This window comes from Nitrospira sp., from assembly GCA_015709715.1.
Lineage (GTDB): Bacteria > Nitrospirota > Nitrospiria > Nitrospirales > Nitrospiraceae > Nitrospira_A.
Map to the genome: position 1 here is coordinate 627305 of CP054184.1, position 115343 is coordinate 742647.

Below are 115343 nucleotides of genomic sequence, written 5' to 3' on the forward strand. Positions count from 1 at the left end.
ATTCAACCCGCGGACCCTCGCTTCCCGAAAAACCGCGTCCACTACCGTCATCTTATTGCTCCTGTGCATCGTGCCTCTGATAGACGCAACACCGGCCCTGACGCAAAACCTTCAATTCACCCCAAGTTCCGTCTCGATCACCGTCCCGCAAGGGGGGACGGCCAGCAGCACGATGAGCCTGAAGAAGTCGGATACCGCGCAGCACTCCTATTTCATCAGCGCAAATCAATCATGGATCTGGCTGAACCCGCCCTACGGCAGCACCCAGACCATTTCGACTGAAACCGACCAACTCACGGTCACCGTCAATGCGGGGCAAATGGGTCTGGGTGTCGGAACCTATTCCGGTACCATTTACATCGGGCAATCCGGACCAGGCATTTCGACCACATGGCGCATTCCGGTCACCGCCACCGTCACAGCCGGCGGGAGCACGCCGCCGCCCCCATCCACAACGCCTCCCCCGCCTCCGCCATCTACCACTCCGCCACCACCGCCTCCTTCGACAACGCCACCGCCCCCCCCGCCTAGCGGTTCCTTGAGTTCCTTGCTACAGGCATTCCCCGCGGCCCTATCCCTGTCTGCCCCTAAAGGGAGCATGGCCTCCGGCGTCTTCAACCTGCAAAAGTCCAGCACGACACAGAGCTCCTACGGCATCAGCACGAATCAGTCCTGGATTCTCTTGAATCCCCCCTATGGCAGCACCCAGACCATTACCACCGAGGTGGACTCCATCACCGTCTCGGTCAACACCGGCGCCCTCAACACCGGCAGCTATTCGGCCGTGGTCTATATCTCGGAGAGTGGCCCGAACGGCTCCAATCTACTACGGGTGCCTGTCTCGCTGACGGTGCTGGCCAGCGGCACCACACCACCACCTCCCCCACCGTCGACGACCCCACCTCCACCGCCGCCCTCAACGACACCGCCGCCTCCGCCGCCGTCCACCACTCCGCCACCACCGCCCCCAAGCAGCTCATTAACGCCGCTGCTACAGGCATTCCCCGCGGCCCTATCCCTGTCTGCCCCTAAAGGGAGCATGGCCTCCGGCGTCTTCAACCTGCAAAAGTCCAGCACGACACAGAGCTCCTACGGCATCAGCACGAATCAGTCCTGGATTCTCTTGAATCCCCCCTATGGCAGCACCCAGACCATTACCACCGAGGTGGACTCCATCACCGTCTCGGTCAACACCGGCGCCCTCAACACCGGCAGCTATTCGGCCGTGGTCTATATCTCGGAGAGTGGCCCGAACGGCTCCAATCTACTACGGGTGCCTGTCTCGCTGACGGTGCTGGCCAGCGGCACCACACCACCACCTCCCCCACCGATCGGCAGCACGACGCCACCGCCCCCACCGCCGTCTTCAACCGGCACAGGCACGGTGACGGTCACGTGGAACGCCAACACGGAAGCGGATCTGCGCGGTTATCGCGTGTACGTCGGCAAATCATCCGGCGCCCGCTCGCAGATGTATGACGTGGGTAATGTCACCTCAACCAGGCTGACGCTCCCATTGGGCTCCACCTATTTCTTCGTGGTGACGGCCTACGATTCGAGCGGCAACGAAAGCAGCCCGTCCGGCGAGTTGAGCAAGAGCCTATTCTAGGAAAGCAAGGGCGGGACAGACTTGACCGGTCTTCCCCCAAGCCTGTATAACGGGCGCTGCTTCATTCCGCCCTTTCCGCTATGCGCCCGTAGCTCAATGGATAGAGCATCTGACTACGGATCAGAAGGTTACAGGTTCAAGTCCTGTCGGGCGCACCACAGAGTTTCCCTCCCTTTCCGGATAGCAATCATTCCCTCCTTACGATGAGGAGAGTTACACTCGCCGCATGCTCGACCTGATCGGCTTAGGCATCCTCGCGGGCGTGATTCCTCTGTACCTAGGTATTGGCCTGGCCTTCCTCATCCGGCGCTCCCTTCCTCGTTCCTGGGAAAGCGGTTTGATCGGTGTGGCCACCGGGGTCCTGATCTACCTCTTTTTTGACTTGATGCATGAATCCGTGGAGTTGACAGGGGTCCGTGATCCCCTTTCGTGGGTACTGTTCCTAGGCAGCTTCTGGCTCGGCTTCCTTGGCCTAGCCCTCCTGGAAGAGCGACAACTCGGAAAGGGACGGCGCGACAGCCGAATGCTGACGCTCCCCTATGTGATCGCCCTCGGCATGGGCTTTCACAATTTGGGTGAAGGCTTAGCGATCGGAGCCAGCTACGCCGGCGGAGAGTGGGCACTGAGCTGGCTACTGATAACCGGTTTCGCCTTGCACAACGGCACGGAAGGCTTCGGCATCGTCGGGGCGGCAGGTCAGACACCGTTATCGATCCGCGATGCAGCCGTCTTGGGCTTTCTTGGCGGCGCCCCCACCTGCCTCGGAACCGTCCTGAGCGGGTTGTCCCTGTCGCCTGCTTTCTCCCTCGTATGGTTTGCGTTGGCCGCCGGCTCCCTCCTGTATGTCGTATTCGTCCTCGTCGCCATGACTTACACCCCTTCGCGGAAAATAGCGATGGCCGGAGGGGTCTGGGCGGGCATCACCTTCATGTTTCTCACCGCCATGTTCCTCACCCTCGTCGGTGGTCATCGCTCCTAAAGAGAGTTCCGAATGGGCAAGAAGACTCTTGACACGTATGAGATCAACATGATATTGAGAACCAGACTCAACTAAACAGTCTCTGCAAAGAGTCAGCAGAGGCCCGAGGAATTCGATTCCCAGAGCCCACGGTCATTCGATCGCGGGCTTTTCTATTTTGTGGGGAGGATTATGTTTCAGAAATTGCAGGCAGGAACGACCGATGACACCCTAACTGTAGCCGACCGACTCCAGGCTTTTCTCTCCGGTCGTCTCGGCGAACGCATCACCCTCAAGGAACTCTCTCGCTTCTTGGGTTATTCCGAAAAATATGCGTCGGACGTGTTCCAGCGCTACATGGGCTTGCCCTTTTCACAGCACCTTAAGCAACTCCGAATCGACAAAGCGACCTCCATGCTCTTGGAAGACGGCCATACCATTGCCGGCATCGCCGAGACCGTCGGCTTCAGCGATGCCTTTGCGTTCAGCCATTTCTTCAAACGGGCGATCGGCTGCTCTCCCAGCGAATTTCGCAGGCAGCACCTGCGCCAAGCGGACGCCACATGAGCAGCCACAGTCCTCTCGCATCGATCAGCGCCTGGACATTTTCTTTGGCGCTCCATGGATTGAGCCTCGGCGCCGCGCTCGTGCTCTCGGCCGAGTTCTCGGTCATCCCACGGAAGCATCCCTTTCGGTGGGAAGTCTCGCTGATCAGCGCACCGGCAGAACAGCCATTCGCCTCGGAGGCCCCGATTCAAGCGCCGACCGCCCCAGCGCCGATGCCCCCTCTGAGCAACGAAACTTCCTCACGTCGCGTCACGACAGCCAAACATACCGCCCGTATCGTGACGGCGTCCGCCGCGAAGAGAGCCGTCACTTCCGACCAGGGTACGCTCTCCACCCTTCCCAAGAGACATCTCTCCCTAAAGCCGGCTTCGGAACCGGCTTCGACACACAATCCGATGCCCGACCCGGTCTCGACGCCCCTCGAACAGGCACTGCCCGACCAAGGCTCCGATGCGCCGCCGGATTCTGCGTCTGCAGACTGGCCGGTCACGACTGCAGCTGCCGCCGACCTGCCGCCTCCTACCATCGAAGCCGTCGATACGTCGAACCTCGCCATGGAACCTTCCGTGCCAGAAGCCCTTCACCTGGTCAATCGCCCCCTGCCCCAATCTCGGGACGCCGTGGTGTCGCGTGCTGTCCTGGCTGATTACGGATGGTTGGCCCACATGTTGTTCGAGGAAGTCGAACAGGCGAAACGGTATCCGACGCTCGCCAAACGTCATCGCTGGCAAGGCAGCGTCTTGCTGCAGGCCTATGTGCATGACGACGGCCGCGTCAGCGACATCACCGTCGTCGAGCCTTCGGGCCACGAGACCTTGGATCTCGATGCCATCGCGCTGTTGGAACGCACCTCTCCGGTATCGTTGAAATATCCGCTCGGTCAACCGTATGTCGTCGTCCACATCCCCATCGGCTACCGCCTGGAATAGGATATCGCCCATGCATCATGAACAGACAATCCCGTGCCTCTCAGCCTTCGAACAGCATCACGACGATTTGCTGAGATTTTTTACTCACAAGCTCGGCTGCCGAGATCTGGCGGCCGATTGCACGCAAGACACCTACATGCACCTCGTGCGCATGCGCCCGACCATCGACGTGCAGAACCCGCGCGCGTTTCTCTTCCGAGTGGCGGCAAACCTCGCCGTCGACAATCTCCGCAAGATCCGGACTCGACGGGAAGCGCTCAGCGTGGAGCCGCCGCCTGAGAACACGGCCAGCCCTGCGCCCTCCGCCGAAGACACGCTGGAAGCCAAACAGCGGTTGGTGCAGCTGGAACACGCCATCGGCGAACTGTCGCCCAAATGCCGGCGCGCTTTGTTGCTCAACCGATTGGAGGGGAAAACCCATCGGGAGATCGCGGCACAGCTGGGTGTTTCGGAAAGTATGGTCGCAAAATACATTATCCAAGCCCTGAAACACTGCCGTGCCCGCCTGGACCCGGAGAAGACCACCGGTCGGGACTGACTGTTGAAAGGCGACATCCATCCGTCTTATAGAGTAGGCGCGCGCCTGGGCCCACAGCAGGGTCCATGGTCGGCACGCGCGCGACGGACGGACGGATGCCTGACGCCACTTCCCCACAATCACCCCTCTTGCTTGCCGACGAAGCCCTTGCCCTGGTGGTTCAACTCCACTCCGGCCACGCCTCGGAGCAGGATCGTCGGGCCTGCGAGGCCTGGCAAACACGAAGCCCGGCGCACCGCCTCGCGTTTCAACAAGCAGAGACACTTTGGGAGGCAATCGGCCGAATCCCTGCGGTGGGTGCCGACTCGACTCCTTCCGTATCAACCGCCTTGGCTCGACGCGTACCTCACAGGTCACGGCGACGCATGTGGAGCATTGCGGCCTGCTTGCTCCTGTGGCTCCTGTGGGTCTCTGCCGACCCACTGTTGATGGGCCTTCGCCTCGCCACAGCCGACCATCGGACTGACACAGGAGAGCAGCACGTCGTCATCCTCCAGGATGGGACGCGGGTGATGTTGAACACCGACACAGCGCTCAATGTCGCCTTCTCCGCACAGCAGCGCGAGGTCCGTCTACTCAAGGGAGAAGCCGCCTTCAGCGTCACACCAGACCGGGATCGTCCCTTCATCGTTCAGAGCGGCGAGGTCACCACGCGCGCGCTCGGCACCAGTTTCGTCGTCCATCTCCATCCCCACTCCGTCACCGTGACCGTATCGGAACACGCCGTCCAGGTATCCACGTCACCCACTGACACCGGAACGCCGATTGTCCTGCAAGAGGGCCAGCAAGCCTCGTACTCCGAAGAAAGAGGGTGGAGTCCACCGCAGGCGATCGATTCGAACCAAGTGTTGGCGTGGCAGCGGGGCAAGTTGATCTTCGAGGAACAATTCCTTGGAGCCGTGGTCGAGGAGCTCAATCGATACCGTTCCGGCCGTATCCTCATTCTGAATCCGGCCCTGCGTACACTGAAAGTCACCGGCGTATTCGACCTGGCAGATCCCGATACGGCGTTACGGATGATCGAACGCACGCTACGCATTCACGAGACCAGCCTCAGTCCGTACCTGGTTTTGCTCCACTAGACGAGTCGCTCCCGGCACGCTCATCCGCTCCCCGGATCACTTCGTAGGATTTTTTTCGCACAAACCGCATTTTTCATTGCAAGGTTTCCGGCCCTGTCCGTCTTTACCTATGGAACGCCGGTCCGGAATCGTCCGGCCTTCGTCTATAGATTTCCGGTTTCATGGAGACAAGGATAGGGGGAAGAATGCAGTTCTCATGGCACATCATCATCGCATCGGTGTCGGCCTTCTTGTTTCAATCGGCTGCCAATCTGGCTGAAGCCGGCAACAACCGGCTCACCACCTACGAGCCCCGTCCCTTCCTGCTCGCGCAGGCGTCGCCGAGCGGCGAGCCCACGGAGACGACGGAGTTCAACATCTCGCCGCAGCCACTGGGTTCGGCCATCACGACATTTGCCGATCAAGCGAACTATCGCCTCTTGGTTCCCTCGGAGATGACGGAGGGCAAGACCACGAACGGTGTCTCCGGTCGTCACACACCCGAAGAAGCCCTGACGCTGCTGCTCACCGGAACCGGTCTGAGCTATCGATTGACTGATTCTCGCACCATGACCCTCGAACCGGCCGGCGTCACGCCGCTGCCGCCGTCACCCGTAGCCCAGGCGACATCACCTGAGCCCCCCAATCCCAACACCCAGGTGCAATCCGGCGCCAAACCGGTGAAGGTACCCGAGGTCGTCATCAAGGAAGTGGAGGATCGCGGCTACAGCGTGGATGAGTCTTCGACAGCCACGCGCATTCCGGCACCCATTCATGACACACCGCGGTCGGTCGAGGTGGTGACCCGCCAGGTGTTGGACGATCAAAAGGTCATCCGCTTCAGCGAAGCGCTGCGGAACGTGAGCGGCGTCTCCCAATCCAGCACCCAGGGTGGACAAGGCGGCACCTTCATGATCCGTGGCTTTGCCTCCGAACTCAACGTGTTCAAGAACGGCTTCCGCGACGACAGCACGTTCAGTTCGCGCACCCAGCGGGACATCATCAACATCGAAAGCGTCGAAGTGGTCAAGGGCCCTCCCTCGTACCTGTACGGAAGGTCCGATCCGGGTGGCGTCATCAACCAGGTCACGAAGGCGCCCCTGAAGAATCGCTATTATTCGGCGGAAATGATCGTCGGCAGTTACGGCTTGTATCGCCCACAGATCGACATCGGCGGGCCGCTCAACGAAAGCAAGACACTCACCTATCGGTTCAACGGCATGTACGAGTCCGCGGAAAGTTATCGTGACGGGGTGAAGAGCCAGCGCATTTTCCTGGCGCCGACGTTCGGCTGGGAAATGAGCTCCCGGACCACGTTACGGTTCGAGGGTGAATACCTCTTCGATCGATCGCCCATCGACCGGGGCCTCATTGCCTTCGGCAACGGCGTGGCCCCCATCCCCATCAGCCGGTTCTTGGGCGATCCCAACCGGAAGATGGAAGTCCAGCAGGGCAAGGCCACCATCACCCTCTGGCACGAGATCAACGATATGTTCCGGTGGCGTACCGCGTTCAGAGCCGCGGCGGCCCGCAGCCGGTATTCCAGCTTGGAATCGAACTTCCTGGTCGGTGCCGAGAGCGACGGCATCCTGAACCTGGCGCGGTACGAAATCCCGACGACGGTCCAGAGCCACTATCTCCAGAACGAATTACACGGCAACTTCTTCACCGGTTCGATCAAACATAAGACGATCATCGGCATCGAACTGGGCCGGGAAAATTCCTCGGCCACGGCTTCGGGAGATTTCGGCGGCGACACCACCACGCCGGGCGCCTTCAGCTATATCAACATTTTCAATCCCAATGACCGGTTATTCTTGAATCCGACCCTCACGAAATTCAGCGACGCCAGCCAACAGAACAACATTCTGGGTGCCTATGTCGGCGACCAGGTCGATCTACTGGACAACCTCCATATGCACTTCGGCGGGCGTTTCGACCTGTTCGACCAGACCATCACGAACCGCCCCGACGGCCTGACGCCGACGGGCAGCGAGAACACCAAGACCGATACGGCCTTCAGCCCGTCGGTCGGCATCGCCTATCAGCCCTGGAAGCCGATCACCCTCTATGCCAACTATACGGAATCCTTCGCCCCGCAGAGCGCCGGTTCCCGGAGCATCAGCGGCAATCTGTTCGACCCAGAACGCGGCAAGTCGTATGAGGGCGGCGTCAAATACGAAGCCTTCGGCGGCAAGTTGCGATCGACCGTAGCGGTCTTCGACATCAAGAAGAAAAACGTGCTGACCGCCGACCCGCTCAACGGCTTCTTCTTCTCCGTTGCGACAGGCGAACAACGCAGCAAGGGCGCGGAGTTCGACATCTCAGGCCAGATCCTGCCGGGATGGGACATCATCGCCAACTACGCCTACATCGACACGCGCGTGACCAAAGACCTGCTCTTCGCCGAAGGCAGCCGCGCACCGAACAGCGCGCTGCATCAAGGCAGCCTCTGGACGACCTACTTCTTCCAGGAGGGCGTCGTGAAGGGCTTCGGGGCCGGTATCGGCATGTACGCGCAGGGAAAACGCAACGGGATCTTCCAATGTCAGGATCCGGCGAACTGCCAAGCTCCGTTTGAGCTCGCCGGATATGTTCGTATGGACGCGGCGCTTTATTATCGCAAGCAGGAAGTCTTCAACAAGACGAACCTGCTCGCCGCGATCAACTTCACCAACCTGCTCGATCATCGGTATTTCAGCGGCGCGCAGAATTTCCGCGAGATCGTCTACACCGGCGCGCCGTTCACCGCGGTCGGGTCCCTGAGGTTCGAGTTTTACTGAGAGGGAGGGCCATACCGACAGCAGCGCGAGGCGCGCATCTGATCACAGGTGTACGCCTCGCCCGTTGAGGAGCAGGAGAGGGCAGACGACGGGTTATTGCTCGGCTCGTTTGAGTTGAGCTTTAAGGTCCGCGAGAGCAATCACCACCAGTTCGCCGCACCGGTGGCACTTCACAACGACACCCCGCTTTTCGATCCGAGCCGTGAGTCGGCCGCAGAGGCACCGGACATCCTGATCGGCCTGGGCTGTCGCACTTTGATTCATCGAGGTCTGTCCTATTGGCGGCGAAGAATCTCGCTCTTATATAGGACGTACGACGCGGCCTAAACCTTACCTCTCTCCCCTCGGTCCCTCGGCTACGCGGAATCGGCAGGCGCAGGTGTGGTTTTGACCACCTCACGCGTCTCCTTCATAGAGGGACCAGGCCCATGCTCACTCAGCCTTTTCAACCGGCGCATCAAACTCATCCGACCGCCAGCCGACCGATCCCGCCGACACCAGTTGGAACCGTGGCAACCCAGCCGGCTCGAAAGTCTCTCAGAAAACTCTGGTTGCGCCTCCATTTGTACGTAGGCCTGATCGGAGGCGCACTGTTCGTCTTGACCAGCCTGACGGGCAGCCTCCTGGTGTTCTACAAGACCATCGATGAATGGCTGAATCCGGAGCAGTTGATCCGAACTGTCGGGAGCGATCATCCCCTGAGCGACATCGTGGCGGGAGCCAGGACCGCGCATCCGGATTGGTCCCCTCCCGACACCCTCATCTTTCCGCTCCACGAGCGTGACACGTTCCATGCCTGGTTCAAGGATCCCGCTGCCGCCCCTCCCGAGGAGCACTGGCATGTCGTCGCTGTCGATCCCTCGACCGCCCGCCCCTTGAGTGACCGTCGATGGGGCAGCTTTTTCGTCTCCTTCATCTATGAATTGCACCAAGAGCTGCTGCTGGGAAGACCGGGCGAGATCTTCGTCGGCCTCCTAGCTGTCCTGCTCCTCGTCTCGATCGGAACGGGACTTTACCTCTGGTGGCCGGCCCCGGGGAAACTGCGCCGCGCCTTCTCGTTTCAATCCGGCGGGAGTCTCATCAGAAGACATTATGGCTGGCACAAGCTGACAGGCCTCGCCGGCGCACTTGTGCTCACCCTCCTCGCCGTGACGGGATTTTATTTGGAGTTTCCTGACGCTGTCACCTCGGTCGTGCGCTGGTTCTCACCGGTGCGGGACCAATCGCCAGAACGGCAGCCACGGTCAGAACCGCAAGCGGGAGTGCCCAGGATTCCCCCCGAGCAGGCGGTCGCCGTTGCCCGAACCGTCTTCCCGGACGCCACACCAATGTGGCTCGGCCTGCCCCAGCACGAGCGCGACAGTTATTCCGTGGGGCTCCGTCAACCAGGAGAGGTGCGCCAGGCGGGAGGACAAACCGAGGTCTGGATCGATCAATACAGCGGCACGGTGCGAAGGGTCGAGGACTGGCGAACGTTCACCCGCGGGGAAACCCTGTTGTCCTGGCTCTTTCCTCTTCACAACGGCGAAGCGTTCGGGTTGAGCGGCCGCTGGATCATCTTCGCCGCCGGGTTGACGCCGCTGCTGCTCTATGTGACGGCCTTGCGGATGTGGTGGTTGAAGCGAGACGCCCATCGGCGCCGACGGGAAAGTTAGACGCGACGCAAGATGCGTCCTTGTGCAACCGAGACGTGCCGGACCATCACCTGCCGGCTCTTCACTCGACAAGCGCCACAGAGCCCATAGAGTTCCAGCCTGCAGGCCGTCAGGTGAAAGCCGTGATCGGTAGCCACCTCTTGCCGCAAACGTTCGATGGCCGGATCCTCGAATTCGACGATGTGGCCGCACCCGGTGCAGATCAGGTGGTCGTGCGCTCCCTTCGCCGAGAGGTTGTCGTATTGCGTTTCCTCGCCGAAGCGTCGAGCCTCCGCAAACCCCTTCTCGCACAACACCCGCATCGTCCGATAGATCGTGTTCAACGGCGCACGTAAGCCCTGCCGGTTGAGCCGGCCATACAGCTCGCGGACCGTGATGTGCTCCTCCTGCAGAAAAGCCTGGACGATCCGTTCGCGCTGCAGGCTCCAATTCAGCCGTGAACGGCCCAAACTCGTCCGGACCCGTTCGATTCCCTCCCTCACACGCCGGTCCCGCCCGTCTGGCTGAGACCGCATCGTCATCGCTTTCATTCGAGCCGTTCTCCAGGATTTATCACGGAACGACCGCGCTGCCGCACCGCCTTTATTGAATAAGACGCACAACTCCCCGCACACCACACCCGGCATGATGGCCCGGGCTGAATGAACCTGGAAAATGAACATTCCCATTCAGATTGGGCCTCCCCTACTATCTGCCGCACCACCGACCGATTGTCGACCAACGCAACAGGACCCATGTCGGAACTGACACAACACGATCTCTCAGCCTTGGTTCGCGATCACGGGCCTGAGCTGCAGCACTTCCTCACCCGTCGCTTGGGCTGCGCCGATACCGCCAAGGACCTCGTGCAGGACACCTTTCTTCGCCTGCTCCAGAACATGCCGGGCGAAATCCTTGGTAATCCGCGCGCATTCCTCTTCCGGGTGGCGACGAATTTACTGATCGATCACCACCGGCGCCAGCAGCACCGGGATACGGTGACGCTGGACGACCCGGAGCGCCCGCTCGACCAAGCAGACCAGAGTCCCTCCATCGAAACGGTCGTCTGGTCGAAGCAGCAGGTGGCACGCCTGAAACTCGCCATCCAGGAGTTACCCCCGAAATGCCGCCACGTCTTTTTGCTCATCAAATTTCACCACATGAGCCATGCCGATGTGGCGGCCCAACTCGGGATTTCTCAAAGTACGGTCGTCAAGCACATGATCAAGGCGGTCGACTTTTGTCGCAGCCGCCTCGAGGATCCCTAGCGCCGCCGCCGCACCCGAATGGATGTCCAGGCCCCGTGACGCGTCTCCCCTACATGGGGAGCCGGTTGAGCCGACAACGTGACAAGACCGTGGCTGTGGCGTTACCATGACCCACCCGATGGGCACACCGGAACCCAACACCGTCGCTTCAACCGCCTCCGCCTGGCTCGTCCTGATGCAGACCGGACCCGTCACGGATGACGAGCGCCAGCGCTTTGCTGAGTGGTTGTCCGCAGACCCGACCCATCCCGCCGCCTATCGGGAGGCCGAACGATTCTGGCGCGCGTTGGATGGGTTGAGCCCGGACGATATCCGTGAGCTGGAGCGGTCCCTGCCTCAGGAGTCGGCCCGCGAGTCGACGCAGCCCCTCCAGTCCTGGCGCCGTCTCACGGCGATGGCCGCCTGCGTGCTGCTCGTCACGGGTGCCGGCCTGTGGTTGGCACTCGTCCTCTGGCCGCTCGGAGGCTACCGCACCGCGGTGGGGGAACAGCGCACCCTCACCCTGCCCGACGGTTCGACGATTCAGTTGAATACGGATACCTCGCTCTCGGCCGTGATCACGGACCGGGAACGGCGCCTCACCCTCCATCGAGGCGAAGCCTTCTTCGCCGTCGCCCCGGACCAGGCTCGCCCCTTCGAAGTGACGGTCGGTCAGGGCACCATCCGCGCATTGGGCACCGCCTTCAATGTCAGAACGGACAGGGACCGCACGACGGTCACGGTGTCCGAACACAGCGTGCGCATTCGTCTGGGGCACGAACCTTCCATCGACGTCCAAGCGGGCGAGCAGCTTCGTTATCAGCCGAGTGGATGGCTCGGAGCAGTGGAACGGGCCGACCTAAACCGCGCCTTGGCGTGGCAGCAGCATCGTCTGATGTTCGAGAACCAACCGTTGCCTGAGGTGCTGGATGAAGTGGCCCGCTACCGCTCCGGACGGCTGGTGTTTCTGCGGGATCAGTCCCTCAACACACTGTTGGTCACGGGTTCCTTCGATACGGAGCGACTGGATCACTTCTTCTCCGCTCTTGAAGAAAGCCTCCCGATCCGCATCGTGACGATCGCCGATCGCGTGATCCTGCTGTACCGAAGCCGCATCGCCAAATCGTAAACTTTTTCTCGCCGCAGTAGACCTTCGTCTTCGTCCGTCCGTCGTAGTGAGTGGGCCGCACATCGGCTCGACCACCAGTGGTACTACGACGGAAAGGATGAGATATGTTCGCACCGCTTCTCTTTTTGGGCCTGCTGATGATGTCCTCGGCCCCAATCGGCACGGCGCAAGCCCAGGACGCGCCTGCGTCATCCCCGCAGACCTTCGCCATCGCGCCGCAGCCGCTCTCCTCCGCCTTGCTGCAATTTTCCAGCATGACGCAGATCGAATTGCTCTACGATGCGGCCATGACGCGTGACGTCGAGACGCAGGGCGTCTCGGGCGAGTACACTCCCGAGGAGGCCCTGCGCATCCTACTCCGGGACACGGGGCTGTCCCCGCGTACCACGACATCCGGCAGCATCACACTGGAACGGATGTCCGCCCCTCAATCCATGTCTGCTGCAAGAGCGCCGAGTCTCGCGACGGCAGCGGTACCCGAAACCTCGCCTCGACCTGCCGCACAGAAGTCGGTGAAAGTTCCAGAAATCGTCGTCAAGGATATCCGGGACCGCGACGACGACACCCAGACCTATGTCGCCGAGGAATCCACCACGGCGACCAGAACCGACACGCCGATCCGCGACGTCCCGCAATCGATTCAAGTCATCACGCGCAAGGTCATTGAAGAGCAGCGCACGTTCCGCTTGCAAAACACCTTGGAGAACATTTCCGGCATTAATGCCACGGAGTCCGCAGCCTCCCTCTATGATTCATTGATCATCCGAGGATTCACCGCCACGGATCGCAGCTATTTCCGAAACGGCCTACTCGACCCCTTCGCGCAGTTCACGGCGTCGGACACCTACAACATTCGTCGGCTGGAGGTGCTGAAGGGCCCGGCCGCCGTCCTCTACGGACAAGGAGATCCGGGAGGCGTGATCAACATCGTGACGCACAAGCCCCTGCCGAACGCAGCCTATTCGGCGAACGTCACGCTGGGTAATTTCCACTTCTACCGCTCCGAACTCGACGCGACCGGCCCGCTCAATGCCGCCAAGACAGTCCTCTATCGCCTGAACGTGGCAGGGCAGAAGGCCGGCAGTTTCATGGACTACGCGAACCGCGATTTAGCGGCGATCGCACCGAGTGTGACCTGGCTCATGAGTTCACGCACCACCTTGACGGTCGAGGCGGACTACTTGCGCCGCTGGAGCAATGATCCGTACGGCCTGCCGGCACAGGGGACGTTTCTGCCGAACCCCAACGGCGAGATCCCGCGCCATCGCGCCACCACCCTCGGCAACTTCAGCACCTTCAATCGCACCTCCTATCGCTTCGGGTATGACCTGACGCATCAGTTCAACGACAAGTGGTCCATCCGCAATGCCTTCCGCCACACGATCGCGGAAGACGACCGAAACAATCTGTACGCAGGCTTCGGGGGCGTCTTGGAACCGGACTTCCGAACCATTCAGCGGTTTCAGGTCCTGCAGCCAGGCGTCGCCCGTCGCCATGCCAATTCGATGGTGACGAACCTGGTCGGGCATTTCCGTTTCCTCGACATGGACCACACCCTCTTGACCGGCATCGAGTTGCGTCAGGAGAAAACCGACCAATCCAATTACACGGTCGCCGGTGCCCCTCCTCTGGATCTCTTCGCTCCGGATTACTCGCTGCCTCCCCTGCCGTTCACGGGCGATCGTGTGAGTTTCCGAGCCGATAACAAGACCGCCGCCGTCTACATGCAGGATCAGGTGACCATCCTCCCCAACCTGAAATTTCTGGGCGGACTCCGCTTCGACTATGTGCACCAATTTCAACAGTCCGTAGGTGAGCCGCAACAGACCGCGGACAACCACGCCGTCAGCCCCCGATTGGGCCTCGTCTACCAGCCGGTGGAGCCCGTCTCCCTCTACACGTCGTGGACCAAGGGTTTTCAGCCGAGTTCGGCCGCCTCGTTGAATCCGGACGGCGGGTTGTTCAAGCCGGAGCGGTCGACGCAGTACGAAGTCGGCATGAAAACGTTCTTCTTCGACAACCGCGTCTCGGCTACCCTGGCCTGGTTTCACCTGACCCGCGAAAATCTCCTCACGCCGAACCCCGACCCGGCTCTCGCGCTACAAGGGTTTTCGGTGCAAACGGGTGAACAACGCAGTCAAGGCATCGAGTTGGATGTCACCGCGCAACTGACGCCCGGATGGAATATCCTGGCCGGCTATGCCTACACCGATGCCGAGGTGACGAAAGATACCGACACCTCGTTGGTCGCCAAACGGCTGGCCAACGTGCCGTACAACAAGTTCACCTTCTGGTCGACCTACCACATCCAGGAAGGGCTGTTACAAGGTTTCGGCGCCGGCGGAGGACTCTTCGCCTACACGGGCCGCAACGCCTCCATCTTCGGAGATCAAACCGAGATGCCGGGCTACATCCGCGCCGATGCAGCCCTCTACTACAACCGCGACCTCCAGAAGGGCAACTGGCTGGGAGCGAGGAGCATGCATATCGCGCTCAACGTCAGAAATCTGCTGGACCAACGGTATGTCGCCACCTCCTACAACGGTTCGAATCAGTTCTTCTTCGGCGAGCCTCGAACGGTGCTGGCCACCGTCGGGTTGAGGTTCTAAGGCCATGCCGCTGATCTGGATCGGGACAGGTCTTCTCTTCGCGCTCCTGTCCGCTTGCGCCGAAGGCCGGTGGGTGCAAGCGGGCAAGACCGACGCCCAGACGCAGGAAGATTGGGACCAATGCAAGGCGGAGGTATTCTCCGGCGTAGAACATCAGAAAGACACGATGGCGGGCGGGGTCAACTTGAGCAGGTGCATGCAATCGAAAGGCTATCGCTACGTCGAGGACCACCCGCCGCAAGGCTCCGGCCCGGAAACTCCTTCGTCACCCAAGGAAGCCTCGGCACAAACTGATCCCGGCGTTGAGCGCGGTTTATTTGAACCTCAGCCGTGAGCTGGTACGGCCCGCGGCGGCGGCCGTGACGACGCGCACGCCGACTCCACTTGATACCCGCACGCCGCGTCCCCTCTACCAGCCGATTGAACCGACCATCGGATATGCGGCCGTGATCGCTGAGGCGCAGCGTGAAGCGCAACGAAGAGGCTGGACGGAACCGGCCGGTGGGGCATCCTACAATCCCCGATACGGGATCTACCAAGTCCGATTTTTTCAACCCGGTGACGACATGCGTCTTGACTCCGCGTCGACGGAGGTGACAGTCTACTTAGCATCCCCACTCCACGCATGGTGATACCATGACGACTCTGATCAACATCCCCCTATCGGTGATGACACTGGTGACCGCCGCGCTTACAGGCTGCGCTCAAGTCGCGTCTGGCGGGCGATTCTCCTCATCCGAACCTTCCGCTGAGAGGGCTTGTGATCAATCGACTTACGAACGCAGCTACGTGACCACCTGCGTCTCCACGATGTCCCGAGACCCGGACACTCCGATTCGAGACATTCCGTCCTCCACGCAGGTCATCACGCGGCCTGTCATCGAAGATCAAAAAGCCCTGACCGTCGGCGATGCGCTGCGCAACGTGAGCGGCGTGCAGGGACGATAACCGGTGCGGATCGGCGGCCCTCTTGGACCCCTTGTTCGGAGGATTCATCATCGAAGGGAGCATCGCCATGACAGGCTACATCGTTCAAATCGAAGAGGCTCGGGAGGTATCAACCGCGGCGATCAGCCCAATAAGCCCTATGTGATCCTGGTGTCGCGGTGCACGATCCCATCGAGACGCGCGACCAGCTCAATGCCTCACTTCAGCATGGCCGCGCCCACCTCCGTGAGAAGTTATTCCCGCCTTTAAAAACATCTACATCTATCCGTTCCTCGCTGAATTGCTGCAGTTGGACATTCCGCCGGACATCGATGGCCGGCCGGGGTGACTGAGAGGAGTCCTGCTCGAATAGTGTGGAGCCTAGGACGACGTCACTGGCTGCTTCGAAGTCCGGTTTCCGCACCGGCCTGATCGAGATGGGTGGCGAGGAACCGCTCCATTTCACGAAAGAACGTGACGCGGTCGTCTTGACGGCTGAGGTAATGATCGCCGTCTGGCAGTTCGACATATCGCAGGCGGGTGAAACCTGCGTCTCGCAGGGCCTCGACCATCGCGCGGGATTGTTCGACCGGCACGGTCCGATCCTCCGCCCCGTGCACGATCAGGAGCGGGGTGCGTATCTTGTCAGCGTGATTGACCGGAGACGTGGCCTTCAGCCGATCGCGATCGGACCACCAGGCGCCTAACTGCCGCTCTGATCCCAGCTCATACCCTAAAAACTGCCGTTTGTCTTTCAGTAGCGAGCGGAGGTCCGACACTCCAGCAAAGCTCACCGCGCAACGGTACAAATCCTGTGTCTTGACGACTCCCATCAATGCCGCATAGCCCCCATAACTTCCACCCACGATACAGATGCGTTCAGGGTCGGCAATTCCCTGCTCGATCGCGTATTGCGCGGCATCCGTCAGATCGTCCTGCATTTCGAGACCCCAGCGCTGGAATCCCGCTTGTAAAAACTCCTTGCCGTAACCGCTGGACCCCCTGAAGTTCACTTGCAGCACGGCCCAGCCGCGACTGGCGAGAAACTGGGTCCAGTAATCAAAATTCAGCACATTTCTACTGGCCGGTCCTCCGTGAGGCAACAAAATCAACGGCGCGTGCTGCCGTGCCTGCGCCGGACGAGTCACGTACCCATGCAAGACCGTGCCGTCTCTGGCCTTAAGAGTCACCGGGATGGGCTCGACCAGTTCATTCGGGCCCAGCTTCGGATACGCATCCATCATCAACGTGAGCCGGTTGAGATCCTCGTCGTACAGATACCATTGAGGAGGTTGGGTCGCATGGCTGGACACGACGATATGTCGGCGACCATTCCGACTGCTGTCCTGGATGTCATTGATTCGTCCAGGAAGGGCCAGATCGACCCTGGTCTGCAGTGCTTTCGCATCAGGATTCCAATAGAGACTGGCCGATTCGTCTAGGCGACTGTGAACACCCACAACGTGTTTGAGCCAGGACGAATAGATGAGACCGCCCTCGATGTCGTACGTGGCATGGGATGCCCGGAGCGTAGGCGGCACCTGCGGGTCAGAAATGTCGATGCTGTAGACTGCGGTTCTTCCGTCCAGAGCTTGCGCGACGAAGAGCATGTTGGGATCCTCGTCAAATCCCAAAGGCGTGATATCCGGTTCACGTAGTGCGTCATACTTCCGCAACGTCTGCCAGCGATCCTGTCCCACCGGTTTGACCAAGATGTGGACGATGGTCCCTTCAACGGCCGTTCCCAACCGCACGACCCCCTGTCGGTCCGCCATCCAATACCGCATCCCATAGGTACTCCTCTCGATCAACTCCCGGCGGCCGGTGTATACATCCAATTTGTAGACATCGGGATAGGTGTGGTGGTCGAGATCGAGTGCGATCAGGACGGATCGGTTGTCCCCGGGAATCTTGCCGATGACCCTATCCTGCAACTGCGGGAGATATCCCCTGGCAAAAGAGTTATGGTCGCGACTCGGACTGATCAGATCCGTCTTGAGGTTCGACCCGTCGCGATTGATGGCGAAGAGGCGCGTCTCCGTCCACCGGAGATTGCTCCACCCATCGTCTGCCCCCACGCCCACCACCAACCGTTCGTCATTGACCCAGTCAAACCAGCGAATCGAGTACCGCTTGTTGTCGCTCTCCAAGAGTCTTCGAGCGTCCTTGCCGTCGTAGGTCGTAACCACCAGATAGGTCTTGCCCGCGGCAGTATTTTGAATGGAGGCGATGTGGGCCCCGGAGGGCGACAACGTCATCCTGCGTACCAGCGGGAGGGACGCAAAGACCTTCAGGGGGATCCGACCGGGGGTATCTTCCATAACTTCTACCGGCAGTGGGTCGGAAGTTTGCCGCTCAGGCGTCCGGCAGCCTCCGATGAGCGCGACCGACATGATCACCGTGGCCGATAGCGCGACGACCCGCACTGACCGGAGTGACCGGACAAGGGTCGACGGCCAACAGTGGCGTCGATCGGTGGCCGCTACGGAAAACGGACGACTCGGCATGGCAGGCCCTCCTGAGACTGGGGAGACAGTATGGAGCGCGAGAGAAAACCCAGTGTAGGAAGGGACTAGAAAACGGTCAATCGCACGACCAAATCCTGCAACAGGGAGACCGGAACAGACCAGCACCATCCACACTTTCAATCAGTTAAGATTTTTTTCATTTTCGGGTGTTGGACGGGCCCACTCATACGTCTTGTTAATAGGGTACTCGGAATATTCCGACGCCCTCGTATTCTTCTGCTTATCCGGCACAGAAAGGGATCGTTCGGTGGAGAGTCTCAAAGGCTTCGTTGATTACGGGATCATCGGGCTCCTCTTGGCCCTCAGTGTATGGGCCGTGGCGGTGGCCGTAGAGCGATGGGTGTTCTATCGCCGCATCGACGTTCGACGATACCGATCCGAACAGGAATTCGAAGTGGCCCTCACGAAACGGTTGGTCGTGATCGGAACCGTGGCGGCGAACGCCCCCTACATTGGCCTGCTGGGAACGGTGCTCGGCATCATGTTGACGTTCCACACGATGGGGTCGTCCGGCACCATGGCGGTTCAGACCATCATGGTCGGCCTGAGCTTGGCGCTCAAGGCCACCGCCGTCGGTCTGTTGGTCGCGATCCCCTGCGTCGTGCTCAACAACGTGCTCCGTCGGCGGGTCACGGAATTGATCACCCAGTTCAAGATTCAACATGGGGCGTGAGCTGGATCAAATCAATGTGATCCCGCTGGTGGACGTGATGCTCGTCCTGCTGGTCATCGTCTTGACCACGGCCACGTTCATTACCACGGGGCAGGTACCCGTTCAGTTGGCGAAGGCGCAGGCCGCCTCGGACCGCAAGGACGTCCCGCTCGTCGTCACCTTGACGGCTGAAGGGACGGTCTTCATGAACGATCAGCCCGTTCCGCCGGAGGGATTGCGCAGCCTGCTCAATCCACACCCGCGGGAATCATCCGTGCTGGTGCGCGCCGATCGAGTGACGGTCCTGGATCGGTTCGTCACCATCGTGGATGAGATCCGAGGCCTAGGCTTTCAGCAAGTCAATCTGGAGGTGGTCCGCACATGAGCCTGGCGCTGCCATTGGACTCGTCACAACGCCAGCGGGCCTCCCTCTGCTGGGCTTTTTCCATGTCGTTCCACGGCCTGCTCGTCGGCATGGCCGCCGTGCTGCTCACGGAAATACCACCTCCACCTCCGCCCACCTTCAAGTGGGACGTGGCGGTCGTGCAATCGCCGCCTCCTCCTGCGGCGGAACCGGCGCCCCCGCCGCCCGTCGAGTCGCAGCCGCCGCCGACGCCTCAGCCGGTCACACCACCGAAGCCCAAACAGGTGCCGGTCGCCAAGGCTCAGCCCGTCGTTCGGCAGGTGCAAGCGGTTCAGCAACCGCAACCGATTCAGCAGGTCCAGCCCATCCTGGAAACTGTGCCGATGCAGACCGCCGTGCCGGTGCACACCGCCCAGGCCGTTCAACAGGTCACCACCCAGCGGGTCGAAGCCGTCACCCAGACGGTCCAGGAAACCGTCAGCCCCACACCCGAAGTGACGCAGACGGTCGTGGAAAGCACCACGGTCGTCGAGGAAACGGCTCCCGCCGTACAGCACTCGGCACCCCAGGCCGTAGCCTCAGCCGAACCGGTCACCAGGCAAGCCGAGGTCGCCACGCAGGTCGCGGCGGTGGTGAGCGACGTTCCGGCAGTGGAATCGGCCCCCGCTCCGATTGAGGCCCCGCAGCAGGTCCAACAGGCGATCGTGCAACGGCCGGTCCAAACCGTGCAGCAGCGGGTCGTGCAGCAGCGGGCAGTACAATCGCGACCGGGGGAACGCCCCGACTACGGCTGGCTGTCTCAGGCTCTTTGGTCCTCGGTCGATCAACGCAAGCGTTACCCCGCCGAAGCCAAGCGGAACCACTGGGAAGGCCGCGTGATCCTTCGCCTCACGATCGAGCAACGCGGCGCGGCGGTCCATTTGCTCGATTTGGCGCTGGAAGAGAGTTCCGGCCATTCGGTGCTGGATCGCCATACGCTCGACATGGTGCGCAATGCCTTTCCCCTCAAGGTCAAACATCAATTGGCGCAATCGAAACTGCAGCTCGATCTTCCGTTTTCATACCGTATGGAATAATCACTCTTCTCGACCGACCTATCGGAGGTACCTATGTTGTCACGCCGTCATTTGCTACAATCGGCCTTTGCTGTCACCGCCGCCGTCGCCTACTGCTGGGGCGCACCGTCCGCCTCTGCGCAGCAGAACGGCGACAAACCTTTCCATGCCCTCGTGACTGACGCGAAGGACATGCAGACCGATCTGAAAAACGTGCTGTTCTATTGGGAAGAGAAGGTCAGCGAAACGTCGTTTATTCCCCATGAATTGAAGCATCTTCCGGTCAAGCGCGGGACCGCCACCGTGAATATCAAGTTCGACGGCGTGAAGCAGGTCGAGGTGACGCCCGGAGCGGACAAGGCGCCGCCCACGCTCCACATCACGCTGACGAACGGCAAGACGGGCGACTTTCCGCTCGCGATCGACGGAAGCTTCAAGGGGGAGTCGGACTTCGGTCAGGTGGAACTGCCCGTTCAGGGGTTAAAAAAACTCGAATTCAAATAGGCGGTTTCCGCCACGCCTGAACGAGTCTGTCGCCGCCGGTCCGGAGGATCAGGAGCGCCGCACTACCTCTCATGATTCCTCGTCGCACCACCTACCTGCTGCTCCTCGCGTTGGCGGCGATCTCCGCGGCATATGCTGTGAAATGGACCGGCCTCACGCCGGTCCCCGCCTCGGGCGTGTCCGGCACCCCGCTCACGGGCACGGCCGTCGTGCTCGCTCCGGTCACGATCGACCGCATCCGGCACACCATCCGGGCGGTCGGAACCCTGCGCGCCAACGAAAGCATCATGGTTCGCCCTGAGATCGCTGGACGCATCCGGCAGGTCTGGTTTCAAGAAGGGCAAACCGTGGAGAAGGACCAACTGCTGATCGAGTTGGATGATTCGGAACTCCAGGCCGAATTGGCGCAAGCTGCCGCGCAACTCAAAGTCAGCCGGCTCACCTATGAGCGGCTCAAGCAGCTCGATCTGGACGGCAAACGGTACGTGCCGAAACAGCAGCTCGATGAAGTGGCCGGCGCCCTGCAGGTCTCCCAAGCCAACCACACCCTCTATGCGACCAGACTGGCCAAGACGAAAATTCGCGCCCCCTTCTCCGGCATCACCGGTATCCGTCGCGTCTCACCGGGCGATTTCGTCGGCACGGGTCTCGACCTCGTGAACCTGGAAGACCTCGCCCAGCTCAAGATCGACTTCAAGGTACCGGAAACGCTGTTGCGCCATCTGGCGCCGGGCCAACCCATCGAGTTGACCACGGATGCCTACCCAGGCGAGACCTTCCACGGCACCGTCTACGTGATCGATCCGCAGGTCGAGATGACCACCAGATCCGTGCAGGTGCGCGCCCGCATTCCCAATCCGCAACAGCGTCTCCGTCCCGGCATGTTCGCCCAGGTCCTCCTCACGTTCGGTGAGGAAGAACGTGCGCTGCTGATTCCCGAAGAGGCCGTCATGCCGAAGCAGAACAAGACCTACGTCTACCTGGCGCGGGAGGGCACGGCACAACAACGGGAAATCACGCTGGGCACACGCACCAGAGGCTTCGTCCAGGTCCTCAGCGGACTCACGGAACAGGATACGGTCATCCGAGTCGGACACCACAAGCTGCAGGAGGGCGATCCGATCGTCGCCTTGACGGAGCCCGCTCGCTGACGCCCCACGGCACACACGCATGAGACTGTCCGCCCTCTCCATCGAGCGTCCGGTCCTCGCCACCGTCGCGACGCTCCTCCTGATGTTGTTCGGCGTCTTATCCTTTTCGCGCCTGCCGGTGCGTGAGTACCCGGACATCACCTTTCCCATCGTCTCAGTCCTCACCGTCTACCCGAGCGCCGACGCCCAACTGGTTGAAACGGACATCACATCCGTGTTGGAGGACGCGCTCAGCGGCGTTGAGGGGCTCCGTACCCTGCGCTCGACCAGCCGCGAAGGGTTGTCCACCATCGGGCTCGAATTCGCGCTGTCGCGCAATCTGGATGCGGCGGCCAACGACGTGCGCGATCGTGTCGCCCGGGTGCAGCACCTGCTGCCGCAAGGCATCGAAGCGCCCCTGGTCATGAAGGAGGACAGCGAATCCGACGGGATCATGTGGCTTGCCGTGATCAGCGACCGTCACAGCGAGTTGGATATCACCGACTTCGCCCAACGTCAGCTGAAAGACCGGCTCGCGCCGCTGCCCGGCGTCTCCAGCGTGGTCCTCGACGGAGAGCGCCGGTATGCAATGCGCATCTGGTTGGACCCGGATCGGCTCGCCTCACGGCTCCTCACCGTGCAAGACGTCGAAGATGCCCTGCGGACACAGAACGTCTCCATGCCCACCGGCCGCATCGAGAGCACCCAGCGGGAGTTCAGTGTGCGGATGGGCGGCGGGTTGGAGCGCCCGGAGCAGTTCAATCAGTTGATTTTGGCCTATCGTGACGGCTACCCGGTCCGCCTGCAGGACGTGGGGCTCGCCGAAATCGCCGCGGAAGACGAGCGGAAGTTGGTGCGCGTCAACGGCAAACCGGCCATCGGGCTGGGCATCATGAAACAGTCGAAGGCGAATACGCTGGAGACCGCCCGCGCCGTCAAACGCACTCTCCCCTCTTTGGAAGCATTGCTCCCCGAAGGGATGCAGCTCGTCACCGCCTTCGACAGCTCGATCTACATCGAACGGTCACTGCACGAAGTGTACGAAGCCGTCGCACTGTCCGTGATCCTCGTCGTGCTGGTCGTGTTCCTGTTCTTGCGGAGCGCCCGGGCTACGCTGATCCCCACCGTCGCCATTCCCGGCTCGATTCTGGGCACCTTCGTCCTGATGCAAGCGACCGGCAGTTCGATCAACACGATCACATTGCTGGGCTTCGTGTTGGCCATCGGCCTGGTCGTGGACGACGCGATCGTCGTGGTGGAAAATGTCTACCGGCGCATCGAACAGGGCTTGAGCCCCACGGAAGCCGCCCTCGAAGGGAGCCGGGAAATCGGGTTCGCCGTGATCTCGACGACATTGACGCTCGCGGCGGTCTTCTTTCCGATCATCTTTCTCCCTGGTATCGTCGGCCGTCTGTTCTCCGAGTTGGGAATCGCCGTCGCCGGTTCCGTGCTGCTGTCGGGGTTCATCGCCCTGACCCTCACGCCGGCCATGTGCGCCCGCCTGTTGAGTCGAACCGTCGTCGCCGGCTCGCCGTCAGCGGGGTCAGCGTTGGATAGTTCCGCCTGGCTGCAATGGCTCACTCGGCGCTATCGCGCAGCCTTGGAGACGGCCCTGCAGTGGCCCTCTTCGGTGCTGCTTGCAGCCCTTGCCTCCTTGGCCGTAAGCGGTCTGCTGCTCTGGGTCCTTCCGAGCGAACTGGCGCCCCTGGAAGATACCGGCTGGTTCGCGATCCACGTCAACACCCCGGAGGGGTCCACCCTCGACTACACGGACCGTTATGCCAAGGACACTGAGAGGACGGCCGCACGCATTCCGGAGATGGATTCCTACTACACCGTGGTCGCGCGAGGTTGGCGCCCGACGCAGGTGACCCGCGCCGTCACCTGGGTGACGCTGAAGGACTGGTCCGATCGCGACCGGGTGCAGCGAGAGATCGTCGAGGAGGTGGAACCGGCCTTGTCGGCCATTCCCGGCGCCAGCGTCTTTGCGCTGAACCCACCGCCTTTCAACCAGGAAGACAGTAAGACGCCGGTGCAACTGGTGGTCCGCGGCCCGGCCTACGATGTCTTGGACAAGATCATGACGCAGGTCCGCCATGACACGGTGAACCATCCGGCGTTGGTGAACATCGAGAGCGACCTTGACCTCAACAAGCCCGAGTTGCGAGTCGACATCAACCGGGACAAGGCCGCCGACCTCGGCATCCCAGTCGAGACGATCGGCCGGACATTGGAAGTCTTCCTGGGCGGACGGAAAGCCTCCATGTTCATGCGCGAGGGGAAGGAATTTCCCGTCATCATCCAGACGCAGCCTCACCACCGTGGAACCAAATCGGATATCGACCGCCTTCACGTCCGCGGGACCCAGGGCGATTTGATTCCGCTCAGCAACCTCGTCTCATTGAGCGAGACCGTCGCCCCGAAACAGCTCAATCACTACGAAAAGCTGCGCGCCGCCACGATCAGCGCCGGGGTCGGTCCCGGCTCCACCCTCAGCCAATCGGTGGAGTCATTGGAGCAGATTATCCGCACACACCTCCCCCCCGGTGCCAGCATCAGTTACGCAGGCGAAACCAAAGAGTTCAAGGAGTCGTCCGGCAACCTGCACTTCACCTTCGTGTTGGCCCTGCTGGTCGTCTATCTCATCCTGGCCGCGCAGTTCGAGAGCTTCCGCCACCCGATCACCGTCCTCGTGTCGGTGCCGCCGGCTCTGGCCGGCGCGTTGCTGGCCCTGTTGCTGTTTCGAGGAACGTTGAACATCTACAGCGAAATCGGCTTGATGATCCTGATCGGGCTCGTCACGAAGAACGCCATCCTCATTGTCGAGTTTGCCAATCAGCTGCGACAGGACGGCCGTCCGACTCAGGTTGCCATCGTCGAAGCCGCAGCCTTGCGCCTGCGTCCCATCATCATGACGACGATGTCCACCATCCTGGCCGCCCTCCCACTGGCGATGGCCACGGGCGCAGGCGCAGCCGGGCGGTGGCACATCGGCCTGGTGGTCATCAACGGCCTCATGCTGTCGACGCTGCTGACCCTGTTCCTGGTGCCGTTGATCTATACGATGTTGGCCGAGCTGCGTTGGCGAGGTCCCGTGCGGCAGGTGAAGGAAACGGACCGCCCGGAGGTCGTGGCGCTTAAGCCGACGCAGTCCTGAGTGTTGCGAGCGCCTCTCCAATCCGTTGGTGGGCGTGGATGCTGTGGACGGCATCCATGTGGTCTCCGACCACAGTCTCCACCGTGACCGGTCCGGTCGTATGCTCCGACCAGTCGACCGGCCCCTGTCCCCGGCGCGCGAGGGTCGACGTCGTCCACCACACGTGGATCGGCGCCTTGATCGGATGGCTTCGGGTCACGATCAGGAACCGTGCCGCCTCCCTGGCCAAGGTATAGCCGAGTTTCAATGACCCGATCGAGGCCTCTGCTTCTTCGGGAGAGAGAAAGTCCCGTTCTCGCGCCCAACGAATGGCCGTCTCCAATCGTTCCTCCTCGCCCAACGACTCCAACCGCTCCCGCAAGGCCTCCCGCTCCGCATCCGGGATCGCATCGAAGGCTTCCCGCTGGTCGCGCCGGATGTAGGCGATCAATTCCTCCACCGGAGTCGGCCCGTCCGCCGCATAGAGGGCCTGATTCGGCTGGGTATCCAGGAGACCGAGAAAGGCCACCGACTCGCCGGCCCGTTCCAGCGTCTGCGCCGTCGCCAAGGCCAGCACGCCACCGTTCGACCAGCCGACCAGATGATAGGGACCATGCGGCCGACAATCACGAATCAGCGCAGCCTGCTGTTCGGCAAGCTTCGGAATGGATAGGTCTTGCCAGCGCAGGGAAAAGAGATGGCCCAGCGAGAGGCCGTACACCGGGCGCCCTTCCTCCAGAGATCGTGCCAACGGCCGGTAGGCCTGCACATGGGTCCCGTCAGGATCGAAACAAAACAACGGCGGCAAGGCACGGCCCTCGCGCAGGAGGACAAGCTCCGCAAAAGCCAAGGGGCACTCCCCTTCGAGCCGCCGGCTCAGTTGCTCCAGCGTCGGGTGCTGGAAGAGATCCATCACGGTCAGCGGCTGATCCACGACCGCCTGCATCCGAGCAATCGCCTGTACGGCCAACAGAGAATGGCCCCCCAAATCGAAGAAGTTATCCTGAAGACCGATCCGCTCGACGCCGAGCACCTGGCTCCAGATGGCGGCCAGCTGCTGTTCGGTCACCGTGGCCGGCGCCTCATAGGCGGTCGGGCGCGGCGCCTCGACGTCCGGTGCGGGCAAGGCCTGGCGGTCCACCTTCCCGTTCGGACTCAACGGCAGCTGCGCCAGCCGGACGACCACCGCCGGCACCAGATACTCCGGCAGCGTCTGCGCCAGCCCCGCCTTGAGCGCCGCGGGCTCGAACGGCTGCGCCGGGTCCGTCGTCACGTAGCCCACGAGCCGGGCGCCCCCCGGGCCGTCCCGCCGCGCCACCACCACGGCCTCCCGAATCCCCGGCTGCTGCCGTAGCGCCGCCTCCACTTCCCCCACCTCGATGCGCACGCCCCGGATCTTCACCTGATGGTCCAGCCGTCCCAGATACTCGATGGTCCCGTCCGACCGGTACCGCACGAGATCGCCTGTCCGGTAGAGCCGTTGGCCCGGCTGCGCACTGAAGGGGTCCGGCACGAACCGCGCCGCCGTCAGGGCCGGCCGCCGATGGTACCCGCGCCCCACCCCGATCCCGCCGATATAACATTCCCCCGGCACCCCGATCGGCACCGGCTCCCCCTGCGGGTCCCGCACATAGATCTGGAGATTGGCGATGGGCCGCCCGATCGGCACGGTGGCCGCCGGCGGGGTCGGACAGGTCCAGGCCGTCACGTCGATGGCGGCTTCGGTAGGCCCGTAGAGGTTGTGCAGAGCCACCCCCGGCAACTGCTGCTGCACCCGCGGCGGGACCGTCGCCGGCAGGGCTTCGCCGCTACAGACGATCTGCCGGAGACTCCGGCAGGTCTCCACCCCAGGCTGGTCCAGGAAGGCCTGCAACATGGGCGGCACGAAGTGCAGCGTGGTCACACCCTGCGCCACGATATGCTGGATCAACTGAGCCGGGTCCTTGTGGGCGCCGGGTTCGGCCATGACCAGCTCGGCCCCGACGAGCAACGGCCAGAAGAATTCCCACACGGACACGTCGAAGCTGATCGGCGTCTTCTGCAGCACCCGGTCGGCGGCGGTCAGCCCATAGGCCTCTTGCATCCACTGAAGCCGGTTGCGGAGGCCCGCATGCGTATTGCCCGCCCCTTTCGGCTGCCCGGTGGAGCCGGAGGTGTAGAGCACGTAGGCCAGTTGCGCGTCGGCCAGCCGCCCCGGCGGCGGCGTGGCCGGATAGGTGGCCAGGGTGGCCCGGTCCCGATCCAGGCAGAGGGTCGGGCCGGCATGCGCCAACCGCGCCGCCTGCGCCCCGTCGGTCACGAGCAGCGCCGCCTGGCTGTCGTCCAGCATGTAGCGGAGGCGCGCGACGGGATAGGAGGGATCGAGCGGCACGAAGGCCGCGCCCGCATACCACGTCCCCAGCAGGGCCACCACCAGGTCCACCGACCGCTCCAGGGCCACGGCCACCAGCGCCTCCGGCCCGATGCCCCGCCCGCGGAGCGCCTGGGCCACTTGATAGGCCTGCTCGAGCAACGCCGCATAGGTCACCGTCGTCGCCCCCGCCCGCACCGCGATAGCTGCCGGCGTCCGCGCCGCCTGCGCCGCAAGCTGCACCGGCACCGCCGCATCCGGATAGACCCGCCCCGTCCGGTTCCACACCCCCACCACCTGCTGCCGCTCTGCCCCGGTCAAGAGCGGAAGGGCGCTCACGGGGGTTCGGACATCTCGGACCAGCGCATCCAGAATGGATTCATAACGAGCCAACAGCCCCTCGACCGTGACGGAGTCGAACAGATCCGTATTGTACTCGATGGCCACCACGAGTCCTCCCTCCGTCTGCTGCACCGTCATCGAGAGGTCGAATTTCGCGGTGGTGCTGTCGATCTCGATCGGCTCGAACTCCAACCCACTCACCTCCAACTCGGACGCAGGCGCGTTCTGGAGGTCGAACATGACCTGAAAAATCGGCGAGCGGCTGACATCGCGTGTCGGGTGCAGTACGTCCACGAGCTTTTCGAACGGTGTCTCTTGATGGGCATAGGCCTCCAGACAGGCCTCCCGCACCGCGGCGATTACCTCGGCGGAGGAGGCATCCCGGGAAATCTGGGTGCGGATCGCCAGGGTATTGACGAAGAACCCGATGAGGCCTTCGGTCTCTTTCCTGGTCCGGTTGGCAATGGGGGTTCCGACGATCAGGTCGCTCTGCCCCGTCATCCTGGCCAACAACATGAAGAAGGCGCTCAACAGCATCATGTACAGGGTGGCGCCCATCCGCCGCCCCAAGGCGGACAGTTCGGCGGCACGCGCAGGGTCAAGGGTCGAGCTGACCATCGCCCCCCGTGACGTTTGCACGGCCGGTCTCGGTCGATCCGTCGGCAAGTCCATCACGGGCAATTCGCCGCCCAGCACCGTCTTCCAAAATGCCAAGTCTCGTTCGAGCAGGGGTCCTGCCATCCAGGCGCGTTGCCATTGCGACAGATCGGCGTACTGCAAGGGCAACTCCGGCAAGGGCGAAGGCCGGCCTTCCACGTGGGATGCATAGAGGGCCGTCATCTCCCGGACCAGCACATGGGCGGACCAGGCGTCCGACACGATGTGGTGCAACGTGAGCAGCAACAGGTGTTCGGTCGGTCGGAGCCGGATGAGACTGACCCGCAGCAGCGGGCCGTAGCGCAGGTCGAACGGACGTTCGGCCTCGACCGCAGCCAACCGAATCGCCGCTCGATCTCGTTCCTCTTCGGGAAGATGCTGGAGATCGATCAGAGGGAGCGTGAAGGCCGGCTCCGCAGCGATCACCTGCATCGGGACCCCGTTGAGGCTGTGAAAGGTGGTCCGCAGCGCTTCGTGGCGCCGCATCACCGCTCGGAAGCTCCGTTCCAACGCCTCGACATCGAGCGGACCCCTGACACGCAACGCGATCGGAATGATGTAGGCCGTGCTGTCCGGCTCCAACTGTGCCAATACCCAGAGCCGTTGTTGGGCGAACGACAGGGGCACCGGGCCGGAGCGCGGGATCGGCTGCGGCGCGGGGAGCGGTTCCGCCAGGTCCGTTCCTCTGGCCGCTTCGGCCACCTGGACCAGTCGGGCGACCGTGGGCGCCTCGAAGAGGGTGCGTAACGGGAGATCGACCCGCAGGGCTTGGCGCACCCGTGACATGACCTGCGTGGCAAGGAGCGAATGACCGCCCAAATCGAAAAAGTTGTCCTGGACACCGACGGCGTCCCGTTTCAACACATCACACCAAATCCCGGCCACAATCTCTTCCGTGGCCGTGGCCGGAGCCATGAACCGTCGACTGTCCGGCCCCTCACGATCCGGTTCCGGCAGAGCGCCGCGATCCACCTTGCCATTGGCCGTCAGGGGCAGGGCCGGCAGAACGGTCGCAGCCGCAGGCACCATGTAATCGGGCAACTGCGAACGGAGAAAGTCCTGGATCACCCGGCTCTCCCCCTCCGTTCCCGGCCCGACCAGATAGGCCGCGAGGAAGGGATCGCCTTGGTGGTTCTCGCGTACCGCCACGACGGCATCCTGCACGGCTGGATGCTGCCGCAGAACCGATTCGATCTCCCCCAGTTCGATCCGGAACCCTCGAATCTTCACTTGATGGTCCACCCGACCTAGGAATTCGATCGAACCGTCAGGCAGCCGCCTGGTGCGGTCGCCTGTGCGATAGAGGCGGGCGCCTGGTTGCGACGCATGGGGGTTGGGCACGAACCGTTCGGCGGTACGGTCCGGTTGATTCCAATATCCGCGCGCGAGGCCTTGGCCGCCCAGATACAGTTCCCCCGCCACGCCGATCGGCACCGGTTCCTGGCGGTCGTCGAGGATGTAGGCTTCGAGGTTGTCGAGGGGACGGCCGATGGGGACCGTGCGGGCGAGACGCATCACCGCATCATCGGTCACGACAGCGGTCAGGGCGCCGACGGTCGTTTCCGTGGGGCCATAATGGTTGATGACGGTGCAGGTCGCCTGCCGCCGCACCTGATCGGCTAAACCCCACGACAGCGCCTCGCCGCCGAACAGGAGAAACTTTCGCGGCCAGAGCGCCCGGCCATCTCCGGTGGCCAGCAGGGCCTTGAAATGGGAGGGGACGATCTTCAGCACGTCGATGGGATGCTCAGCGAGATAGGCACCGAACAACCGACCGTCCGTCGCAGTCTCGTAGCCGATGACATGAAGACAGCCGCCGGAGGTCAAGGCGGGAAAAATCGCGCTATATCCCAAGTCTGCGCTCAAGGTCGAGACGGTCGCAAACTGCAGCGGTTCCTGTGGGTCCAACTGCTTCGAGATCGCCAGGGTGTAGTTCACGAGGTTGCGATGGGAGACGGCCACACCCTTGGGCTGACCGGTCGAGCCGGAGGTAAAGATCACATAGGCCAGGGCGTCCGGTGACAGCACCAGATCGAGGTTGCCGTCCGGTTCGTCAGCCACCAGCTCGCTGAGGTCCAGGGTCATGCCGTGGAAGATCGGCCGAACCTGGTCGGATGGAGCCTGCGCTACGAGGATCCCAGCGCCGCTCTGCGCCATCTGCGGCGCGAGTCGCACGGACGCATGCGCCGGATCGACCGGCACATAGGCCGCGCCGGCCTTCAGCACCCCCAACATGGCCACGATCATCTCGGTGGAGCGATCGAAACAGAGGCCGACCCGATCGCCTGGTTGCACGCCGCGCCGCCTCAACCCACGGGCCACCCGGTTCGCCTGTCGATTAAGCTCGTCGTAGGACAACCGCCGCTCGCCGGCCACGACGGCGGAAGAGGCCGGTCGGCACACCGCCTGTGCCTCAATCAGTCGATGAATCGGAAGCATAGGGTCCAGCGGACTGGTCGTTTGATTGAACTCTCGCGTGAGCCTGATCCGTTCCCGAGTCCCCACCAGGTCGACTTCATCGATCGACAGCGTGAGGCATTCGGGAAGGCGACGCGACAGTTCCAGAAATCGATCGGCCAAGGCCTGGACCATGACCGCCGGGATACGGTCCGCGTCAAAATGCCAGGTCAGTGCCAGCCCCGCCTCGTCTTCAAGAGCAGCGAGCCTGAGTTTGAGGGGCTCGGCGCAAAAGCTGCTCTCCGCGAGGGTGACGGCACCGGAGGCCGTCCGGTTGGGCTTGGCGCGACGACCATATTCGAAGCCGATCCCCGCGCGCACAGCCTCCGCCTCTTCTTCCCCCTGCTCCACCGCATAGTAGTGCTGCCAGTCTTCCGCTTGCCCCTGCTCGCGTGCAATCAAGGCCACTAGGTCTTGCAGCGCCGGATTCCCCTCCATCCGAAGGTGGAGCGGCAACCAGCATTCGAATAATCCGATCCCTCCTTGCAACTCCTCGAACGAACGCCCCTCGGTACGCCACCAACAGATCAGATCAGTTCGGCCGGTCGTCCGATAGAGGGGGACCATCCAACAGGCAAACAGCACAAGCGGGAGAGACACCTGTGCAGCGGCGGCGGCATCTCGCAGTCGTTCCAAGTCTGCAGCGGAAAGCAGACGTTGGACTGCTTGGGAGGCGGCATCCAACCCATCGAGACGGTCCGTCCGCTCGAAGGGCAAAAGCACGACCTGGTTGCTGGTAAGTTTCCGTCCGGCCCACCAGGCCCGCCCTTGCTCCGCCTCTTCGCCCTCCAGCAACTCATGGTGCCATTCAGAAAATTGACCATATTGGACAGGCGCCTCGTCCACCGTCCCGTCGTTGCCCAGATCCAAGAGCAGGCTGAGTTCGGCGGCCACATTCGCCAGCGACCAGTGATCGGCGCAGAGCCCCGGCATCTCCAGGATCAGCCGCCCGGAGACATCCGTCAGGCGGCAGAACGTGCCCCGTATCAGCGGCCTCGTTTCCCAATCGGGATCTACTATTCGACGTACTGCGTCCCCGGCAGCCTGTTCGCGTGTGCGCTCGTCGGGGAGGTGCCGCAGGTCGACGACCTGCCAGAACAGATCGGCCTCCTCGTTGATCACTTGGAACGGAACCTTCATACCGGGCTCCCGGTAGAAGCTCGTGCGAAGACTGTCATGGCGGGCGATCACCCGGCGCAGGGCTCGATGCACCGCCTCCTCGTCGAACGCACCCTCCAGCTGGACCACCGCCCTGGCCTGTCCGCGATGGCCGCGTTGTTGCCACAACCAGAGTCGCTTCTGGTGGGGTGACAGCCGCAGCCCCTGAACCTCGATCTCCTGTTGCATGCCTCCCCCCTATGACGTCATGGAGTGAACAGCCGACTGGGCGATCATGTCACCCATCGCGACGACGATCTTGCGGGGTCCGACAAAGGGGTCGCGCGCATGGGCCACGAGCATGTTGTCGAGCATAATGAGGTCTCCCTCCTGCCATGGAAACCGCACCGCGGTCCGCTCGTACAGGGCGCCGATTTCCTCGACAACCTCATCCTCGATGGTGGTGCCGTCACCGTAGTAGACGTTTCTCGGGAGCGAATCGATACCGAGCATCGACAGGAGAGACTCCCGCACCGCCGGCTCCAAGCAGGAGACGTGGTGAAGCTGGATCTGGTTGAAGAACACCGATTCCCCGGTCTCGGGATGTTCGATGATGGCCGGACAGAGCTGTTTGGTGCGCAGGCCGTCCTTCTCCATCCATTGCCAGGTCATGCCGTTACGGACGCACAGGGCCTCCACGGCGGCCTTGTCGGTCGTCCGAAAGAAATCCTGCCAACTCACGTCGACGCCCGGCACGAAGTTACGGACGTACATGAGCTGCTTGCTGCGCAGTCGCTCGCGCAGGTCCGGCCTCAGCCCCTGGAACATCAGCCGGCCGTCCACGATCGGCGTCTGTCCTCCCTCCCGTGCCGCCTGCAGGCAGAAGAAGAACTGCTTCTGCGGCCAGCGATGCATGTGAGAACTCTCGTTGTGGAAAAGGATGGGTTTCTCCGATGGATAGGGCGTCGAGCCGTAGACATGACGACCGCTCTTCTCGCGTGGCAAATCGCCATAGTCTCCGAACAGCTCGCTGCAGAAGGCTTGCGCGACGGATTCGAAGTCCTGCACCGTCTTGAGCGCGAACCCGCGGAACAGCAGGGCGCCAGACTGCAACAGTTCACGCTGCAAGCGCGGGCGTTGATCCCTGACCCATCCGGCCAGATCGACATCCTCCACCGCCGGGGTGTAGAGCCAAGGCATCGCATGACCTTCCACGAGCGGCCGGCCGGTCACCAGCGTGCGCTGCGCCAACGCGACCGGCTTCGGCTTGATCGCCTTGAATCGCTGGAGCCGCTGATCGTTCCGTTGCTGCTGTTCCATCTTCTGCGCCTCCTTTGCCTCCCCATCGTCCGTCTCCAACGTATCGATCCCGCGCTCCGGCGCAAGTCCGATCTCCTGCAACAGCCGTAGAAACCGTTGCGTCCATCCGGCGATCGTCTCGAATTCGAACAGATCGCGGCTGAACTTCCACAAGCCGGCGCAGCCGTCCTCCGTTTCTTCCATGAACAGGCCCACGTCGAACCGCGACACCTCGTGCTCGAACTCCAAGGACTCGACGCTCACGCCGGCCAGTTGCAGCGAGGGCGGCGGCACGTTCTGCAACACGAACAGGACCTGTACCAGCGGGTTCCGACCGAGATCCCTTGTCAGCTTCAGCGCATCCACGATCTTCTCAAACGGCACATCCTGGTGGGCATAGGCCCCCAAGGCCGTCTCCCGCACCCGCCCCAAGAGCTGCACGAAGGACGGATTGCCGCTCAGATCCGTACGCAGGGGCAGGAGGTTGACGAAGAACCCCACAAGCTGTTCGGTCTCAGCGCGGTTCCGGTTGGCCACGTCTGTGCCGACCAGGATGTCGGTCTGTTTCGCCAATTGGGACAACAGCACCTTGAAGGCCGCGAGCAGCGTCATGAACAGGGTCACGCCCTGACGCCGACTCAATCGCCGGAGCGGCTCGAGCGTCTCTCCGGGCACGTGGAACGTGAGCCGTCCGCCTCGATAACTCTGGCGTTCAGGCCGCGGATGGTCGGTCTGCAGCCTCAATTGCGGGGGCGTGGACCCGAGCCGTCGCTTCCAGTAGACGATCTCTCGTTCGAGCAAGGCTCCCTGGAGCCATTGCCGCTGCCACAGCGCGAAGTCGCGATACTGGATCGGCAAGGCGGGCAGCAGCTGCTCCACCTCATCGCCGGCCGCCCCGCTCGATCCCTCCGCCTGGTTCGCCAGCGCGTTGTACATCGTCGCCACCTCCTGCGTCACGACCGCCAGCGACCAGGCATCGGCCGCGATGTGGTGGACCGTCACGAGCAGGATATGGGCCTCGGCGCTCACCTTCAGCAGGAGGGCACGGATCGGCAGGTCTCGATCCAGGTGAAACGGTCGTTGCGCTTGGGCTTCGGCATGGTGATGAATGGCCGCCGTCCGCTCCGACTCCGACAGGAGTGTGAGGTCCTCGACCGGAATTGAAAAGTGATCGAGTTGGATCACCACCTGCCTCGGTTCCCCGTCCACGGCCGAGAAGGTGGTGCGCAGGGTTTCGTGGCGGCGCAGGAGCGCGAGAAAACTCCGTTCCAGGATTCCGTGATGAAGCGTTCCGCCGAGACGGAGGGCAAACGGCAAATTGTAGGCCCCGCTTTCCGGGTCCATTTGCGCGAGGAACCACAGACGTTGCTGCGCGAAGGAAAGCGGCAGGTGCTCGGCCTGCGGTGCCGGCAGGAGCGGGGGAATCTGTCCGCCGTCCCCTGCGAGCAGGGCTTGATCCACGGCCAACGCAAAGGCCTCGACCGTCGCATGGTCGAACAGCGTACGGAGGGGGAGGTCGATGCGAAACGCCGCCCGCACGCGGGACATGACCTGCGTAGCGAGCAGGGAATGGCCGCCGAGTTCGAAAAACTGATCCCGTCGCCCGATGCGCTCCAGCCCCAAGATCTCGGCCCAGATCCCCGCCACCAGCTCTTGCGTCTGCGTCACGGAGGGTTCGAAATCATCGCCCCGGCGGTCCGCATCCGGTGTGGGCAACGCCTTCCGGTCGATTTTTCCATTCGGCGTGAGCGGCAGGGACGGGAGGAAGACGAAGGTGGCCGGTACCATGTAGTCGGGCAGCGTCCGCCGCAGAAACAGTCGGAGACGATCGGCGTTCAAGGTCGCCGTCGTCGCCACATAGGCCACCAATTGCCGATGCCCCTGCTGCAACTCGCTCGCCACCACGACACAACGCTCGACATCGGGATGCTGCGCCAACCTGGCTTCGATTTCGCCCAGTTCGATCCGGAATCCCCGAATCTTGACTTGATGATCGCGCCGCCCCACGAATTCGAGCGCCCCGCCAGGCCGGTGGCGGACCAGATCTCCGGTTCGATAGAGCCGACTCCCCGGCAAGGAGGAAAAGGGATCCGGGACGAAGACCGCCGCCGTCCTCGCCGGATCACCGAGGTATCCGCGACCCACGGCCACTCCCCCAACACACAACTCTCCGGCCACGCCAGGCGGCATGAGGTCCATCCGGCGATCCAGGACATACAGCCGCACACCATGGATCGGCTGCCCGATCGGCATTCTGAGTTCCTCCTCGGGCGGCTGCTCACGAATGCAGGCGAGCGCGACATCGTCGGAACATTCCGCCGGGCCGTAGGCGTTCACGAGCGGCACGGTCGGATAGCGGTCCAACCACCGGCGGCACAGGTCCGGCAACAAGGCCTCACCAGTGGGCAGCAACCAGCGCAGCCGGGGAAGAGACAAGGAGGGCCCCGCGAGGAGGCTGCTCAACAACGAGGGCACCACCTCCAGCACCGAGACCTGCCGAGCCGCAACCTCGGCCAACAGCCGTTGAGGATCGCGTACCACGTCGTCGGGAATAATCTGCACCGTGGCCCCGCAGAGCAGCGGGGTCAGGAACTGCCAGACGGAGATATCGAAGCATTGCGAAGCAGTCTGGGCGACCACATCACCGGGACCAAGTTCGAGCGTCGGAATCTTCGTCATGAGATGGTTCATCATTCCCCGGCTCTCGACCATCGCGCCCTTGGGCACCCCGGTCGACCCGGAGGTAAAGATGACATAGGCGAGGCGTTGCGGCGCCGCCAGCGGGGGAGGATTGTCGCCTTCCCGCGCCTCTCCTGAGAAATCCTCCATCAACACAAGATCCGGCCCCGCCCCCGCCGGCAGCATCCTTGCGACCACCGCCGCCAAGGCTGCATGGCGGCCCCCTGTGATCAGGACCTTCACCCGGGCGGTGGAGAGGATCTGCACCAACCGCTCGGCGGGGTGATGGGGATCCAGCGGCAGATAGGCGCCACCGGCCTTCAACACCCCCACGATCATCGATAACAGCGCCGGCCCACGATCGTCCAAGAGTGCCACGATGCTGTCGGCCCCCACGCCGCGCTTGCGCAGGCCATGGGCGATCTGATTGGCCGCGCGATTCAGTTCCTCGTAGCTCAGGCGCGCGTCACCCTGTTGCACCGCGACGGCCCCCGGCATCCGCTCGACTTGGGCTTCGAACAGCGTGGCAAAGTCCTCAGGGACAGGCGCATCGCGATCGCACCAGTTCCAGTCCACCAGCAGGCGATGGCGCTCCCTCTCGTCGAGCATCGGAAGGTCACGGATCGCCGCCTCGGGGGACGCGACCATGGCCTCAAGTAATCGCTTGAGGTGGTCGAGCATGCGCGCCACGTCGGCCTGTTCGAAGAGCCGCCGGTCGTAGCTCAGGCGCACCCCCATCGACTCCCCGGGATACCCGACCACGGTCATGGGATAGTTCGTGTGGACACGGTCTTGGTCGTAGGACAGAGCGCGATCGTCCCGTTCTTCGCCGAGCCTCGCGTCCTTCGGCGCGTTCTCGAACACGAGCAGACTGCGGAAGAGCGCCTGTCCCGACGGCACGTCGCTCCATTGTTGGATACGCACCAACGGCGCATATTCGTATTGGCGGATCCGATAGTTTTCCGCCAGCAGATGTCGGAGCCACGTCGTCACGGGCATCTCAGGCGACAGGGTGACGCGAAGCGGCAGCGTGTTGATGAAGAGGCCGACGATCTCCTCCACGCCGGGCAGGTCGGTCGGCCTTCCCGCGACGGTCACGCCGAACAAGACCTGCGACTCCCCGCTATAGCGCGAGAGCAGGATGGCCCAGGCTCCCTGCAGGAAAGTATTCAGAGTCACATGGTGGCGTTGGGCCAAGACCCGCAGTTGTTCGGACACCTCCGGCGACAACTCCATGAACACGTCGCCCACCTCGACTCCGGTTGCGGAGCTATCGGGGTCCACCCGCTCGATCCCCAGTGGGGTCGGCGTGGTGAAGCCGGCCAATTCCTGTTTCCAGAATTGTTCGGCCGCAGCCTGGTCCTGCCGTTGCAGCCAGGCGATGTAATCGCGATAGGGCGCCGGCTTGGGCAGCGCCAACGGCTTTCCTTGGAGGTAGGCATCGTAGTGGGTGAGGAAGTCCATCATGAGGAGGGAGAAACACCAGTCGTCGGTGAGGATATGGTGAAAACTCCGCACGATAGCGTACCGATCCAGGCCGCGCCGTACGAGACGGATGCGCATGAGCGGCGCACGCACGAAATCCAACCCCTCTTTCAATTCCTGCTCCAGCATGTCCCGCATGCGGACCTGTTGTTGCTCGTCACTCAGGCCCGCCCAATCCAAGTCCTGAATCACAGTCTCCGCCGCGACCCGTCGATGGACGAGCTGGAGCGGGGCGGGCAAGTCCTTCCACATGAAGGAGGTTCGGAGCATCGGGTAGCGGTCGATGACGCGCTGCCAGGCCCGGCCGAAGACCTCCCGATCCAGACGCCCCTCCCACGCGTAATACTGCTGCATGAGATAGATGCCGGAACCGGGGTTCATCAGGGTGTGAAACAACATGCCTTCCTGCATCGGCGACAGGGGGTAACAGTCTTCGATCTCCGCCCAGTCCTCTCGCCGCCCCACCAGTTCCTCCGAGGCCAACCCTGTCAGCGGGAAGACCGGCAGGGCCGGTGCCGCGTTCTCCTCGACTGCCCTCACCTGGATCTGACCGGCATCGGCCGGCGCGGCCTGTTTCACCTGTGCCACCGCCGCCGCGGCAGCCACGGTTTGATGTTCGAACAGTTGCTTGGGTGTCAGCTTGACCCCGTCACGGTTTGCGCGCGCAATGACCTGCAACGTGCGGATCGAATCGCCCCCCAAGGCGAAAAAGTTGTCGTGCACGCCGACGCGTTCGACTTGCAAGACGGTTTGCCAAATTCCCGCCAGGATCTCCTCAGTCGTGTTGCGCGGTTCCACGTATGAGGGCAGCGCGGTTGCGTCCTGCCGTCCGGGGTCAGGCAGGGCGGTTCGGTCGAGCTTGCCATTGGGCGTGAGGGGCAAGGCATCAAGCCGCACGAGGGCCTGCGGGACCATATAGTCCGGAAGACGCAGCGCGAGCCTGGCTCGGATACCGGCCGTATCCAACGTCGAGGGTCCGACCAGGTAGGCCACGAGCTGCTGCGTGCCGTCGGCAGTTTCGCGAACCACCGTGACCGCGTCGGCCACGTCCGGCTCGCGCCGCAGTTGCGCTTCGATGTCCCCGAGCTCGATGCGGAACCCGCGCACCTTGACCTGATGGTCGATGCGGCCCAGAAATTCGACCCTGCCGTCGGCACGCCGTGTCGCCCGATCGCCCGTCCGGTACAGCCTGGCTCCCGGCCGACCACTGAAGGGATCGGGAACGAATCGCTCCGCCGTCGCCTCGGGTCGTCCGAGATAGCCCCGCGTAACCTGCTGCCCTCCGATATAGAGTTCTCCCGGCACGCCGATCGGGACCGGCTGCCCATCGCCGTCCAGTACATGGGCCTGGACGGAGGAGAAGGGACGGCCGATCGGCACATCCCGCTCGGTGTGGCCGGCTGAGTCCTCGAGCACGTGAGCCAATACGCCGATCGTCGTTTCGGTCGGACCATAGTGGTTGACGATAGAGCAGGCCGGGACCAAGCGACGAACTTCTTGCACGAGATCGTGGCGCAGCGCTTCGCCCCCGAGAATGAGACAACGGGTGGGCAACACGTGCTCGGGACGGGCCGCGTGGAGGAGTCCACGCAGATGACTCGGCACGATCTTGAGGACCTCGATCCCTCGCTCCTGCATGGCGGAGGCCATCGCATCGGGATCGAAGCCGTCCTCCGTCGAAAACAGGTGGAGGGTACGCCCTGAGCAGAGTGCGCCGAAGAGGGCCGTATTGCCGAGGTCTGCCGCGACCGTCGAGAGGGCTGCCAGACTCGCACCGGCTGCCACGGACTCCAGTTGCAGGAGCGCGCGAACGTAGGCCGCCACCTGCCGATGTTCCACGGCCACTCCCTTGGGGCGGCCGGTGGAGCCGGAGGTGTAGATCACGTAGGCGAGACTCTTCGGCGAGACAGGCACGGCAAGAGGCCCGTCGCCGCAGTTTGCAATCTCATCCGCTTGACGGTCCAGCAGGACCAGGCGGTCGGCAAAGTCCGCAAGACCTTGGGCTTGGTCGCTCCGAGTGATGATCCAGCGCGCCTGGCTGTCGGCCATCATCGTGGCCAGACGCTCGCGAGGATAGGTTGGATCGAGCGGCACATAGGCACAGCCGGCCTTGAGTACCGCGAGGATGCCGATCACCAGATCCAACGAACGATCCAGGCAGAGACCGATCCGGTCATCCGGCCCCACACGCTGCCCTCGAAGGTAGCGCGCCAAGAGAGTCGCGCGTCGATCAAGCTCCTGATAGGTGAGCCGTTCCGTCTTGGTCACGACTGCCATAGCATCAGGCCTGGCCTCGACCTGGGCGGCGATCAGGTCATGGATGCAACTCTCCGCCGCATCATCCGACCGGATCGATCCATTCCACGCGAGCAGTTGTGTCCGTTCCTCTTCCGTCAGCAACGAAAGGTCCGCCACCCTCGCCTCCGGCGTCGCCGCCATGGCCGCGAGCAACCGATCGAGATGACCGAACAGACGGGTGATCGTTTCATGCGCGAACCGCCGGTGGGCGTAACAAACGATGAGCTGCAGGTCGCGGCCCGGTTCTACCATCAACGAGAGCGGATAGTTGTTGCGGCCCGGCGTGAGCCTGTAGCCGCCGCCAAATCCCGGAGTCACGGGCTCGATACTCAGCGACGAGGGTTCGCCGCCCTGCGGCGCTTCGGGATAACTTTCGAACACGAGCAGACTCTCGAACAGAGGCCTGCCATTGGGTACGTCGCTCCACCGTTGGATATGGCTGAGCGGGGTCCATTCATACTGACGCAACGCCGCGTTCCGGTCCTGGAGGTCGCGCAGCCATTCGGCCAGGGTCTGGTCCGGTCGAACCGAGACTCGAATCGGCAGGCTGTTGATGAACAGCCCCACCATCGCCTCCACGCCGGCCAGTTCCGCGGGCCGCCCGGATACCGTCGCTCCGAACAGAATGTCCTTTTCTCCGCTGTAGCGATGGAGCAGGAGAGCCCAGGCCCCCTGGAAGAGCGTATTCAGGGTAACCTTTATCCGCTTGGCCAAGGCCTGGAGCGCCTCCATCCTGTCGGCCGGCAGCCGCAGGGATTGCTCGGCGAACGGAAGGCTCTCGGCTGAAGCCTCGGGAAAGGGTGCTTCGATCGCGATCGGCGTGGGGTGGTGAAATCCCGCCAACGTCGCGCGCCAAAACGTTTCGGCCTGCGCCAGATCCTGACGATGGACCCACGAGATGTACTCGCGGTAGGGCCGAGGCGATTCGATCGACGGAGAGGCACCACCCGCCAGCGTTTCGTAGGCCGCCAACACATCGCGCAGCACGAGCGCCATGCTCCATCCGTCCAAAAGGATGTGGTGATGGCTGTTGATCAAGACCCATTCACGGTCCCCCTTGCGGATCAGATGCAGGCGCATGAGGGGCGGCAGCAACAGATCGAGGCCCGCGGCCCGATCACGTTCGAGCAGCGACGAGAACTGCAACCGCTGCTCTTCGTCCGGCAGGCCGCGCCAGTCGTGCCGCTCAATGGGCAGGGTCGCCTGCCGACGCACGACCTGCAGCGGTTTCTCGACACCCTCCCACACGAACGCCGTACGGAGCACCGCATGGCGCTCAACCACCAACTGCCAGGCTCGCTCAAAGGCGTCGAGCCGCAGGTCGCCCGACAGCCGGTAGACATACTGGTAGAAATAGGGGTCCGCCGCCGCGTCGGCGAGGCGGTGATAGAGCAGTCCCTGTTGCAGCGGGGACAGATAGTACATGGCTTCGATCTGTGGTTTATCGCGCATGGCTCCGTTCCATGGTCTCAAGAATGTTGTCGAGGGCGTCCTGATCGATCTGCACGTCCGGAAAATCCGACGGCGTGTATCCCCCGGCGTCCGGCGCACAACAGTGAACAATCAGGTCGCACAACCGCTGCCGATAGGAAGCCCCGAGCCTCTCGATCGTCGCTCGCTTGAACCGCGCACCGCTGTAGGTCCAGGTCATGCTCAACCGTCCATCCGTCACGTCCGCAGTGATGGTGAGTTCATAGGGCATCCGATTCGAGGCACCGTGCTCCCGCCCGGTCGGTTCCGGCGCTAGTCCGAACAGGGCCTGCTCGGCCCCGCCTCGGTCGAGTTGGCCCAGATAGTTGAAGCAGACCTGCGCCGTGGTCTGACCTCGAAGGCGCTCGGTTTCGGGTGACCGGCCCAGGTACCGCAAGAGGCCGTACCCCACCCCGCCGGACGGGACGGCGCGCAGTTGCTCCTTGATGCCTTTGACGATGTCGCCGGTCGATCCCTTCGGCAGCCGGAGGAGCAGCGGAAAGATGCTGGTGAACCAGCCGACCGTCCGTGACAGATCGGTTCCTGGAACGATCGACTCGCGGCCATGGCCTTCGAGGTCCAGCAGCAAACGATCCTCGCCCGTCCACCAATGGAACGTGTGGACCAAGGCGGCCAACAAGAGATCGTTCACCTGGGTCTTGTAGGCGGCCGGCGCCTGCCGCAACAGGGCTTCCGTTTCCTCCTGGCTGAACGAGAGGTGGCAAGTCTCCGCCGAAGCCTCACTCCGTTCTCCCCGCGGATCATCAAGCGGCAACGAGAGGTCCCTCGGCTGGTCCTGTTCGCTCCAGAATGCCGCCTCACTGGACAGGGCCCCGGACTCCGCCAGGGTCTGTGCCGCTTCGGTCCACTGTTTGATCGACGTGGTTTTGGGCGTAAAGATCGGTTGGCTTCCCTCCTCGGCCAGATAGGCCCGCTCAAGGTCCTCTAGGAGAATGCGCCAAGACACCCCGTCGACGACGAGATGGTGCGCCATCAACAGGAACCTGCTTGGCCGCGTCGGCCCTAGATCGAACAACAGCGCGCGGAACAGCGGCCCCTGTTCCAGATGCAGGCTCTGCTGGTACCGTTCGGACTCGTCGGCGATAGCGTTTGCTGCTGCTTCGTCGGAGACTTCGCTCAGGTCGACGGAAGTCAGGAGATCTTCGGATGAAACCATGGCCTCGATCCGCGCCGTCGGGCCGTTCGAGAGGTCGAAGCGCATGCGCAGGCCATCGTGCCGCTCCAGCAGCAGGCCAAGCGCCCGCGCCAACCTGGCCCGATCCGGCTGTTCAGAAATCGTCACCATGAGCGATTGGTTCCAATGATGGGGCTCGGACAATCGCTGCTCGAACCACCAGCGTTGAGCCGGCGTCATCGGCAAGGGTCCCGAGACGAGCCCCTGCTCGGCCTGGATCACCGGCGCCGTAGCCGACTCCCGATTGGCCACCGCCGCGAGCGCCTCGATCGTTTGTTGCTGAAACAGCTGCCGAGGCGTCAACGACAGGCCGATCTCCTTGGCCTGGGCAATCACCTGGAGGCCGAGAATCGAATCCCCGCCGAGTTCGAAGAAGTTGTCGTGGCGGCCGACCTGGGCAAGCCCGAGCACCTGGCTCCAGATGGCGGCCAGCTGCTGTTCGGTCACCGTGGCCGGCGCCTCATAGGCGGTCGGGCGCGGCGCCTCGACATCCGGTGCGGGCAAGGCCTGGCGGTCCACCTTCCCGTTCGGACTCAACGGCAGCTGCGCCAGCCGGACGACCACCGCCGGCACCAGATACTCCGGCAGCGTCTGCGCCAGCCCCGCCTTGAGCGCCGCGGGCTCGAACGGCTGCGCCGGGTCCGTCGTCACGTAGCCCACGAGCCGGGCGCCCCCCGGGCCGTCCCGCCGCGCCACCACCACGGCCTCCCGAATCCCCGGCTGCTGCCGTAGCGCCGCCTCCACTTCCCCCACCTCGATGCGCACGCCCCGGATCTTCACCTGATGGTCCAGCCGTCCCAGATACTCGATGGTCCCGTCCGACCGGTACCGCACGAGATCGCCTGTCCGGTAGAGCCGTTGGCCCGGCTGCGCACTGAAGGGGTCCGGCACGAACCGCGCCGCCGTCAGGGCCGGCCGCCGATGGTACCCGCGCCCCACCCCGATCCCGCCGATATAACATTCCCCCGGCACCCCGATCGGCACCGGCTCCCCCTGCGGGTCCCGCACATAGATCTGGAGATTGGCGATGGGCCGCCCGATCGGCACGGTGGCCGCCGGCGGGGTCGGACAGGTCCAGGCCGTCACGTCGATGGCGGCTTCGGTAGGCCCGTAGAGGTTGTGCAGAGCCACCCCCGGCAACTGCTGCTGCACCCGCGGCGGGACCGTCGCCGGCAGGGCTTCGCCGCTACAGACGATCTGCCGGAGACTCCGGCAGGTCTCCACCCCAGGCTGGTCCAGGAAGGCCTGCAACATGGGCGGCACGAAGTGCAGCGTGGTCACACCCTGCGCCACGATATGCTGGATCAACTGAGCCGGGTCCTTGTGGGCGCCGGGTTCGGCCATGACCAGCTCGGCCCCGACGAGCAACGGCCAGAAGAATTCCCACACGGACACGTCGAAGCTGATCGGCGTCTTCTGCAGCACCCGGTCGGCGGCGGTCAGCCCATAGGCCTCTTGCATCCACTGAAGCCGGTTGCGGAGGCCCGCATGCGTATTGCCCGCCCCTTTCGGCTGCCCGGTGGAGCCGGAGGTGTAGAGCACGTAGGCCAGTTGCGCGTCGGCCAGCCGCCCCGGCGGCGGCGTGGCCGGATAGGTGGCCAGGGTGGCCCGGTCCCGATCCAGGCAGAGGGTCGGGCCGGCATGCGCCAACCGCGCCGCCTGCGCCCCGTCGGTCACGAGCAGCGCCGCCTGGCTGTCGTCCAGCATGTAGCGGAGGCGCGCGACGGGATAGGAGGGATCGAGCGGCACGAAGGCCGCGCCCGCATACCACGTCCCCAGCAGGGCCACCACCAGGTCCACCGACCGCTCCAGGGCCACGGCCACCAGCGCCTCCGGCCCGATGCCCCGCCCGCGGAGCGCCTGGGCCACTTGATAGGCCTGCTCGAGCAACGCCGCATAGGTCACCGTCGTCGCCCCCGCCCGCACCGCGATAGCTGCCGGCGTCCGCGCCGCCTGCGCCGCAAGCTGCACCGGCACCGCCGCATCCGGATAGACCCGCCCCGTCCGGTTCCACACCCCCACCACCTGCTGCCGCTCTGCCCCGGTCAAGAGCGGAAATGCCGCAAGCGTCCGCTGCGGCTCCGCCACGATCCCTGCGAGCAGGGTGAGGAAATGGCCGGCCATGCGCTCGATCGTGGCCGGTTCGAACAGATCCAGATTGAATTCGAAGAAACCGGTGAGGCCCTCCGGTGCCAGCGTCATCTCCAACGACAAGTCGAATTTGGCGCTCCCGGGATCGACTTCTACCGGTTCGATCGTGAGGTCCGGAATCTCGATCATGTCCCGGCCCAGGGTCTGCAACGCGAACATCACTTGAAAGAGCGGTGCATGGCTCAGATCACGCTCGGGCTTGAGCGCATCGACCACCTGCTCGAACGGTACGTCCTGGTGGCTCTGCGCACCCAAGACTGTTTCCCGCACCCGCTCCAGAAGGTCGACGAAGCGCGGATCGCCGCTCACATCGGTCCGCAACACGAGGGTGTTGACGAAGAAGCCGATCAATCCCTCAGTCTCGACGGTCGTGCGATTCGCAATCGGTGTCCCGATCGACAAGTCCCCATCACCGCTATACCGATGCAAGAGCACTTGGAAGGCCGCGAGCAAGGTCATGAACAGGGTCACGCCCTGTCGCCGCCCCAGCCCCTGCAGGGCTGCGGTGACGTCCGGCGGGACCGTGAAGTTGTGGCGGGCACCACGAAAGGTCTGGACGGTGGGACGGGGATGGTCGGCGTACAGGCTCACCATCGGAGAGGCCCCTGCGAGGGCCTGCTTCCAATAGCCCAGTTCATGCTCCAGCACGTCACCTGTCAGCCACTCGCGTTGCCACTGTGCATAGTCGGCGTACCGCACCGTCGGAGCGGGGAAGGGCACGGGCTGCCCCGCACGGAGGGCGCAATAGGCGGACACCATGTCCGCCAGCAACAGGTTGAGCGACCAGCCGTCGGCAATGGCATGGTGTAACGTGACGAACAACAGATGATCCTGCTCGCCCAATTGCACCAGCTTGATGCGCCACAAGAGGCTGCCTTCCAAGGCGAAGGGCAGTCGGGCCTCGCTTGCGGCCAGGTCCGCCACGTATTGGTCCAAGGGCAGGCCGGCTGCCGGATCGGCAACCTGCCGATCAAACGGCAGGGTCGGAGACTCTGTCGTTACTTGAACGGGGCGGCCCTCGACCAGGAGAAACCGCGTGCGCAACTGGTCATGCCGCATTGCGACGGCTTCGAAGCTGCGAGCCAACGCCTCGACATCGAGGGGGCCGCGGAGTCGGAGACCGAACGAGAGGTTGTACAGCCAACTCTCCGGTTCCAGTTGGGCCAGGAACCAGAGCCGCTGCTGTGCAAAGGACAAGGGAGCCGGACCCTCCCGGTGCGATGCCGTCAAGGGAGGAACCTGCCGGCCGTTTCCTTCCGCACGAACCCGATCGACGGTCCGAGCCAAATCCTCAACGGTCGGACATTCGAAGGCCGCGCGCAACGGAAGCTCGATTTGAAAGGCACTCCGGATGCGGGAGACCACCTGGGTGGCCAAGAGCGAATGTCCCCCCAGCTCGAAAAAATGGTCCCGCACCCCGACCCGTTCGAGGCCGAGAATGTCCGCCCAGATGCCGGCCAGCAATTCTTCCGTCACGGTGCGAGGCGCCTTGTAGTTTGATCCGCCGAGCCCGTCCAGGTCGGGAGCAGGCAAGGCCTTTCGGTCGACCTTGTCGTTCGGCGTGCGCGGCAAGGCATCGAGCGATACAAAGATCGACGGCACCATGTACTCGGGGAGATGGGCCTGAAGTGCGGCCCGTATCCGTTCGCTATCGATCGACTTGCCGTCCTGCGGGACGACGTAGGCGACCAACCGCCGTTCTCCGGGACGATCTTCGCGGACGATGACCGCCGCTTCACAGACCTCGTCTTGATCGGTCAGGTAGGATTCGATTTCACCGAGTTCGATCCTGAATCCGCGCAGCTTGACCTGATGGTCCATGCGTCCCACATATTCGATCGTCCCGTCGGGCCGATAGCGGGCCAGGTCGCCGGTGCGATAGAGCCTTGCTCCCGGCTCGTTCGCGAACGGATCCGGCACGAATGCTTCCGCGGTTCGTGCACGATCCTCAACGTATCCGCGACCGACACCGATGCCGCCGACGCAGAGTTCGCCCGAGATCCCCACCGGCACCGGCGCAAAAAACCGATTGAGGATACAGAGCCGCAGGTGCTGAATCGCCTTCCCGATCGGGACCCGGACGGAATCCTCCGACGGCGCTGCCAGGATGGGATGGACGGCGACGTCGTCGGCACATTCGGCCGGGCCGTAGGCGTTCATCAGGGGAATGCCTGGATAGCGCTCGAACCAACGGCGGCAGAGGGCCGGAGGCAAGGCTTCACCAGTCGGCAGCACCCATCGCAGGTGTTGAAGATGGTTCACGGGGCCTGAGCGGTCGCCTGCATCCAGCAGGGCCTGCAAGACGGCGGGCACTGCTTCATAGATGGTCACCCCGGCCTCGTCCAGGTGCGCGCGCAAACGGGCCGGCTCCCGCACCAGCTCATCGGGAACGATGTGGGTCCGCGCTCCGCAGAGTAAAGCGGTCAGGAATTGCCAGACGGAAATGTCGAAACATTGCGATGCGGTCTGCGCGACCACATCCGCCGGCGCGATCGACAGGGAAGCCACCTTGCTGTCGAGGTTGTTGAGCATGCCGCCCAGCGTGACCATCGCCCCCTTCGGCACGCCGGTCGATCCGGACGTGTAGATGACATAGGCCAACTGATCCATCCGCGAGGGTCTGGGACGATCCTCGTCGCTCCCTTGCTCCGACAACAGCTCGTCCAGCGTCACCACCAACGGACGGAACGCTGCCGGCATCCCCGACAGGGCCAGCTCCAAAAGGCCACTCAGACGCCGCGAGACGACGACGACGCGCACGCGGCTCAGCTCCAGCAGCCGCGCGATGCGCGCGACCGGATGGTGCGGATCGAGCGGCAGATAGGCAGCGCCGGCTTTGAAGCAACCCACGATCATGGTGAGCAGGTCGACGCCGCGTTCATCCAGTAAGGCTACGATCGAGTCCGGGCCGATGCCTGCCGCCCTCAGCCGATCGGCCAGGCGATTGGCCCCTCGATTCAACTCTTCATAACTCAGTGCGCGCGCACCACAGGTCACCGCCACGGCCTGCGGGGTCCTGCGCACCTGCGCTTCGAAACGGGCCGCAAAACTACGATCGTCCTGCGGGACATCCGTCTGGCCCGTCCCCTGAGCCAACAGCAAGGCGCGTTCCTCTTCACCCAGCATCGGCAGGTCGCCGATGCGCGCGTCCGGCTGCAGGATGAGGTGCTCCAAGACACGCTTGAGATGCCCGATCATCCGTTCCACCGTCTCCGAGTCGAACAGCCGGCGGTCGTACGAAAGTTTGAGTCCCAGCTCCTTGCCCGGCCAGCCCATGACGGTCATGGGATAATTCGTGTGGACGCGATATTGCTCTTCCTCGGCGCGGAACATGATCCGCCCCTCGCAAAGCGCGGGATCGACCGGGGCATTCTCGAATACGAACAGGCTGTGAAAGAGGGCTTCTCCGCGCGGGACTTCGCTGCAGCGTTGAATCTGAATGAGCGGCGTGTATTCGTACTCGCGAAGCCTGATGTTCTCCGCCAGCAGATCCTTGAGCCAAGCCAGCACCGGCCGATCCGGCGACACCAACAGGCGCAACGGCAGGGTGTTGATGAACAGCCCCAGCACCGATTCGACGCCCACGAGCTGCGTCGGTCGGCCCGCCACTGTCACGCCGAACAGCACGTCCTGCTCGCCGCTGTAGTGCGCGAGCAGGATCGCCCAAGCCCCCTGCACGAAGGTGTTCGGGGTCACACGATGTTGCTGGGCCAGAGCCGTGAGTCGAGTCGTGAGATCCGCACTCAGGTGTACGCAATGATCCGCCGCGTCATCGTTTTGATCGGCCAGACCTTCCGGAGGACGATCGTAGGCGAGCGGCGTGGGCGTGGAAAACCCCTGCAGATACTCGCGCCAAAACCGGTTGGCTGCGTCCAGATCCTGCTTCTGAAGCCAGGCGATGTAGTCCCGATAGGGGCGGGGCTTGTCCGCCCGGCAGACGAGGCCCTGGGCACAGGCCTCGTAATGGGCCAAGAAATCCATCAGGAGCGGCGAGATGCACCATTCGTCGAGCAGGATGTGGTGGAAACTATGCACGAACTGATAGGTGCGCTCGGTCAGACGGATGAGTCGCAGACGCATGAGCGGCGCCTTGGAGAAATCGAACCCCTCCTCCAGTTCCTGCTTCAAGAGCGCGTCGAGATCGGCAATCTGCGCCGCCCGCTGCTTTCCCCGCCAGTCCATGACGTCGAGCGGCGCCTCGATCTCCTTGTGAACAGCCTGCAGGGGACGTTTTTGACTTTTCCAGACAAAGGAAGTCCGCAGGATCGAATGACGTGCGATGACCTGTTTCCAGGCTCGACGGAACAACGCCGCGTCCATCTCGCCTTCCACGTAGTAACGGTTTTGCATCAGGTAGATGCCGGTGCCGGGATTCATCAGCGTGTGGAACAACATGCCCTCCTGCATGGGAGAGAGCGGATAAATCGCCTCGATGTTCTTGAAAGTTCCACCGGTCACGCGCTCAGCCGCCCGCTTCTCGGTCCTGTTCGCCTGCATGCCTATCCAATCTCCTTCAAGAGGTTCTCCATCTCCTCGTCGCTCAACTCCACATCCAGAATGTCCGCCGCGTCCTTCTCTTCCGCCGAGGAGGGCATGGCATCGATCCCCCCGATCACCGCCACGGTGGCAGCAGCAGCAACGGTCGGGTGCTCGAAGAGTTGCTTGGGGGTCAGCGTGATGCCCTCGCGGTGGGCCTTCGCCAGAACCTGCAAGCTCGTGATCGAATCCCCGCCGAGTTCGAAGAAGTTGTCGTGGCGGCCGACCTGGGCAAGCCCGAGCACCTGGCTCCAGATGGCGGCCAGCTGCTGTTCGGTCACCGTGGCCGGCGCCTCATAGGCGGTCGGGCGCGGCGCCTCGACATCCGGTGCGGGCAAGGCCTGGCGGTCCACCTTCCCGTTCGGACTCAACGGCAGCTGCGCCAGCCGGACGACCACCGCCGGCACCAGATACTCCGGCAGCGTCTGCGCCAGCCCCGCCTTGAGCGCCGCGGGCTCGAACGGCTGCGCCGGGTCCGTCGTCACGTAGCCCACGAGCCGGGCGCCCCCCGGGCCGTCCCGCCGCGCCACCACCACGGCCTCCCGAATCCCCGGCTGCTGCCGTAGCGCCGCCTCCACTTCCCCCACCTCGATGCGCACGCCCCGGATCTTCACCTGATGGTCCAGCCGTCCCAGATACTCGATGGTCCCGTCCGACCGGTACCGCACGAGATCGCCTGTCCGGTAGAGCCGTTGGCCCGGCTGCGCACTGAAGGGGTCCGGCACGAACCGCGCCGCCGTCAGGGCCGGCCGCCGATGGTACCCGCGCCCCACCCCGATCCCGCCGATATAACATTCCCCCGGCACCCCGATCGGCACCGGCTCCCCCTGCGGGTCCCGCACATAGATCTGGAGATTGGCGATGGGCCGCCCGATCGGCACGGTGGCCGCCGGCGGGGTCGGACAGGTCCAGGCCGTCACGTCGATGGCGGCTTCGGTAGGCCCGTAGAGGTTGTGCAGAGCCACCCCCGGCAACTGCTGCTGCACCCGCGGCGGGACCGTCGCCGGCAGGGCTTCGCCGCTACAGACGATCTGCCGGAGACTCCGGCAGGTCTCCACCCCAGGCTGGTCCAGGAAGGCCTGCAACATGGGCGGCACGAAGTGCAGCGTGGTCACACCCTGCGCCACGATATGCTGGATCAACTGAGCCGGGTCCTTGTGGGCGCCGGGTTCGGCCATGACCAGCTCGGCCCCGACGAGCAACGGCCAGAAGAATTCCCACACGGACACGTCGAAGCTGATCGGCGTCTTCTGCAGCACCCGGTCGGCGGCGGTCAGCCCATAGGCCTCTTGCATCCACTGAAGCCGGTTGCGGAGGCCCGCATGCGTATTGCCCGCCCCTTTCGGCTGCCCGGTGGAGCCGGAGGTGTAGAGCACGTAGGCCAGTTGCGCGTCGGCCAGCCGCCCCGGCGGCGGCGTGGCCGGATAGGTGGCCAGGGTGGCCCGGTCCCGATCCAGGCAGAGGGTCGGGCCGGCATGCGCCAACCGCGCCGCCTGCGCCCCGTCGGTCACGAGCAGCGCCGCCTGGCTGTCGTCCAGCATGTAGCGGAGGCGCGCGACGGGATAGGAGGGATCGAGCGGCACGAAGGCCGCGCCCGCATACCACGTCCCCAGCAGGGCCACCACCAGGTCCACCGACCGCTCCAGGGCCACGGCCACCAGCGCCTCCGGCCCGATGCCCCGCCCGCGGAGCGCCTGGGCCACTTGATAGGCCTGCTCGAGCAACGCCGCATAGGTCACCGTCGTCGCCCCCGCCCGCACCGCGATAGCTGCCGGCGTCCGCGCCGCCTGCGCCGCAAGCTGCACCGGCACCGCCGCATCCGGATAGACCCGCCCCGTCCGGTTCCACACCCCCACCACCTGCTGCCGCTCTGCCCCGGTCAAGAGCGGAAGGAGGCCGAGGCACGTATCGGGAGCCTGCGTCATTGCAACAAGCAAAGTCTCGATGTGTCGAACCATACGGTCCGCGGTCTCATCGCGAAACCGGTTGCGGTGATACCAGAGCGAGAGCATCAGCTCCTTGCCTGGCAGCACGTTGAGCGTCAGGGGATAATTCGTCTGACCGGAGAGGGCCACCCGTTCGACAACCATGCCGCTCGAACTCTCCAGAGTCTCATCCAGAGGATGGTTGTCGAACACGATCAGGCTCTCGAACAGGGGTTGGCCGCGCTGGATATCGCTCCAGCCTTGGATCTGGACCAGCGGCGTCTGTTCGAATTGCCGCAATTCGCCGTTCTGCTCCAACAGACTTCGCAGCCATTCGGTGAGGACAGCCTCGGGAGCCACCCGAACGCGCAGCGGCAGGGTGTTGATGAAGAGGCCGACCATGCGCTCGATCCCGGGAATGTCGGCGGACCGACCGGACACGGTCGTGCCGAACAACACCTCTGATTCTCGACTGTACCGGCTCAAGAGGATGGCCCAGGCGCCCTGCACGAGGGTATTGAGCGTCACACGGTGGGTCTGCGCGAACGTGCGCAACTGCGCGCTGGCTTCGGGCGAGAGCGTAATGGTCGCGATGCCGTTGGGAGAGCCCTGGGCGATTTCCTCAGGGGCGATCTCTTCGCCCAGGACGGTCGGTATCGTCATGCCCTTCAAGGCGGCGCGCCAGAATCGCCCCGCCTCGGCCAGGTTCTGCTTCAGGAGTCGAGCGATGTGATGGCGATAGGGCGTCACCGGCTCGAGGCAGGGCACACGCTTGCGTCGCAAGGCTTCGTAGACGGTCAGGACTTCCTGCAATAGAATCGGCAGACACCAGCCGTCCATGAGCATGTGGTGGTGCGTCCAGAGGACGTCGTAGGCCTCCTCGGCGACACGAAACAGCAGGACCCGCATCAAGGGCGGCAGCTCAAAGTCGAAATCCGTCAGCCGATCGCCCTCCACCAGTCGGCTGAACCACGCCTCCTGCTCGCTTGCCGGGCAATCCCGCGCATCCACTTCACGCCAGGGCAGGGCCGCGGCAGGCAGGACGATTTGAATCGGCGAGGCCACTTCGCGCCAGAGGAATCTCGTCCGCAACAGCGGGTGCCGATCCACGATCTGCTGCCACGCGCTGCGGAACATTGCGAGATCAAGGTCACCCTCCATCCGCCAACTCATCTGCTCGATATAGACACCGGAGACCGGGGCATACAGGCTGTGGAAGAGGAGCCCTTACTGCAGCGGGCTCAGCGGGTAGACATCCTCCAGGTTCGGGCAGGCCGCTTCCGCCGACGCCCGCGAGGCCTCGTCGACGAGGGGACCGGAGAGGTCCATCGCTGGCGCTGAAAGGCTCGCGGCTTGAGATTGAGCCAACGCCGCGGCCAACTCCGCCACGGTCTGGGATTGAAAGACCTGCCGCGGCGTGAGGCTGAAGCCGGCCTGTCTGACCCGGCTCACGACCTGCAGGCTCAAGATGGAATCGCCGCCGAGTTCGAAAAAATTGTCATGGATGCCGACCCGTTCCCGTTGCAACACGTCCGCCCAGATCGACGCCACCAACGCTTCAACCGCATCACGAGGGGCTGCATACCCGGCGTCACCGAGATCGTCGGGGATCGGCAAGGCCGCGCGATCCACCTTGCCGTTCGCGGTGCGCGGCAAGCCCTCCAAGTGAACGAATCGCGACGGGATCATCACCTCGGGCAGCCGCGACCGGAGCGCATTCTTCCAGGTTTCAATCGACGGCGCCTGGCCACCCGCCGTCACGACATAGGCCACCAGGCGCTTCTGACCCGGCCGGTCCTCGCGCACGACTGTGACGGCATCCTGAATACCTGACAGCTCCCTGAGGCGCGCGTCGATCTCTCCCGGTTCGATCCGCACCCCGCGCAACTTGATTTGATGGTCCACCCGCCCCAAGAACTCCAGGCTACCGTCCTGACGGCGGCGCACCAGGTCTCCCGTTCGATAGAGGCGCGCACCGGGCTCCGTCCCGAAGGGATCGGGGATGAAGGCCACAGCGGTACGCCCCGAATCTTGAAGGTAGCCTCTGCCCACCCCAACTCCGCCGATGCAGAGTTCCCCGGGCACCCCTACCGGCACCGGCGCCAACCAGCGGTCCACCACCATGAGCCGAGTCCCCCGAATGGGCCGTCCGATCGGCATACAGACGTCTTCGGCAGCCGGTGGTGAGGTGATCGTCGCCGTGGCGACGTCATCCGCACATTCGGCCGGTCCATAGGCATTCACCAGCGGCACGTGCGGGTACCGTCCCAGCCACTCGCGACTAAGTTGCGGCGGCAAGGCTTCGCCTGTCGGCAACAACCATCGCAAGGCACGGAGCGGGGGAACGCCGGCTTGTTCTCCCCCCACCATCCCCTGGAGCAACACCGGCACCGTCTCGGCCACCGTGACGGATTCGTACTCCAGACAGGTCAGGAGCCGCAGAGGATCACGGGCCACGTCGTCCGGGACGATCAGGGTGCATCCGCCGCAGAGGAGAGCTGCCAGGTGCTGCCACACGGAAATGTCGAAACAGGCCGAGGCCGTTTGTGCCACCACATCGTTCGGCCCCAATCCCAAGGAGTCACACTTGCTCCAGAGGTGGTTCATCAACCCCCGCTGTGTGACCATGGCGCCCTTGGGAATTCCTGTCGAACCCGACGTATAGATGACGTAGGCCAGCTGGTCCGGCGAGCAGGCGCGGAGCCGACGGCGCGGAGTCTTCCCCTCTCTCTCCATGTCCTGGATCGTGAGGAGCCGCGTCTCACCGGTCGCAAGACGGGGAGAGGCCTCGGCGACCAGGGCGCGGTAGGTCTCGCTCGTCACGACGACGGAGGCAGCACTCGAGTGGATCAGATCGCCCCAACGGGCGGGAGGATGTGACGGATCCAACGGCAGGTAGGTCCCGCCGGCCTTCAATAGGCCCACGATGCCGGTGAGTAGATCCAGACCACGGTCGAGCAACAGGGCGACGATCCTGTCAGGGCCGATGCCGGCAGCCGTCAGCGCGTGGGCGACTCGGTTCGCCGATTCGTTCAATGCTTCGTAGGTCCTGGTCTGTCCCCCACATTGCACGGCGACAGCGTTCGGAGTCCGTGCGACCTGCGCCTCGAAAGCCGCAGCAAAGTCAAACCACCTGTCCGTAACGGGGACAGCAGGCCCGACCAGTAGGGCCTGCTGCTGCTCTTCGATCGACAGCAGCGGCAACTCGCTCAGTCTGCGGCCCGGCGTCTCAGCGATGCCGGCCACAAGGGTCTGGAAATGCCCGGCCATACGGGCAATGGTCGCGGCGTCGAACAGATCGGTGTTGTACTCAAAGGCCCCTTCCAGCCCCGTCTCCGTCTCGGCCATGTCCAGCGAGAGATCGAACTTCGCTGCCGCCGCATCGACTTCGGTGATGTCGACCTGCAACCCGGGCAACCGGACGGCCTCGGCCAGCGTCGTCTGCAGCGCAAACAGCACTTGAAACAGCGGTGAGTGGCTGAGGACCCGCGCCGGCTTGAGCGCATCAACGAGTTCCTCGAACGGCAGCTCCTGATGCTCCTGCGCCCCGATCACGACTTCACGTACCCGCTCGAGCAGGCCAAGGAAGGTCGGGTCCTGCGAGAGGTCCGTACGCAGCACGAGGGTATTCGCAAAAAAGCCGATGAGATCTTCCGTCTCGCGTTTCGTCCGGCAAGCGATGGGGGTACCGACACAGACATCCTCGACCCCCGTATACCGCATGAGCCAGGTCTGGAAGGCGGCCAACAGGGTCATGAAGAGGGTCACGTTGTGCCGCCGGCTGAGCTCGCGCAACCCATCGGCCACGGCCCGCGGCAAGGTGAAGGCGTACCGGCTGCCCGACGAGGTTTGGACCGCCCCGCGCGGGTGGTCTGCGGGCAGTTCGACCACCGGCAGGTCTCCGGCCAGTTGCCGCTTCCAATAGGTCAGGTGCCGATCGAGGACTTCGCCCTGCAGCCACCCCCGTTGCCACTCCGCATAGTCGGCATATTGGATGGGAAGCGCCGGCAACGCTGCGCCGATCCCCTCCACCGCCTCGACGTACAACTGGCCGAATTCCCGCGCCAGGATTTGCGCCGACCAACCGTCGCATACGATATGGTGCAGCGTGACCACCAACAGATGGTCGTCCTCCGCGATGTCGAGCAGCCGCAGGCGCAGCAGCGGCCCCCGACGAAGATCGAACGGGCGTCGAGCCTCCTGACGCGCCGCCGCCGCGATGGCAACGGGATCGGACGAAACCACGCCGTCCTCCAGCGTGACGCGGCCCTCGGCTGCAATGATTTGAACCGGCTCCCCGTTGTCGGAGGTGAACGTGGTCCGCAGCACCTCGTGCCGCTCGACGATGCGGTTGAAACAGTCCAGCAGGACCCGGCGATCCACCAGCCCCTTCATCCGCACGGCGATGGCCGTGTTGTACGACGCACTCTCCGGTTCCAACTGCGAGAGGAACCAGAGCCGCCGTTGGCCGAAACTCATGGGAAACAGATATTGCTCCGGATCTTGCGTCTGCTCGTGGGGCATCAGCATGGATCGTCGGCTCCCCGTGGCTCCGCCATGGCCACCAAGATCTGCCGCCGTCCCTTGAAGGGCGTACGCCCGTGCGCGGCGAGCATGTTGTCGAGCATCATCACATCTCCCTGCTGCCAGGGGAATTGCACCGCCAGGATGCGATACACGCCGCGAATCTCCTCCAACAGTTCGGATTCGATCGGACTTCCGTCGCCGTAACAGGCATTGCGAGGCAAGTCCTCTTCCGCCACGACGGCCAACAGGGCCTCCCGCACCGCGGGCTCCAGATTCGAGACATGAAATAGATGGGCTTGGTTGAACCACACGCTTTCGCCGGTGCGAGGATGGACCGCGACCGCCTGCGCCACCTGCCTGGTACGCAGTTCGCCGTCTTTCTTCCACTCGTAGAGAATGCCGTTGTTGCGACAGAAACGCTCCACCACCGTCGGATCGTGGCTGTTGAATACCTTTTGCCAAGGCACATCCAATCCGTTGCCGTAATTGCGGACGTACATGATTCCTTTCTCGATAAGGCGTTCGCGAATCCTGACCGGGATCCGGCGATAGACCTCCCGGCTGTCCGCGATCGGCGTGTAGCCCCCTTCCTCGGGCACCTGGCTGCAGTAGAACCAGATTTTCATCGGCCACTCGCGCGTGTAGGCCTGCTCGTTGTGCAGCGGAATCGATTGATGCGGCGGATATTCGGTCGAGGTGTAGACCTGCTGATGTACCTGCGATCGCGGGGTCGAACCGAATTCGTAAGACACGAGGGAGGACGTGAAGGCGCCGATGAACGACTCGAAATCGGTAACGCTGCGGATCGGCAGGCCGCGAAACAGCAGGCCTCCGCAGGACGGCAGGAGGGTCTCCGCATGCCGACGAGCCCCGTCGAGGTAGTCCTCCAATCGCCTCTCCTCGAGAGGAGTCACCAACAACGGCAGATTGCCGTCCGACATCCAGGCCCCGACCGCCAAGCCCCCCTGTCCGTTCGCGTGGCCGTTCACGCCGACCTGCGGCGCATAGGCCGTCCCTTTCTCCTGGTTCATCGTGCTACCTCCGCCCTCAGGGGCCGCAGGATGAAGACCAGCGCCTCCACCACCGCCGCCTGCGAGCTCCGGACGAAAAAATGGTCTCCCTGAAACAGCCATAATTGAAACCCTTCGGCGCTATGCGTTCGCCAAGACGCAAGCTGCTCGGTCCCGACCGCCTGGTCCGCCATCCCGCCGAAGGCCGTGATCGGGCAGCCGAGCGGCGGTTCGGCCTGATGGACGTACGTATCGCGCAGCGCAAAATCGGCGCGGAGCGTCGGCAACATCAGCTCCATCATTTCGGCATGGTCCAGGATCTCCCGCGGCGTCCCGTTGAAGTGCCGCATCCGTTCCACAAATTCTTCATCGGGCAACTCGCAGAGTCGATCCTGGTCACGGATCTGCGGTGCCGGACAGCCCGACACGAACAGATGCACCGGTTCGATACCGTACCGTCGGCGCAGCTCGCGGGCACATTCAAAGGCGAGCAGCCCGCCGATGCTGTGGCCGAACAACGCCACGGGCCGATCGCAGACCGGTTCGATGGCCTTGGCCAATTCCGCCACCACCCGACGCAGGTCGCCGATCGGTTGCTCCTTCATCCTGGCCTCACGGCCCGGTAGATGGACGGCGCAGAGTTCGATGTCCTGCAGCAACTCACTCGGCCAGCCGCGAAACAACGAGGGTCCGCCGCCCGCATAGGGAAACCCGATCAGCCGCAGACCGTCGCCGCGGCGGCAGGTGACCAGCCAGGGACGCCGATCCGTGGCGGTCAGCATGGGGCCGCCGTCTGATCCGCCTGCCCGGCCTGCTCCGCCATCCACTTTCGCAGACTCAGCGGCCGCATATCCGTCCAGACCTCCGTGATGTAGGCCAGACATTCGGTTTTCAGCCCGGTCTTCCCCGCATCCCGCCAACCCAGCGGATTGTCCCGGTAGGAGGGCCAGATCGAATACTGTTCCTCGTGATTGACCACGACCTTGTAGACCGTCGTATCGTCCTGTTCGTCCTGTCCCATGGTGCCTCCTTGTTATGGTGAGTGAACGGCGACGTTACGACCGGGCCGATGCAGGCTCCGGTCTGAACGTCAGGTTGTGGACCGCCCGGCCCGCAAGCAGCGGAGTCGGCAGCCCCTGGCTCCAATTGCGATGCTGATCCCGATAGTGCGGTGACAACGGATGTCCCGACTGGCCCCCCGGCATGTGAAAGATCGCGTCGGAATGGTGGGAGGGAGACACCACCATGCGCTCACTGGCGGCCAAGCTCCCGCTGAGGACGCGGACGCATTGGCCGCAGCCCGGGGCCGCCTCCTCCGCCATGTTGAGCCACCGCCCCACCAAGGGAATCGTGTCGCTCAGCGGATGGGCCATCCGCACCCGATTCATGACTCCCCAGGCCAATGCATCGACGCGCGACAGACCATAGTCGGCCTTGAGCGTCGCGACGGTCCGCTCCAGTTCATGCAACAGGAACGCGTGCCAGTCCGCGAACCGAGCCGGATCGGGCAGGGTTCCGGGAGCCTGCTCCGTGAGCAAGGTCCTGAGCGGCGTATCGAGGTCGCCGTCGTAGGCGAAGGCGGGATCCTGTTCGCGGCACCCTTGTAGAAACGGCGCGAAGACCGAGGCGGCCAGACTGCGGCGAAAGGCCGTCAAGAGCGCAACCCCCCTGCTGTCCTTCTCGGCCCTGCCATCCCAGGCTTCGACGGCCTCCCGCGCTTCGGCAAGCTCCGGATGTTGTGCGAGAACCTCCGGGGTGAGCAGCCGGCGTATCAGATCCCGGTAGAACTCGTGCAACTCCGTCGTCGTATCCAATTGCAGCGCCAAGAGGTCGGGCTCGCGGACCCGTTCCATGGCGCGCAGCCGTTCCGTGATGCGATAGGCGCGGTAGCCGTTCGCGAACGCATGGCCGATCACATGGGGATAGGTATCGTCCGTCATGCGGTGGTTGGCGCTCACCAGGTATCCGGCGGGGGGATCGATGACCCGGGGAAGGTCGTCCGGCGGAATGAAGCCAGTCCAGCCGGTTCGCCCATCGGCCCAGGACACACTGACCGACCCGTCAAGCCCGCGACGGACCGGGATTCTCCCCATGTAGGTCCAGGCGATGTGGCCTTCGGCATCGGCCAGGAGCACGTTGCTCGGCGGGGCGCCGGCCCGCGTGGCCACGGCGAGCGCATCCCAGACCGAACGGGCCTGATCCATCCAAACCAATCCCAGATCCACCGCCTCGGGATCGAGCGCGGTCCAACGCAGAGCCACCGGCCCTCCCAGCAAGGGCTCCTCGGCCACAGGACCCCAGCGGGTCTCTCTGATTTCCACCATCTGATCCGGGCCTCCCTTGATCGCGATGGTTTCCGTCCGATGCGTGAATGCCTGCCAGCCGTCGGGAGTCCCATATTCATCCGGATTCTTCGGATTGAGTTCCAGTCGCACGAGGTCCAGAAAATCACCCTCGACATTCGTCAAGCCCCAGGAGACGGCGCCGTTCGAACCGGCGATCACCACCGGAATCCCGGGCACGACGACGCCCGCCAGTTCGATACGCCCATACCGCATCTGAACCCGATACCAGATGTTGGGCACCCCTAAGTCCAGGTGCATGTCGTTCGCCAGGATGGCGCGACCGTCTTCGGTCTTCCCTCCACCCACGACCCAGGCATTCGATCCCAGCTCTCGTTTTCGTCCCGGTACCAACGAGACTTGCAGCGATCGACTCTGCCCGCCGGCCCGCCGGAGTGCCGCCAAGGCCTCCACGGGCACCGTCATGGACGAGGGTTTCGTCGTTCCGCCCGTGAGTAATTGAGCCGTGTAGTGATCCAGCGGAGGCAGCAGGAAGGCGGCGACTTCCGCCGGCAGCGAGGCCGTCATCACCGTACGCATCCGTTCGTCGCCTTCTGATCCGTTCAACATTTGAAACATGGCCGACACCACCAGGAGGCTGTCGGTCGGCTCCCACGGGGCGGGCCGGTAGCCCAGCAGAAGGCATTCGAAGGGAGGGATCGTCATCTGATGCAAGAAGGCGTTCACACCCTCGGCGTAGGCCGTCAAAAGGGCCGATTGGTCTTCAGGCAACCGCCGAAGGACCGCCTCCGCCACCCGCGACAGACCCAACCGCCGCTGCTTGAGATCGATGGACAACGCCGGCTCGCCGAATACTTCGGCCAACCGCCCCGCGCTGGTGCGTCGCAGCAGGTCCATTTGGAAGAGGCGGTCCTGGGCCGTCACGTACCCGAGCGCCCGAATCGCGTCGAGGCGGCTGTCGGCCGACAGCATCGGGACACCGTATTCGTCGAACCCCACGGCCACCGGAGCCCGGAGCCCAGCCAGGGTGAGCGTGCCGTCGCGCGCAGGGAGGGACGCGGTACAGACCAGCAGGACGGCAGCGGCCCCGAGTCCCGCGGCAACCCCGACTGCGACCAGGACACGTCTTCCGGTGATCATGCCCCTTCCTGTTGCTCCGCCGCCTTGACCGCGTCCGCAAAGATTGCTGCGATCGTATCGATCTGCTCCGCCGTGACGATGAGGGGCGGCAGGAACCGCACCACGCTGTTGTGCCTGCCGCCCAGTTCCAGGATGAGGCCGCGTCGCAGGGCTTCATGTTGAATCCTCGACGCGAGGCCCGGCGCTGACGGGTGGCAGCCCGGCAGGTCGAGCGGTTCGTCGCGCGCCACGATCTCGACGCCGACCATGAGTCCACGACCCCGCACATCGCCGATGCTGCGGGATGCGGCCTGGATCTGCCGGAGGAGGCCCGACAAACGCTCGCCCATCCGAGCCGCATGCTCGTCGATCCGCTCTGCGGTGATGAATTCCATGGTGGCCAGCCCCGTCGCCATCGCGAGTTGATTGCCCCTGAAGGTGCCGGCATGGGCCCCCGCCGTCCAACGGTCCCATTCAGGGCGGTAGACCACCACGCTGAGCGGCAACCCTCCGCCGATCGCCTTCGACAACACCACGACGTCCGGCACGATGTCCGCATGCTCGAACGCAAACAGCCGACCGGTGCGACCCAGCCCCGTCTGCACTTCGTCGACGATCAAAGGAATCCCGCGCGCCTGCGTCATCCGACGGATGTCTTGGAGCCAGGTTTTCGCCGCCGGGATCACCCCGCCTTCGCCCTGTACGACTTCGAGGATCATGGCCGCCGGTTCCACCACCCCGCTGTTGGGATCATCGAGCATCCGTTCGATATAGGAGGCCGACAGGCGCATCCCCTTCTCTCCCCCGACCCCGAACGGGCATCGATACTCATAGGGAAAGGGCAGGAAGTGCACCTCGGGCATGAGCCCGACGATGGCCTGCTTCGGGGCCAGGTGCCCCATCAGTCCCAGAGCCCCGTGCGTCATGCCGTGATAGGCGCCATGAAACGCCAGGATCGTCCGCCGTCCGGTCGCGATCTTGACGAGCTTGAGCGCCGCCTCGACCGCGTCCGCGCCGGAGGGTCCGCAAAATTGAATTTTCGCGCCCTCGGCAAAGGAGGGCGGCAGGCAGTCGAACAACGTCTCGACGAACCGATCCTTGACCGGCGTTGTCAGGTCCAGGGTTTGAAACGGCAGGCCGTCATGCAGCATCCGGTTGATCGCTTCGACGACGACCGGGTGGTTGTGTCCCAGCGCCAGCGCCCCTGCGCAGGCCAGACAGTCGATATAGGTCCGGCCGTCGGTATCCTGCACATACAGGCCCTTGCCCTTGCTCAGCGCCAACGGCAACCGGCGCGGGTAGCTGCGCGCATTCGATTCCCGCGCGGCCTGGCGTTCCAGATAGGGATTGGCCGGAGACAATTCCCGCGGGGACATGCACCCCGTCGGCATGGCTTGCCACAATTCATCCACGTGCACCGACATCACCTCACCTCCTCGCGACAGACATCCCTCGCTTCACTTGGCCGAATCCATTCCCGCTTCCCGTCGACCTCGGCCGTCTCCAACGGATCGACCAGCCTGCCGACGTCCAGCCGGACACAGCGATCGGCCCGCGAGAAGTACCGGTCGTCATGCGTAATCACCAACACCGCCTTGCCTCGCGCCTTCAAATCGGGCAACAACTCCGTATAGAACACCTTGCGAAACAGCGGATCTTGATCAGCCGCCCACTCGTCGAACAGATAAAACGGCCGGTCCTCTACGTAGGCCGTCAAGAGGGCCAGCCGCTTGCGTTGGCCCTGCGAAAGGGCCTGCGTCGAGAACGATCCGCCTTCGATGCGGACCTTCGTGTCCAATTGGAGCCGCTCCAGATACACGCGCGCGACCCCATCCAGATTGTCCTGCTCCAACCCGAGCAGCGAATCGAAGAGATGAAAGTCGGAGAACACGGTGGAAAACAGTTGCCGATAGGCTTCGCGATTCGAATCGTCGATCGGCACACCGTCCAGGAGGATGCGGCCGGACTCAGGCCGATAGAGCCCAAGCAGCAGGAGGGCCAGCGTCGTCTTGCCGCTCCCGTTGCCCCCAACTAAGAAGGTCACCTCGCCGGGTCGGAAGGTCAGGTCGATCGGGCCGAGCCGGAACGGACGCTCGTCTCCCTCACGGGCATAGTGGTGCGTGAGGCCGACCAGGTCGAGGCGGCGCCAGCCGCGGAGATCCAACTCGGTCGCCGGAATCCGCGTCGATCCCTCCTGGTCGGAGGCTGCCGCAGCCGACAGGGACAGGCCCAGCGCATCGATTTTAGTCAACGCCACGTTGGCGCGGCCGATGCCGGGCAGCAACTCCACGATCTGGGAAAACGGCCCCATCATGTAGAGCAATACCAGCGTGGCCCCGACGACGGTGGCGAGCGAAACCGGTTGCCACAAGGGCCACAGGAACAACACCGTGCCGATGGCGGCGTAAAAGAGAAACAGTCCCCAGCTGGAGGCGATGGAATAGACCGTCATCCCGCCGACGAAGTCCCATTCGTAGGCCTTCACCGTCTGCCGCAGTTGGGTCGTGAGAAACGCGTGGCGGCGTTCGCGGTGCAGCTTGAGTTCCTTGATCCCCGCCATGATCGAGCGGAAATGACGGAACAGGGCGTCGTTGGTCTCCCGCGACCGCGCGAAGAATTCGATGGCCTTACGTTCTTGCCACTGGAACGTCGCTGCGCCGACCGCCATGAACCCCAGCACTAAGAGTAGGCTCGGCCAGGACAACCAGCCCAGATAGGTCAAGCAGCCGAGCGTGGTCGCCACGTTGATCCCGATGAGGGGCAACTGCACGTAGGCCTGTGCGATCACGTCGGTGTCCTCGCTCAACGCGGCCAAGAGGCGATGCGGTCCCAATCGTTCCAATTGCCCGAGCGGCGCGTCGAGAATGCGACGGCTCAGCTGATAGCGGAGTTCGGAAATGGTCGCTTGTCCCAGCCTAGTCAGCAGGATTTCCGACAGGGCCTTGCAGGCGGCCACCGCCAGCGCCAACCCCAGGAAACTCCAGGCCAGCGATGTCGAGACCGTCGACTCCTCCATGGCGCGGTGGATGACTGCGATGAGCCCCGCTCCGGCCAGGCCGCTGACGAGCCCCGCCGCAACGGAGCAGAGCACCAAACGCCACGATTTCCGCAGTAGGAATCGAATCAGATCCATTGGTCACGTCCTAAGCCGAGACACCTCGAAGCCTGCGTGTCGCGCGGGGCACGGGGACGATGCCGCCGTCGTCTCTCCTTCCAGCGGCCTGGGCCGCACGAATCTTTGCCGCCAACCCGACCACCGTGGGAGCGGAATAAAACTCGCGCAAGGGCACCTCCACCTGATACAGCTCCTGCACGCGATTGAGGAGTTGAAGGGCACTGAGGGATTCGCCGCCAAGCTCGAAAAAATCCCGTTGCCGTTCCACCTGCCCTGTGCCCAAGACTTGTCGCCACAAGCCTGCGAGTTGCGTCTCCAGGCCCTCGCATCCCTCCGTCTCTCCCATGGCCTGCGGTCGCAGGGCGGCGGACGAGGGCATCGCCTGCCCAACCGAGGCGATCACGGCCGGCAAGTCGCGTATCGACTGCACCACCTGCGCAAGCTCCAGCCCTTCGAACAGGCGGCGGACCACCTCGCGTGACTCTGCCTCCGTCATGCCGTCCAATTCAGCCTCATCGGCACCTAGAGTCCTCAGGACGGCTTCGGCCTTCACGGCCATCCCGACATGGCGCCACCGGTCGAAATTCACCGAGAGCATCCTCCGCCCTTCCTTGCGTCCCGCCTGCGCCAGGGCATCGAGGTAGGCATTTGCCGCGCAGTACGCACTTTGGCCGACCCCTCCGACCACGGCGGTCAAGGAGGAACAGAACAGGAAGAGGTCCAGAGGCTCCTTCCGAAACAACTCGTCGAGGACCGCGGCACCCAGCATCTTCGCGCGGAATTCGTCCCAGACAGCCTGGGCCGTCTTCAGCGCCAGGAGGCCGCCTCCCGCCACGCCGGCCGCGTGGACCACGGCATGGATGCCACCGAATCGTCGGCGAGCCTCGTTGAGCACAGTCTCCATCTGTGCGCGGTCCGCCACATCGGCCCGGCACAGCAACACTTCGCTGCCGAACCGTTCCAGCTCGGCCACCGCCTTCTGTTGTTCAGCCGTGGGCTGCGACCGCCCCACCAAGACCAGGCGAGCCTGTCTGCTTCGCGCGACGTAATCCGCCACGCGCAGGCCGACCCCGCCCAATCCGCCGGTGATCAGGCAGACGCCTCGCTCGCACAAGACCGATTGATTCTCGTTTCCAGTTCCCACTCGCAAGGACTCGAAGGTCCGTACCCACCGATGCCCTCCCCGATAGGCCACCACTCCCTCACCAGCAATCGTGTTCGCTTCAGCCACCAGCCGCTCGCCCCATCGATCGGCGAAGGGCGGCTCGAATGCCGTCCGGTCCAAATCGAGCAGACGGCAGGAGAGGCCCGGATATTCCTGCGGCATGACCAGCGCCATGCCCAGGAGCGTCGCCCGTTCAGGACAGACCCGCTCGTCGCCGGCCACGTCATGGAGGCCTTGGGTGAGCACAAGCAGAGAAGGCCGCGTCGCCCGCGGTTCTCCGAAAACTTGTGCCAGCAACACCAAGTGGAGAAATCCGCGTACCTGGGCCGCCTCGATGCGCGCCTCCGAAGATCCGTCGGCCCACTCCCCATCGAGCGTCCAGGCCTGGACGATCCGGCGCGGATTGATGCCTCGCTCCGCCAAATCCCGCCGCAACGAGTCGTGATCCTCGCGTGAATCCGGACGCACTCCGTAACTGCCATCCGTTTGACGGACAAATTCGGTTGCCGGACGCGCGATCGTGACCGACCGCACCAGCGGCGTCAGTTGCGCAAACAACAGGGTTTCGCGCTGCACATCATCGACAAACAGTACCCAGTGGCCGTCATCCTGCGCCCCGCCCTTCGTCACAAGCGCCGACCGTCTCCAGGACGGTTGATAGAACCACTGCGAGGGGTCGGAGCGGCGATCGGGGGCGGGAACGGCCTCCTTGTCCGGCCGCGGTTCCAGCCAATAACGCTGCCGCTCGAACGGATAGGTGGGCAAGGGCACGCGCCTGCCGGGACGTGCTCCCTGGAGAGCACTCCAGTCCACCGGCACGCCTGCGCCCCACAACGATCCCAACGTCATCAACAGACCGGCCGACTCCTCCTGCTCCCGCCCGCCGATCGAGGCCAGGACGGGAACGGTGCCTGCGGCGGGCTGCCGTTGAGCCAAGGTTTGGAGCGTCCGGCCGGGCCCCACTTCCAGGAGTACCGGCGGTTGCCCTTCCAGCAAGGTCCGCAATCCATCGGAAAACCGGACGGTGCCGCGAAGGTGGCGGACCCAGTAGGCAGGATCGGTTGCTTCGTCCGGCCTGATCCAGGTTCCCGTCAGGTTGGAGATCCAGGGGATCCGCGCGTCACGAAAACGGATGCTCGACAGAAACGACGAGAAGCGCGCAAGCATCGGCTCCATCATGGCGGAGTGGAAGGCATGGGAGGTCGCAAGCCGGCGCACCTTGATCCCGCCGGCGGCCAGGTCGTCCTCGAAGGCATTGAGCAGTGCGTCGGGACCGGACACCACGCATTGCGTCGGCGCATTGACCGCGGCCAAATCCAGCCCCTCACCGAGCAGCGGCCGGACCTCCGCTTCCGTCAGCGGAACGGCAACCATCCCTCCGGAAGGGAGGTCCTGCATGAGCCGACCGCGCAGGGCGACGATCGCGAGTGCCTCCTCCAGCGAGAACAGCCCCGAGAGGCAGGCGGCGACATACTCCCCGATACTGTGGCCGATCATGGCGACGGGGGAGAGGCCCCAGGCCATCCAGATCCGTGCAAGGGCATATTCCAACACGAACAGCGCTGGTTGGGTCATCGCCGTGCGATGGATCAGTTCCGCATCACCGGGCGAGGTGGGGAACAGGACCTGTCGAATGTCCCGCCCGAGCTGCCGAGCCAGGAGGGTCGCGCAGTCATCCACCTGTTGCCGGAACGTGCGTTCCTGTTCATACAGCGCCCGTCCCATGTGCGGATATTGCGAGCCCTGTCCGGAAAACATGAAGGCCACCTGGCGGGCTTCGCCGACCGGTCCGGCAGAACCGGAGAGGAGGAGCGGGCTCTGGAGTCCCTGCCGTACCTCGTCGATCGTGCTCGCGACCACCCACCGCCGATAGGCGAACGCTCGACGTCCCTGCTGCAGCGTGTAGGCCACATCGTCCAGATCGGATTCCGGCGCCTCGGCCACGTACTCGGCCAAGCGAGCGGCGGCACGGTCCACCGCCTCCTTCGATCGAGCCGACAGGGTGAACAGACGCCAGCGTCGCCCCTCGGATGCCTGGCGACGGGACTGCGCCGGCGCCTCTTCCAGCACGACGTGAGCGTTGGTGCCGCCGAGGCCGAACGAACTCACGCCGGCCCGCCGCGGGAAGGAACCTCCCACCCACGACCTCAAGGTTGTATTCACATAAAACGGCGTCGTCGAAAATTGGATGGCAGGATTGGGGGCCGTAAAATGCAGGCTGGCGGGAATTTGCCGATGGACCAGGGCGAGCACCGTCTTGATCAGACCGGCGATGCCGGCCGCGGCATCGAGATGGCCGATGTTGGTCTTCACCGAGCCGATCGCACAGAAGCCCGTTCTGGCGGTCGACTCCCGAAAGGCCGCGGTGAGGGCCACTACTTCGATGGGATCGCCCATCGGCGTGCCGGTCCCATGGGCCTCGACATAGGAGATTGAGTCCGCCTCCACCCCCGCCGCCACGTGGGCTGCCTTGATCACCTGTGCCTGGCCTTCGACGCCGGGCGCCGTGTACCCGACCTTGGAGGCTCCGTCGTTGTTGATCGCAGACCCCTTGATGACCGCCAGGATGTAATCGCCGTCGGCCAAGGCCTCCTGCAGCCGCTTGAGCAGCACGAGCCCCACTCCGCTGCCGCCGACCGTACCTTCCGCCTTGGCGTCGAAGGTTCGACAGTGACCGTCCGGCGAGACGATGCCTCCTTCCTGGTAGAGGTAACCGACCGTTTGCGGCACGGTCACGGACACACCGCCCGCCAAGGCCATGTCGCATTCGCCGCTGAGCAGGGCCTGACAGGCCAGATGGACCGCCACCAGCGAGGTGGAACAGGCCGTCTGCACCGCCAGGCTCGGACCCCGCAAATTCAATTTGTACGAGACCCGCGTCGCGAGCGAGTCCTTCTCCACCCCCAACATGGCCGCCATCTCGGCGGGTGATTGGAGCAGGACCCGACGCGGAAACAGATGATAGAGATACCCGCTGGTGCTCGATCCGGCATAGACTCCGATCGACCCTTCGTACCGGAAGGGGTCGTACCCGGCGCTCTCCAGGGTTTCCCACGCACACTCCAAGAGGAGGCGTTGTTGGGGGTCCGTGATTTCCGCTTCCTTCGGCGTCATGCCGAAAAAGGGCGCATCGAACAGGTCCACGCCATCCAGCACGGCGCGCGCCCTGACATAGTTCGGGCGTTCGGCGATCTGCCGGTCGACACCGGCCTCCGACAGTTGCCTGGCGGTAAGTTCCGAAACCGACTCGATTCCCGCCGCGAGGTTGCGCCAAAAGGCGGCGACATCGGAGGCGCCGGGAAACCGGCCGGCCATGCCGACGATGGCGATCTCCAGCCCATCACGCGGTTCGGCTGAATCGAGGTCCGGGTCTGAACGGTTCATTCGCTCCTCGATGCCATTTGTTTCGCGCGACGCTGTGTCATCCGTCGCACGCCCGCATCGCGGGAGTCTTTCAACCGACCGATCCCCGTCCCCTCACCCCCGGCCTCTTGAGGCCCGGCGATCGCGGCAGCCAAGGTCTGGACCGTGGGATATCGAAACAACTCCACCATCGACAGTTCGCGGCCGGCGAGCGCTCGGACTCTGGTCAGGACCGTCGGCAACAACAGGGAATGGCCGCCCAAGTCGAAGAAGTTGTCGTGGAGGCCGACGCTGCGCACGCCCAGCACCTCTTCCCAGATGGCCGCCACCGCCCGTTCGCAATCGTTGTGCGGGGCCGGGCCTCGGACGGGATCGGGCGTCGAACACGCCATGGCCTGCAGCGCCTTTCGATCCACCTTGCCGCGCGATGTCACCGGCCAGGCGTCGACGAAGACCCACTGGTTGGGCACCATGTACTCGGGGACCAGCTCGGAGAGAAACGTACGCAGGGCTTGGCCGGTGAGGCCTTGCGGCTGGTGGGGAATGACGTAGCCCACCAGTCGGGCCTCCTGCGCCCGCCCCTGCTGCATCAGACGCAACCGCAGCAATCGGCGATGGGATTCGCTGAGTCGTTGCACCCGCTGCATCACGTCCGTCATGTCACTTCACCGCCTTGACGACGGCCATCGAGTCGGCCCACCAGTAGTGACAGTCGTCCGGCGGCAGCAGCGACCGAACCACGCTCAGCGTGAAGGACCCGAAGTGCTTGAGCAGGAACCGTTGGTGCCGCCGGCTGAAGGAATCGATCTCGTTGGTGTAGTAGGTGAACACGCCGCCCGGGCGCAGCAGCTTGGCGGCGACCGGAATGAAGCCCTCGGCGAAATTGATGCTGTTGATTACCGCCTCCTCGAACTCCGCCTCGCTGGCGGGGTACGTATCGAAGAAGACTCCGTCGAAGGGGCCGATCTCATCGACCACGTCCTGCCAGCGTCCCTGCACGAGGCGGATGTCGCGCCCCTGGTAACGTCGGGCCCACTCATCGAAGGCGCGCATGACCTCGCGGTTGCACTCGATGATGGTGTGGGACCGGGGCCGGCCCGCTTGAATGGAGGTGGCTGAGATCCCCATGCCGAACCCTACCTCCAGCACGTCGCCCTGTCGTTCGGTGACGATGTCGGCCATCGCCTTCATCAGGGGCGCTTCCCAATCCTGCATGACCTGCTGGCCCTCGATGATCAGTTCCGACGGCCGATACTCCGCCTGACTGTCTACCCAGGTATTGGCGATATCCGTCCGATCCGACCCAGAGACGAATCGCTTGGACACCTCGTCGAGGGCAAGGAGGTCGTCGGAGAACTCGTCCAGCGCTCGCCGCAGCAGCCAGTTGCGCTGGTTGGCGCGCGGCGGCGTCAGAAACTCGTCTTTGTTGATCTTGAGGAACACTTCGAACTCCGGCTTGCGTTGAATCACCGTCTTCCTCCGTTGCTCGGCATCCGACTCCAGGTCATAGAGCCACTGCGCTTCCTGAACCGATAGGGCTTCGATGTCCCGCACCATCCGCTCCTGCTCCTCCCCGCCCAGCCCGGCCAGAAGCGCAGGCCAATCGCCGGAAGCGTCGGATCTCAGAAACACCCGCACATCCTTCACCTGCGGATGGGCACGAAGGTGGCATTCGATTTCGCGGAGTTCCACGCGGAATCCCCGGATCTTGACCTGCTCGTCTCTCCGCCCGAGAAATTCGACATTGCCGTCGGATCGGCGGCGGGCGAGATCCCCGGTCCGATAGAGGCACGCCCCGCGGTCGGAGCTGAAGGGATGCGGGACGAACTGTTCGGCGGTCAGTGCCGGCTGCCGGTGATACCCGCGCGCCAACCCCGCACCGCCGATGTAGAGATCGCCGGGAACACCGACCGGCACCGGCTGCAAATGCGGATCGAGGACGTACAGTTCGACATTCGCGATCGGCCGACCGATCGGAACGGTGCGCAAGGCGGTCGGTTCCACCGACGCACTCGGGCGATAGATGCTCGCGGTAATCGTAGCCTCGGTCGGGCCGTAGGCATTGCACCAGGCGCAAGGACCGGCCATCCGTTGCCAGCGACGCAGATCGTCGGGCTGGGCCTTCTCGCTTCCCACGATCACCAGGCGCAAGGAGGGAGGGAGCGGCGATGTCGTCCGCTCGAGTTCCTCCGCCCAACCCGCCCAGTAGGGCGTCGGCAAATTCACGACCGTCACATTTCGTTCCCGCAGGAAGGCCAAGAAATCACCGTAGGCGGGAACCGGCTCATCGGAGCGCAGCACCAACGTGCCGCCGGCCAGCCAAGTCGGGAAACATTCTTCCGCCGCCACATCGAAACTCACGGACGCAAACTGCAGCACACGGTCCGAGGGAGCGAGGCCGTAGGCCTCCGCCGTCGCAAGGCCATGGTTCGCCAAGGCGCGATGGGGAATGCCGATGCCCTTCGGCCGTCCGGTGGTTCCGGAGGTGTAGAGCAGGTAGGCCAAGCTGTCTGGATGGGGACCGCTCTCAAGATCATGGTCGGGCAAGACGGCGGCCGCCGCCCACTCGTCATCCAACGCGAAGGCCGGAGGGGCTTGCGGGGGGAGGGTTCCGATGTGTCTGCGCTGGGTCAACAACAGGCGCGGTTGCGCATCCCTGAGGATGGCGGCGCGGTGCTCCAAGGGATAGGACGGGTCCATGGGTACGTAGGTCGCCCCCGCCTTGAGGCATCCCAATAGCCCGACGGCCATCTCCAACGAACGGTCCACGCAGAGTCCCACCGGCACATCCGGTCCGACGCCTTGCAGCCGCAGATACCGTGCGAGTTGGTTGGCCATCCGATTGAGCGAATCATAGGTGACGGCGGTGCGAGTCCCTTCCAGCGCGACTGCGTCCGGCACCCGTTTCACCCGCGCTTCGATCAGGCGATGGAGACAGGATTCCTGCGGCGGGGCTGTCCGCGGGCCTCGACCGTCGGCGAGCGCCGACGCCTGTTCGGCGATCGAGAGCATCGGCCAGCCGCTCAGGCGCGCATCGGGGGCCGTGACGATTCGACGCACCAGCTCCTGCAGATGCCCGGCCATCCGCGCGATGGTATCGTCGGCGAAGAGGTCCGTGCTGTATTCGACCACGGCGTCTAGACTTTCGTCCGATTTCCGCACCAGTTCCAGCGTCAGGTCGAACGCCGAGGTTTGGGTGCTGACGTCCAGGCGGGAGGCTTCGAGGTCTCCCAGCCGACCGGCCTCCGTCGGGTTGTCTTCCAACACCAGCATGACTTGAAAGAGGGGCGTGTGGCCGAGATCCCTTGCCAGCCCCAAGGCATCAACCAGTCGCTCGAAGGGAAGCTCCTGATGCGCCTGCGCCTCCAGGACGGTCCGGCGCACTTGTTCCAGCAATGAGGGAAACGGCGGGTCTCCGGACAGGTCCATACGGAGCGCGACGGTATTGACAAAACAGCCGATCAGGTGGTCCGTCTCACGCCGCCGGCGATTGGCGACCGGGGTCCCGATGCAGAAATCGGTTTGGCGACTGTAGCGCGACAGCAGAATACCAAGGGCCGCAAGGAGCAACATGAACGGCGTCGCTCGGTAACGGGCCCCCACCTCCTGCAGCCGACCGACTACAGCCGCTGGTATCGTCCACGCGTAACGCGCACCTCGATGCCCTTGAACGGCCGGGCGCGTAAAGTCCCAGGGCAGGGTCAGCAGCGGCGGCACTCCGTCCAGACGGCCCCGCCAATAGTCGAGCTGTCTGTGTTCTTCCGCTCCGCCAGCCTGTTGCCGCTGCCAGGCCGCGACATCGACATATTGCAGCAACAACTTCGGCAACGGTGAATCCCGGTTCTCCTTGAACGCCTCGTAGAGCGCCGCCAGTTCACGCCTGAGCACCTCCATCGAGCGGCCGTCCGCCACGATGTGGTGCAACGTCAGCGAAAGCACATGGTCCTCTTCATCCAACCGGAAGAGACAACAACGGATGGGGGGACCGGTAGCCAAATCGAACGGTCGGCAGGCCTCCGCCCGCACGGCGCGCACAATTTCCTCCTCGCGCTCCGCCTTCGTTCGAGCGGTCGAATGGGCGATCGGCAGCGTGAGGGTGAGCTCCGGTGCGATCACGTGCGTCGGGCGGCCGGCGATCGAGACAAAGGTGGCCCGCAGGACCTCGTGGCGCCGAACGATTTCGTTGAGCGCCCGACACAAGGCGTCCCGATCGAGAGGACCTTTCAGCCGCAAGGCGACGGGAATGTTATTGATCGAGCTTCCCGGCGAGAGTTGATCGAGAAACCAGAACCGCTCCTGCGAGAACGACAGCGGCAGTATCCCGTCGCGCGAGACGAGCTGAATCGGGTCATGGGTTGAGCAGGCAGGAGTCGGCGAACAGGTGGCGACGAAGGTGGTGAAGGCCGCGAGGGTCGAATGTTCGAACAGGGCGTCCAAGGGAACCTCGACACCCCGGACTTCCTGCAGACGGGCGACCATCTGGAGACCTCGCAGGGAATCACCGCCCAGGGCGAAGAAATCGTCCTGCGGACGGACGATGGGTCGGTTCAAGACGTTTGACCAAATTGCGACGAGATCCGCGCCAAGCCGAGCTACATAGTCGACCTCGCCTGCCGAGTTCCCTTCGGCAACAGCAATGTCTCCCGAGTATGTCTCCAAGCACGATGTGCCCACCGTCGCCAAAGCCCGGTCGAGAAATTGTGTCCGGCAGAGCCCGCGCTGCACCTTGCCGCTGGAAGTTTTTGGGAGACTCCCCGCCTTGATCAGGACGACGGCGGCAATCGACAACTCATGTGCCTGGGCCACCGCCTGCCGGATAGTCGCCGCGATCGCCGGAACGTCGAGTCCCTGGGCCCGCGGCTCCACCTCTTGCACCACGACCAGCCGCTCCTCGTCCTCCTCGCTGATCGAGAAGGCCGCGCAGCCTCCCGGCCGGAGCGCCGGATGACTCTCCTCGACCGTCCGTTCGATGTCGTGAGGATAGTGGTTGCGGCCCCTGATGATGATGAGGTCTTTCAACCGGCCGGTGACGAACAACTCCCCCTCGCGGAGCAACCCGAGGTCTCCGGTTCGGAGAAAAGGCCCTTCCCCGCTCTGCGCCAGACAGGCGTGAAAAGTCTCTTCGGATTCCTGCTCCTTTCGCCAGTAGCCCTGGGCCACAGAGGGTCCGCCGACCCAGATCTCGCCGACCTCCCCATCGGGGCACCCGATTCCGGATTCGGGGTGGACGATGCGGATCGTCTGGCCTGCTCGACTCCTGCCGCAGCTCACCAGCAAACGATCCTCTCTGCCGGCCGGTGATGCCGCCCCATACGAGAACGTCCTCGCGCCCTCCCCCTTCGTACCCCCCGTGACTAGAAGCGTCGCCTCCGCCAACCCGTAACAGGGATAAAAGGCGCGGCGGCGGAAGCCGCAGTCCTGGAACCGATCCGAGAAGCGGTCGAGGGTGGCGGCGCGCACAGGCTCCGCGCCGTTGAACGCGACGGCCCAAGCACTCAAGTCCAAGGACGCCCGTTGCGCCTCGGTCACCTGCCGCACACAGAGATCGTAGGAAAAGTTCGGTCCACCACTGGTGGTGGCGCGATACCTCGTAATAGCCGAGAGCCAGCGCGCGGGCTTCTGCAGGAAGTGCACCGGCGACATCAGGATGCAGGAGGCGCCGAGATAGAGCGGCTGCAAGACGTTTCCGATCAATCCCATGTCGTGATACAAGGGCAGCCACCCAACGATGACATCCTCCGCCGTATGGCCGAAAGACTCCTGAATCAGACGCTGGTTGTGCAGGAGGTTGGCATGCGTGACCATGACGCCTTTGGGATTTCCCGTCGAGCCGGAGGTGTATTGGAGAAACGCCAAGCTGTCGGCGGTCAGCTGCGGTTCAACCCAATCGCGTTCGGCGCCAGGCTCGACAAGGTCGCTATCGATCCATCGAAGAGCCGCGAGGTCGTCGTACGTTTCCCCTTTGGTGATGATGCGCTCGAGTGCCTGCGTGATTGCGCTCGTCGACAGGGCATAGGCAGCCTGCGCATCCGCGAGGATCGCTCGCACGCGCGGCAGGCCCCGTTGTCGTTGCGGTGGGTAGGCCGGCACCGCCACCACCCCGGCGTAGAGACAACCAAAAAACGCGGCCAGGTAGTCCAGACCAGGCGGATACAGCAATAGGGCACGCCGGCCCTCCGCCCCGGCGGCTTGCAGGACGGCGGCGACCGCTCTGGCCTGCCGGTCCAATTCGCCATAGGTCCAACTCTGCTCGTCCTGTTCTCCGTCGCGCAGGTACGTATAGGCCCGTTTGGACGGCGTATCCGCCGCGCGCCTGCGCAGCACGTCGAGCAATGTGTGGTACGTACAGGAATGAGACCGTGTCACGACTTCACCGAACCTTCCCGACCACGTCACGTTTAAGGTCTATCCTCTAAGACGCACGTCACGACCAAACTTGCATGTCTACTTTCCTGATGCCTCTGTCGCACCTCGACACAGAACGACTTGATGGACGCCGTCACCTGTGATAGCGTCCGTGACAAGGATTCCTGCCCATGTTCAACCGATCACACGTTCCTTCTCTCGTCCACATAGTCCTGCGTGCCTGGGCCATCGCGTGGCTCCTGCTCATGCCGCTCTTCCACGTCCACCCGGAGATGGAGGCCCATCACGGCGAATCGGGCCATATCCACGGGGGCACGATTCACACGATTTTTTCGGGAGACTTGGAGGGGGAGTACGACGGCCACACACACGACACACTCCTGTCACCGTTGCCCCTACTCGAGCATGTTTGGGACGAACATCCGGAAGTCGGCTTCTCGCTACTGAACGATTCCACCGATCGAAAACAACTCAAACTTCCCTCGGCGACGCCGCTCACGCTTGTCGGAGAAATCCTGCCGTTGCCCGAGCCGGTAGGCTGGGCTGCGCGTGAGGCCTTACCACCTCCACCGACCGTCCCGTCAGCCCGCGAGTATCCGCCCCGCGCTCCACCGGCCTCCTCCCTCTGACAGCCAGTCCATTAGTCCGTCGCCAGTCACCGCGAACGCGTGGGCGTTGAACTGTGCCCGCCGGTGTCCTTCTACCTATGTCGCGGAGGAGGTTCGTCATGATGACTTACGGTTCTGTCACATGGTGCGTCGTGTCACTCTGCTTGTGGCTGGTGCTCGACGCCGGTCCGCTCCTGGCGGACGACTCGGTCCGCCGCATCTATACCTTGCAAGACATTCTGACCCTCGCCGAACGGCACAGTCCGACACTCGCCGGCGCCGAAGGCTTGGTCAAACAGAGCCGCGGCCAACAGATCGCCGCGGGCGCCTACCTCAATCCCTCCATCACCGGGAGCGCCGGACGCGGAGCCATCCGCGACCCGAGCACGGGCGTTCGTGTCACCGAACGAACCCTCCTCGTTGAACAACCGATCGAATGGGCAGGCAAACGGTCGGCACGACAGGAGGCCGCCGATGCCGGAGTCGCCGGAGCCGGCGCCGCGTTGGACGAGGCGAAGGTGTCGTTGTCGGCCGATGTGAAGGTAGCTTTCTATCAACTGCTCTATCAGCAGCGTGATGCCGAACTTGCCCGCCAACACGTGGCCGCCGTAGAGGAGATGCAGCGGACGGTCCAGGCACGGGTCGCAGCGGGCGAAGCCACCTCCTTCGACAGGCTGAAGGCGGGCGTCGAACTTCAAAAGGCCCAGAAAGACCTGGCACGGGCGCAGCACGCGTTGCTCGCCGCCGGGGCGCGCCTGAATGCGCTCGCTGCCGGCACGTTGGGGAAGGGCTTTTCCATTCAAGGGGAATTTCGATCCTTGTCGCAGGCGCTGGACCCGGATCCCCTGACGGCCCTCGCGATCGAGCAACATCCCGCCATTCGCCGTTTGGCCAAACTCGCGGAGCAGGCCGATCACAGCCTGCGCTTCGAGCGGGAGGCGCGGGTCCCGAACATCACGCTCCTCGGCAGTTACCACCGGGAGGCCGGCGACGAATCCTTGGTCGCCGGGATCAGCGTGCCCCTGCCGCTCTGGTATCGGCGGCAAGGCGAAATCCAGACGGCGTTGGGCGCCAAACATCGTGCGGATGCCGAACGGCTGCGGGTCCGCCATGAGTTGGAGGCGGCCATCACCCAACATGTCCAGGAGGTGTTGACCGCGCACGAACAATTACAAGTCTTCGACAACGGTCTGCTGAAGCAAGCCGAGCAAACCGTGGCGTTGGCGAAGATGTCGTTCCGTCATGGAGCGGCCACGCTGTTGGATCTGCTCGATGCGCAGCGGGTCTACCGGCAAACCCTGCTCGAATACGCCCAGGCGCAGAGCGAACTGTCGATCGCGCTCACTCGGCTGGAGCGCTCACTGGGCGCTCCGCTGTGAGCGAGGTATCAGCGTCCTGCGAAAGAAAGAGGAAACCACTCATGAGCGGACGACGCACGATCATCCCGAGCTGCATCCTGTTCCTTCTGCCCTTCCTTGGAGCGTGCGGCGATCAAGAACCGCGAACGCCGGCCTCCGTACCCGCACCATCGACCACAACCGGCGAACGCGCACAAGCCGTGATCCAACCGCCGGCCGCCGTCCGGAATCATCTGCGTATCGAACCGGTTCGTCCGCAGGTCGTTCCCGACGTGATCACGGCGCCCGGCGAAGTCGCGTTGGATTTGAAACAGGTGGCCAAGGTCACGTCGCGCATCATGGGCCAGATCGAAACGATCCATCGCCGGCTGGGGGACCAGGTACGAGTCGGTCAACCGCTGGCGGACATCCTCAGCCTCCAGCTCGATCAATTGATCGAAGAATATCTCGTCGGCAAGGCCCAGGCCGATGTGGCGGAAGACACCTATCGGCGGACCGAGCAACTCCGCAAGGACGACATCGTCACGGAGCGTCGCCTCATCGAGGACCGGGGGCGTTACCTGGAGACGAAGGCCCGCTACCAACACATCCGCGAAAAGCTGCTCAACATGGGCTTGTCGCGCAAGGACCTCAAGGAACTCGAAGAAGGCCTGCATGAGCAGGGCCATCGTTACAGGGTCACCGCTCCGATCGCCGGCACCATCGTGGCACAACAAGCCGTGCTCGGCCAGGGCGTGGCCGCGGGAGAGCCACTCTTCGAGATCGTCGATACCGGCCGCGTGTGGGTCTTCGCGAACCTGCCGCTCGAACAGGCGCGCCGATTCACACTGGGCGACATCGGCAGGATCACGCCGAAAGGCGGCGAAACCGTCACAGCCCCGCTCACCTATCTCGCGCCCGTCGCGGATGAGACCACGAGAACCATCCGCCTCCGCTTCGAAGTCGTCAATGAGCAGAGCCGGTTGAAGCCGCACGAATACGTGGACGTGACCCTCAGCCGGCCGGCCCCGCCGGTCTTGGCCGTGCCTCTTTCCGCCGTCACGACCGTCGAGCAGCAACGGGGCCTGTTCGTCGAACAGGATCAGGGCTACTCGTTCCGGCCCATCAGCGGCGGCCGTGAAGGCGGCGGCTGGATCGAAATAACAAGCGGCGTCGCGGAAGGCGAGCGCGTGGTGGTGGACGGAGTCTTCGATCTCAAGACCCTGTTGCTGAAGTCCCAGATCGACTCGGGAGAATGAGGCCCCATGGAACGACTCTTGGCGTTTTCACTCCGGTATCGCTTCTTCACCCTGATGGCAACCCTGGTGATCATCATCATCGGTCTCTGGTCCTTCTCGCGACTCAGCCTCGATGCCGTGCCGGACCTGACGCCGGTACAGGTACAGGTCCTGACGAGGACTCCCGCCTTGGGGCCGGTCGAGGTGGAACAATTCGTGACCTTTCCGATCGAGGCGTCGCTGAACGGAGTCCCGGCGCTGCGCGAACTGCGCTCCGTCTCGCGTTATGGCCTCTCCGCCGTCACCGCCATCTTCGAGGACTATGTTGACATCTATCGGGCCAGGCAGGCCGTCGCGGAACGGCTGGCGCAGGCCATGGAGCGCATTCCCACCGAGTATGGCCGGCCCGTCATGGGTCCCCTGACGACCGGCCTCGGCGAGGTGTACCAGTTCACGGTCAAGGGACCGGGGTACAGCCCCATGGCCCTGCATACGCTGCTGGAATGGGACATCGCCCTGAAACTGCGGGCGGTGCCAGGCGTGGTCGAGGTCAACATTTGGGGTGGAGAGCCGCGGCAGTTCCAGGTGATCGTCGATCCCTCGAAACTCCTCGCCTACAAGCTCACCCTGCGGGAGGTCTTCGACGCACTGGAGCGCAACAATCGTCTCGCGGGCGGCGGCTACATCGAACGTCAACGTGAGCAACTGGTGATTCGCGGCGAAGCCCTCGCCGCACAGGTCCAGGACATCGAGAGGGTCGTCATCTCCCATGGGCCCGGCGGCGTGCCGATCTCCATCCGCGATCTTGCCGAAGTAAAGGAGGGTTCGGCGTTGCGGATCGGTGCCGCCACCGCCATGGGCGAAGGTGAAACCGTGATCGGGATGGTGCAGATGCTGGCCGGCGAGAACGCTCACGACGTGGTCGCTCGCGTCAAGGCGCGGGTCCGGGACATCCAGGCCAGCCTCCCGGCGGGCGTGACCATCGAACCCTATTATGACCGCATGCACTTCGTCGAGCAGGTCATCACCACCGTCCGGAACAACTTGCTGGAAGGGGGCTTGTTGGTGGTGGCCCTGCTGTTCCTCTTTCTCGGCGACTTGCGCGCAGGCCTGATCGTCGCCTCGGCCATTCCGCTGGCGATGCTGCTCGCCTTTACCGGCATGGTCCAGGCCGGACTGTCTGGGAACCTCATGAGCCTGGGGGCCGTCGATTTCGGGTTGCTGGTCGACGGGTCCGTCGTCATGGTCGACAACATTCTGCGCCGCCTCGCCGCCGCACAACCCCGGACGCGAGAGGAGCGGGCCGCTACGATTCTGGCCGCCGGGCGCGAAGTGCTGCGGCCGGTGACGCTGGCGGTGAGCATCATCATTCTGGTGTACGTTCCCATCCTGGCGTTGACCGGCATCGAAGGCAAAATGTTTCGCCCCATGGCCGTGACGGTCATCATGGCGTTGGCGGGCTCGCTGGTCCTGGCCATGACCCTCACGCCGCTGCTCTCGTTCTGGTTCGTGCGGGAAGACCGGCACGATCGGGAAACGAGGCTCGTCCGCTCCTTGAAACAACTGTATGAACCCTGGTTGCGCCGGGCGGTCGCGCGGCCGATCTGGCCGGCAGGAATCGCAGCCGGACTGTTCGTCGTGAGTCTCGCGCTCGGCGCCTCCCTGGGCGTGGAATTCGTACCGCGTCTGGAGGAGGGGGATCTCGCGATTCAAGTGTGGCGGTTGCCGAGCATTTCCTTGAGCGAATCGGTCCAGACCGCGTTACGGATCGAGCAGGTGCTCCGGCGGTTCCCCGAAGTCAGGCAGGTCGTCACCAGAACCGGTAGCCCGGAGGTGGCGACGGACGTGATGGGCGTGGAACTGTCGGATGTCTTCGTCATCCTCACGCCGGCGAGGGAATGGACCACGGCCGGCACGCGCGAGGAGTTGATCGAAGTGATGCGGCAGGCCATCGCCGAGGCCGTGCCCGGCGTGGGCCTCGGGTTTACGCAGCCGATCGAGATGCGGTTCAACGAATTGATCGCCGGGGTACGCTCGGATCTGGCCGTGAAAATCTTCGGCGCCGACCTGGACTTGCTTCGCCGGCAGGCCGAACGGGTGGCGCAGACGCTGCAGGGGCTCCCGGGTGCCGCAGACGTGAAAGTCGAACAGGTGGCGGGGCTGCCGCTGCTGCGCGTCATCGTCGACCGCGCGGAGATCGGCCGCTACGGCCTCACGGCCGAGGACCTGCTCACCGTCGTACGGACGACACGCGCGGGCCAACCGGTCGGCATGGTCATCCAAGGGCCACGACGATTCGAGGTGGTCGTGCGCTTAGCGGAGAACCTCGCCCAGGACCCTGCGGCCCTGGGCCGGCTCTTAATACCGACTCAGCATGGCGAACTCGTCCCCCTCTCGCGTGTGGCGGACGTGCGGCTGGATTCTGGTCCGGCGCAAATCAGCCGCGAACACGTGCAACGGCGCATCGTCGTGGAATGCAATATCCGCGGACGCGACCTGGGCGGATTCGTGACCGAGGCGAAGGGGGCGGTGGCCCGAGCCGTCACGCTTCCTCCGGGCTATGAGCTGATGTGGGGCGGGCAGTACCAGCATCTGCAAGAGGCCGCCGAACGGCTGGCCATCGTAGTGCCCCTCACGTTGCTGATGATCCTGAGTCTCCTTTCGATCGTCTTCGGTCGCCTCAGGCCGGCGCTTCTGATTTTTCTGAACGTCCCGCTCGCGCTGTCTGGAGGCCTCTTCGCCCTGTGGCTGCGCGGCCTACCCCTCAGCATTTCCGCCGTCATCGGGTGTCTTGCGCTCTTCGGTATCGCCGTCCTCAACGCGGTCGTGCTCGTGAGCCACATCGGTCAGTTACAGGTAAGCGGCATGTCGGCGGAAGCGGCGGTGATTCAAGGCAGCATGGATCGGCTTCGACCGGTCTTGATGACCGCACTGGTGGCGAGCCTCGGCTTCGTTCCCATGGCTGTGGCGACCGGCTTGGGTGCGGAGGTGCAGCGGCCGCTGGCGACGGTGGTCATCGGCGGCCTCTTCACCTCGACCGTGCTGACGTTACTGGTGCTTCCTGCCCTCTATCGGTTCGTCGCCGGTCCTCCCGACATCGGCAGCTCGCCGGGATGATGGCCCGTCCCTCACGCCTAAGGCCTGGCAGTTTCGTCGCTTCCCTGGACAGAACTCCTGCTCGGGGGTAAGCTTCCCCTACGACTTGAGCCTGACAACATCCAGCCAGGCATGGCGTCTCCCATACATCCGACAGCCAACCTGAGTTCATATCCCGAGGAGTAGTTATGGCGACCATCATGGTGATCGACGACGAAGCATCCATCCGCAGCCTCTTGCGCGAGGTCCTGGAAAAGTCCGGCCACAAGGTGCTGGAGGCGCAGGACGGGCGGGAGGCCCTGACTCTCTACCACAACAACAAGGCCGACCTGCTCATCATGGACTTGCTGATGCCGGAAGTCGACGGGCTGGAAGCCACCCTCCAACTCACTCGCGAGTACCTCGACACCAAGATCATCGCCATGACGGGCGCGCAGGGGGATCGCGACTTTCTGGACATCGCGAAACTCTTCGGTGCGCACCGCACGTTCTCCAAGCCGTTCGATCTCAAGGAACTGTTGAAGGCCGTGGAGGCGGAACTGGCCCAGTCCTAGGCGCTCCGCCCCCTTCTCCCGCACACCCCTACCTCTTCTCCACCAACCAGCCTGGAGTAAAAACGGGTGGAAAGCCTCTCACCGGATCTGCAACAATCGCGGCATGACTCCTCCGCTCCCAGCCTCCCGGTTGCGCCGGTCTCCGTGATTCTGACCTCCACCCGCATAGGAGTCCTCTGGGGCGCGTGGACCCTCCTCATCGTCATGGTGGGCATCCTGCCGCTACACAACTTCGTCGGGCATTCCCATTGGGAGTTCGTCCGGTGGATCCCGACCCCGGATCAACTGAGTTCGCCGCAGGTCTTGCTGGATCTGGCCGTCGATGCGGTCGCCAACATCGCCCTCTTCGCCCCCTTCGGCCTATTCTTCACGCTCCGAGGGTTGCACGGTCCGGCCGTGTCACGGCGTCTCCTGCTGCTCCTGGCCTTCGCGTTGTCGCTGAGCATCGAGTACTACCAGGTCTATTGCCACAACCGGAGTACGTCCCTGCTCGATCTAGTGGACAATGTGCTGGGAGCGTATGTGGGAATGACGCTGGGAGAATGGTACGTCAGGAGGGAACGCGCGCGGCCCGAGCAGCGCATTGAAGCACCTACTGCCAACCGGTCGGATCGTAGCCCCGCTCACGCAGGCAACGGTCGACAAAACCCGTGAAGGCGCCGCTCGGCGGCGAGCGCCGAAACAGGCTGCGAAGAAATCCGGCCGTCGCCCCGCTGGCTGCGCCCACCATGGCTCCACGACCGGGATGCCCAAGAATCGCTCCCCCCACCGCCCCGGCCGCCGAACCGACCGCCCCGCCGCCCACCGTACCGGTCGCCACCTGCGCGCTCTTTCCCTGGCTGGGTGACGCCCCGGCTTCCTTCGCCAGTTCCATGCAATCCTTGATGTCGGCCTCGGCGGCATCCGGCCCGACCTGCCGGTAGTGATCGTTCGGATAGAGGATGGGTCTGGGGCCTGCACAGCCGGTCAGCGTCAGCACGACGGCGAGGCTGAGGATCGCTCGCTTCATGAGAGGCGCGCGCCCAGTTCCTTGCGTTGGAGGGTCCGCATCATGCCTGGGTCGTTGTACGCCACTTCACTCAGCGCGTCCATGATGTGCAACCCCTTGCTCGTTGCCAGCTCCTTCGCCTTGGCATAATTTTTTGCGCTGAAGCGGGCGACAGCCGGCTGCCCGTTCACGATCTGACAGGCCAACACCTCGCCACCTGCCAGGTCCATCGTGCCACCTTCTTCGACGAGTTTCTTCGCCTGTGGCACGGTGATCTGGTGTAACTGGGCGAATTCTTCCAACCCGCCCGTTTCCACGAGCCGTCCATCCGGCATGATGCAGAGCCGCTTGAAATGCGGCGACCAATCCTTCCGGAAATCGATGTACTTGATGTCTCCGCCCTTCGCCACCGCCCGATCCAGCGTGCGGTAGTCCAGTCCGAGGTTCTTCTGGGTCAGCTTCGTCTTGAGTTCCTCGGGAAGTGTGCGGTGAAAGACTTCCGCAGCGGCCTCCAGCAGAGGACAGGTACGGGCCCGCGCCCATTGCTCCGCCTCGGCAAATTGCATCAGATCCAAGGTCCAGGTCTGTTTGGGTGCGGCGCCGGAGGGATCCACGTGGCAGGCGAAGAGGCCCCGAGTGAGCAAGCCGCCCTCCTGCGGGTAGACATAGACGCCGCCTTCGGCGAGCAGCTTCACCATCTTGTCCAGCGGCACATCGTAACTTTCGGACAAAATCTTGGCATGTGCCGCCGTATCTTCCGGCAACGTCATGGCGCAGACCGTGACGTTGCCCGGCGCGTCAAATTCCGAATAGTCCTCGATCACGTTGTACAGGACCGGCGGTTTCGGTTTCTCGATCTTCTTCTTGATTTTGAACATGGTCAGGTCGCCTCTCGTCTCGCAAGATGATGGTAGGGCGGCAGGGTCTGCAGCCGTGCGTCCTCCACCGGCCCGCCGATCGTAAAATGGTAGAGCGATTGGACTGTCAGGTCCTTGATGCCCACGATTTCGTGGACCGGATCGTCGAAGAAACAGCCGATGCCCGTGCCCCGCACGCCGGCCGCCTCTGCCTCCAGATACAACACCTGCCCCACCAAGCCTGCTTCCCAAAACAACCGTGGATACCACCAGGCGCCACCCTGTCGCAAGCGGCCCTCGAACTCCGTCACCATGCCGAGCGAGAAGGCGCTGTCGCCGGCGATCGCCTGCTGACAACTCACTTGCGCAGCCGCGCGCCGCGCATCGCCCTGCAGCAACCAATAGAGCGGAAGGTCCGCAGGGCAACCGGGGGCGGAAGTCCACTCCAGGTCCGCACTCATCGCCTGCTGCATCACGGACAACTTGGCTGGATCTCGAATCAGCACGTAGAGGCCTGACATCAGTCCCTCTACCCGATGGACGAACAACATGAGGTGAACGGCCGGCTGCCAGGGCAAGACATCCCAGGGGACGGGACGAGCCAACGGCGACCGATCAGCCTGCGGCATCACCCGCTGAAGGATGCGAAAGAACGCGGCGGCCGTGATGGACGTGTGACCGTCGAAGGACACCGCACTTCGCCTCTGCCGAATGATTCGACCGGCTGAGGGCCCGCCCAGCACTCGCTGGTGAGACTCGCCGGCGTCTTGAGACAGCGTCTCACGTTGAACCAACGGCAGGCTGCCGGCCTCCGTCACCGTCTTCCACGATGCGTCCGCCACCCGGTCGATCGCCTCCCAATGGACGGCATGCTCGCGGGTCAGCCGATTGGCCTTCCCCTGCCAGGGCCCGACCGCCAACTCCTTCACCAATGCCTCGTCCAAAGAGAGAGGAATCTCCTCGCACTCCGGCCGTCGTTCCGGCCAGACCACCATCAGACAATCGGGATGTTCCGGTTCTGCCTCCCCAAAGTCCTCCGATCGATGGGTCCCCAGCAGGCGCGCGCCCGTATTCTGGTCGTGGCCGTCCACCAGCAGCACCCTCCAGCCAAGCGTCGCCGCCGCGATCCGCACCGCGCCGACCGCGTGACCGATATCATGGTTGCAGTACCGGAACGCCCGCTCGCCGTACTTCCAGGCCTCCCGCCACAACACGGAGGTCAGGCCGAAGAGAAACGCCTCCTGGGGAAACGGAGCCAGTAGGCGGGCCAGCAGCTCGGAAGAAAACGCCGCGCGGCCTTCCAGCCCATGTTCTTTGGGAGCATAGTGGTACAGGCCCGGCGTGAGATCCAACCCATCGAGTGGCGGCAGCACGAGGTACCCTTCTGTCGGATGCAGGTTGCCGGATGAGGGATTGTTGCGGAGCGCCCACTCGGACTCCCCCGCCCGTTTCCAGGCCGAGAGGCCGAGCGACAATTCGAGCAACAGCGCAAGCGCCCTGACAGTCACCGATTGAACCGCAACCGCTCCCGGCTGGTACAACGCTTCATAGGCTGGGGACCGTGGCTCCTCCACCACCAGCGGCAGCGGCACGAAAGGCGCCTCTGCGAAGCGGCGAAACGGATCCGGTTGGTTCGCCCAATCCAGAAAGCCGAGCGAACGCGCGTACCGATTGTAATGGTGCTTGGTCCGCTGATGGTAATGGATCACCTGTTCGACCGGGTCGCCGAACAGGGGCGCCGCCGGCGGCGGAAAAATCGGTAACTCCGAACTCATGCGCCTAGTCTAACGAGCGGCGGGAAGGAAAGTAAACGAAGGCCCTACCAGGCGTATTGCGGCGCGTTGCCCGGTTTCCACTTGATGCTGCAGCCCAGGCTAGGCTTCTGGTTGGGATCGATGGGAGTCCCGGCCAACGCGGCATCCAGAGCCGCGCGCAGATCGCTGCCGGTGACGGGTTTGTTGTTGCTGGGGCGACTGTCGTCGAGTTGCCCGCGATAGACCAATAGCCGCTCACGATCGAACAGGTAGAAGTCCGGCGTGCAGGCGGCGCGATAGGCCTTGGCCGTCGCTTGCGTTTCGTCGAAGCAGAGGGGAAAAACGAACCCCAAGCGCTGGGCCATATCCTTCAACCGAGGCGGCGCATCGTCGGGATAGGCCGACGGATCGTTGCTGCTCACGGCGACGATCCCCACGGCCTTGGCTGCGTAGTCCCGACCGATTTTGGCCAACTCCTCTTCTACATGCATGACATAGGGACAGTGGCGGCAGATAAACATCACCAGCAGGACCACCTGATCGCTGAAGGAGTCGAGAGAGACCGTTCGCCTGCTGACGACATCGGGCAAGGCAAAGGGAGGAGCGGGAGTTCCCAGCGGAAGCATCATGGACGCGGTCGCCATATGAATCGCCTCCTGGCAGGAAGGACTCGGGGCCCTGGCTCACCACGCGCACTCTACAGCGCCCGCACGCCTAACTCAAGTGCCGCTCATTGACCTAGGTTCCAGCACCTCGGTATTCTGGCCCTCTTGGAGGACCCATGCGATTCGATGCTGCCTTGGCTGCGCAAGAGAGTTTTGCCCGATCCGAATGCGAGCTCGGCGCCGACTGGGATCGCGCCGTCGAATTGGAAGAGATTTTCTCTTCGAGCGCGGGTGCCGAAGCTCGAAACGCCTATGAACAGCTCCTGACGCTGGCGGAACGCCATCCGCAGGCGTCGACCTTTCGGGCCTTTTGCATCTATATCACCTGGCAGCAGGTCACCGAGGAAACGATCGCCCGACATTTCCACACCGGCATGAGGCTCGCCGAAACCTACCTGTCGGCCCGAGACGGAAAGGATCCGCAACAGGTGGCTCAGATCAGCGAATTGCTCGACTCCTTCCGCGCCGGCTTGGGCTTGGAGGAGGAAGACGAAATCGTAGCGGAATATCGCAAGGACACCCCCAAAGGCGGGGACTGATGGCAGAAAACGACAAACATCGCGCGCGCATTTTTCTCCACCGCGGCGATCTCCGCCAAGCGCGAGCCGCCTGGGAAGCCGCCGTGGCCGATGACCGCCTGGCCAACAACCAACGAGAACTGTCGAACAGCCTGGGGAACCTGGGCAACACCTGCGCGCTTGCCGGCGACTTCGACCGAGCCGAAGCCTGTTACAAGGAGGTATTGGCGATTCAACGCGTGGAGCAAAACCCCCATGCCATCGCGCACACGCTCGTCAACCTCGGCAACCTGCATGTCGGCGCCGACCGTCCCGACAAGGCCAGGCCCTATTACCTGGAGGCGCTTGATCTCCTGAAGCCGCTCAACGATCAACGCGCCCTCGGCATTCTCTATCACAACCTCGCCATGGAAGAAGCGAGACAGCACCGATGGGACGAGGCCGTCCGGCTCTTCACGCAGGCGCTCGACTGCCATCGTCTCGTGGGCAACGAAGAGGGTCTGGCCGGCACTTACAGCCAGTTGGGGAAGACCTTTCTCGACAGCGGCCGGTCGGTGGAGGCGGAACGCTGTTTCAACAACGCGACGGAACATTTCATCAGGTTGGGCAATCCAGCCGGCGAAGCGGCGGTGCTGCGAGAACTGGCCGATCTCTACGAACAACGACAGGACACGGTGGCCGCCATCCGATGTGTGGAACGGCTGCACCATCTGGCCCTCGGCACGGGCCGTCCCCCTGCTGCCGCCGACCGAGAACGGCTCGCCCGTCTACGCGCCGCCCATAGCTGACGGTGCCGGGCCGGTGGTACAATCCGCGGTATTTCGTGAGCCGTCACATCAGAGAGAGGAGCAGTATGGATATCGGCGCATTCCGTCAGATGGTAGAGAAAAACCCCAAAGGCTTTCTGGGCCGCTACGGCCTAGGCAATAAAATCCTACAGGAAGGCGGCAATGCCGAAGAAGCCGTCGAGCACCTGCGAGTCGCCATCCAACTCGACCCCACACATGTCGCCTCGCACCTGGCGCTGGGCAAGGCGCTCTTGTCGCTCGGCAGGACGGCGGAGGCCAAGCCGGTCCTCACCGCCGGGATTGATGCCGCCGTGTCCGGTCGATCGAACGGCGGAGTGGACCTGGTGCCCGAGCTACGCCATCTCCTCCAACGGGCCGGCTGAAACCTCGGGAGGCGCCATGGACCTGGACAAAGCCAGAGAACGGATCGAAACGGCCATCACTCAATACGGCCAGCATGCCGCCATGGCGATCGAACTCGTGATCAATGAAGTGCGGTCGGATATGGGACGCGAGGCCGTCAACGAGTTGATCGACGAATTCGATCTCGAACTTCTCTACAACATCGCCCCGATGGAATCGGATTTTTCCAACAGCTGAGCCCACGCCCACGATGCCGCTCATCTGGTGTGCCATCTCGGGCCATGGATACGGACATGCGGCGCAGGTCGTTCCGGTTCTGCATGCCTTGGCACGGCTGGTTCCCGATCTCCGCGTGATACTCCGCACGACCGTTCCCGCATCCTTCTTCGAGTCCCGTTTGACCATCCCTTGGCGGCTGAGCACGGCGCAGGTTGACATCGGGTGCATCCAAGACGGCCCCCTGACCATCGATGTGGCCGGAACCTGGGCTGCTCACCACGCCTTTCACCAGGAGTGGCCGGAGAAGGTCCAGGCCGAAGCCCAAGCCATCCGTGCCGCCGCACCGACCCTCGTCCTGTCGGATATTTCTCACCTGGCCATCGCAGCCGGAGCGGTGAGCGGCCATCCAACGATCGGTCTCTGTTCCCTCTCGTGGGATCGGGTGCTGGAACCCTTCGCGGACCCCGCCGACACGCATCACACGTCGATCTTGCGGCAGATTCGCGACGCCTATGCCCACGCCGATTGTTTTCTACGCGTGGCACCGGGCCTGTCAGCCGATGCGTTTCACAAGATGGTCGATATCGGCCCCATTGCCGAACCGGCGAAGGAAGACCCTGTCGTGCTGCGGAAGGTATTTCGCCTGGAGAATTCTGAACGGCTCGTGCTCGTCGGGTTCGGCGGGATTACTCTCCGCCGATTTCCTTTCGACGCCATGGAACAGATGATCGGCTACCGATTTCTCGTCGATGGCTCGGTCCCCGAGGGCCTCTCGCGGACGACCTCTCTCGCCGCCGTGGGCCTGCCGTTCAAACAGGTCTTGGCTTCCGTGGACCTGGTTCTCACCAAACCCGGCTACGGCACAGTCGTGGAGTGTGTCGCCCTCGGCAAGCCGGTTGTGTACGTACGCCGGTACAATTTCGCGGACGAACAAGCCCTGGTAGATTACCTGCATCGATACGGACGGGGCGCGGAACTGCCGATGGCCGACTTCCTCCAGGGCCGTTGGACGGAGGCGTTCACCCAAGCCTTGCACCGGCCGGCCCCGACGGCTCCTCCACCGCCCCTCTCCGGCGCCGAGGAAGCCGCCCGAGTCCTGGCCCACTCCTGTTGACGGCCTGCACCTCACTACGTAGCCGTCTCGACTTCCCGTGAGCCTAGCAGGCTCGACGCCCACGAACCGGAAATCCGTTTGGCCGATTCCTGCGGGAGTGTTATAGTGTGCCCTGCCATGACTCATTGCATTGCCTTCCGCTGCTAGGCCGACTGCATGGACGCTGCGCCTCCACAGGCTGCTTCAACCATCGATCCGAAACTTCTGGCCCGCGTCGCCAAAGGCGACCAGCAGGCATTCGGCCAACTGTACGACCAGTCGAGTACGCTGCTCTTCACCTTGGCCTATCGCATCCTGAGCGATCGCGACGAGGCGGCGGAACTGCTGCAGGAAGTCTATCTGGAGGTGTGGCGCAAGATCGTCAAATATGACGTCGGCCGGGGAAGCCCTATGGCTTGGTTGGTGACCTTGACGCGCAGCCGCGCTATCGACCGGTTGCGCTCAAAAGCCTCTCGCGGGCACCGGCAGATTACCGACTCGCTGGAGCATCCGCTGGTTTCCGAACGGGCCGATCACCATCCCACGCCTCAGGAAGCACGCGAGGCCGGCGAACTCCGACAGCTCGTCGCCAAAGCGATTCTCGAGTTGCCCTTGCCGCAGCAGCAGGCGATTGAAATGGCCTTTTATCAAGGCCTGACCCATACGGAAATCGCGGCCCGACTGAACCAGCCGCTCGGCACCGTGAAAACCAGGATCAAGCTCGCCATGACGAAACTACGCGGGGCCCTGCAACAGAACCTGCCGCAGGGCGAAGGGTTATGACGCACGAGGAATTGGAAGAGGCTGTTCCTCTCTATGCCATCGGCGCGCTCGAACGCCCGGAGCGCCAGGCGCTGGAGGCCCACCTGCTCTCCGGCTGCACGGCCTGCCATGCCTCGTTGAAGGAATACCAGACCGTCGCCTCACTGCTGCCGTTCGGCCTCACGCCGGTGGCTCCGCCCGAAAACCTGAAGGCCAAGATCCTCCATGCGCCGTCCTCCATACCCGGGGTGGTGGAAGCGGAACCGGCACCCGCCCGTTCCAGTCTGGAGCCCGGCGAATGGATGAACCATCTGTTTCCGCCGATCGCGCCGGCCCACTCCTGGCCGTTCCGAGTGGCCATGGGGTTCGCTACAGTCCTGCTTCTCGCAGGCGGCAGTTATCTCGGATGGCTGTACTATACGCAAACAACCCAGCGCTCGGGTGAGCTGCAGCAGCTGCAGGCCAGCGTCCAGCAAGAGGCCTCGCGCGTCGCCTCCCTGCAATCCGACCTGCAACGACGTGAGCACACCGTGGCCGCCCTCAAGTCTGAGCTGGACCAGCGCGCCGGCGAGGTGGCCGAGTTGCGCGATCAACTGATCCGGCGGGAGGCGGAGTTGGACGACATGCGCAGCCAACTGGCTCAGCGCGACAGTTCCATGGCGCGGCTGGCACGACAGAATGAGGAGTTCGCGGGGATGATCAAGAACCCTTCGTCCCGAGTCGTCTCGCTCACCGGCTCGGAGGCAGCGAAATCAGCCGGGGCGCTGCTTCTCTTCGATCCCGCTAGCAAGAAGGCGTGGCTCTATGCATTCAATCTTCCGGCACTGCCAAGCGGGAAGGTCTATCAACTGTGGGCGATCGACGACAAGCCGGTGAGCGCCGGAGTGTTCGGGCTGGATGCCGGCCAAAAGGGCCGCATGCTCATCAAACAGCTGCCGGACTTTGCGCGCATGAAAAAATTCGCCGTGACGGTCGAGCCAGACGGCGGCCTGCCCCAGCCGACCGGCGCCATTTACCTGGTGGGTCAAACGTGATGTGCCGAGACTCACCGTGATAGCATGGCTCCGATGCCGTCTTTCGACGATCTCGACCACCACTTCATGCAGCAGGCGTTGACGCTCGCCCGTTCAGGTTCGCTGATCGGCGAGGTGCCGATCGCAGCTCTGCTCGTGCAAGACGGCGTGGTGCTCGCGGGAGCGCACAACCGTCGCGAAACCCGCCAGGATCCCACCGCCCATGCGGAATTGATGGTCATTCAGGAAGCAGCACGCCGCGCCGGCAGCTGGCGGCTCGTCGGCACCACGCTGTATGTCACGCTGGAACCTTGCACGATGTGTATCGGCGCCATCATCCTCGCACGCATTCCACGCCTGGTCTTCGGCGCGACCGATCCCAAAGCCGGGGCTTGTGGATCCGTGTTGAATGTTCCGCCCGAGCCGCGACTGAACCATCGCGTGACGGTGGAGGGAGGACTGCTGGCCCAGGAGAGTCAGGCCTTGTTGCAGGAGTTTTTTCGGCAACTGAGGAAAGAGGCCGCGGGTCGCGGTTAGCCCGAGCAGGCCAGTTCTTTGAACGCGTCGAGCAGTTCCACGTTCCAACCCTGCCCCTCGACGGCAACGGCAGCCGCAATGCCCTCCCCCACGCGGAGGGTTTGCACCGACCAGTCCCCATCGAAGGCGCCCGACTCGGTCGAGCGCACCCGCGCCGACGACGAAGCCTCATCGAACAGCAGCTCACAGGTATCGAGCCCATTGGCCAACCCCACACCCCTGCCCTTGAGATAGGCTTCCTTGGCGGTCCAAAAGCGATAGAACAGCCGGTCTCGATCTGCCTCCGACGCCGCTTCGATCTGCCTCGCCTCACTCGTTGCGAAAAAGCGGGTGGCCAATTTCACCTGCTCTGCGCCAGGCCGATGATATTCGACATCCACCCCTACAGCCCGCTCCTTCGCCACCGCCACGAGCGCCATGGCTCCGGAATGCGAGAGGCTGAATTGCAACGACGGCAAGCGCTCGACTGCTCCCCGCAGCATCGGCTTACCGTACGGCCCCGCCTCAAACCGGAGCTGCTCCGGCGCGACTTTTCGGTACCCGGCCAGAATCACCCGCAGCAGCGCGTGAGACAGCGTGAACCGGGTTCGATCTTCATCGAACAGAAACCTCGCGGCGCGAGCCCTTTCCCCATCGGACAGGAGAGCGCGGAGCGAATGCAGGTGCGGATTCCACCGAACGAGATCGCCGCACCACACATGGATGGTTTGCGAAGTCAACCGGTCAAAGGCTTGGACGTCGGAGGCAGGGACAAGTTCTGGAGGCATCATGCAGTGCCATCGGAGTGCAGCTTACGATCGGCCGGACGGGCGGGCCACCGGTTTCAAGACAGGGGAAACTCGATGGACCTGATCGCGGGATATGGCGGCCTGGGTCTCCACGATCTTACCCTCATCGAGTTTTAACACGCGGTCACCGAGATGGAAATACCGGTCGTCGTGGGTCACGACGATCACACCCTTTCCGCGAGCCCGCAAGGCCGGAAGCAGCTCTCCATAGAACACGTCCTTGTATTGCGGGTCTTGGTCGGCCGCCCACTCATCGAAGACGTAAAACGGCCGATCCTCCAGCATCGCCGTCACCAGCGCCAACCGCTTCCGCTGTCCTTGCGACAGCTGGACGGTCGAATACTCGCCATCACACAGCGTCACCTTGTGATCGATGCGCAACGTTTGGAGCCAGTCATGGGCATGTTGGTCCACCAAGGCCGGATCGAGACCCAACAACTTCTTGAACAGGTAGAAATCCGAGAACACGGCGGAAAAATGCTGCCGGTACCAATCTTGGGTGGAAGGCTCGATGATCTCCCCGTTCAGACGCACCTCGCCGGCTTGCGGCAGATACAGCCCGGTGAGCAGCTTGACGAAGGTAGATTTCCCGCTGCCATTGCCCCCGATGATGAACAGCAACTCGCCACTGGCGATCGTGAGATTGAGGGGGCCCAGGGCAAAGGACCGTTCATCCTCCCCTTTCAGCTCATAGCTGAACAGGGCATTCGCAAAATCAATACGCTGTGCGCCTTGGATGACCGGACGGTCGGCCCCCTCTTCCTTAGTCCCCTGTTCGATCGCCAACCCGAGTGATTCGATTTTGTCCAAGGCGACCTGCCCTCGGCTCAAGGTCGGCACCATGCCCAAGAGGCCCCACATGGGTCCGATCATATAGAGCATGGCAAAGGCATACCCGGTCAAGGATTCGCCGGACAGTGAGAACACACGCGGGAACAAGAGGAGGATCACGCCGATGAGGCCATAAAACAGGGCTTGCGTCCAGGAATCGGTCGTAAGGTACTGCTTGGTCGTGACCAGGTTGTGGTCGCGGAGGGCTTCAGCCGCCTGCCGGATCTCGGAGGCGACGAAGGTTTCGCGCCGCCCTCGATGCAGCATCAACTCCTTCACGCCTTCGGTGAGGCTGCGAAAGTGCTCGAAGAGCGCCCCCTTCGCCTCCCGTACGGCCATCGACGACCGCAAGACGCGGTTGTAGAGCCGACGATACCCCAACAGCCCCAACAGCGCCAGGATGACCACACCGAGAAAAGCCTTCCAGGAGAGCCAGGCCAGGTAGAGGGAACAGCCTGCGAGAATGGCCACATTGATGGCCAACCCGGGCAACCCGTTCACCGCCCACGCCATGGCGTTGGTGTCATCGGTCAGGGTCGCGAGGATTTCATGCGCGCCGTGCCGCTCCAGCGTGCGGTAGGGCGCCCGCACGACTTTCCAGCAGAGGTCCATCCCCAAGTTCAGAATCGTCTTCTGGGCGAAGGTCACCAACAACAGTTGTGAGAGGTAGTTCGACCCGACTTTCAGCAGGGCCAGCCCGATGAATCCCAAGGCCAGCGCCTGCGAGGCCTCTCCGACCGTATTGATGAGTTTGTTGATGACGGCCAGGAGGCCGACGCTGGAGAGGCCGGCCAACAGGCCGGTTAGAACCATGAGAATCATCATGGTTCTGGCATCGCGCAGAAGAAACAACAGAAAGCGATATAACTTCATCATGGCCGCGCTTCGACCCGATCGACGAGGCAGTTACGCCGCCTGCGAAGATGGGCCCTTCCCCCGTTCATCTGGCTGATCCCGCAGAATCGACCGGGCGTCCTGCCAGTAGGTTTTCAGGTGGCTCGCCAGCTCCTGCACATGAGGCGCCACAAAGAGTCGGCCTGAATCCTCAGCCGGCAGGTAAATGGTGCGACTCATCCCCATCGCCCATTCGCCGAATACCAACCGAGTGTCGTCCGTGGAGTTCGTCAGCGGATGCTTGGAGGCGATCACGTTCAATACCTGACCATGATAGGGTTTCATCCGATACCGGGCAACCGCATGGAACGTGGCGTAGGTCACTTGATCCTTGTACAGAAACTCGTCTTGATGCTCCGCCGATTCGGTATGGTGCATCAGACTCCACAGCCGTTTCACCTTGTCCTTCCAGAATCCCGGCCACGACTTCGCCGGCAACCTCGACATGAGGCGCAGGTAGGTCCGCATCTTCATGGCCACGAACAGCAGCGGCCAGAGCAGGTAGGGGGGACGACTCCAATGTTTGCCATAGGAGCGTGGATGCCACGATTCCATGATGGTCAAGATCACCGCTTCTCCCTGTGCCGTAAGTTGCTGCGCGATTTCATACGCGACGAGCCCTCCGGTGCAGGTCCCCCCGATCAGGTACGGGCCGTGGGGTTGCACCGAACGAATCTCCTCGACATAATGGGCCGCCATGTCTTCCACCCGCATGAACGGCCTTTCCTTCCCGTCCAGTCCACGAGACTGCAAGCCATAGAACGGTTGCTGCTCTCCCAACAAGGTCGCCAAACGGGCGAAGACCAGGACGTTTCCCCCGACGCCCGGAACGGCAAAAAACGGCCTGTTTGGTCCTGACGGTTGAATGGCTACCAACGACCGCCACCGCACATGGCCGCCTTCCTGCGCGAGCACCTCGGCCAATCGCTCGATCGTCGGCGCCTGAAAGAGAACGGCCATGGGAAGGCGAATACCGAAGGTCTGCTCAATGGCGCTGAACAACCTGAGCGCCAGCAAAGAGTAGCCGCCGAGCGAAAAAAAGTTGTCACGAACCCCGATGGGTGTGACCCCCAACACCTGCTCCCAGATGGCTGTCAGCTGTAGTTCAATGCGGTTGCGCGGTTCAACCGGCTGTCCATCGGCATGCACCGGCTCCGCAGAGGGAGCCGGAAGGGCGGTACGATCGACCTTGCCGTTGGGCGTGAGTGGAAAGGCCTCCATCGGGACGATGGCCGCCGGCACCATATAATCGGGAAGCGTCTCGCGAAGCGTGCGGCGCAAACTTTGTGGATCACAGCGCTCCCCCGCCTGCGCAGTAACATACGCCACCAACCGCTTGTCGCCGGGCACATCCTCCCGCACCACCACGACGGCCTGCTTCACCGACGGCTCCTGCGCCAACACGGCTTCGATTTCTCCCAGCTCGATACGGAATCCCCGTAGCTTGACCTGGTGATCGACACGTCCCACGTATTCGAGCCTGCCGTCCGGCAGCCATTTCACCACGTCACCGGTCCGGTAGAGACGCTCGCCGTTCTGGAACGGGTTCGCGATGAATCGTTCCGCCGTCAACTGCGGCGCCCCTCGATACCCTCGCGCAAGCCCCAAGCCTCCGATAGACAACTCCCCCGGAATCCCGACCGGCATCGGTTGCCGATTGAGATCCAAGACATAGACCTGCGTATTGGCAATGGGACGGCCGAGCGAGACCGTTCGCTCGCGCCCTCGGACCCGCTCCAACGTCGACCAAATGGTGGTTTCCGTCGGGCCATACAGGTTCCATAAGGAACCGCCGCGTGCCAGCACCTCATCGGCCAAATCACGCGGCAGGGCCTCACCGCCGCACAGGCACTTCACCTTTCGCCGCCCCTGCCAGCCTGATTGCAACACCATCCGCCAGGTAGCGGGCGTCGCCTGCATGACCGTGATGTCGCCCTGATCGAGCTGCTGCTGCAACCACACACCTTCCATCGCTTGACGGCGCGTCGCCAACAGCACGCGCGCCCCCATCATCAGAGGCAGGTAGAGTTCCAGTCCGGCGATATCGAAGGACAAGGGCGTCAGGGCCATCATGACATCGTGATCGGTCAGTCCAGGCTCTCGCTCCATCGACACGAGAAAATTCATCAAGGCTCGATGTTCGATTTCCACGCCTTTGGGCTGGCCGGTCGACCCGGAGGTGAACAGCACGTACGCGAGGTGGCGCGGCCCGGCGAGCGGGGAGAGATTGGCCTCTGGGCAGCGCGCAACCCGCTCAGCTTCACGGTCCATGCAGACGACCTGCAACTGATGGGGCGGAAGTGTCGCGCGCAATTCCGAATCGGTCACAACCAATGACGCCCGGCTGGCTTCGAGCATCGTTGCCAATCTTTTCGCCGGAAGCCCCGGTACCAGAGGAAGATACGCCCCGCCCGCCTTCATGACCGCCAGAATGGCGATGAGGAGTTCGAGCGACCGCTCCAGGAATACCGGCACCACAACATCAGGCCCCACGCCCCGTTCCCGCAAATCATGCGCCCAACGATTCGCACGCGCGTTGAGTTCCCGATACGTCAGGGCCGTCGTTTCGAACTGCACGGCAACCGCGTCGGGCGTTCGCGCCACCTGAGCCTCGAAACGCTGCGGGAAACAGACCTGCTCGTACGGCGCGGCCGTATGATTCCACTCCCGCAGGATCCGATGCCGCTCCCGCTCGCTCAGCAGGCTCAGGCGGCCGACAGGTTCCTTTATCTCCCCCGCGATGCTCTCCATCAACTCCCGATAGTGACCCAGCCACCGTTCTGCCGTAGAGCGATCGAAGAGATCCGTATTGAATTCCAAATAGGCCTTCCGCGACGCGAGCGGGTCGATCGACAGGCCCAAATCCAGCTGCGCCGCCCCGCGACTCACTTCATAGGGTGTCCACGAAAGCTGGTGGAAGTCGGTCCGCGCGAAGGGTGTATTAGCGAAGTTGAAGAGCACCTGCACGAACGGAAGGCCGCCCAGGCTTCGGTCCGGTCGCAGTTCCTCGACGAGTTTATCGAAGGGCATGTCCTGATGCGCATACGCGTCGAGCGACACATCACGCACCTTCTTCAGCAACTCGCGGAACGACATATCGCCGGAGACCGCCATCCGCAGCACCAAGGTGTTCACGAAGGTCCCGATCAAGTGTTCGGTTTCCAGCCGGTTCCGATTGGCGATCGGCGTGCCGATGACCAGATCCCGTTGCTGCGTCAGCCGGTACAGGAAGGCGAAGAATCCGGCCAGAAACACCATGTACAGCGTCACGCCCTCGCGCACACTGAGTTGTTTCAGCCGTTGAATCAGCGACCAGGAAAGATCGAGCGACACATGGTCGCCCTTGAAGGCATGCACCGGCGGCCGGGGGTAGTCGGCCGGCAACGTCACGACAGGCAGATCCTGCAGGCGGGAGCGCCAGTGGGCGAGTTGCTCCTCTAATATCGGCCCAGTCAACCAAGCCCGCTGCCATTGGGCGAAGTCGGCATATTGCAGATCAAGTGTCGAATCGACCGCGAAGGGCTTCCCCGAACAGAAAGCATTGTAGTATTTCACCAACTCACGGGCGATAACCCCATAAGACCACTGATCGGAAATGATGTGATGCGTGTTCAGCATCAACACATGGTCCTCTTCGCCGATCTGAATGAGGAGGATCCGCATCAGGGGTCCTCGCTCAAGATCAAACGGCCGCCTGGCCTCTGCGGTCGCCAGTTCCCGCGCTCGAGATTCTCGCTCCTCCCGCGGGGTCGTGCGAAGATCCACGTCCGTCCAGATCGGGTCCATCGACTCATGGATCATTTGACGAGGAACTCCCTCGATCTGCGCGAAGGTCGTTCGCAACACCTCATGGCGTCGCACCAACTCTGCCACACTCCAGCGAAGCGCAGGGAGATTCAACGGTCCCTGCAGCCGCACGGAAGCGGGAATGTTGTAGGCCGCCGCGCCGGGCGACAGGCGGTACAGAAACCACATGCGTTCCTGCGCGAAGGACAGCGGGAGCGGGACTCCTCGGGGAACCTTGGTCATTGCCACAGAAAGACCCGGGACATTCACTCTCTCCGTCTTCGAGGCCATGATGATTTCGGACAAGGTGGCAATCGTCGGTCGTTCGAACACCCGACGTAACGGCACAGTGGTCTGAAAAAGTGACTGAATGCGCGACACCAGTTGCGTTGCCAAGAGGGAATGGCCGCCGAGTTCAAAGAAATTGTCGTGCACCCCGACATCCCGCACATGCAGGATTTCGCCCCAGATATCCGCCAACAGCTGTTCCGTGGCGTTGCGCGGAGCCTGATAGGAAGACGTCAGTTCGACCTTAGCCGTGCGACTGTCCTGATCGACCTGCAAGGCCCGCCGATCCACCTTTCCGTTGGCCGTGAGCGGCAAGGCCTGGAGTTCGACGAACGAGGAGGGGATCATCGGGGCCGGCAGGTGCAGCCGCAGCTGTTCGCGCAACTCCACCAACCCTGAGCGGCTGTGTGGGCGCGGCACGATGAAGGCCACGATGCGTTTATCGCCCGGCTGATCTTCCCGCACATCCACCACCGCTTGCTCCAAATCCGGCTGGCGGTTCAGCACCGCCTCGATTTCTTCCAACTCGATGCGGTACCCACGAATCTTCACCTGCCGGTCCGCTCGCCCCCGATAGTCCAATTGCCCGTCCTGCCGCCAGCGCGCCAAGTCGCCGGTTCGGTAGAGTCTGCCTCCCGGCCGGACGACGAAGGGATCCAGCACGAATTTGTCCTCAGTCAGATCCGGCCGCCCCCTGTACCCCCGAGCCACACCGACCCCACCGATGTACAGTTCTCCCATCACTCCGATCGGCACGGGCTGCCGCAGTCTGTCCAGGATATAGACCGACGCGCCGGGGATGGCGCGACCGATCGGAACCTCCTCCGCCGACCCTCCCGGACCGCCCCAACCGGTGAGATCCGCCACCGTCGCAGCCACCGTAGTTTCCGTCGGCCCATAGGTATTGAGCAGTCGTCTCCCCGTCCCGACGAGTTGCGTCCATCGCCGAACGATATGGGGAAGAACGCGCTCTCCCCCGATAACGACGGTCTTCACAGAGTCCGGACATGTCAGTCCTTCAGACTCCATGCGCGTCACGACTTCGTGCCAGTACGCAGTCGGCAGATCCAATACCGTGATGCGCCAGGCACGGCAACATTCCAAGAAGACCGAGACGGAATCGACCATCCCGGTCGTCCGCAGGACGAGGGTGGCCCCGGCTATGAGACAGGGAAAAATCTCCTCGACCGCCGTGTCAAAACTCACGGAGGCGAACTGCAACACCCGATCGCGCGCCGTCAGACTAGTCGCCGCGAGAATGGCTTGCGTGTAGTTCACCACCGAGCGGTGTTCGATCATGACCCCCTTGGGTCGCCCGGTGGAACCGGACGTATAGATAACGTAGGCCAAGTCATCCGGCCCGCTTCGATCTTCGACCGGTTCATCCGAACAGCGAGCGATCTCGCTCCACTCGGTATCGAGACAGATAGTGTGAGGATTGATGGTGGGGAGTTTGACCAGCTGGTCCTGTTGTGTCACCAACACACGTACCTGGCTGTCTTTCAACATGTACTCCAACCGATCGGTCGGGTAATCGGCATCCAAGGGAAGATAGGCTCCCCCCGCCTTTAGAATCCCCAGCAGGCCCACAATGAGATTGGGCGACCGTTCTACACAGAGTCCGACCACCACGCCCGGTTGGACCCCTCGTCGGCGAAGGTAATGAGCCAGGCGATTCGCCTGCTGATCGAGGTCGCGATAGGTGCAGGTTTGATCGTTCTGGCGAAGGGCGATCGCGTCGGGAGTTCGTTGCACTTGTAACTCGATCAGGCGATGCAGGCAGATATCCGGCGGAACCTGGCCCGCGGGACGGCTCCAGCCGAGGATGGTCTGCCTTTCGGCCTCAGCCATGAGCGGCAACTCCCCGATCCTGACAGTAGGGGCTGCGACCAGGCTTTCCAACAACCGGACGTAGTGCCCCTGTATCCGCGCGATGCTCTCGGCCGTGAACAACTGCGCCTTGTATTCGAGATAGCCGCAGAGTCCCTGATCGCCCTCCGCCAACTCCACGCAGAGATCGAACTGCCCGCTCTGTTGTGGAATCACATAGGGTTCCCACATCGATGAGGGGCCAGCTTCTTCGTTCCTACAGGCTGAGGCCGCGTCGAGTTCAGCAAGCAACCTGAATCGCTGCAGCACGAATAGGACTTGCGCGAGCGCGGGGCGTCGCAAGGTTCCCGTCCGCCGAAGATCCGACACGAGGCGCGCATAGGGATAGTCTTGGTGAGCGAGGGCCTCAAGCACCAGTTGCTTGGTATGACTCAAGAGGTCGTGTCCCGACCATGCCTCGTCCAGACGCTCACGAAGCACCACCATGTTCACGAAATCACCCACGGTCCCGGCAAACTGAGCGCGCGTGCGCCCGAATACCGGAGCGGCGATGAGGGTCTCCTCCTGTCTCGTATAGCGAGAGAGCAGAAGTTGGAGCGCAGAGAGGCAGAGGGTATACAGTGTCGTGCCTTCCTGTCTGGCAAAGGCCTTCAGGCGTTCGAACAACGGCTGCTCGATCCGAAATGCATGCCAACGATAGCGGTCCGGTTCGACCCCGTTCTGGGGACGGTCATAGAGCGAGTCATACTCGGGAAGCTCACCCGCCAATTTAGCCTTCCAATAGTGAGACTGCCGCTGTCCCTCCTCCCCTTCCAGGAGCCGATGATGCCAGGCAACAAACTCGCCGTAGGCCGCCGATGGCTGCCCACCCGCTCTCGGCAGTCGATCCGTCGTGCGCCCGGCAGCCTCGTAACGCTCCTTCAGCTCTTCCGCCAGCAGCGCCAACGACCAGCCGTCGACGGCAATATGGTGAGCCACCAGCAGCAGGATCGCGTCTTGGTTACGTCTGAACAGGATGGCGCGCCAAGGCGTCCCCTGCATGAGATCAAAGGGTCGGGTCGAGGCCTCCAGGCATTCGCGGCGAAGCCGTTCCCAATCCCAGCCGGAGGCGTTGACTGCCGACCAGTCGATCGGCAAGGCGTCGTGCAGCACTTGGATCGGCAGGTCATCCCGCGTGGCATAGGTCGTGCGGAGCGTCGCATGCCGTTCGGCCAGCTGCTCCAAGACTTGGGCGAGCCTCGCCTCTTCAAGGTCGGACGGTACGCGCATCACAGCAGACACATTGGCCGCCGCGCTCTCAGGGGACAGTTGACTCAGAAACCAGAGCGCCGATTGGTTCTCGGACAGGCTATCGGACTTCCCACTCGCGGTTGTGCTCGAGTTATTGGCGTCGGTCAATGCGCAGGTTGAATGTATGCCGGCCATAATCCGATCCGCCAAGTCGGCGACCGTATTTTCTCCCAGCAGGTCCTGCAACGAGAACACCACATCGAAGGCCGTTTCTACCCGATGGAGCAACTCGGCCGCCATGACGGAGTCGAGCCCCAGTCGAGAGATCGGACAGTCACCCGGAAGCTCTTCAACAGGCCGCCTCAGTCGCTCGGCCAACATGGCCCGCAGTTCCAGCTCCACTTGGCGACGCCGTACCTCCGCTGAGAGACTGAGCAACGCTGCCTTGGGCAGCGCCGCGGGCCGGGAGGCCTGGACGTGGAGCGCTGCTCGGCACTCCCCCACGACCTTCAAGAGGCCGCTCAGGAACTGACTTCGACAAGCCCGGCGCTGCACCTTGCCGCTCGATGTTTTCGGTAGGCTGCCTGACTTGATGAACACGATCGACCATACCTGCAAATCGTGTTGCTCGGAGATCGCCGATCGAATCGCGGCGGCCCATTCGTCGAGATCCTGCGCATTCGCCTGCCGCTCAACCTCTTGAACCACCACCACCGCCTCTTCCCCAGCCTGCTCCACGGAAAAGGCCGCGGCCCCTCCCCTTTGAAACGACGCATGGCACTGCTCGACAGTGCGCTCGATGTCCTGGGGGTAGTGATTACGCCCTCGAACGATCAGCAAATCCTTCAGACGTCCCGTGACGAAGAGTTCCCCTTGCTTGACGAACCCGAGATCGCCCGTTCGAAGATAGGGACCGTCCTGGCCGCCGACCAAGACGGCTCGGAACGTCCGCTCGCTCTCCACTGGATCGTTCCAATACCCCTGCGCCACACTCGTCCCGGCCAGCCAAATTTCCCCGACCCGATCAGGGCCACAGCGCTCCCGAGTGTCCGGATCAGCGATCACGACTCTGGTATCACCCACCGGGACACCACACCCGACGACCCGCCGGACCTGTCTCGCCTCGGAGTCGGCTGCCGCAACACGTCCCTGCTCCAGCGAGGCGACGTCGAGGCTTTCAACCGTGGGCACAACCCCGTGCCGTTTTAAGGAAATAAGCAGGGTGTACTCCGCCATCCCGTACGCGGGGAAAAAGGCATCGCGTCGGAATCCTGCCACAGCAAAGGCCTCGGCGAAGCGCTCAACCGTCTCCGCCGCGATCGGCTCCGCCCCGCAACTGGCGACTTTCCAGCTGGAGAGATCGAGCGTCGCTCGCTCCTCTGGCGAAATCGATTCGAGGCAATGGCGATAGGCGAAGTTAGGGCCGCCGCTGTGAGACACGCGATACCGCTGCACGGCCTCCAGCCACCGTAAGGGCCGCTTCAGAAACGTGAGGGGTGACATCAGGTACGACGGACGGCCGATCCAGGCAGGTTGGATGATGCCCTTCACCAAGCCATAGTCGTGGAAATGAGGCATCCAAGAAAGCGTCACGGCCTGTGCATCGTAACCGCCGGCCTCCGTGATGCAGCGACTCTGCGCCACCATGTTGGCGTGGCTCACCATGACACCCTTCGGCATACCGGTGGAGCCGGACGTATATTGCAGGTAGGCAATGGTCGACAGGTTCGGCAGCGGAACCGCGACCTCGTCAGTTTTTTCTGCCGACAGCCGCTCGAATGGGATCCATCCGTCTTCGGGAATGATGCAATGAAGATCGTCCTGCTGCCGCACCAAGGCAAGAATCTGATCGGTACAGATGGCCGCCGCACAGCCGGCATTGACCGCGATGCCAAGTAGCCTGGCGGCACTGTGCTTGAGACGAAAGGCGTCGGGTGGAGGCGCCGGCACCGCGATCAGGCCGGCGTACAGCACGCCCCAGAAGGCCTGCACAAAGTCGAGTCCGGGGGGAAACAACAAGAGCACGCGATCACCGGGCTTGAAGCGGTTCCGTAGATACTCGGCGATGGCGTGGGCCTTCGCGTCCACACCCCGATAGGTGAGGGTCTCCTCGACGATCTGCCTATCCCGCACAAAACTGTAGGCCGGCTGATCGGGCTGATGCTCAGCCCGCCACCGCAATACGTCGGGAATTGTCTGTTCAGACGGAGGACGACCGGAGGGAGGTGTGCTCACAAAATCCCGTTTCGTTGCAACCTGCTATTCATCTAACCATGTGGAAGTCGCCGACGCCATGCCCGGGCCTGTATCCAAGGCGAGTCTACGGTGAGGGTAGCTAATTACAAAATGGAATCACCTTTTACGCGTCGCGCAGGCATGGCGATCGGCGGCAAGAAAGTTTCGGCCCAAGCACATGATTTCATTTGAAAGTTACAATGGACCACGTTAAGCTGCACGTCTTTGTCGGCCCCAGCGCGGAGAGGTGCGAGAGCGGCCGAATCGGACGGTCTCGAAAACCGCTACTGGCAGGATGTTAAAACCCCTTGAAATGATGAGAGAAGCCGCATGAACACAGGGGGAGATGGCCTTTTAACGTCTCCCCCACTTTCCTCAGATTTTCCCCGTATTCCCCACTCATTTCACAACGCTTTTCACAACGTCGATTCGCCTACCGATGGCCTTCTATGGGATCTAGATCCGTCGCTATAGTGATTTCCACCGAAGTTTAGGAGGGTGTCTGTGAAAGTACGATTCGCGGTTTTGGCCGATTATGCGAATGTAACGCAAGAGGGCAAATTAAATGTTTTGGGGATGTTTGAGAAAATTCATGTTTCTAAATTCCCTGTCAAACTTCCAGCAATGCAACTGATAATTCGGTTCGAGGCCGATATATCGGAGCGGAACCAGCAAAAGAGCGTTCAGGTGCGTTTGATCAATGGGCGAGGAGAGAGAGTTCTCGAACTCGGTGGTAGCATCGCAATTGGCAATCAAAATCCTGATAACCTCCCATATTTGAATCAGCTTTTGACCCTGCGCGATTTGGTATTTCCTGACGCTGGCGACTACCAGTTCGACATCTATATCGATGGAAGCTTGGCACATTCCGTACCACTAAAAGTGGTACGGCTCAATTCGAACCCCCAGGCATAGCTACGATGTCAAGCGCCCTGTCGTTATTTGAAAAAATGAAACAATCCAAGCATGGATGGCGCTATAATGAGATAAAGACCGTCTATCTTGGATTTGGGTTCGAATATCGGGAGGGGGGGAATCACACAATATTCTTCCACCCGGTCCATCGTCGTCTCGTGGCCACTGTGGCACGACACCGCACGCTTCCCGTGGGCTATGTGCAAAAGGCGATCACTTTAATAAACGCCCTGCATGAACTAGAGCAGGAGTTGGAGAAGGAACATGGCAAATAGTTATACAGTTCATGTCGTACCTGAGCAAACTACAGAAGGCGAATCCTGCTATCTGGCATACCATCCAGAGTTAGAAGGATGCATGAGCCACGGAACAACAATAATTGAGGCGCTTCAGGGCCTTGACGAGGCAAGGCAGTTATATTTGAAAACTTTACTAGAGCTTGGGGAACCTATCCCTGCACCGGCCGAAGATACAGCTTCAGTGATTTGGCAAAATTTCGCTCCAATTTCTGTCCTTCCGGAAAGCTCTATCCCAACTCCGATATTGCCCCGCGCAGAATTACAGCCTACGGGCGAGTGCTAACAATTGTTTAGTTCGAGGCGAAGCCCTAAGCCTTCGAGCCTCACCTTTCTCCTGCCTTAGGTGGAACAAAAAAACGCGCAGTTCTGCCATTTATTGGACAGGACCACCACCACCCCCTCCTGAACCTCTACCACTGGCCCGGCCATGCGCCACACACACCGGCTTTAGAAATCCTCACAAAACAGGGACCCGTCCACAGTTGAACATTTCTGCTGGCCCCAACCTATGGCGAAAACGCTTCCAGGATTTCCCTTGTATCGGGAGCTATGGTCATGCCTTACCGTCAGCCTATGCACTCATGATTTGCCGATCTGGATGTCCCACCGGATCGCCAACTTAATGACCGCTTGGGAAGGCAAGTTACCCAGCTTGCCTTCCCGTCCCTTTCACTTCAGCCCCCATACCGCTCCATCGTCTCCTGCATTTTCTGCATACACGGCCCTGTCAGTAAGCACGCCGTCTGAAACGCCAGACATGCCGCGGTAAACTCTGTCACCGTCACTTTTTGAGGGTCTAGGAGTTCCAGGCGCGCGCAGGCGTTGGCAATTTGCCCGACTGTCGCCCGGATATCCTTGCACACCCGCTGTACATCTGTGATCAAGGCCGGTGAGACATGCTGACCCTCTGGCACCATTTCATCTTGAAAGCTCACAACGATTCCTTTCTTGTGGGTTATTTCACGAGCCGGAGGCCGGTATCCTTAGGTGGTTCTTTTCCTTCACTCGACTCAGACATTCCGGTGTATGAGACTTTGACTTGGCTATGGACGTTGAGCTCTAAAGCGAATGCGTGCAAGGTAGACAGCTTAAAGGCAACATCAGCCTGTCTGCTGATACCTTCCGCGGGAAACTCAATATGAACAAAGCGGCCGGCTTTAGGCTTTTCTTTCTTGGCCATCTGCTACCCCCTTGGCTATCTTTTTCCCTTTGGGCTCTTTCCATAAACTCGCCTTTACGCCTTCCACTTCTTCGGCGAATTTCTCGAATTCTGTTTGGAAGTGCTTTGACATACCCCGGACAAGGCAGTACATGCCTTTCTCATGTTCTACGTCACTCATCACAGCGCCAGGATTCAGCTCGATCTGGTACGCGAAATTATCAAACAGCTTGGCAACTGCACCTGCCTCCTCCGACAAGAGAAGCGCTTTCAGGTTGATATCTGAAAGTTGCGCTCGTACTGATTCAGACATGCTTCACCGTCCTTTTTGAGAGATAAGAGAGTCTCTGTACACACTCAGTTGCCTGTTGCGACAGCGAGATGAACTGGATCGCCATCTCTTTCCAAGGTGAAAACTATGCCTCTGGCGATATCTCGAATCGCATCCAGATCAGACTCGAAGATGCTCATGATGTGTATCAAATCGTCTGATTTCAGAGATGACTTTCCCTCATCATCAGCGGCCTTCACATGCTTTAAGGTGCGCGCCAGGGCCTCAAGCCGTAGAGAATAGGTATGGATGACCTGTGCGTCTGCCAATAATTCTCTCTTTTGATCGCCGTTCATGTTTCACCGTCCTTTCTTGGATGTCTTATTCGGATAACGGCTATATTCCACTGGCGCTAAGTAGGCTTCAGGGTAGTGCCGCCGTACTTGCCTGAGTTCTTCTTGTGCGTCCCTAAGACTGCTTGACTGATAGCCGCACGGGTCGAATGGATAGCCTGGAACATCCCGAACAACCTCGTAATTCACATGTGGTTTCGCCATGAGTCACCGTCCTTTCTGAGTTGAGTTCAAGCGGCATACTTTCCCGAACTTGCGACACCGCGTCTCAAACATGGCCTGTTCGTAGAGGCGGTAATCCAAGTCGTCTATCGCATCGACGTACCACTTCTTCGCAACCTGCAATGATTCGAATGGCCCGTACTTCATAGCCTTCAATCCTTCAATCCTGAGAGTGACATACCAACCGTCTCTGCCCTCTTTGATCGCCTCTTCCATGATGTCTTCGGAAATACTGGTTTCCATAGCCATTCTCTTCACCTGCCTTTCTGGCTCTTCTGAGCCTCTTTGAAATGTTGATTCAGTAAATGCCGGATCAGGCCGGCAGCCGTAGTGCCGGTTGCGCGTAAGGCATCGAGCTTGGCCTTCAATGTTCGGGGGATTGAAACGATAATCCGTGTCATCTCCATAGATTCTCCATATGTGATAATAAGTGATATCAAACTATACAGCATATCATTTGATGTCAAGCATTTTCCGTGGTACCCTCCAGCCCCATGCCTGCCAAACCATCCAAATCAGAAACGCGTGATATTCTTCTCCGTGATCTGCCGGTCAGTTTGGCCGATAAGATCAAGGTTGCTTCGACACTCCACCGATCTTCGATGAAGGACTACATTCAAGAGATTCTGCTGAAGCACGTCGAAGACTTAGAACGAAAAGGGGTGGTGTTGACGTTGCCAGGTGGGAAAACGAAGTCCTAGCTGTGTGACGTGGTAGCCGTGGCTAACGTATCCGCTAGGCTCTGACGGAAAGGACATCGCCATGGATGAGCTAGAGGCAACCAAAAGGCAGCTGGTCGAGACGTATCTATTCCTGCACAACTTTCGTGAGGTTCGGTCGCGTGACGAAATCAACCTCCACTTCTGCATGAATCTAGAAGGCGTGCGCTATGACTTAACGGTTGAGCGTGAGTGGATCGACGTGAGAACGGACAAGAAGACTTCCGACCGGTTAGACGAGCTTCAAGTGGTTCCATTTTTGCTGCAGAACAAGGTCGCGTGGATCGGTGTCACCACGACGGGACAAGAGGTCATCACGCATCTTGAGCCGGATGCGGAAACTTAGCGGAAGGCTCTGGCCGGAGGTGGCTAATGGGAAGGCGAAGGAGAAATTTGACACAATTGCGTTGGCGTGGAACTACCCGAGGAATGGGGAAGTTTCATATAACAGTCCAATAACTAATAGTAGAGGGACTATGGGAAGCCCGAAGAATCATGGGAAGTCTTGGAAATCATCTGAAATTTCAGCCCTTAAGAAATTAGCCAAGGAAAATACTCCGACGAGAGTGATTGGTTTAAAACTTCAACGCACCGAGAACTCCATTCGCGCCAAAGCTTCCGAAGAAGAAATATCGCTCAAACCAACAAATCAGTCGCCATACAATCGAAGGAAAAAATAAGGCCTGACCGACACGCCAATTTCTGCATATTATGGCAAGGGACTCCATGTCAACGATCTACACGTCAGTTATCGACCAAATCACTTGGGAAGACATTGTAGAATTCTGCCGGCAAGGGCGAACGGAGGATGCTTATCTAGACTACAAACGAGATTTTCCCAGTGATTTGGCTAGCACGATATCCGCGATGGCCAACACAATCGGAGGAGTCATCATAATCGGTGTCCAAGAGGACGCCGAGAGCAAGCCAGTCCTACCCGTTGCTGGCATTGATTTCATACGGGGGTTAGAGGAGCGAGTTACCAATATTATACTTGGTAATATTGTCCCTCCCGTTTTCCCAGAAATAAGAGTCTGCCTGAACTCAGAAAACCGCGCACTCGTTTTGATTCGTATCCAGCAAAGCGAAAATGCTCCTCATGCAGTATCCAAGAACACGAAGGTATACCTGCGGACGGGAAATGTTAATAAGCCTGAAGATTTGGCGCAGATTGACCAAATTGATTGGCTTAAAAATCGAAGACAAAAATCTGAAGACCTGCGGGATTCGCTTTTCCTTCGTGCGAAACAGCGTGCGAGTAGACGAGGGAACACATCGGATGAGCCACTTCTCACAATCGCTATCGCACCAGTTTATCCAACTCATCCACTTGCAAATCCATCTTCTCTGAATACAATTCGGTGGGAAATTGAGAGCAAACACGGTATTCACTCAATGCCTGATCCTGATCATAAGGGCGCGGCTTTCGCCCATGAAAGTATAGTGATTGAGGACCACGATATTCCCAGTTCTTCATATACAGAACTCAGTATCTTCGGGATGTACTTCAGTCAGGCATACCTTCTCGATCCTACAGAGTCGAAGAAGGTGATGTATCTTGATCATGTCTTTATCAAGCTATTCCTCCTCCTCACCTCGGGAGCAAAACTCTATTCTCATCTTGGCTATAGGGGGTCAGTTTGGTTCTGCTGCCATCTCACATCCCTGCAAAATCAAGCCATGAGAGGTAGCTACGCTCTGAGGATGCACAGTGAGAAAATGTGTTGCGACTCAGAAATACGAATTATGGACTCAGTTCCGATGCTTCCCAAGGATGTAGACAAAGTTGAATTCTTAGGTCGAGTTGGAAGGACGATTGCATGGGCTTTTGGCTGGGATTTGCCTGAGGAAGACTTAAAGGCACATTTTGAACGCATGGAGAAAGCTGTTAACATGAATTGAAAATAGTTGTCTACCAATGCCACGCCTTCAAAATCCTCGCGTTCTGACACCCCGGCAGCTCTCCTGTGACCAGTGACACTTCGACGAGCTTCCCTGCCCCAAGCGGCTCATTCGGTTGCTGATACAGCAACGGGCAGACATGAGTGAAGATGCCACGCTGAATCGCTTCCCACGCCTTATCGGCGAGTCGTGAGTTGAACAACTGCGCCTCTCCGACCAGACAAGCCCCTTCTACCGGGACATCGACACCGATGGTTTTCAGGGCTTCTGCGGACAGGTCGAAACACTGACTGATACTTGTGAGCATGCCGACAAGAAATCCTCTGTGACCGAATTCCAGGCCACAGGAAGCCGGCCAGGTGATATTCCGCGGCTGATAGCGTGGATTGCCCGATAGGCGGCTTACTGACTCATCCGCGAGGATGAACCTCACCATTCTGGAACTCATGCCGGTAGCATGCGCGAGCGCCTGCCACTGTTCGTAGTAATGCGGCAGGCTCAGTGCCTGCTCCATGGCATGCGCGGCCGCTGTGGCCCGCTCAAGGTCCTGTTCTTGGATCGCCTGAACCCTCACGCCAGGACGCCCCTTGAGCGAAATCGTTCCGTCCGGATTGTGTATGTATTGTTGGATGCTAGAAATCATGCGAGGTCCTTTCCCTGTTTCTCGAGTTGAGGAATGGTGCGACGTGGTAAGGCGGCTGGCACTGGCCCTGCCATGGCCAAATTTCCGGCGAGTGTAATTCCCGCCCCGGCAAACAAAGCCATAGAGCCTGTAAGCCCAATGGCCGGCGGAACGAAGATCGCCAAGGCGAGAATCCCCACCATCGCCACGATCCGGAGGATGTCTTTGCTCTGGTTGCCCCCGCCTTCCGGAATCACCCGCACTGACACCAGGTGATGGGCTTTCGGCTTGACCACATGCCAATAGGCTTTCTCCACCACGCAATCATCGATCAGCACGCGAGCAGGTAGGGTGTCCGGGTTCAGATCGAACTCCCACAGCATGTCGGCAATCGTCATGCCCGGGCGCATCTGTTTGGTCGTCCGCCCTTCCAGGGTGAACGGTCGCGGACAGACAATCATGGGGACGTAGGACGTTGTCTCGTTAGATTCCATTAGCGCCTCGCTGCTTGCCGGTTCGCGCCAAACTGCTTCATCGACTGGTCATACACGCCATCCCGCATCCCTTGTTGCACGGTCTGATGGATTAGTACTTTGATATCTTGTACACCGTTCTTGTTGACCGGGCCTCGCTCCACCGATACAGCCGCATCACTATGGTTTTCGACCTGCACGTTGACGTGGACTTGAGTGGATACCATGCCGCCTGGATTCCCGTAGGGCATCCCTTTCAGTGTCACTGGAATCGATCGGCCGTCCGGCAAGGGTACGGCTGCTTCTGGTCCTGCTTCTCCAAAGATCGCCGGCACATTCGAAATACCTCCGCGCGCGTGGCCACGCAAGGCAAACCCGCCGACATCTCCCGCCCCACCGATGAGCCCACCGATTGAACCGCCCCCACCACTCATGAGCATGTCGAATCCTCCAAGGATCATGCGTGTGGTGAGCTTGGAAGACACATCGGCCAGAATATTTTTGGCAAAGTCGGTCAGGCCGGTCACCACATCTTTGAAGCTCTTGATTCGTCCTTCCATGCCGTCAAAGAAGAATTTGCCAAAGGCCTGCTCCATGCCTTGCGCGACTCTCCGAGCTTGGTCCGCTCCTAACCCAAACACCGACTGATCGTTAACATACCTTCGCATCGACTTCGCAAAGCCTTCAAAGAGATCGTCTGAATACTTTTCCGACACCGCCCGTTGATCAGCCATGGCACCCATCATGATCGCGGTGACTTGATCCCACGTCTTTTGCGTGCCGTCTAACAGTTCCGCCGCATGGATATGATCGTTATTCCGCCAGGCGTTCAGGACCTTCTCGGCCGTCTCCTGGTTCACATCGAGCTGCTTCGCCAGGTTCGCCCGCACCAAGTCAAATTCAGTCGTCATCATATTTTCGCGTGACGTACCGTAGGCCTCCTGGAACTTCAGGAGGTTTTGGTAGTACGTCTGCGTGTCGTCCTGCGCCCTGTGTCTTAAATCAGTTTCGATTTGAAAGTTGGAAATGAGCGCATCTGTCGTCGTGGTTCCATGCGTGGTCTGCTCACGTCCACCAACAACGGACAGCGTAGACATATGCTCTTTTTGTGCGTTCAAGGCTTGTTGACTGAGCGCAGTTTTCTGAATGTCTAAGTCCTGCTGCCGCGCCTTGCTCTGCTCTTTCAATAGTTCAATTTGTTCCTTCGTCAGCCCGCCATACTTCAGGCTTTGATCAAGCCGTTCCGCTTCGATCCGCTTCAGGCCGTTGGTCATCCGGATTTGATAATCGATCAACTCGATTTGGTTGATGAAGTTATTCTCGACCATTTGCCGTTCGGTGATGCTTCGCTGATCAAACGCGTCTTGCCAGAGCTTCGTAATCGTCTGAATCGTTTTCGACTCTAGGGCAATCTGTGCGTCTGCATCTTTGACCAAGATTTGCGATTTGGCATCGGACAGACTGCGCAACTGCCCAGGATCGGCCGGCATGACGAGCGATTTCTTCCCACTCGCGCTTCCAGTTTCCGGCATGGCCGGCAAATCGCGGCCGGTCGCAAACTTATTCATCGCTTCGAGCAACTTGTTGACGTAGGGGAGTACATGCTCACCGATCGACAGCTTCCACGCCTCCAGAATCGTGCTGGTTCTGGCGATATGCTGATTGAATTTCTCTGCGGCCTGTACTGAATCTTCGCCCAAGATCGCATTCATCAAGCGCGCTTCATTCGAAAGGGATTGAAAGCCTTCTTTCCCCACACGCGCCATCTGCTGCATTTCATCGCCGAGCAACTTCGAAATGATGGTCGTCTTGGCTGAATCGTCTTTGAATTCACCCAAACGGCTGACGACTTCTTCAAACACTTTCCCGGTTCCCCGGACCTGCCCATTGGTGTCTTTAACGGAAATCCCCAAGGCGCCGAAGACCCGCTGAGACTCACCGGAACCCTTGGCGGCTTCCTGTAAATTCTCATTCAATTTGCTCATGCCACCGGAGAGTCCGGATAAATCCGTTCCAGTCTGTTTCGCCATGGCAGCAAACATCTGCGCTTCTCGCGTGGACAGATTGGTGGTCAAGGCGAGCTTTTGGATCTCAGCAATATGGGCCGCTGTGGCTTTGGTCGCAGCAACCGCCGCGATGGCCATGGCCCCCACACCGGTTACAAATAAAGCTGGTCCAGTTCCCATGACGCGGCCCATGGTAGAGCCGAAATTCACTACACTTCCATTCATGCCGCTTGCCGCGTCTTTAATGTCGCGCATGATCTGCTTGACGACATTTCCGCCACGGACGGCGGCAGAGGGATTAATCGCTACATCTAATTCAGCCATGGGAATCCTTCTTGATAAGTTTTGACAGCTTTCCTAAATGGGCAATGTTCGCCAAGGCGCCTTCGTCTTCAACGCCTACTCCTAGGGCAAATGAGTAGGCCATGTATGAAAACGCCAACATGACTCCAGAGACTTGGCGCGTCACCTGTTTCTCATCCGAGCTACCGGTTGCCCGTAGGGTCTTGGGCAGTTGATCTGCCAAGTTCTCGCCCATGGAGAGGAGCACAGTTGCAATCACGCTATCCATTTGAGATGGATCCAGGTCCGGAAGGTCGTCTTGATACCGCTTGAGATGACTCAAGACATCGCGAAGACGGTAGGTCTTAGGGTTGTCCTGCGCCGGGACAAGGCCATCTAACCGCTTCGCCAACGTTCGACGGTCCAGGCAGAGTTCTGTAGACAGTGCGTTAATCGACCAAAGCTGACGCTGTAAGGCCATTTACTGTCGCTCCCTGTGGTGGAACATCGAAAAAACATGAAACGCTAGGATTTCACAGCGCAAACACACCGGCGCGTTTGACTTATCCACAGGAGGACCCCAAGACGTCATAACATGACAATCGCGATCGCTCATGACTCACTGACCTTTGCAATCTGTCCAAAGTTCACCTTCACTTCCTCCACCGACAATCGCACCATGCCTGCTGGCGCCTGCTTACTCGTGCCACGTTCGAGAAACGGAATGTAGCGAAGGCGGTTCGTAATCCAGATGGCCGGCTTAAACCCCAACAACGAGAACTTGTAGCTCGCCAGGATGTGGGTGGCTTCAGCCACGGCTAAGGCATAGGCGGCACTGGGCTCTGCATACTGCGGGTAGTTCCCCGGCACGTTGACATTCCGATTCGGCGCTCCGATGGCAATCTGCCAGGACGAGCGAGCTTGCCCCGTCCGGTAGGGTGTTCGGCTAACGATTTTTGCAAACAGAACGATGGCCGCACGCGCGCACACGTTCGAATGCTCTATCGCGACCTCTTCTTCAAACTTGTCGAGCTCCTTTCCGAATGTCGCTAGATCGCTCATTATGTCCCCTCAGACCCGCAGGGCAGGCCGGGCACCAAGTCCCAGCCTCCACTGCGCGGCAGGCCGACGCAACCGTGGGCAAGCTGTCTCGATCCCCGTGCAGCCGGACGAGAATCCGCTGCACGAATTTCTTTCTTGCCCAAAGTTGCGCCCACCGATTCACCACGGCCCGCCAGATGAAAACGCACCGTGGCGCAGCCGAATCGTTTCGAAAGATGATGTTCAGTAGTCTTCATCATCGGCTTACCTGTTTCCGCCTATCTGGATTTCGCATAATGTCGCGCGTCCGGTTTCAAGCAGCCACGTTGCCACGGATTGATGGACGGCCAAAACGCGACCCGCACGCCAGGTTCGATTTTCATGGCGAAACGGTTTCAAGGCTTTCACCAAAACCGCTTGCTCTACCATGGTGCTTTGTCTCCTCGAACCCACCGCGAAGCGGGCAGCCGTACCAACGAGAGATCAATACGGCTGCGCCGCTCCAGGGCTGGCCATGCGCAACCATTGTCTGACAGCCTGATAACGGTTGACTCAGCAGGTCGATTGCGGATGGCCCATGATCGGATCCACGCCATTACGCGCCTATCACTTCCAGGCGGCCAAGTAACACTTCGTCATATGCCGTCTTTGGGGAAAGATCGCCCGGAACGTTGATCAGCGTGTCCTTGCTAAACAGTTGAACGTCTAAGGTGGGATCACCTGGCACAAACCGCTCAAGCTGGTCATTCCAGACTTCCGAAACTGGCGACATCTTCGTGACGCGAAATCCCCGCAATACCTTGGCTTGAAACCGATCGCCTTGAAAGAAGGCATGGAGTGCGCGAATCGCCGACTGATTCACAGAAGGCAATTGCCTCAACAGCGCGAGGAGCACCGATTCACGCCAGCTAACTTCCTTATCCATTCCATTCGCCCATGCCTGCCGTAAGGACCATCCATCCTTCATGGCTTTCAGCGCCAAGTCGCGAATGCTGATAGCGAGCTTGCTGATCTCTTCAGATTGTTTCTCGATTTGCTCATACAGTGCTTTTTGGGCATCGATCAGACTGGCAATCTCGTTGCGTCCATCCACCAATGCCAGTTCGGCCTCATCAAGGGCCAATCGTGCAGTGTCTGTCATGGAATCGAGATACAGCTGTCTACGCCGATCCCGTTCATTTCGTTTTTCCACGGTCCGTTGTTGGGCCGGACCAATCTGTCGGGAAATCTGTCCGACCCTCTCACGAAGCCGCTTCATCTTTTCGTAGGCATCAAGAAAGCTTTGGCAGGTTGCATCTAATTCGCTGACAGCCGGTGTGGTCTTAAACAGATTGAACATGTATCCTCCTATTTTCCGCCCCATGAAACGACAAGTTCTTGATGCTCCGGATCAATTCGGATCGACACTTTTCCTCCGGTAACAATCTCTCGCGGCTGAACCGGCTTGCTGTGCTCGGCATTGGTCTGCTTGGCTGCAACTGTGGCTAGCTTGTCCGTGTAATAGGCTTCCAACTCGCCAAGGACTTCTTCTCGGTCGCGATCGCTGACGCCTATGCTCATAGTGCGAGCCCCTTTCGTTTTCATAGGTCCATCCTGACAGATTCCGCATGTGACCGCGTGACAGGACCTGTCACACTTACTGCAAACACCCGGCCGTCTCGTGTTCGATCGCGAACACATCGGAGTGCATACTCTCCCCACACACCGCAACTTCTGCTGAGCAATACGGACAGCTGATATGCGCCAATCTTCCCCCCAAGACATCGTCTGATGGATCCAAGTAAAAGGCCATTCTGAGCCGATGCGGCGATGACATCGGCTACTGTCCAGTGGGCTTCCCCTAAGTCGCTATGAACGTATCCCAATAGTGCTTCGATCGCCTGTGCATCTGCCCGAGCACGCTCACGTCTGAGGATGCGCACTTCTGTCTCTAGAAGTTCAATTCGGCGCGCCAGGTCTTCGAGGGTCATCGTTATCGCGATCGCTCCACAGCTGGACAATAACTCCGACCCGGACGAGCCGGGGGTTCAGCTTGACGGCTGGCTTCGTTCAACAAGGTGGCTAGATTGGCCGCGGCGCTCCACGTCAGAGTGATTTCCGATCCGGCATCGGAATGAATGGTGACTTGATGTTTTGTGCTGTCCGCTTCAACGTGCATCGTTCTCCCTCCCCTACGCAATGATTCGAAGTTTTGGCAATGTGACGCCTTCAGGGATTGAATAATCGGGCAGCAGTTTCTGCGCGTGCTCCGCCGGAATGCGCCCAAGCCGTACTGCTTCCTCAAGTGCTCCCTGCCGGCCGTGAGGATCGTGCCCTAGAGACACCCGCCATTTTGGAGGACGTTTTTGATCTCGTGCTTCCGCAACCGCTTTGGAATAACTCTCCTTGAACGCAAGACGAGCCGCCACTTTGTCATGAGCCAGATGCCGCGCGACGCCATACGCTTCCGCCATTTCTTCAGTCCAGACTACTGAACGATCTTCATCACCCAGCAAACCCGCAATCATTGCCCAGGCTTCCTCAATTCCGGGATGTCC

75 protein-coding genes, 1 tRNA gene and 2 pseudogenes (1 of these 78 cut by a window edge) are annotated in these 115343 nt (G+C 62.3%); 41 read left to right on the top strand and 37 right to left on the bottom strand.

Translation table 11 applies throughout. The features are described 5' to 3' along the window. Nucleotides 1-386: 386 nt before the first annotated feature. From HRU82_03050 to HRU82_03090, 9 genes and pseudogenes are all read left to right on the top strand, one after another. Nucleotides 387-520, top strand: a pseudogene (locus HRU82_03050) (hemagglutinin). 351 nt (nt 521-871) lie between these two features. Then, a pseudogene (locus HRU82_03055) lies at nt 872-967 on the top strand (DUF2497 domain-containing protein). A 724-nt stretch (nt 968-1691) separates the two neighbouring features. Then, nucleotides 1692-1767, top strand: a tRNA-Arg gene (locus HRU82_03060). A 68-nt stretch (nt 1768-1835) separates the two neighbouring features. Then, nucleotides 1836-2588, top strand: coding sequence for a zinc transporter ZupT (locus HRU82_03065; protein ID QOJ33987.1), 753 nt, complete (start codon nt 1836-1838; stop codon nt 2586-2588). Between the two features lie 171 nt (nt 2589-2759). Further along, nucleotides 2760-3134 (top strand): helix-turn-helix transcriptional regulator, encoded by a 375-nt coding sequence (locus HRU82_03070; protein ID QOJ33988.1) that lies wholly within the window; start codon nt 2760-2762, stop codon nt 3132-3134. Further along, entirely contained in the window at nt 3131-4063 is a 933-nt protein-coding gene (locus HRU82_03075) for a TonB family protein (GenBank protein QOJ33989.1), read from the top strand. Before HRU82_03070 ends, HRU82_03075 begins: the two co-directional genes overlap by 4 nt. A 10-nt stretch (nt 4064-4073) precedes the next feature. Further along, nucleotides 4074-4601, top strand: a complete 528-nt coding sequence (locus HRU82_03080) for a sigma-70 family RNA polymerase sigma factor (protein ID QOJ33990.1) — start codon at nt 4074-4076, stop codon at nt 4599-4601. A 65-nt stretch (nt 4602-4666) separates the two neighbouring features. Continuing rightward, a complete protein-coding gene (locus tag HRU82_03085; GenBank protein QOJ33991.1) occupies nt 4667-5683 on the top strand; it encodes a FecR family protein in 1017 nt (338 codons plus the stop codon). A 185-nt stretch (nt 5684-5868) separates the two neighbouring features. Beyond that, nucleotides 5869-8445, top strand: a complete 2577-nt coding sequence (locus HRU82_03090) for a TonB-dependent siderophore receptor (protein ID QOJ33992.1) — start codon at nt 5869-5871, stop codon at nt 8443-8445. A 93-nt stretch (nt 8446-8538) separates the two neighbouring features. Here HRU82_03090 and HRU82_03095 read toward each other — a convergent pair whose 3' ends face one another. Then, entirely contained in the window at nt 8539-8709 is a 171-nt protein-coding gene (locus tag HRU82_03095) for a hypothetical protein (GenBank protein ID QOJ33993.1), read from the bottom strand. A 164-nt stretch (nt 8710-8873) separates the two neighbouring features. On the opposite strand from HRU82_03095, the gene HRU82_03100 reads away from it, so the two are divergent. Continuing rightward, entirely contained in the window at nt 8874-10100 is a 1227-nt protein-coding gene (locus HRU82_03100) for a PepSY domain-containing protein (GenBank protein ID QOJ33994.1), read from the top strand. Here HRU82_03100 and HRU82_03105 read toward each other — a convergent pair. Then, the gene (locus HRU82_03105) at nt 10097-10615 is read right to left on the bottom strand and encodes a transcriptional repressor (protein ID QOJ37095.1); all 519 of its coding nucleotides are present in this window, start codon (nt 10613-10615) and stop codon (nt 10097-10099) included. The two genes, HRU82_03100 and HRU82_03105, sit on opposite strands and share 4 nt — an antisense overlap. Before the next feature lie 219 nt (nt 10616-10834). Here HRU82_03105 and HRU82_03110 point away from each other — a divergent pair, with 219 nt between their 5' ends. The 6 genes from HRU82_03110 (at nt 10835) to HRU82_03135 (ending at nt 16012) form a co-directional block, all read left to right on the top strand. Continuing rightward, entirely contained in the window at nt 10835-11347 is a 513-nt protein-coding gene (locus HRU82_03110; GenBank protein QOJ33995.1) for an RNA polymerase sigma factor, read from the top strand. A 118-nt stretch (nt 11348-11465) separates the two neighbouring features. Next, nucleotides 11466-12455, top strand: a complete 990-nt coding sequence (locus tag HRU82_03115) for a FecR family protein (GenBank protein QOJ33996.1) — start codon at nt 11466-11468, stop codon at nt 12453-12455. A 104-nt stretch (nt 12456-12559) separates the two neighbouring features. Then, the gene (locus tag HRU82_03120) at nt 12560-15064 is read left to right on the top strand and encodes a TonB-dependent receptor (protein QOJ33997.1); all 2505 of its coding nucleotides are present in this window, start codon (nt 12560-12562) and stop codon (nt 15062-15064) included. A gap of 4 nt (nt 15065-15068) precedes the next feature. Next, nucleotides 15069-15398 carry a hypothetical protein gene (locus HRU82_03125; protein QOJ33998.1) on the top strand — a complete coding sequence of 110 codons (330 nt, stop codon included), beginning with the start codon at nt 15069-15071 and terminating at the stop codon, nt 15396-15398. Further along, the gene (locus tag HRU82_03130; protein QOJ33999.1) at nt 15367-15696 is read left to right on the top strand and encodes a hypothetical protein; all 330 of its coding nucleotides are present in this window, start codon (nt 15367-15369) and stop codon (nt 15694-15696) included. Before HRU82_03125 ends, HRU82_03130 begins: the two co-directional genes overlap by 32 nt. Before the next feature lie 4 nt (nt 15697-15700). Then, nucleotides 15701-16012 (top strand): TonB-dependent receptor plug domain-containing protein, encoded by a 312-nt coding sequence (locus HRU82_03135; protein ID QOJ34000.1) that lies wholly within the window; start codon nt 15701-15703, stop codon nt 16010-16012. Nucleotides 16013-16383: 371 nt separating this feature from the next. Here the strand turns inward: HRU82_03135 and HRU82_03140 are convergent, their stop codons facing one another. Beyond that, complete coding sequence (locus HRU82_03140; GenBank protein QOJ34001.1) at nt 16384-18498, bottom strand: S9 family peptidase; 2115 nt, start codon at nt 18496-18498, stop codon at nt 16384-16386. A gap of 268 nt (nt 18499-18766) precedes the next feature. On the opposite strand from HRU82_03140, the gene exbB reads away from it, so the two are divergent. The 6 genes from exbB (at nt 18767) to HRU82_03170 (ending at nt 25381) form a co-directional block, all read left to right on the top strand. Continuing rightward, nucleotides 18767-19192, top strand: a complete 426-nt coding sequence (gene exbB, locus HRU82_03145; GenBank protein QOJ34002.1) for a TonB-system energizer ExbB — start codon at nt 18767-18769, stop codon at nt 19190-19192. Further along, nucleotides 19182-19556 (top strand): biopolymer transporter ExbD, encoded by a 375-nt coding sequence (locus HRU82_03150; GenBank protein ID QOJ34003.1) that lies wholly within the window; start codon nt 19182-19184, stop codon nt 19554-19556. The genes exbB and HRU82_03150 overlap by 11 nt, the downstream gene beginning before the upstream one ends. Further along, nucleotides 19553-20611, top strand: a complete 1059-nt coding sequence (locus tag HRU82_03155; protein ID QOJ34004.1) for an energy transducer TonB — start codon at nt 19553-19555, stop codon at nt 20609-20611. The genes HRU82_03150 and HRU82_03155 overlap by 4 nt, the downstream gene beginning before the upstream one ends. A 33-nt stretch (nt 20612-20644) precedes the next feature. Then, a complete protein-coding gene (locus tag HRU82_03160; protein QOJ34005.1) occupies nt 20645-21094 on the top strand; it encodes a hypothetical protein in 450 nt (149 codons plus the stop codon). A gap of 71 nt (nt 21095-21165) precedes the next feature. Beyond that, nucleotides 21166-22245 (top strand): efflux RND transporter periplasmic adaptor subunit, encoded by a 1080-nt coding sequence (locus tag HRU82_03165; GenBank protein QOJ34006.1) that lies wholly within the window; start codon nt 21166-21168, stop codon nt 22243-22245. Nucleotides 22246-22264: 19 nt separating this feature from the next. Continuing rightward, nucleotides 22265-25381 (top strand): efflux RND transporter permease subunit, encoded by a 3117-nt coding sequence (locus HRU82_03170; GenBank protein ID QOJ34007.1) that lies wholly within the window; start codon nt 22265-22267, stop codon nt 25379-25381. Here the strand turns inward: HRU82_03170 and HRU82_03175 are convergent. The 14 genes from HRU82_03175 to HRU82_03240 form a co-directional block, all read right to left on the bottom strand. Beyond that, nucleotides 25362-32513, bottom strand: coding sequence for an amino acid adenylation domain-containing protein (locus HRU82_03175; GenBank protein QOJ34008.1), 7152 nt, complete (start codon nt 32511-32513; stop codon nt 25362-25364). The two genes, HRU82_03170 and HRU82_03175, sit on opposite strands and share 20 nt — an antisense overlap. Nucleotides 32514-32522: 9 nt before the next feature. Continuing rightward, nucleotides 32523-41477 (bottom strand): amino acid adenylation domain-containing protein, encoded by an 8955-nt coding sequence (locus HRU82_03180; protein ID QOJ34009.1) that lies wholly within the window; start codon nt 41475-41477, stop codon nt 32523-32525. After that, nucleotides 41467-49338 (bottom strand): amino acid adenylation domain-containing protein, encoded by a 7872-nt coding sequence (locus HRU82_03185; protein ID QOJ34010.1) that lies wholly within the window; start codon nt 49336-49338, stop codon nt 41467-41469. The genes HRU82_03180 and HRU82_03185 overlap by 11 nt, the downstream gene beginning before the upstream one ends. Nucleotides 49339-49340: 2 nt before the next feature. Further along, nucleotides 49341-52463 (bottom strand): amino acid adenylation domain-containing protein, encoded by a 3123-nt coding sequence (locus tag HRU82_03190; protein QOJ34011.1) that lies wholly within the window; start codon nt 52461-52463, stop codon nt 49341-49343. A gap of 66 nt (nt 52464-52529) precedes the next feature. Beyond that, nucleotides 52530-55832, bottom strand: a complete 3303-nt coding sequence (locus tag HRU82_03195; GenBank protein QOJ34012.1) for an amino acid adenylation domain-containing protein — start codon at nt 55830-55832, stop codon at nt 52530-52532. Next, nucleotides 55826-56860, bottom strand: coding sequence for a TauD/TfdA family dioxygenase (locus HRU82_03200; GenBank protein ID QOJ34013.1), 1035 nt, complete (start codon nt 56858-56860; stop codon nt 55826-55828). Before HRU82_03200 ends, HRU82_03195 begins: the two co-directional genes overlap by 7 nt. Next, entirely contained in the window at nt 56857-57621 is a 765-nt protein-coding gene (locus HRU82_03205) for a thioesterase (protein ID QOJ34014.1), read from the bottom strand. The genes HRU82_03200 and HRU82_03205 overlap by 4 nt, the downstream gene beginning before the upstream one ends. Beyond that, on the bottom strand, nt 57615-57860 hold the full coding sequence (locus HRU82_03210) for an MbtH family protein (protein ID QOJ34015.1): 246 nt from the start codon (nt 57858-57860) through the stop codon (nt 57615-57617). Before HRU82_03210 ends, HRU82_03205 begins: the two co-directional genes overlap by 7 nt. Nucleotides 57861-57894: 34 nt before the next feature. Continuing rightward, nucleotides 57895-60282, bottom strand: coding sequence for a penicillin acylase family protein (locus HRU82_03215; GenBank protein ID QOJ34016.1), 2388 nt, complete (start codon nt 60280-60282; stop codon nt 57895-57897). Next, nucleotides 60279-61685: a diaminobutyrate--2-oxoglutarate transaminase gene (locus HRU82_03220; GenBank protein QOJ34017.1), complete on the bottom strand. Its 1407-nt coding sequence runs from the start codon at nt 61683-61685 to the stop codon at nt 60279-60281. Before HRU82_03220 ends, HRU82_03215 begins: the two co-directional genes overlap by 4 nt. After that, a complete protein-coding gene (locus HRU82_03225; protein ID QOJ34018.1) occupies nt 61685-63394 on the bottom strand; it encodes a cyclic peptide export ABC transporter in 1710 nt (569 codons plus the stop codon). Before HRU82_03225 ends, HRU82_03220 begins: the two co-directional genes overlap by 1 nt. A gap of 10 nt (nt 63395-63404) precedes the next feature. Beyond that, nucleotides 63405-67925 (bottom strand): SDR family NAD(P)-dependent oxidoreductase, encoded by a 4521-nt coding sequence (locus HRU82_03230; protein ID QOJ34019.1) that lies wholly within the window; start codon nt 67923-67925, stop codon nt 63405-63407. After that, the gene (locus tag HRU82_03235) at nt 67922-68563 is read right to left on the bottom strand and encodes a hypothetical protein (GenBank protein ID QOJ34020.1); all 642 of its coding nucleotides are present in this window, start codon (nt 68561-68563) and stop codon (nt 67922-67924) included. The genes HRU82_03230 and HRU82_03235 overlap by 4 nt, the downstream gene beginning before the upstream one ends. A gap of 1 nt (nt 68564) precedes the next feature. Next, nucleotides 68565-74270: an amino acid adenylation domain-containing protein gene (locus tag HRU82_03240; protein QOJ34021.1), complete on the bottom strand. Its 5706-nt coding sequence runs from the start codon at nt 74268-74270 to the stop codon at nt 68565-68567. Nucleotides 74271-74440: 170 nt separating this feature from the next. On the opposite strand from HRU82_03240, the gene HRU82_03245 reads away from it, so the two are divergent. The 6 genes from HRU82_03245 (at nt 74441) to HRU82_03270 (ending at nt 81757) form a co-directional block, all read left to right on the top strand. Further along, the gene (locus HRU82_03245; GenBank protein ID QOJ34022.1) at nt 74441-74899 is read left to right on the top strand and encodes a hypothetical protein; all 459 of its coding nucleotides are present in this window, start codon (nt 74441-74443) and stop codon (nt 74897-74899) included. 98 nt (nt 74900-74997) lie between these two features. Next, nucleotides 74998-76257, top strand: coding sequence for a TolC family protein (locus HRU82_03250; GenBank protein ID QOJ34023.1), 1260 nt, complete (start codon nt 74998-75000; stop codon nt 76255-76257). Between the two features lie 41 nt (nt 76258-76298). Beyond that, on the top strand, nt 76299-77474 hold the full coding sequence (locus HRU82_03255) for an efflux RND transporter periplasmic adaptor subunit (GenBank protein ID QOJ34024.1): 1176 nt from the start codon (nt 76299-76301) through the stop codon (nt 77472-77474). Nucleotides 77475-77480: 6 nt separating this feature from the next. Next, the gene (locus tag HRU82_03260) at nt 77481-80570 is read left to right on the top strand and encodes an efflux RND transporter permease subunit (protein ID QOJ34025.1); all 3090 of its coding nucleotides are present in this window, start codon (nt 77481-77483) and stop codon (nt 80568-80570) included. A gap of 167 nt (nt 80571-80737) precedes the next feature. Next, complete coding sequence (locus HRU82_03265; protein ID QOJ34026.1) at nt 80738-81103, top strand: response regulator; 366 nt, start codon at nt 80738-80740, stop codon at nt 81101-81103. 66 nt (nt 81104-81169) lie between these two features. Beyond that, the gene (locus HRU82_03270; GenBank protein QOJ34027.1) at nt 81170-81757 is read left to right on the top strand and encodes a VanZ family protein; all 588 of its coding nucleotides are present in this window, start codon (nt 81170-81172) and stop codon (nt 81755-81757) included. Here HRU82_03270 and HRU82_03275 read toward each other — a convergent pair. From HRU82_03275 to HRU82_03290, 4 genes are all read right to left on the bottom strand, one after another. Further along, nucleotides 81696-82112 (bottom strand): hypothetical protein, encoded by a 417-nt coding sequence (locus tag HRU82_03275; GenBank protein ID QOJ34028.1) that lies wholly within the window; start codon nt 82110-82112, stop codon nt 81696-81698. The genes HRU82_03270 and HRU82_03275 overlap by 62 nt on opposite strands. Further along, complete coding sequence (locus HRU82_03280; protein QOJ34029.1) at nt 82109-82969, bottom strand: hypothetical protein; 861 nt, start codon at nt 82967-82969, stop codon at nt 82109-82111. The genes HRU82_03275 and HRU82_03280 overlap by 4 nt, the downstream gene beginning before the upstream one ends. A gap of 2 nt (nt 82970-82971) precedes the next feature. Then, nucleotides 82972-84681 (bottom strand): SagB/ThcOx family dehydrogenase, encoded by a 1710-nt coding sequence (locus tag HRU82_03285; protein ID QOJ37096.1) that lies wholly within the window; start codon nt 84679-84681, stop codon nt 82972-82974. 86 nt (nt 84682-84767) lie between these two features. Next, nucleotides 84768-85346, bottom strand: a complete 579-nt coding sequence (locus HRU82_03290) for a thioredoxin family protein (GenBank protein ID QOJ34030.1) — start codon at nt 85344-85346, stop codon at nt 84768-84770. Between the two features lie 137 nt (nt 85347-85483). On the opposite strand from HRU82_03290, the gene HRU82_03295 reads away from it, so the two are divergent. The 8 genes from HRU82_03295 (at nt 85484) to HRU82_03330 (ending at nt 90660) form a co-directional block, all read left to right on the top strand. Further along, nucleotides 85484-85906, top strand: a complete 423-nt coding sequence (locus HRU82_03295) for a hypothetical protein (protein ID QOJ34031.1) — start codon at nt 85484-85486, stop codon at nt 85904-85906. Then, nucleotides 85906-86673: a tetratricopeptide repeat protein gene (locus tag HRU82_03300; GenBank protein QOJ34032.1), complete on the top strand. Its 768-nt coding sequence runs from the start codon at nt 85906-85908 to the stop codon at nt 86671-86673. Before HRU82_03295 ends, HRU82_03300 begins: the two co-directional genes overlap by 1 nt. A 65-nt stretch (nt 86674-86738) precedes the next feature. Then, nucleotides 86739-87056 carry a tetratricopeptide repeat protein gene (locus tag HRU82_03305; protein QOJ34033.1) on the top strand — a complete coding sequence of 106 codons (318 nt, stop codon included), beginning with the start codon at nt 86739-86741 and terminating at the stop codon, nt 87054-87056. A gap of 16 nt (nt 87057-87072) precedes the next feature. After that, the gene (locus HRU82_03310; protein QOJ34034.1) at nt 87073-87273 is read left to right on the top strand and encodes a hypothetical protein; all 201 of its coding nucleotides are present in this window, start codon (nt 87073-87075) and stop codon (nt 87271-87273) included. Nucleotides 87274-87286: 13 nt separating this feature from the next. Continuing rightward, nucleotides 87287-88369 (top strand): hypothetical protein, encoded by a 1083-nt coding sequence (locus HRU82_03315; protein ID QOJ34035.1) that lies wholly within the window; start codon nt 87287-87289, stop codon nt 88367-88369. A 156-nt stretch (nt 88370-88525) separates the two neighbouring features. Continuing rightward, a complete protein-coding gene (locus HRU82_03320; protein ID QOJ34036.1) occupies nt 88526-89131 on the top strand; it encodes a sigma-70 family RNA polymerase sigma factor in 606 nt (201 codons plus the stop codon). Then, on the top strand, nt 89128-90144 hold the full coding sequence (locus tag HRU82_03325; protein QOJ34037.1) for an anti-sigma factor: 1017 nt from the start codon (nt 89128-89130) through the stop codon (nt 90142-90144). Before HRU82_03320 ends, HRU82_03325 begins: the two co-directional genes overlap by 4 nt. Nucleotides 90145-90210: 66 nt before the next feature. Beyond that, a complete protein-coding gene (locus HRU82_03330) occupies nt 90211-90660 on the top strand; it encodes a nucleoside deaminase (GenBank protein QOJ37097.1) in 450 nt (149 codons plus the stop codon). Here the strand turns inward: HRU82_03330 and HRU82_03335 are convergent. Genes HRU82_03335 through HRU82_03345 form a run of 3 tightly spaced genes read right to left on the bottom strand, consistent with a single transcriptional unit; the run spans nt 90657 to nt 102542 of the window. Then, a complete protein-coding gene (locus tag HRU82_03335) occupies nt 90657-91430 on the bottom strand; it encodes a 4'-phosphopantetheinyl transferase superfamily protein (GenBank protein QOJ34038.1) in 774 nt (257 codons plus the stop codon). The two genes, HRU82_03330 and HRU82_03335, sit on opposite strands and share 4 nt — an antisense overlap. 21 nt (nt 91431-91451) lie before the next feature. Then, nucleotides 91452-93155: a cyclic peptide export ABC transporter gene (locus HRU82_03340; GenBank protein QOJ34039.1), complete on the bottom strand. Its 1704-nt coding sequence runs from the start codon at nt 93153-93155 to the stop codon at nt 91452-91454. 30 nt (nt 93156-93185) lie between these two features. Beyond that, nucleotides 93186-102542 (bottom strand): amino acid adenylation domain-containing protein, encoded by a 9357-nt coding sequence (locus HRU82_03345; GenBank protein QOJ34040.1) that lies wholly within the window; start codon nt 102540-102542, stop codon nt 93186-93188. 504 nt (nt 102543-103046) lie between these two features. Between HRU82_03345 and HRU82_03350 the strand changes: the two genes are divergently transcribed. Next, nucleotides 103047-103457 (top strand): hypothetical protein, encoded by a 411-nt coding sequence (locus HRU82_03350; GenBank protein QOJ34041.1) that lies wholly within the window; start codon nt 103047-103049, stop codon nt 103455-103457. Between the two features lie 264 nt (nt 103458-103721). After that, nucleotides 103722-104039, top strand: a complete 318-nt coding sequence (locus HRU82_03355; GenBank protein QOJ34042.1) for a type II toxin-antitoxin system HicB family antitoxin — start codon at nt 103722-103724, stop codon at nt 104037-104039. A 672-nt stretch (nt 104040-104711) separates the two neighbouring features. Here HRU82_03355 and HRU82_03360 read toward each other — a convergent pair. The 5 genes from HRU82_03360 to HRU82_03380 form a co-directional block, all read right to left on the bottom strand. Beyond that, on the bottom strand, nt 104712-104936 hold the full coding sequence (locus tag HRU82_03360; protein ID QOJ34043.1) for a hypothetical protein: 225 nt from the start codon (nt 104934-104936) through the stop codon (nt 104712-104714). Next, on the bottom strand, nt 104914-105228 hold the full coding sequence (locus HRU82_03365) for a hypothetical protein (protein QOJ34044.1): 315 nt from the start codon (nt 105226-105228) through the stop codon (nt 104914-104916). Before HRU82_03365 ends, HRU82_03360 begins: the two co-directional genes overlap by 23 nt. A gap of 44 nt (nt 105229-105272) precedes the next feature. Then, nucleotides 105273-105542, bottom strand: coding sequence for a hypothetical protein (locus HRU82_03370; protein QOJ34045.1), 270 nt, complete (start codon nt 105540-105542; stop codon nt 105273-105275). Nucleotides 105543-105746: 204 nt separating this feature from the next. Next, complete coding sequence (locus HRU82_03375; protein ID QOJ34046.1) at nt 105747-106010, bottom strand: hypothetical protein; 264 nt, start codon at nt 106008-106010, stop codon at nt 105747-105749. 5 nt (nt 106011-106015) lie between these two features. Next, complete coding sequence (locus HRU82_03380) at nt 106016-106168, bottom strand: hypothetical protein (GenBank protein ID QOJ34047.1); 153 nt, start codon at nt 106166-106168, stop codon at nt 106016-106018. Nucleotides 106169-106255: 87 nt separating this feature from the next. Here HRU82_03380 and HRU82_03385 point away from each other — a divergent pair, with 87 nt between their 5' ends. The 3 genes from HRU82_03385 to HRU82_03395 all read left to right on the top strand — a co-directional run bounded on the left by HRU82_03385 (nt 106256) and on the right by HRU82_03395 (nt 108382). After that, the gene (locus tag HRU82_03385) at nt 106256-106462 is read left to right on the top strand and encodes a hypothetical protein (GenBank protein ID QOJ34048.1); all 207 of its coding nucleotides are present in this window, start codon (nt 106256-106258) and stop codon (nt 106460-106462) included. A gap of 61 nt (nt 106463-106523) precedes the next feature. Beyond that, nucleotides 106524-106826: a hypothetical protein gene (locus HRU82_03390; protein ID QOJ34049.1), complete on the top strand. Its 303-nt coding sequence runs from the start codon at nt 106524-106526 to the stop codon at nt 106824-106826. Between the two features lie 380 nt (nt 106827-107206). After that, the gene (locus HRU82_03395; GenBank protein QOJ34050.1) at nt 107207-108382 is read left to right on the top strand and encodes an ATP-binding protein; all 1176 of its coding nucleotides are present in this window, start codon (nt 107207-107209) and stop codon (nt 108380-108382) included. A 10-nt stretch (nt 108383-108392) separates the two neighbouring features. On the opposite strand, the gene HRU82_03400 is transcribed toward HRU82_03395, so the two are convergent. The 8 genes from HRU82_03400 to HRU82_03435 all read right to left on the bottom strand — a co-directional run. Then, complete coding sequence (locus tag HRU82_03400; protein ID QOJ34051.1) at nt 108393-109025, bottom strand: hypothetical protein; 633 nt, start codon at nt 109023-109025, stop codon at nt 108393-108395. Beyond that, the gene (locus HRU82_03405; protein ID QOJ34052.1) at nt 109022-109465 is read right to left on the bottom strand and encodes a hypothetical protein; all 444 of its coding nucleotides are present in this window, start codon (nt 109463-109465) and stop codon (nt 109022-109024) included. Before HRU82_03405 ends, HRU82_03400 begins: the two co-directional genes overlap by 4 nt. Before the next feature lie 32 nt (nt 109466-109497). Continuing rightward, a complete protein-coding gene (locus HRU82_03410; GenBank protein ID QOJ34053.1) occupies nt 109498-111807 on the bottom strand; it encodes a hypothetical protein in 2310 nt (769 codons plus the stop codon). Beyond that, complete coding sequence (locus tag HRU82_03415) at nt 111800-112246, bottom strand: hypothetical protein (GenBank protein QOJ34054.1); 447 nt, start codon at nt 112244-112246, stop codon at nt 111800-111802. The genes HRU82_03410 and HRU82_03415 overlap by 8 nt, the downstream gene beginning before the upstream one ends. Before the next feature lie 131 nt (nt 112247-112377). Continuing rightward, on the bottom strand, nt 112378-112827 hold the full coding sequence (locus tag HRU82_03420) for a hypothetical protein (GenBank protein ID QOJ34055.1): 450 nt from the start codon (nt 112825-112827) through the stop codon (nt 112378-112380). Nucleotides 112828-113401: 574 nt separating this feature from the next. After that, nucleotides 113402-114145, bottom strand: a complete 744-nt coding sequence (locus tag HRU82_03425; GenBank protein QOJ34056.1) for a hypothetical protein — start codon at nt 114143-114145, stop codon at nt 113402-113404. An 8-nt stretch (nt 114146-114153) separates the two neighbouring features. Further along, the gene (locus tag HRU82_03430) at nt 114154-114390 is read right to left on the bottom strand and encodes a hypothetical protein (protein ID QOJ34057.1); all 237 of its coding nucleotides are present in this window, start codon (nt 114388-114390) and stop codon (nt 114154-114156) included. 587 nt (nt 114391-114977) lie between these two features. Continuing rightward, on the bottom strand, nt 114978-115343 hold the 3' portion of the coding sequence (locus tag HRU82_03435; GenBank protein ID QOJ34058.1) for a hypothetical protein. 189 nt of this gene lie beyond the right edge of the window; 366 of the gene's 555 nt are visible here — the last part of the coding sequence; the start codon falls outside the window, past its right edge — the gene reads right to left on this strand; it ends in the stop codon at nt 114978-114980.

What these genes read in the sequence shown, in the direction of transcription:
- HRU82_03065 (QOJ33987.1), top strand. Translation starts at nt 1,836, where the DNA reads ATGCTCGACCTGATCGGCTTAGGCATCCTCGCGGGCGTGATTCCTCTG.
- HRU82_03070 (QOJ33988.1), top strand. Translation starts at nt 2,760, where the DNA reads ATGTTTCAGAAATTGCAGGCAGGAACGACCGATGACACCCTAACTGTA.
- HRU82_03075 (QOJ33989.1), top strand. Translation starts at nt 3,131, where the DNA reads ATGAGCAGCCACAGTCCTCTCGCATCGATCAGCGCCTGGACATTTTCT.
- HRU82_03080 (QOJ33990.1), top strand. Translation starts at nt 4,074, where the DNA reads ATGCATCATGAACAGACAATCCCGTGCCTCTCAGCCTTCGAACAGCAT.
- HRU82_03085 (QOJ33991.1), top strand. Translation starts at nt 4,667, where the DNA reads ATGGTCGGCACGCGCGCGACGGACGGACGGATGCCTGACGCCACTTCC.
- HRU82_03090 (QOJ33992.1), top strand. Translation starts at nt 5,869, where the DNA reads ATGCAGTTCTCATGGCACATCATCATCGCATCGGTGTCGGCCTTCTTG.
- HRU82_03095 (QOJ33993.1), bottom strand. Translation starts at nt 8,709, where the DNA reads ATGAATCAAAGTGCGACAGCCCAGGCCGATCAGGATGTCCGGTGCCTC.
- HRU82_03100 (QOJ33994.1), top strand. Translation starts at nt 8,874, where the DNA reads ATGCTCACTCAGCCTTTTCAACCGGCGCATCAAACTCATCCGACCGCC.
- HRU82_03105 (QOJ37095.1), bottom strand. Translation starts at nt 10,615, where the DNA reads ATGCGGTCTCAGCCAGACGGGCGGGACCGGCGTGTGAGGGAGGGAATC.
- HRU82_03110 (QOJ33995.1), top strand. Translation starts at nt 10,835, where the DNA reads ATGTCGGAACTGACACAACACGATCTCTCAGCCTTGGTTCGCGATCAC.
- HRU82_03115 (QOJ33996.1), top strand. Translation starts at nt 11,466, where the DNA reads ATGGGCACACCGGAACCCAACACCGTCGCTTCAACCGCCTCCGCCTGG.
- HRU82_03120 (QOJ33997.1), top strand. Translation starts at nt 12,560, where the DNA reads ATGTTCGCACCGCTTCTCTTTTTGGGCCTGCTGATGATGTCCTCGGCC.
- HRU82_03125 (QOJ33998.1), top strand. Translation starts at nt 15,069, where the DNA reads ATGCCGCTGATCTGGATCGGGACAGGTCTTCTCTTCGCGCTCCTGTCC.
- HRU82_03135 (QOJ34000.1), top strand. Translation starts at nt 15,701, where the DNA reads ATGACGACTCTGATCAACATCCCCCTATCGGTGATGACACTGGTGACC.
- HRU82_03140 (QOJ34001.1), bottom strand. Translation starts at nt 18,498, where the DNA reads ATGCCGAGTCGTCCGTTTTCCGTAGCGGCCACCGATCGACGCCACTGT.
- HRU82_03150 (QOJ34003.1), top strand. Translation starts at nt 19,182, where the DNA reads ATGGGGCGTGAGCTGGATCAAATCAATGTGATCCCGCTGGTGGACGTG.
- HRU82_03155 (QOJ34004.1), top strand. Translation starts at nt 19,553, where the DNA reads ATGAGCCTGGCGCTGCCATTGGACTCGTCACAACGCCAGCGGGCCTCC.
- HRU82_03160 (QOJ34005.1), top strand. Translation starts at nt 20,645, where the DNA reads ATGTTGTCACGCCGTCATTTGCTACAATCGGCCTTTGCTGTCACCGCC.
- HRU82_03165 (QOJ34006.1), top strand. Translation starts at nt 21,166, where the DNA reads ATGATTCCTCGTCGCACCACCTACCTGCTGCTCCTCGCGTTGGCGGCG.
- HRU82_03170 (QOJ34007.1), top strand. Translation starts at nt 22,265, where the DNA reads ATGAGACTGTCCGCCCTCTCCATCGAGCGTCCGGTCCTCGCCACCGTC.
- HRU82_03175 (QOJ34008.1), bottom strand. Translation starts at nt 32,513, where the DNA reads ATGCAACAGGAGATCGAGGTTCAGGGGCTGCGGCTGTCACCCCACCAG.
- HRU82_03180 (QOJ34009.1), bottom strand. Translation starts at nt 41,477, where the DNA reads ATGCGCGATAAACCACAGATCGAAGCCATGTACTATCTGTCCCCGCTG.
- HRU82_03185 (QOJ34010.1), bottom strand. Translation starts at nt 49,338, where the DNA reads ATGCAGGCGAACAGGACCGAGAAGCGGGCGGCTGAGCGCGTGACCGGT.
- HRU82_03190 (QOJ34011.1), bottom strand. Translation starts at nt 52,463, where the DNA reads ATGGAGGGTGACCTTGATCTCGCAATGTTCCGCAGCGCGTGGCAGCAG.
- HRU82_03195 (QOJ34012.1), bottom strand. Translation starts at nt 55,832, where the DNA reads ATGCTGATGCCCCACGAGCAGACGCAAGATCCGGAGCAATATCTGTTT.
- HRU82_03200 (QOJ34013.1), bottom strand. Translation starts at nt 56,860, where the DNA reads ATGAACCAGGAGAAAGGGACGGCCTATGCGCCGCAGGTCGGCGTGAAC.
- HRU82_03205 (QOJ34014.1), bottom strand. Translation starts at nt 57,621, where the DNA reads ATGCTGACCGCCACGGATCGGCGTCCCTGGCTGGTCACCTGCCGCCGC.
- HRU82_03210 (QOJ34015.1), bottom strand. Translation starts at nt 57,860, where the DNA reads ATGGGACAGGACGAACAGGACGATACGACGGTCTACAAGGTCGTGGTC.
- HRU82_03215 (QOJ34016.1), bottom strand. Translation starts at nt 60,282, where the DNA reads ATGATCACCGGAAGACGTGTCCTGGTCGCAGTCGGGGTTGCCGCGGGA.
- HRU82_03220 (QOJ34017.1), bottom strand. Translation starts at nt 61,685, where the DNA reads ATGTCGGTGCACGTGGATGAATTGTGGCAAGCCATGCCGACGGGGTGC.
- HRU82_03225 (QOJ34018.1), bottom strand. Translation starts at nt 63,394, where the DNA reads ATGGATCTGATTCGATTCCTACTGCGGAAATCGTGGCGTTTGGTGCTC.
- HRU82_03230 (QOJ34019.1), bottom strand. Translation starts at nt 67,925, where the DNA reads ATGAACCGTTCAGACCCGGACCTCGATTCAGCCGAACCGCGTGATGGG.
- HRU82_03235 (QOJ34020.1), bottom strand. Translation starts at nt 68,563, where the DNA reads ATGACGGACGTGATGCAGCGGGTGCAACGACTCAGCGAATCCCATCGC.
- HRU82_03245 (QOJ34022.1), top strand. Translation starts at nt 74,441, where the DNA reads ATGTTCAACCGATCACACGTTCCTTCTCTCGTCCACATAGTCCTGCGT.
- HRU82_03250 (QOJ34023.1), top strand. Translation starts at nt 74,998, where the DNA reads ATGATGACTTACGGTTCTGTCACATGGTGCGTCGTGTCACTCTGCTTG.
- HRU82_03255 (QOJ34024.1), top strand. Translation starts at nt 76,299, where the DNA reads ATGAGCGGACGACGCACGATCATCCCGAGCTGCATCCTGTTCCTTCTG.
- HRU82_03260 (QOJ34025.1), top strand. Translation starts at nt 77,481, where the DNA reads ATGGAACGACTCTTGGCGTTTTCACTCCGGTATCGCTTCTTCACCCTG.
- HRU82_03265 (QOJ34026.1), top strand. Translation starts at nt 80,738, where the DNA reads ATGGCGACCATCATGGTGATCGACGACGAAGCATCCATCCGCAGCCTC.
- HRU82_03275 (QOJ34028.1), bottom strand. Translation starts at nt 82,112, where the DNA reads ATGAAGCGAGCGATCCTCAGCCTCGCCGTCGTGCTGACGCTGACCGGC.
- HRU82_03280 (QOJ34029.1), bottom strand. Translation starts at nt 82,969, where the DNA reads ATGTTCAAAATCAAGAAGAAGATCGAGAAACCGAAACCGCCGGTCCTG.
- HRU82_03290 (QOJ34030.1), bottom strand. Translation starts at nt 85,346, where the DNA reads ATGGCGACCGCGTCCATGATGCTTCCGCTGGGAACTCCCGCTCCTCCC.
- HRU82_03295 (QOJ34031.1), top strand. Translation starts at nt 85,484, where the DNA reads ATGCGATTCGATGCTGCCTTGGCTGCGCAAGAGAGTTTTGCCCGATCC.
- HRU82_03300 (QOJ34032.1), top strand. Translation starts at nt 85,906, where the DNA reads ATGGCAGAAAACGACAAACATCGCGCGCGCATTTTTCTCCACCGCGGC.
- HRU82_03305 (QOJ34033.1), top strand. Translation starts at nt 86,739, where the DNA reads ATGGATATCGGCGCATTCCGTCAGATGGTAGAGAAAAACCCCAAAGGC.
- HRU82_03310 (QOJ34034.1), top strand. Translation starts at nt 87,073, where the DNA reads ATGGACCTGGACAAAGCCAGAGAACGGATCGAAACGGCCATCACTCAA.
- HRU82_03315 (QOJ34035.1), top strand. Translation starts at nt 87,287, where the DNA reads ATGCCGCTCATCTGGTGTGCCATCTCGGGCCATGGATACGGACATGCG.
- HRU82_03320 (QOJ34036.1), top strand. Translation starts at nt 88,526, where the DNA reads ATGGACGCTGCGCCTCCACAGGCTGCTTCAACCATCGATCCGAAACTT.
- HRU82_03325 (QOJ34037.1), top strand. Translation starts at nt 89,128, where the DNA reads ATGACGCACGAGGAATTGGAAGAGGCTGTTCCTCTCTATGCCATCGGC.
- HRU82_03330 (QOJ37097.1), top strand. Translation starts at nt 90,211, where the DNA reads ATGCAGCAGGCGTTGACGCTCGCCCGTTCAGGTTCGCTGATCGGCGAG.
- HRU82_03335 (QOJ34038.1), bottom strand. Translation starts at nt 91,430, where the DNA reads ATGATGCCTCCAGAACTTGTCCCTGCCTCCGACGTCCAAGCCTTTGAC.
- HRU82_03340 (QOJ34039.1), bottom strand. Translation starts at nt 93,155, where the DNA reads ATGATGAAGTTATATCGCTTTCTGTTGTTTCTTCTGCGCGATGCCAGA.
- HRU82_03355 (QOJ34042.1), top strand. Translation starts at nt 103,722, where the DNA reads ATGGCAAATAGTTATACAGTTCATGTCGTACCTGAGCAAACTACAGAA.
- HRU82_03360 (QOJ34043.1), bottom strand. Translation starts at nt 104,936, where the DNA reads ATGGCCAAGAAAGAAAAGCCTAAAGCCGGCCGCTTTGTTCATATTGAG.
- HRU82_03365 (QOJ34044.1), bottom strand. Translation starts at nt 105,228, where the DNA reads ATGTCTGAATCAGTACGAGCGCAACTTTCAGATATCAACCTGAAAGCG.
- HRU82_03370 (QOJ34045.1), bottom strand. Translation starts at nt 105,542, where the DNA reads ATGAACGGCGATCAAAAGAGAGAATTATTGGCAGACGCACAGGTCATC.
- HRU82_03375 (QOJ34046.1), bottom strand. Translation starts at nt 106,010, where the DNA reads ATGGCTATGGAAACCAGTATTTCCGAAGACATCATGGAAGAGGCGATC.
- HRU82_03380 (QOJ34047.1), bottom strand. Translation starts at nt 106,168, where the DNA reads ATGGAGATGACACGGATTATCGTTTCAATCCCCCGAACATTGAAGGCC.
- HRU82_03385 (QOJ34048.1), top strand. Translation starts at nt 106,256, where the DNA reads ATGCCTGCCAAACCATCCAAATCAGAAACGCGTGATATTCTTCTCCGT.
- HRU82_03390 (QOJ34049.1), top strand. Translation starts at nt 106,524, where the DNA reads ATGGATGAGCTAGAGGCAACCAAAAGGCAGCTGGTCGAGACGTATCTA.
- HRU82_03395 (QOJ34050.1), top strand. Translation starts at nt 107,207, where the DNA reads ATGTCAACGATCTACACGTCAGTTATCGACCAAATCACTTGGGAAGAC.
- HRU82_03400 (QOJ34051.1), bottom strand. Translation starts at nt 109,025, where the DNA reads ATGATTTCTAGCATCCAACAATACATACACAATCCGGACGGAACGATT.
- HRU82_03405 (QOJ34052.1), bottom strand. Translation starts at nt 109,465, where the DNA reads ATGATTGTCTGTCCGCGACCGTTCACCCTGGAAGGGCGGACGACCAAA.
- HRU82_03410 (QOJ34053.1), bottom strand. Translation starts at nt 111,807, where the DNA reads ATGGCTGAATTAGATGTAGCGATTAATCCCTCTGCCGCCGTCCGTGGC.
- HRU82_03415 (QOJ34054.1), bottom strand. Translation starts at nt 112,246, where the DNA reads ATGGCCTTACAGCGTCAGCTTTGGTCGATTAACGCACTGTCTACAGAA.
- HRU82_03420 (QOJ34055.1), bottom strand. Translation starts at nt 112,827, where the DNA reads ATGAGCGATCTAGCGACATTCGGAAAGGAGCTCGACAAGTTTGAAGAA.
- HRU82_03425 (QOJ34056.1), bottom strand. Translation starts at nt 114,145, where the DNA reads ATGTTCAATCTGTTTAAGACCACACCGGCTGTCAGCGAATTAGATGCA.
- HRU82_03430 (QOJ34057.1), bottom strand. Translation starts at nt 114,390, where the DNA reads ATGAAAACGAAAGGGGCTCGCACTATGAGCATAGGCGTCAGCGATCGC.